The sequence below is a fragment of the Streptomyces sp. NPDC058691 genome (assembly GCF_042714775.1).
Lineage (GTDB): Bacteria > Actinomycetota > Actinomycetes > Streptomycetales > Streptomycetaceae > Actinacidiphila.
In genome coordinates this window covers 39,429-130,290 of the sequence record NZ_JBHXSO010000021.1, presented here as the reverse complement: position 1 = coordinate 130,290, position 90,862 = coordinate 39,429, and the positions used below count along the sequence as shown (strand labels likewise).

Annotated in this window: 75 protein-coding genes, 2 pseudogenes and 2 riboswitches; of the genes and pseudogenes, 32 read left to right on the top strand and 45 right to left on the bottom strand. The window is 71.2% G+C overall.

Going from position 1 to position 90,862, the window contains the following annotated elements:
* Positions 1-108: 108 nt before the first annotated feature.
* The 3 genes from ACFWVC_RS17385 to ACFWVC_RS17375 form a co-directional block, all read right to left on the bottom strand.
* Entirely contained in the window at positions 109-855 is a 747-nt protein-coding gene (locus ACFWVC_RS17385) for an SDR family oxidoreductase (protein WP_384285814.1), read from the bottom strand.
* Positions 856-973: 118 nt separating this feature from the next.
* Complete coding sequence (locus tag ACFWVC_RS17380; RefSeq protein ID WP_384285823.1) at positions 974-2,674, bottom strand: L-aspartate oxidase; 1,701 nt, start codon at positions 2,672-2,674, stop codon at positions 974-976.
* Between the two features lie 145 nt (positions 2,675-2,819).
* On the bottom strand, positions 2,820-3,308 hold the full coding sequence (locus ACFWVC_RS17375; protein WP_384285820.1) for a cupin domain-containing protein: 489 nt from the start codon (positions 3,306-3,308) through the stop codon (positions 2,820-2,822).
* 281 nt (positions 3,309-3,589) lie between these two features.
* Between ACFWVC_RS17375 and ACFWVC_RS17370 the strand changes: the two genes are divergently transcribed.
* The 3 genes from ACFWVC_RS17370 (at position 3,590) to ACFWVC_RS17360 (ending at position 5,935) form a co-directional block, all read left to right on the top strand.
* Complete coding sequence (locus tag ACFWVC_RS17370; protein ID WP_384285811.1) at positions 3,590-4,036, top strand: cupin domain-containing protein; 447 nt, start codon at positions 3,590-3,592, stop codon at positions 4,034-4,036.
* A 177-nt stretch (positions 4,037-4,213) separates the two neighbouring features.
* Entirely contained in the window at positions 4,214-4,948 is a 735-nt protein-coding gene (locus ACFWVC_RS17365) for an SDR family oxidoreductase (RefSeq protein ID WP_384285809.1), read from the top strand.
* A 90-nt stretch (positions 4,949-5,038) separates the two neighbouring features.
* Complete coding sequence (locus ACFWVC_RS17360; RefSeq protein WP_384285806.1) at positions 5,039-5,935, top strand: RNA polymerase sigma-70 factor; 897 nt, start codon at positions 5,039-5,041, stop codon at positions 5,933-5,935.
* Between the two features lie 86 nt (positions 5,936-6,021).
* On the opposite strand, the gene ACFWVC_RS17355 is transcribed toward ACFWVC_RS17360, so the two are convergent.
* From ACFWVC_RS17355 to ACFWVC_RS17335, 5 genes are all read right to left on the bottom strand, one after another.
* Complete coding sequence (locus ACFWVC_RS17355) at positions 6,022-10,176, bottom strand: carboxypeptidase regulatory-like domain-containing protein (RefSeq protein WP_384285804.1); 4,155 nt, start codon at positions 10,174-10,176, stop codon at positions 6,022-6,024.
* A gap of 898 nt (positions 10,177-11,074) precedes the next feature.
* Positions 11,075-12,238, bottom strand: a complete 1,164-nt coding sequence (locus tag ACFWVC_RS17350; protein ID WP_384285802.1) for an NUDIX domain-containing protein — start codon at positions 12,236-12,238, stop codon at positions 11,075-11,077.
* An 88-nt stretch (positions 12,239-12,326) separates the two neighbouring features.
* The gene (locus ACFWVC_RS17345; protein ID WP_384285800.1) at positions 12,327-13,409 is read right to left on the bottom strand and encodes a PP2C family protein-serine/threonine phosphatase; all 1,083 of its coding nucleotides are present in this window, start codon (positions 13,407-13,409) and stop codon (positions 12,327-12,329) included.
* Between the two features lie 86 nt (positions 13,410-13,495).
* Positions 13,496-14,128: a TetR/AcrR family transcriptional regulator gene (locus tag ACFWVC_RS17340; RefSeq protein WP_384285798.1), complete on the bottom strand. Its 633-nt coding sequence runs from the start codon at positions 14,126-14,128 to the stop codon at positions 13,496-13,498.
* Complete coding sequence (locus ACFWVC_RS17335; RefSeq protein ID WP_384285796.1) at positions 14,128-15,015, bottom strand: class I SAM-dependent methyltransferase; 888 nt, start codon at positions 15,013-15,015, stop codon at positions 14,128-14,130. The genes ACFWVC_RS17340 and ACFWVC_RS17335 overlap by 1 nt, the downstream gene beginning before the upstream one ends.
* Before the next feature lie 181 nt (positions 15,016-15,196).
* On the opposite strand from ACFWVC_RS17335, the gene ACFWVC_RS17330 reads away from it, so the two are divergent.
* On the top strand, positions 15,197-17,314 hold the full coding sequence (locus ACFWVC_RS17330) for a SpoIIE family protein phosphatase (protein WP_384285794.1): 2,118 nt from the start codon (positions 15,197-15,199) through the stop codon (positions 17,312-17,314).
* A gap of 22 nt (positions 17,315-17,336) precedes the next feature.
* Here the strand turns inward: ACFWVC_RS17330 and ACFWVC_RS17325 are convergent, their stop codons facing one another.
* From ACFWVC_RS17325 to ACFWVC_RS17310, 4 genes are all read right to left on the bottom strand, one after another.
* Positions 17,337-17,486: a hypothetical protein gene (locus tag ACFWVC_RS17325; RefSeq protein ID WP_384285791.1), complete on the bottom strand. Its 150-nt coding sequence runs from the start codon at positions 17,484-17,486 to the stop codon at positions 17,337-17,339.
* A 363-nt stretch (positions 17,487-17,849) separates the two neighbouring features.
* A complete protein-coding gene (locus ACFWVC_RS17320; RefSeq protein ID WP_384285789.1) occupies positions 17,850-18,296 on the bottom strand; it encodes a hypothetical protein in 447 nt (148 codons plus the stop codon).
* Positions 18,297-18,385: 89 nt separating this feature from the next.
* Complete coding sequence (locus ACFWVC_RS17315) at positions 18,386-18,943, bottom strand: hypothetical protein (protein WP_384285786.1); 558 nt, start codon at positions 18,941-18,943, stop codon at positions 18,386-18,388.
* A gap of 91 nt (positions 18,944-19,034) precedes the next feature.
* Entirely contained in the window at positions 19,035-19,853 is an 819-nt protein-coding gene (locus ACFWVC_RS17310; RefSeq protein ID WP_384285783.1) for a siderophore-interacting protein, read from the bottom strand.
* A gap of 78 nt (positions 19,854-19,931) precedes the next feature.
* Here ACFWVC_RS17310 and ACFWVC_RS17305 point away from each other — a divergent pair, with 78 nt between their 5' ends.
* From ACFWVC_RS17305 to ACFWVC_RS17295, 3 genes are read left to right on the top strand one after another with little or no spacing between them, the layout of a single operon-like run.
* Positions 19,932-20,804 (top strand): ABC transporter ATP-binding protein, encoded by an 873-nt coding sequence (locus tag ACFWVC_RS17305; protein WP_384285779.1) that lies wholly within the window; start codon positions 19,932-19,934, stop codon positions 20,802-20,804.
* Positions 20,801-21,775, top strand: a complete 975-nt coding sequence (locus tag ACFWVC_RS17300) for an ABC transporter substrate-binding protein (protein WP_384285776.1) — start codon at positions 20,801-20,803, stop codon at positions 21,773-21,775. Before ACFWVC_RS17305 ends, ACFWVC_RS17300 begins: the two co-directional genes overlap by 4 nt.
* A gap of 4 nt (positions 21,776-21,779) precedes the next feature.
* Positions 21,780-23,846 carry an iron ABC transporter permease gene (locus tag ACFWVC_RS17295; RefSeq protein WP_384285773.1) on the top strand — a complete coding sequence of 689 codons (2,067 nt, stop codon included), beginning with the start codon at positions 21,780-21,782 and terminating at the stop codon, positions 23,844-23,846.
* Between the two features lie 55 nt (positions 23,847-23,901).
* On the opposite strand, the gene ssuE is transcribed toward ACFWVC_RS17295, so the two are convergent.
* The 11 genes from ssuE to ACFWVC_RS17240 form a co-directional block, all read right to left on the bottom strand.
* Positions 23,902-24,459: an NADPH-dependent FMN reductase gene (gene ssuE, locus ACFWVC_RS17290; protein ID WP_384285768.1), complete on the bottom strand. Its 558-nt coding sequence runs from the start codon at positions 24,457-24,459 to the stop codon at positions 23,902-23,904.
* 101 nt (positions 24,460-24,560) lie between these two features.
* Positions 24,561-25,328, bottom strand: a complete 768-nt coding sequence (locus tag ACFWVC_RS17285; protein ID WP_384285766.1) for an alpha/beta hydrolase — start codon at positions 25,326-25,328, stop codon at positions 24,561-24,563.
* 1 nt (position 25,329) lies between these two features.
* Positions 25,330-26,364 (bottom strand): LLM class flavin-dependent oxidoreductase, encoded by a 1,035-nt coding sequence (locus ACFWVC_RS17280; RefSeq protein WP_384285759.1) that lies wholly within the window; start codon positions 26,362-26,364, stop codon positions 25,330-25,332.
* Positions 26,365-26,375: 11 nt separating this feature from the next.
* Positions 26,376-27,740 carry an NtaA/DmoA family FMN-dependent monooxygenase gene (locus tag ACFWVC_RS17275; RefSeq protein ID WP_384285755.1) on the bottom strand — a complete coding sequence of 455 codons (1,365 nt, stop codon included), beginning with the start codon at positions 27,738-27,740 and terminating at the stop codon, positions 26,376-26,378.
* A 36-nt stretch (positions 27,741-27,776) separates the two neighbouring features.
* Positions 27,777-28,607 (bottom strand): ABC transporter ATP-binding protein, encoded by an 831-nt coding sequence (locus ACFWVC_RS17270; RefSeq protein ID WP_384285751.1) that lies wholly within the window; start codon positions 28,605-28,607, stop codon positions 27,777-27,779.
* Positions 28,604-29,515, bottom strand: a complete 912-nt coding sequence (locus ACFWVC_RS17265) for an ABC transporter ATP-binding protein (protein ID WP_384285748.1) — start codon at positions 29,513-29,515, stop codon at positions 28,604-28,606. Before ACFWVC_RS17265 ends, ACFWVC_RS17270 begins: the two co-directional genes overlap by 4 nt.
* Entirely contained in the window at positions 29,512-30,396 is an 885-nt protein-coding gene (locus ACFWVC_RS17260) for an ABC transporter permease (protein ID WP_384285818.1), read from the bottom strand. Before ACFWVC_RS17260 ends, ACFWVC_RS17265 begins: the two co-directional genes overlap by 4 nt.
* A 2-nt stretch (positions 30,397-30,398) precedes the next feature.
* Entirely contained in the window at positions 30,399-31,427 is a 1,029-nt protein-coding gene (locus tag ACFWVC_RS17255) for an ABC transporter permease (protein ID WP_384285742.1), read from the bottom strand.
* Positions 31,428-31,462: 35 nt separating this feature from the next.
* Entirely contained in the window at positions 31,463-33,037 is a 1,575-nt protein-coding gene (locus ACFWVC_RS17250; protein WP_384285738.1) for an ABC transporter substrate-binding protein, read from the bottom strand.
* 493 nt (positions 33,038-33,530) lie between these two features.
* Positions 33,531-34,448 carry a DsbA family protein gene (locus ACFWVC_RS17245; protein ID WP_384285732.1) on the bottom strand — a complete coding sequence of 306 codons (918 nt, stop codon included), beginning with the start codon at positions 34,446-34,448 and terminating at the stop codon, positions 33,531-33,533.
* The gene (locus tag ACFWVC_RS17240) at positions 34,445-34,879 is read right to left on the bottom strand and encodes an RrF2 family transcriptional regulator (RefSeq protein ID WP_384285727.1); all 435 of its coding nucleotides are present in this window, start codon (positions 34,877-34,879) and stop codon (positions 34,445-34,447) included. The genes ACFWVC_RS17245 and ACFWVC_RS17240 overlap by 4 nt, the downstream gene beginning before the upstream one ends.
* Before the next feature lie 136 nt (positions 34,880-35,015).
* On the opposite strand from ACFWVC_RS17240, the gene ACFWVC_RS17235 reads away from it, so the two are divergent.
* Positions 35,016-35,522, top strand: coding sequence for a cupin domain-containing protein (locus ACFWVC_RS17235; protein WP_384285723.1), 507 nt, complete (start codon positions 35,016-35,018; stop codon positions 35,520-35,522).
* A gap of 97 nt (positions 35,523-35,619) precedes the next feature.
* Here the strand turns inward: ACFWVC_RS17235 and ACFWVC_RS17230 are convergent, their stop codons facing one another.
* Entirely contained in the window at positions 35,620-36,447 is an 828-nt protein-coding gene (locus ACFWVC_RS17230) for a glutathione S-transferase C-terminal domain-containing protein (protein WP_384285719.1), read from the bottom strand.
* A 241-nt stretch (positions 36,448-36,688) separates the two neighbouring features.
* Positions 36,689-36,797: riboswitch (SAM riboswitch) on the bottom strand.
* Between the two features lie 620 nt (positions 36,798-37,417).
* Here ACFWVC_RS17230 and ACFWVC_RS17225 point away from each other — a divergent pair.
* The 9 genes from ACFWVC_RS17225 (at position 37,418) to ACFWVC_RS17185 (ending at position 46,251) form a co-directional block, all read left to right on the top strand.
* Positions 37,418-38,443, top strand: a complete 1,026-nt coding sequence (locus ACFWVC_RS17225; RefSeq protein ID WP_384285715.1) for an amino acid ABC transporter permease — start codon at positions 37,418-37,420, stop codon at positions 38,441-38,443.
* Positions 38,440-39,216, top strand: a complete 777-nt coding sequence (locus ACFWVC_RS17220; protein WP_384285711.1) for an amino acid ABC transporter ATP-binding protein — start codon at positions 38,440-38,442, stop codon at positions 39,214-39,216. The genes ACFWVC_RS17225 and ACFWVC_RS17220 overlap by 4 nt, the downstream gene beginning before the upstream one ends.
* Positions 39,217-39,267: 51 nt before the next feature.
* The gene (locus tag ACFWVC_RS17215) at positions 39,268-40,299 is read left to right on the top strand and encodes an ABC transporter substrate-binding protein (protein WP_384285706.1); all 1,032 of its coding nucleotides are present in this window, start codon (positions 39,268-39,270) and stop codon (positions 40,297-40,299) included.
* 48 nt (positions 40,300-40,347) lie between these two features.
* Positions 40,348-41,091, top strand: a complete 744-nt coding sequence (locus ACFWVC_RS17210; protein ID WP_384285703.1) for a GNAT family N-acetyltransferase — start codon at positions 40,348-40,350, stop codon at positions 41,089-41,091.
* A gap of 68 nt (positions 41,092-41,159) precedes the next feature.
* Positions 41,160-41,294: a putative leader peptide gene (locus tag ACFWVC_RS17205; protein ID WP_384285697.1), complete on the top strand. Its 135-nt coding sequence runs from the start codon at positions 41,160-41,162 to the stop codon at positions 41,292-41,294.
* Positions 41,295-41,338: 44 nt separating this feature from the next.
* Complete coding sequence (locus tag ACFWVC_RS17200) at positions 41,339-42,625, top strand: LLM class flavin-dependent oxidoreductase (protein WP_384285693.1); 1,287 nt, start codon at positions 41,339-41,341, stop codon at positions 42,623-42,625.
* Positions 42,626-42,644: 19 nt separating this feature from the next.
* Positions 42,645-44,018 (top strand): NtaA/DmoA family FMN-dependent monooxygenase, encoded by a 1,374-nt coding sequence (locus tag ACFWVC_RS17195; protein WP_384285689.1) that lies wholly within the window; start codon positions 42,645-42,647, stop codon positions 44,016-44,018.
* Positions 44,015-45,109, top strand: coding sequence for an LLM class flavin-dependent oxidoreductase (locus tag ACFWVC_RS17190; protein WP_384285685.1), 1,095 nt, complete (start codon positions 44,015-44,017; stop codon positions 45,107-45,109). Before ACFWVC_RS17195 ends, ACFWVC_RS17190 begins: the two co-directional genes overlap by 4 nt.
* 14 nt (positions 45,110-45,123) lie before the next feature.
* Positions 45,124-46,251, top strand: a complete 1,128-nt coding sequence (locus ACFWVC_RS17185) for an LLM class flavin-dependent oxidoreductase (RefSeq protein ID WP_384285683.1) — start codon at positions 45,124-45,126, stop codon at positions 46,249-46,251.
* A 51-nt stretch (positions 46,252-46,302) separates the two neighbouring features.
* Here the strand turns inward: ACFWVC_RS17185 and ACFWVC_RS17180 are convergent, their stop codons facing one another.
* On the bottom strand, positions 46,303-47,235 hold the full coding sequence (locus ACFWVC_RS17180) for a Ppx/GppA phosphatase family protein (protein WP_384285679.1): 933 nt from the start codon (positions 47,233-47,235) through the stop codon (positions 46,303-46,305).
* A gap of 383 nt (positions 47,236-47,618) precedes the next feature.
* Between ACFWVC_RS17180 and ACFWVC_RS17175 the strand changes: the two genes are divergently transcribed.
* The 5 genes and pseudogenes from ACFWVC_RS17175 to ACFWVC_RS17155 form a co-directional block, all read left to right on the top strand.
* Positions 47,619-48,248: a hypothetical protein gene (locus ACFWVC_RS17175; protein WP_384285677.1), complete on the top strand. Its 630-nt coding sequence runs from the start codon at positions 47,619-47,621 to the stop codon at positions 48,246-48,248.
* 154 nt (positions 48,249-48,402) lie between these two features.
* On the top strand, positions 48,403-49,878 hold the full coding sequence (locus tag ACFWVC_RS17170; protein WP_384285675.1) for a PepSY-associated TM helix domain-containing protein: 1,476 nt from the start codon (positions 48,403-48,405) through the stop codon (positions 49,876-49,878).
* A 290-nt stretch (positions 49,879-50,168) separates the two neighbouring features.
* Positions 50,169-51,209, top strand: a complete 1,041-nt coding sequence (locus ACFWVC_RS17165) for a HoxN/HupN/NixA family nickel/cobalt transporter (RefSeq protein WP_384285816.1) — start codon at positions 50,169-50,171, stop codon at positions 51,207-51,209.
* A gap of 77 nt (positions 51,210-51,286) precedes the next feature.
* Complete coding sequence (locus ACFWVC_RS17160) at positions 51,287-51,631, top strand: hypothetical protein (protein WP_384285672.1); 345 nt, start codon at positions 51,287-51,289, stop codon at positions 51,629-51,631.
* A gap of 23 nt (positions 51,632-51,654) precedes the next feature.
* Positions 51,655-52,389: pseudogene (locus ACFWVC_RS17155) on the top strand (hypothetical protein); the annotation flags it as partial.
* Between the two features lie 86 nt (positions 52,390-52,475).
* Here the strand turns inward: ACFWVC_RS17155 and ACFWVC_RS17150 are convergent.
* The 4 genes from ACFWVC_RS17150 to ACFWVC_RS17135 form a co-directional block, all read right to left on the bottom strand.
* Positions 52,476-53,234: a CbtA family protein gene (locus ACFWVC_RS17150; protein ID WP_384285669.1), complete on the bottom strand. Its 759-nt coding sequence runs from the start codon at positions 53,232-53,234 to the stop codon at positions 52,476-52,478.
* Between the two features lie 18 nt (positions 53,235-53,252).
* Complete coding sequence (locus ACFWVC_RS17145) at positions 53,253-53,474, bottom strand: CbtB-domain containing protein (protein ID WP_384285665.1); 222 nt, start codon at positions 53,472-53,474, stop codon at positions 53,253-53,255.
* A 60-nt stretch (positions 53,475-53,534) separates the two neighbouring features.
* Positions 53,535-53,617, bottom strand: a riboswitch (cobalamin riboswitch).
* 271 nt (positions 53,618-53,888) lie between these two features.
* Positions 53,889-55,358, bottom strand: a complete 1,470-nt coding sequence (locus ACFWVC_RS17140) for a DEAD/DEAH box helicase (RefSeq protein ID WP_384285663.1) — start codon at positions 55,356-55,358, stop codon at positions 53,889-53,891.
* Between the two features lie 379 nt (positions 55,359-55,737).
* A complete protein-coding gene (locus ACFWVC_RS17135) occupies positions 55,738-56,847 on the bottom strand; it encodes a ricin-type beta-trefoil lectin domain protein (RefSeq protein WP_384285661.1) in 1,110 nt (369 codons plus the stop codon).
* A gap of 550 nt (positions 56,848-57,397) precedes the next feature.
* On the opposite strand from ACFWVC_RS17135, the gene ACFWVC_RS17130 reads away from it, so the two are divergent.
* Together ACFWVC_RS17130 and ACFWVC_RS17125 are read left to right on the top strand one after the other, a co-directional pair.
* Positions 57,398-58,078, top strand: a complete 681-nt coding sequence (locus ACFWVC_RS17130) for a response regulator (protein WP_384285658.1) — start codon at positions 57,398-57,400, stop codon at positions 58,076-58,078.
* Positions 58,079-58,159: 81 nt separating this feature from the next.
* A pseudogene (locus ACFWVC_RS17125) lies at positions 58,160-58,906 on the top strand (SOS response-associated peptidase).
* Between the two features lie 13 nt (positions 58,907-58,919).
* On the opposite strand, the gene ACFWVC_RS17120 reads toward ACFWVC_RS17125, so the two are convergent.
* Positions 58,920-59,801: a LysR family transcriptional regulator gene (locus ACFWVC_RS17120; RefSeq protein WP_384285653.1), complete on the bottom strand. Its 882-nt coding sequence runs from the start codon at positions 59,799-59,801 to the stop codon at positions 58,920-58,922.
* Between the two features lie 115 nt (positions 59,802-59,916).
* Here ACFWVC_RS17120 and ACFWVC_RS17115 point away from each other — a divergent pair, with 115 nt between their 5' ends.
* Entirely contained in the window at positions 59,917-60,852 is a 936-nt protein-coding gene (locus ACFWVC_RS17115; RefSeq protein ID WP_384285650.1) for a DMT family transporter, read from the top strand.
* 56 nt (positions 60,853-60,908) lie between these two features.
* Entirely contained in the window at positions 60,909-62,234 is a 1,326-nt protein-coding gene (locus ACFWVC_RS17110; RefSeq protein WP_384285645.1) for an MFS transporter, read from the top strand.
* On the opposite strand, the gene ACFWVC_RS17105 is transcribed toward ACFWVC_RS17110, so the two are convergent.
* On the bottom strand, positions 62,204-63,058 hold the full coding sequence (locus tag ACFWVC_RS17105; RefSeq protein ID WP_384285643.1) for an NmrA family NAD(P)-binding protein: 855 nt from the start codon (positions 63,056-63,058) through the stop codon (positions 62,204-62,206). The two genes, ACFWVC_RS17110 and ACFWVC_RS17105, sit on opposite strands and share 31 nt — an antisense overlap.
* Positions 63,059-63,522: 464 nt before the next feature.
* On the opposite strand from ACFWVC_RS17105, the gene ACFWVC_RS17100 reads away from it, so the two are divergent.
* Positions 63,523-64,497: a GNAT family N-acetyltransferase gene (locus ACFWVC_RS17100; RefSeq protein WP_384285637.1), complete on the top strand. Its 975-nt coding sequence runs from the start codon at positions 63,523-63,525 to the stop codon at positions 64,495-64,497.
* 24 nt (positions 64,498-64,521) lie between these two features.
* Here the strand turns inward: ACFWVC_RS17100 and ACFWVC_RS17095 are convergent, their stop codons facing one another.
* The 6 genes from ACFWVC_RS17095 to ligA all read right to left on the bottom strand — a co-directional run bounded on the left by ACFWVC_RS17095 (position 64,522) and on the right by ligA (position 71,590).
* Complete coding sequence (locus ACFWVC_RS17095; RefSeq protein WP_384285635.1) at positions 64,522-64,971, bottom strand: hypothetical protein; 450 nt, start codon at positions 64,969-64,971, stop codon at positions 64,522-64,524.
* Positions 64,972-65,143: 172 nt separating this feature from the next.
* Complete coding sequence (locus ACFWVC_RS17090; RefSeq protein WP_384285632.1) at positions 65,144-67,393, bottom strand: PQQ-binding-like beta-propeller repeat protein; 2,250 nt, start codon at positions 67,391-67,393, stop codon at positions 65,144-65,146.
* Positions 67,394-67,604: 211 nt separating this feature from the next.
* The gene (locus ACFWVC_RS17085; RefSeq protein ID WP_384285626.1) at positions 67,605-68,141 is read right to left on the bottom strand and encodes an NUDIX hydrolase family protein; all 537 of its coding nucleotides are present in this window, start codon (positions 68,139-68,141) and stop codon (positions 67,605-67,607) included.
* Positions 68,142-68,277: 136 nt separating this feature from the next.
* Positions 68,278-68,892 (bottom strand): hypothetical protein, encoded by a 615-nt coding sequence (locus tag ACFWVC_RS17080; protein ID WP_384285622.1) that lies wholly within the window; start codon positions 68,890-68,892, stop codon positions 68,278-68,280.
* Positions 68,893-68,993: 101 nt separating this feature from the next.
* Entirely contained in the window at positions 68,994-69,467 is a 474-nt protein-coding gene (locus tag ACFWVC_RS17075) for a carboxymuconolactone decarboxylase family protein (RefSeq protein WP_384285618.1), read from the bottom strand.
* Positions 69,468-69,568: 101 nt separating this feature from the next.
* Complete coding sequence (gene ligA, locus ACFWVC_RS17070) at positions 69,569-71,590, bottom strand: NAD-dependent DNA ligase LigA (protein ID WP_384285616.1); 2,022 nt, start codon at positions 71,588-71,590, stop codon at positions 69,569-69,571.
* A gap of 284 nt (positions 71,591-71,874) precedes the next feature.
* On the opposite strand from ligA, the gene ACFWVC_RS17065 reads away from it, so the two are divergent.
* Positions 71,875-72,876 (top strand): acyl-CoA desaturase, encoded by a 1,002-nt coding sequence (locus ACFWVC_RS17065; protein ID WP_384285613.1) that lies wholly within the window; start codon positions 71,875-71,877, stop codon positions 72,874-72,876.
* An 83-nt stretch (positions 72,877-72,959) separates the two neighbouring features.
* Here ACFWVC_RS17065 and ACFWVC_RS17060 read toward each other — a convergent pair whose 3' ends face one another.
* The 3 genes from ACFWVC_RS17060 to ACFWVC_RS17050 all read right to left on the bottom strand — a co-directional run bounded on the left by ACFWVC_RS17060 (position 72,960) and on the right by ACFWVC_RS17050 (position 76,486).
* Entirely contained in the window at positions 72,960-74,153 is a 1,194-nt protein-coding gene (locus ACFWVC_RS17060) for an esterase-like activity of phytase family protein (RefSeq protein ID WP_384285609.1), read from the bottom strand.
* 130 nt (positions 74,154-74,283) lie between these two features.
* Positions 74,284-74,826 carry an EF-hand domain-containing protein gene (locus tag ACFWVC_RS17055; RefSeq protein ID WP_384285605.1) on the bottom strand — a complete coding sequence of 181 codons (543 nt, stop codon included), beginning with the start codon at positions 74,824-74,826 and terminating at the stop codon, positions 74,284-74,286.
* A 169-nt stretch (positions 74,827-74,995) separates the two neighbouring features.
* Entirely contained in the window at positions 74,996-76,486 is a 1,491-nt protein-coding gene (locus tag ACFWVC_RS17050) for an MFS transporter (protein ID WP_384285601.1), read from the bottom strand.
* Between the two features lie 129 nt (positions 76,487-76,615).
* Between ACFWVC_RS17050 and ACFWVC_RS17045 the strand changes: the two genes are divergently transcribed.
* Entirely contained in the window at positions 76,616-77,266 is a 651-nt protein-coding gene (locus tag ACFWVC_RS17045; RefSeq protein WP_384285599.1) for a TetR/AcrR family transcriptional regulator, read from the top strand.
* Positions 77,267-77,298: 32 nt separating this feature from the next.
* Here ACFWVC_RS17045 and ACFWVC_RS17040 read toward each other — a convergent pair whose 3' ends face one another.
* Entirely contained in the window at positions 77,299-77,787 is a 489-nt protein-coding gene (locus tag ACFWVC_RS17040; protein ID WP_384285597.1) for a DUF3293 domain-containing protein, read from the bottom strand.
* Between the two features lie 588 nt (positions 77,788-78,375).
* Between ACFWVC_RS17040 and ACFWVC_RS17035 the strand changes: the two genes are divergently transcribed.
* Both ACFWVC_RS17035 and ACFWVC_RS17030 read left to right on the top strand, forming a co-directional pair.
* Positions 78,376-81,813 carry a CARDB domain-containing protein gene (locus tag ACFWVC_RS17035; RefSeq protein WP_384285595.1) on the top strand — a complete coding sequence of 1,146 codons (3,438 nt, stop codon included), beginning with the start codon at positions 78,376-78,378 and terminating at the stop codon, positions 81,811-81,813.
* 119 nt (positions 81,814-81,932) lie between these two features.
* Positions 81,933-82,283, top strand: a complete 351-nt coding sequence (locus ACFWVC_RS17030) for a hypothetical protein (RefSeq protein ID WP_384285593.1) — start codon at positions 81,933-81,935, stop codon at positions 82,281-82,283.
* A 50-nt stretch (positions 82,284-82,333) separates the two neighbouring features.
* On the opposite strand, the gene ACFWVC_RS17025 is transcribed toward ACFWVC_RS17030, so the two are convergent.
* The 4 genes from ACFWVC_RS17025 to ACFWVC_RS17010 all read right to left on the bottom strand — a co-directional run bounded on the left by ACFWVC_RS17025 (position 82,334) and on the right by ACFWVC_RS17010 (position 88,822).
* Positions 82,334-83,758: a cellulose binding domain-containing protein gene (locus tag ACFWVC_RS17025; protein ID WP_384285590.1), complete on the bottom strand. Its 1,425-nt coding sequence runs from the start codon at positions 83,756-83,758 to the stop codon at positions 82,334-82,336.
* A gap of 205 nt (positions 83,759-83,963) precedes the next feature.
* Positions 83,964-85,379: a glycosyltransferase gene (locus ACFWVC_RS17020; RefSeq protein ID WP_384285588.1), complete on the bottom strand. Its 1,416-nt coding sequence runs from the start codon at positions 85,377-85,379 to the stop codon at positions 83,964-83,966.
* A gap of 216 nt (positions 85,380-85,595) precedes the next feature.
* On the bottom strand, positions 85,596-86,327 hold the full coding sequence (locus ACFWVC_RS17015; protein ID WP_384285585.1) for an SDR family oxidoreductase: 732 nt from the start codon (positions 86,325-86,327) through the stop codon (positions 85,596-85,598).
* Positions 86,328-86,347: 20 nt separating this feature from the next.
* Entirely contained in the window at positions 86,348-88,822 is a 2,475-nt protein-coding gene (locus tag ACFWVC_RS17010; RefSeq protein ID WP_384285582.1) for a SpoIIE family protein phosphatase, read from the bottom strand.
* Positions 88,823-89,099: 277 nt separating this feature from the next.
* Between ACFWVC_RS17010 and ACFWVC_RS17005 the strand changes: the two genes are divergently transcribed.
* A complete protein-coding gene (locus tag ACFWVC_RS17005) occupies positions 89,100-90,692 on the top strand; it encodes a fibronectin type III domain-containing protein (RefSeq protein ID WP_384285577.1) in 1,593 nt (530 codons plus the stop codon).
* The last annotated feature ends 170 nt before the right edge of the window (positions 90,693-90,862 follow it).

Genomic DNA, 90,862 nt, shown 5'->3' with positions numbered 1-90,862 from the left:
CGTGTCCGTTATGACCGACAGTGTACCGGCCGGCCACGGAGGGCGTACCGGCACGTGCGGAAACGCCGGTGGCCCCTGCCCGGCGCGGGCAGGGGCCACCGGCGGATGTCACTGCTGCCGGGCGAGCCAGTCGGCCAGCCGGGTCCCGGCGATGTGGGCGTTAGGCCCCGGCACGAGGGTGGTCTCCTTCAGCTCGGCGCCGAAGTACCGGGCACCGGGGTCCGTGACGACCGTGCGGGGGTCGTTCTTGGCGGCGAGCCCCTTGCGGATGAGCTCGTCGAGCGGGAACTCGTCGGGGCCGGCGACCTCCAGCGTCCCGTTGACAGGTGTGCCGACCGCGGTGCGGCCGACGGCCGCGGCCACGTCGTCGGAGTGGATGGGCCGGATCTTCACCGGCGCGAGACGCACGGTGTCGCCCACGGTCGCCGCATCCGCGATGCCCTTCAGGAACTCGAAGAACTGCGTTGCGTGGACGATGGAGTACGGGATCCCGGACGCCTTGATCAGATCCTCCTGCGCCTGCTTGGCGCGGAAGTACCCGCTCTCCTGGAGCCGCTCGGTGCCGACCACGGAAAGCGCCACATGGTGCAGGACGCCGGCCTTCGCCTCCTCGTGGAGGAGGTTGGAGGTGGAGGTGCGGAAGAAGCTCATGACGGGCTCGTCCTCGAACGAGGGCGAGTTGGACACGTCGACCACCACCTCGGCACCCCGCAGGACCTCGGGCAGGCCCGCGCCCGTGAGCGTGTCGACGCCGGTGCTGGGCGCGGCCACGACCGCCTCGTGCCCGTGTTCGCCGAGCTTTCCGACCAGCTTCGAGCCGATGAGCCCGGTTCCGCCGATGACTACGACCTTCATGGGGGTATCCCTTCGCAGGATTCTCTACGTACCGGCACAGACCGGTTGGTGACTGTGTTTGTGACAGGGGCTTGGCCGGCTCAGCCGGCTCGCCGCGCTCGCCGGGCGAGCCGGGGCGTCACTCGGCGAGCTTTCCCTCGGTCGAGACGTCCTCCATCAGGGAGGAGATCGATTCGGGGATGGCCGGAATGCTCTCGTGGGTGATTCCCGTCGTCGGGGACCAGACGAGATTGACCTGCAGAGCGGGGTCCATGTCCGGGTGGTCGCTGCGGTTGTGGCAGCCACGGGTCTCGCGGCGTTCGAGTGCCGATTCGAGCGTGGCGCGCGCCGCCAGGGCGGCGGCCTTGAGGTCGAAGGCGTGCGCGAGGTCCTGGAAGCCGGCGATGTCGGGATGGACGCCGACGTCCTCCATCCTCTTCTCGATCGCGGCGAGTTCATCCAGCCCGGTGCGCAGTCCCCGTTCGTCGCGGACGACTCCGGCGTGCTCGGTCATGGTGTTGCGGATGGCGCGCTGGAGTGCGCGGACGTTCTCCGGGCCGTCCGCCGCGAGCAGGTGGTCCATCTCGGCGCGGGCCTGCGTCACGGCGTACGCCGACCGGGGCTGCGAGGTCAGCGACTGGGAGTAGGCGGCGGCGGCCTGACCCGTGATGCGGCCGAAGACCAGCAGCTCGATGAGGCTGTTGCCACCGAGGCGGTTGGCACCGTGCAGTCCGCTGGAGGCCTCACCGATGGCGTACAGGCCGCGGACGTCCGTGCTGTGGTCCTCGGGCCGTACCCAGACCCCGCCCATCGAGTAGTGCGCGGTGGGCGCGATCTCGATCGGCTCGCGGGTGATGTCCAGCATCTGCAGGTCCAGGAGGGTCTGGTAGACCCGGGGGAGTCGCGTCATGATGGTCCGCCGCGGCAGATGCGAGACGTCGAGCCACACGCCTCCGTTGGGGGTTCCGCGGCCTTCCTTGATCTCCGTGTAGGAGGCCAGCGCCACGCGGTCGCGCGTGGAGAGCTCCATCCGCTCGGGGTCGTAGCGGGTCATGAAGCGCTCGCCGAGCGCGTTGCGGAGGATGCCGCCCTCACCGCGCGCGGCCTCGCTGACGAGAGTGCCGGCCGCGTTCTCCGGTTCGATGATGCCGGAGGGGTGGAACTGCACCAGCTCGGCGTCGCGCAGGCGGGCACCGGCTTCCACCGCCAGTCGGAACGAGTCACCGGTGTTCTCGTCGCGCCGGGAGGACGTGCGCCGCCAGATACGCGTGTGGCCGCCCGCCGCGAGGATGACGGCGTCGGCGTGGATGAGGTAGCGCGTGCCGTTGGCGACGTCGAAGCCATAGGCGCCGAAGACCGCGCCGTCCTGCACCAGGAGCCGCGTGATGTAGACACCGTCGAGCACCGGGATGTCGAGTTGGCCGGCGCGCCTGATGAGGGTGCGCTGGATCTCCAGGCCGGTGTAGTCGCCGGCGAAGGCGGTGCGCCGGAACTTGTGCGCGCCGAAGAAGCGCTGCGAGATCCGGCCGTCCTCCTCCCTGGCGAACGCCATGCCGTACCGCTCCAGGTCGTCGATGCCCAGAGCGGCACCCTGGGTGACGGTCCGCACGGTGCGGGGATCGGCGAGCAGATAGCTCTCCTTGAGGGTGTCGGCGGCGTGCTGCTGCCAGCTGTCCTCGGGGTCCATCGTCGCCAGCGCCGCGTTGATGCCTCCGGCGGCGAGCGCCGTGTGGGCGTCCTCCTTGGGGCGCTTGCCGACGGCGAGGACGTCGACACCGGCCTCGGCCAGTTCGATGGCCGCGCGCAGCCCGGCTCCTCCGGTACCGATCACCAGCACCATGGTGGAAAGACGTCGTTCGGTGATAGCCACGGTCTGCTCCGATCGCCTTGATTGTCGTCGACTAGGACCAGGCGACCGGACCGGCTGTGACACCCCCGCACTCCCCGCGCGCGCCGGCACGGGGAGCGGTGGCGGGACGGACCGGCTACTCCACGAAGTACGAGTCGTGCTCGTCGAGGAACCGGGCGCGCTCCTCATCCGTGGCGTGGGCCAGATGCGACAGCCCCTCGAAGTACTTCTCGCGCGGTGCGCCCGGTGCGAAGAGCAGCAGCATTTGAGCCGGTGCGTCGGAGTCGTTGCGGTAGGAGTGCAGTCCGCCCTGGGGTACGTGCAGGAAGTCGCCCTTCCGCGCGTCGATCCACTCCGCACCGTTGAACAGGCGTACGGTTCCGTCGAGGATGAAGAACGACTCCGAGATGGACCGGTGGAAATGCGTCTTGGGGCCGCCCGCCCTGGGGCTCATCTCGACTCGGTAGAGTCCGAACTCGCCTCGTGTGGTGGCCGTGGTCGCCAGATAATGGAAGGCGTCCTTGCCGGCCTCCCCGAGGTTCGGCCCGGTGCTCTCGGGCCGGAAACGTGCGCTGACCTCGCCGCCATTTCCCTTGTAGACCTGCTCTGGGTACGACATGAACACCATCCCTCTGCGTGGGCCGGATGCAACGACATTGCGGGGGAGATGCGCCGGCCTGGTTCCCGGCCCGCCGGCGATCACACTCCTCGCCCCACCGACCGAGTACTCCTACCGTGTGTGACACATCGCGCGGTCGCCCCTTCAGCGTCACGTTTGCGGGAGCGGCGGTCGGATGCACCTGTCACAAAAGCGGTGTGTCCCCGGTCTTCACTGTCGAGGAGTCGTGCAAGCCTGGGTCGGGCTTCATACGGCCGATCCGGGCCGACCTACGGAGGTGCAGCGCAATGTCGGACAAGGACGCAGCGGGCAAGGCCGGCGAGCAGGCCCCGTCCGGGACGTGGCAGACGGCGATCACGATGCTCCAGGACGTCACACCGCCCCACATCCCGGAGGGTGCCTCGGGGATGACCATCCTCGTCGAGTGGCCGCCCGGGGACCCGGGAACCCCTCCGCACCGCCACACCGGTCCGGCCTTCGGGTACGTGGTCGAGGGCGCGGTGCGTTTCGAGCTGGAAGGCGAGCCGGAACGCGTGGTGAGGGCCGGTGAGACCTTCTGGGAGCCGGGCGGGGACGTGATTCATTACCAGGACGGCAACGCGCTCACGGACGCGCGGACCCGTTTCGTCGTGACGATGCTCTGCGCGCCGGGCCGGCCGATGCTCACCCTGGTGGATCCGGAGGAGCTGGCGCAGCGGACCCATCTGCGTGCTCCGCGTCCCACCCAGAGCTGACCTGCGGGTTTCCCCGGAGAAGCGCAAGGGCGGGACGTATTCTTGACATTGAACATCCAGGATATGTAGCGTCCTGAACGAGTCGGCGCATGCTGCCCAGGCGCGCCGACTTCTCCGGGGGTAACTTCGGTCCCATAAGGGCAAACCGGACATAGGTGTCGAGAGATAGGTCGTGCCATGAAGCTCGCGGTCGTCGGTGGTACCGGGCTGATCGGGTCACAGGTCGTCGAGAAGCTCAACGGGGCCGGTCACGAGGCCGTCCCGCACTCCCTGTCCACGGGTGTGGACCTCCTCAGCGGCAAGGGCGTCGCGGAGGCCGTGGCCGGAGCGGACGTCGTGGTCAACCTGACGAATTCCCCGACCTTCGACGAGGCTTCGGCGACGTTCTTCCGTACGTCGATGGACAACCTCGTCGCCGCGAGCGAGCAGGCCGGCGTCGGGCACTTCGTCATCCTCTCGATCGTCGGCGTGGACCAGGTGCCCGACCTGGACTACTACCGGGCCAAGGTGCTGCAGGAGGACATCCTCAAGGCCGGCTCCGTCCCGTACTCCATCGTCCGCGCCACGCAGTTCATGGAGTTCATGGAGGCGACCATGTCCTGGACGACCGAGGGCGACACCGTCCGGCTGCCGAGTACGCCGCTCCAGCCGATCGCCGCCGCGGACGTCGTCGCCGCGATCGCCGACGTCGCCGTCGGCAGTCCACTGGGTGGCGTCCTCAACGTCGCGGGCCCGGACGTCTACCCGCTCGACGAGATCGGCCGGCTGACCGTCAGGGCCAAGGGTGACGGGCGCTCCGTCGTGACCGACGACAGCGCCGGCATGTTCGCCGCCGTCCACGGCGACGTCCTGACCGCCCCGGAGGGCGCTCGTATCGCCCCCACCCACTACGCCGACTGGCTGTCTTCCTGAACCTGTCGCGGCAAGAGCGGTCGGTAAGAATCGGCGAGGCGCCACCGGTCTTCGGTGGCGGACTCGCCGAGCAGCAAGGATGGGCGAGGAATGCCGTCGAAGAACGATCCAGCGGATGATTCTCGGAGTCTTCAGGAGGCCGCAGAGGCGTTCCGTGATGCCCGCGGCTGCATGTTCGGCATCGCGTATCGCATTCTCGGCAGTGCCAGCGACGCGGAGGACATCATCCAGGAGGCCTGGATCCGCTGGCAGACCTACGACCGGTCGAAGGTGGAGAATCCGCAGGCCTTTCTCGCCACGACCGTGACCAGGCTCGCCATCAATGTGCTGCAGTCGGCCAGGGTGCGCCGTGAGACGTATGTCGGCCCCTGGCTGCCGGAGCCGGTCGACACCACGAGCGACCCCGCGCTGGGGGCCGTCAACGGGGAGGCGCTGGAAGTCGCCGTGCTCATGCTGCTGGAGAAGCTCACCCCCACGGAACGTGCTGCGTACGTGCTTCGGGAGGCCTTCGACTACCCGTACGAGCAGATCGCGGAGATCATCGACCAGACGCAGGCCAACACACGGCAGTTGGTGAGCCGGGCGCGGAAGCACCTTGCCGCGGAAAAGCGGTCGAGTGTCGAGTCTGCCGAGCATCAGCGCTTCCTCACGGCGTTCGTCGCCGCCGCGCAGGACGGGAATGTGGCCGTGCTGGAGCAGCTGTTCGCGGCGGACGTCGTCTCGTACTCCGACGGTGGAGGAGTCGTTCGCGCGTCGAAGTTCCCCGTCGTCGGTCCGCACCGCGTGGCGAGGTACTACCACGCGTTCGCCGACCGCTTCTGGATCGGTGTCACGGTGGATCCGATGGAGGTCAACGGCCGGCCCGGGGTGCGCCTGTCCCGCGACGGGACGGTGTTCGCCGTCCTCACGGTGAGCGTCACCGCGGAGGGAATCGACCGGCTGCTGTGGATGATGAACCCGTCGAAGCTCACGGCCGTCGCCGGCTGAGCGTTCGGCCGCGTCCACCTCGACCGTCTGGGTGGTGACGGGCCGGTCCCGGAGGGCCGGCCCGTCTCGCTGGCGCCGGTCGGCGGTTACTGCTTCTTGAGGGTGAAGTCGCCGGTGACGGTGGCCCCCTTCTTGATCTTCACGGTCGTGGCCACCGGCCGGTAGCCATCCTTGGCGACGATGACGCTGAGCGGGTTGTTGCGGGAGTCAAGCCACAGGGAGTACGTGCCGTCCGCGGCCGTCCTGAGCGAGTAGCTCGCCGCCCAGCTGTCGATCTCGACGGTGGCGCCGGCCAGCGGCTTGGTCGTGCCGTCGCTCTGGACGCCCCGGATGGTTCCGGTGATCTTGCCCCAGGTCTTGGGCGGGTCGACGTGCAGGGACACCGCGACCTTCCGCATCCCGTACGGGCTGTCGTTGTCGAGCGCCAACTGCGCGGTGAAGTCACCCGGCTGCGCGATCTCGGGTACCGAGGCGTCCAGCGTGACGGTGACGGTCGTGCTCGCGCCGGGCTGCAGGGTGAAGTGCTGGGTGCTCGTCCTCAGCCAGGTGACGTCGGTCGAGCCGCCCTGGTCGTATCCCGGCAGGAACTCCACCGCGGTGCTGGGAGTGTAGGGCTCGCTGCCGCCGCCGACCTTGTACAGGCCGAGGCCGGCGCCGCCGCGGTAGGTGGCGACGTTCGCGTTGGGCAGCGCCGACCAGGTGCCGGCCTCGGGGCTGTAGGCGAAGCCCTGGTTGGTGAGGGCGTTGCCGGTGATGCCGCTGGAGATCACGAGCTGGTCGTCGGCCGCAGTGTAGGACGAACCCCACAGGGGGATCGGGAGGTCGGGAAGCGCGGTCCACGTGTTGGCGACCGGGTCGTAGACGTAGGCGTGCTTGCTCTCCCCGAGGGAGTCGGCGTCGCCTCCGGCGCAGTAGAGCTTGCCGTTGACGCCGGCGCACGACTCCCACGAGGTCTTCTCCGGGTAGTCCGCGATGCGGGACCAGGCGTCGGCGTCGGGGTCGTAGGCGTACGCCTCGGCGGTACCGCAACGGTCGTTGCAGCCGCCGACGGTGTAGAGCTTGCCGTCGAGAGCGGCGTTGCCCTGGCCCGCGTAGGCCACGGGGGCCGGCGCGCCGGTGGTCCAGGTGTCGGTGACGGGGTCGTAGATCTCCAGCTTGGGGTCCGTGCTGTTGTCGGGGTTCCATCCGCCGACGACGTGGAACTTGCCGTCGACGAACTGGGCCGAGGGGGCCTCACGACGGTCGGCCGCGTCGGCCGCCCGGGTCCAGCTGCCGACGACCGGGTCCAGGACGTACATCGCGTTGGTGACGTCGAGGCCGGTGTAGCCGAAGCCGGAGTAGACCTTGCCCTTGTAGGTGCCGACGGCGTTGCCGAGAGCGGCCTCCGGGAGGCTGGGGGCGGTCTGCCAGGCGGCGCCTGACGGCGAGGCGACGGTCTTCCGCCCGCTCGCGGCGGGCCCGGTCTTGCTCGCGTGCGGGGAGAAGTGCCCCTTGACGGTCTGCAGTGGTGCGCCGCTCCGGAGGTTCTGGATCTGGAAGCCGCCCGCCCGCTCGTCCAGCGTGACGGTGGTGGGCGCGCCGCCGGTGTTCTTGACCGTCAGATTCCGTGTGGCCGACTTGCCCCAGCCCACGGTGGCGGTGACGGGGTCCGGAGTGACCGTCAACTGCCCGGCCTTGAGCTTGTAGGAGGCAGCGACGGCACTGTCGGTCGCGACGTTGACCGTCTTGGTCAGCTCCGTGTAGCGGGGCCGGGCGGCGGTGATGTCGTGCTTGCCCAGGTGGGGCGAGAACATGAGGTAGAGGCCGTCGCCGAGGGCGGGGTCCTCGGGGGTGGCGACGGTGGTCGCGGTCACCTTCGGGTCGTCCTTGCCCGTGACGGTCGCGCCGACCAGGCCCTTGCCGGTGTTCGCGTCGGTCACCGTGCCGGTGACGAGGCCACCGGGGGTGGCGGTGTAGGCGCGGTCGCCGACGAAGACGTCGTCGATGCCCCACCACCATGCGAAGTCCGTGACGAAGTGGAAGCGCACCCTGACGTTCGGCTCGCCTGCGAGGCCGGTGAGCGGGATCTCGACCCTGGCGTGGTCCGCGAAGCCCGCCGCCGCCGTCCACAGGGACTTCCAGGTGGCGCCGTCGTCGGAACTGGCGTCGACCTGGGCAGCCTTGTCGCCGAACGCGAAGTACATCGCGTCAAAGGCGAGTTCGGGGTCGGACGCGTCGGTGAGGTCGAAGGCGGGACTGATCAGCTGGGCGTCGAAGGGCTCCCCGATCGTGGGGTTCTCCGCGATGGCGAAGGCGCCGTCACCGCCGGTCTGGTTGCCGCGCCCGGCCGGGTCGTCGAAGGACCAGCCGCCCTCGGTGCCATCGGCGTTGACGACGCGCCAGCCCTGCGGGGCCGATTCCGTGGAGGCGAAGTGCTCGGTGGGGCCGTCCAGATGCACGGCGTACCCGGGTGTGGTCGCCTTCCAGGGGTCGGCCGGCAACGACAGCGTCAGCGACTGCGGCGCGTCGGCGACGGTGATGGACTTGTTGGCGGGCGTGTAGCCGGGCAGCGCGGCCTCGACGCGCAGGGTGTAGTCGTGACCCTGGGGGAGGTCGACGGTGAAGGCGCCGGTGGCCGGGTCGGTCCACACCGGGCCGCCGGGGACCCCGTCCACGGTGATCCTGGCGTACAGCGGCCAGCCGTGGCCGGAGTCGTCGGTGACCTTGCCGGCGACGGTCTGGCTCGGGACCGGGTTCAGCGCGAAGTCCCGGGTGAGGGCGCCGCCTTCGGTGACGGCCACGTCCTTGGCGGTGCCGGTGGCGTAGCCGTAGGCGTCGACGGTGACGTCGTAGGTGGCCACCGGGAGACCGAGGGTGTAGCGGCCGTCGGCCCCGCTGTGTGTGACGTTGTCGGGCCCGGCACTGACGCTGGCACCGGCGAGGGGCTTGCCGGTGGCCTGGTCGGTGACGGTGCCGGACAGCGTCCCGTGCGGGCCGGTGCGGAAGGCCCGCAGGCCGTTGGGGGTGCCGAGACCGGTCGGGCCGTCGTAGCCGGCAGCGCCGGTGCACAGGTAGGCCGGGGCGCAGGTGCCGTTGCTGCCGTCGGTCACGTCGTAGAGGCCCGCACCCGCGGCGTAGGGGTAGGAGTTGGGGTAGGTGCCCGCGACGGGGGTGCCGGCGTTGGCGTAGACCGCGGCGATGATGGGCGAGCCGGCGCTGGTGCCGCCGAACTGTGCCCAGCCGCCACCGCCGTAGGTCTGGTACACGGCGACCGGGGTGGCGGGGTCGGCCACGGCGGAGACATCGGCGACGGCCCGGTTCTCGCAGCCGGTGTCCGTCTGGAAGGCGGGCTTGGGCTCGTAGAGCGAGCATCCCGAACCGGCACCGTCCCAGGCGGACTCGGACCAGCCGCGACCGGTGCCGCCGTCGGCGGTCAGGGAGGTGCCGCCCACCGCGGTCACGTACGGCGACGCGGCGGGGTAGGACACGCCGTATCCGTAGTCACCGGAGGAGGCGACCATCGCGACGCCGGGGTGGTTGTAGTGGACGTCCAGCCCCACCGTTCCGGAGGGGTCCTCGCCGCTGCCGAAGCGGTAGTCGGTGCCATAGGAGTTGGACACGAACTTGGCGCCCAGCGCGACCGCCTGGTCCACGGCGGCGCCGAGGTCGTCGAAGCTCGGGGTGTCGGCCTCGACGAGCAGGATGTGGGCGTTGGGGGCGATCGCGGAGACCATGTCGAGGTCGAGGGAGATCTCCCCGGCCCAGCCCGGGTCGGGCTGCGGGTAGTTGGTCCCCCCGCGCTGGTCGACCTTCGTGAAGCAGCCGTTGTCGGTGGTGCAGGCCGGCAGCCCGTACTGCTCGCGGTAGACCGCCAGGTCCTCTTCGGCGGTCGGGTCGTCGAAGGCATCGACGATGGCGATGGTCTGCCCCGCGCCGCCGCCCGCCGGGAGGTTGTAGGCCGAACGCAGGTCGGCCGGCCCGAACCCGCCCGGAGCCGATGCGGTCCGCAGGCCCTTGGCCGAGGCGACATCGGTGCGGCGCAGGGCGTAGCAGGTGGCCTCGCCCTTCTTGGCGGCACCGCAGGCGGTCTCGTAGGGCACGTGGTCGCCGGCGGTGGGCGCCTTCGCGGACACGGCGGTGGGCGCCGCAGCCTGCGACGGCGTCTGGACGCCCAGGACGGCCATCGCGGCCGCGCTGAGCACCGCCAGCACGGTGGACACCCGCCGCCGGAGCGGTGGACCGGATATGTGTGGTGCGAGCAACGTGCGACTCCCCAGTCATCACATGAAACATCGACGCATGAAGGTGTAACGGGCGAACTTCAGCGGTCGCCGGGTGTCCATTAGCGGAGAGATCTTGTGTCCATGTCAACGCTGTAAAGGCACAAAGAGGCTACCGATTTGCGTTCTGCGGTGAGCGCGGCACGAATGTGTCCGGAATCCGGAGAGTCGCCGTGGATTTAATGGCGCCAGGTGTGACAGGTCGCACCATGAAGGGTCTTGACGCGCGCATCACCCGATTTCCGGCCGGGCGCCGCGCCGCCGACGGTGGCCAGGTCACGGGGGATCCGCCGCCGCGTGTAGTGGCCACTCCTCCCCGAGTGCCCCGCTTCCGACCGGCTATTCCCTATGGTGCGACGTGCGGGAGTATTGACCGGCATTACTGCCTTGGTCATTTGCGATGCGGCTGGGGAATTGAAACGTCGCCGCACCGGGGAGTGGTGTGGCTAGTGTCGCCGTTCGCCTTTTGGGGTTTGGGATCCGTGCTCCGTACAACCGGACCGGAATTCTATATTCCTGTTGTGGTGCGACGTGCGGGAGCCCCTTCGCCGCTGGTGGTGACGATGGCGACGACGTCGAGTTCGGCCTTGTCGCGCGGACCGTGGACCAGCACCATGCCCGGGGTGAGCCGGATCCCGCGAGCGGATGAGTCACCGCCCAGCCGTGGGCGGAACCGGGAGCATGAGTCCGCGGGCGCCCGGTACGGAGATGGCCGACTGGCCGCTGCGGACTCCTGGCAGCGCGCTCAGCAGTGCGAACAACTCCTCCTACGGGGCCGCCGGGGCATTGTCGGTGAGCTGCTGCTGGGGATGGCCGTGCATGGTCAAGATCTGCGTGGTCAGGGATTCGCCTCCGGGCGCAGCGTGGGGTCGGGCGGCTGTCAGCACTGTCCCGGCGCCGCGAAGGGTGTGTAGTGGGCGGGCGGGTGCTCGATCGGCAGGTCGGGACGCCACGCGGTCAGTACTTGGGCGCTGGGGATGAACAGGCCGTCGGGGAGCCGGTCGAGAGGGAACCACTGCCAGTCGCCGACCCGCTCGTCCGCCTGGTCCGCGGGTTCGCCGTCCCACGCGGTGACGACTGCGGCGACAGTCACCCGGGGCATGTCGCCGACGCGGTCGAGGAGCGTCCCCAGGAGGACCACGTCCTTCTCGCGGGCCGTACAGCCGGTCTCTTCGGCGAGCTCCCGCACGACGGCGTGCTGCAGCGACTCACCTGGATCCACTTTGCCGCCGGGCAGTTCGCGTGTGTCCCCGTCGTGGAGGCCGAGGAGCAGCCCTCGTGGGCCGTGGAGGATGGCGCCCACCCCGATCGCCGCGTTCGGCCCGGCAGGCCGACCGGTGCGCGGCCGGCTGGTGACCTGGGCGCGCCGGCGGATCTGGAGGAGGGAGCAGGTGAGCGGGTTGCCCTCCTCCGGGGCTGTAAGGGTGTCCACCTGGTCGACGACGAGTCCGTGCGCGGCGAGCAGGCTCGTCCAGAGGGCGGGGGCGAGCACCCACATCCGGACGGTGAGCCGGCCGCCGTCGGCCAGGGGCAGGATCTCGGGCCGCGCGACGACGGTCCTCGAGGGCCCGTGGCCCTCCGAGTTGGTGTGCAGGACGGAGAGGACCAGGCGTCCGCCGGGCGCGAGTGCCGCGGCGAGGGCGGGTACGAGACGGAGGGGGTCGATGTAGGCGGCCCCGTGGATCGAGTAGATGACCTCGTACGGCTCGGCTCGCCGAAGGTGCTCGACGGCGTCGGAGAAAATCAGATTCAGGCCCGGCTGGTGGCCGTACCGCTCGGTGGCACGCTGGTGTTGCGAGGGGGAGGCGTCAACGGCGTCGACCAGGGCACCTCGTTCACGGGCGAGGTACGCCGCGTGCCTGCCCGTGCCCGAGCCGAGGTCCAGGACGCGGCGGCCGGCGACGTCGCCCAGAATCTCGTCGCCTGGGCCGCTCGGCCAGAACCCCCATGCCAGGCGGTCGGCGTCGGGGACATCGGTTCGCCTGCGGATGTGGTGGTCGCCGTACGCCGTCCAGGCGGCGAGGTCGGTCTGCTCGGAATCCAAGGGGGCGCCTCCGATCCGTCGAAGGTGGACAGGCCCATGGTCCGGGGGACTCCGGCAGCCCGTCCATGGTGCCGCTTGGCGGGACCGTTCAAGCGGGCCCCTGTTGGGGGACGTTGCGGATCGCGACGCAGGCGATGTCGTCGTTGAGGTTGCGGTCGCTGTGGCGGAGGAGGGCTTGGTGGAGCCGTTCGAGGAGGGCGGAGGGGGAGGTGGTGTCCGTCTCGCGGGTCCAGGCGGTGAGGGGGAAGAAGTCGCCTTTGTCGTCGCGGGTTTCCGTGACGCCGTCGGTGTAGAGAAGGAGCAGGTCGCCGGGGGTGAAGGGGACCTGGTCGACGTGGTAGCCGGAGCCGATGAGCGCGGCGAGATTGATCGGCGGTGAGGGGTCGGCCGGGTCGACGGTCCTGGTGGCGCCCTGGTGGACCAGCAGGGCCGGGGGGTGCCCGCAGCTGAGTACGGAGGCCCGGTCGCCGGTGGGCGGGATCTCGACGATGACGGCGGTGGCGAAACGCTCCGGGCCGTCGGCGGCGGGGACGTCGGCGTTGTAGCGCGTGATGGAGGTGTCGAGCCGCTGCGCGAGCCGGCCCAGGTCGGGCGTCTCGTAGGCGGCCTCGTGGAAGGAGCCGAGGACGGCGGCCGAGACGCCGACCGCGGGCAGGCCCTTGCCGCGGACGTCACCGAGGATGATGCGCAGTCCGTGTGCGGTGTCCGCGACCGCGTAGAAGTCGCCGCCGATGCGGGCGTGCGGTGCCGCCGCGAGGTAGAGGGTCGCGATCTCCAGGTTCCGGATCCGGCCGGGCACGGGTCGAAGGAGGACTTCCTGGGTGGCGTCGGCGACGGCCCGGACCTGGGCGAGGGTGTGTTCGCGCTGGAGGCGCAGGTGGCTGGCGTAGGCGGCCGCGAGGGTGACGGCGGCGATCGCGCCCGCGGTGTAGAAGGCGGACATGTCGGAGAAGGCGAGGGCGAAGCCGATGACCGGGAGCAGGCAGACGACGCCCAGGGTCAGGGTCGCCCTGACCGACCAGAGCGACGCGGCGAGTGCGGGCGCTGCCGGCAGCAGCCGGGAGAAGGGAACGTCCTGCGGGGTGAGCACTGCCAGGAGGCCGATCACCACGGTCAAGGCCACCGGGGACAGGAGCACGGGGTCCCGCCGCCCGTAGAGACCCCAATGCATCCGAAATCGCCTCAAAGCGTGCATGGGCGGATCGTAAGGGATGCGCGATCCGATTCCCGGGCGCGCCGGGGCCGCGGTCCGCGCACTCAGGTCCCGGACTCCGTGAAACCGGGTGTCAGCGTTTCCAGGAGACCCCGGACCGCGTCCACAAAGGCCGCGTTGTCGAGTTCGGGATCCCACGCGGTCTGCAGCGCCAGGCCCTGGTAGACGGCGATGAAGACGCGCGCGAGTCCGTCGGCCGGCAGAGCCGGCGGCAGGTCGCCGCGTTCCTGGGCGGCGTGGACGAGGCCGGTGATGACGCCACGGGGGAGGTCCACGCCTTGGCGCGCCACCGTGTGGACCTCGGGGGCGCGCAGCGCCTCCGCCCAGATCTGGACGCCGAGTTGCACACGCTCCCGTTCGGCCGGGTCGGCGAGCGAGCGCAGGAGGTCCAGATATCCGGCGGCGACGCGGCCGAGGGCGTTGGGCGTGCGGTCGTCGCCGGGGTCGTCCAGGTGCAGTTGGCGGGTCTGGCGGTCGTGCCACTGGTCCGCGATGGCGACGACCATGGCGTCCTTGTCGGCGAAGTAACGGTAGATCAGGCCCGCGCTGAGTCCTGACTCCTTCGCGATGTCCTGGATGGTGGTGCGGTGGAAGCCCGCGCGGGCGAAACAGCGGGCGGCGGCGGCGAGGATCTCGGCGCGCCGGGTCCGCAGGTGTTCCTCGCTGACCTTGGGCATCACTTCACCTCCGCCTGGGCGATCCGGTAGAAGGGGGCGGCCGGCTCGCGGCGCCCCAGCGGCTCCAGGTAGCGGGCGGCGGCGTCCCGTGCCGACAGGTCGAGGGTGAGAGCGAGCCCACGCGCGGCGAGGTAGCCGGGGAGCTCGTCGGGGAGGAATCCGAAGGTGAACGGTTCGCCCGCCGACCGGACGGCGTCCGCCCAGGCCTCCACGCCGGCGAAGTCGCCCGTGCCGTCCAGTGCGCGCCGGTCCATGTATGTGAAGACGATCCTGCTGCCCGGCGCCGTCGTGGAGGCGAGCGCGGTGAGGGTGGTGTGCACCGAAGGCGCGTCGAGGTAGTTCGTGACGCCCTCCCACACGACCACCGCGGGATCGTCCCGGAGGCCGGCACCACGCAGGACTTCGCCCAGGTCCTGGTGCATCAGGTCGGCGGGCACGAAGTGGATGTCCTCGCGGGGGCGGCCGGTCGTGGTCCGGTTCCACGCGGTGACCAGTTCGCGCTTCACCGTCTGGGTCGCCGGGTGGTCGACCTCGAACACGGTGGCGTTCCGTGCCGCCTCCAGGCGGAAGGCGCGGCTGTCGTATCCGGCGCCCAGCAGCACCAGCTGCCGGGCGCCGTGGGCGAAGGCGTCCCGCACCAGGTCGTCGATCAGCCGGGTGCGGACCACGGCCGACGCGCGGGGGCCGGCGGGCCAGCTTGTGTCGATGCGGCGCTCGAGGACGTTCGTCAGCCCCGTGCGCCGGGCGAGCGCGACGGCCAGGCGATAGCCCGTGCCGAGGGAGGACGCCGCGTAGGGATCGGTGAACAGGCGCGGTCCCCGGCGCACCGACTCCAGTGCGCGAAAGAGCGCGACGTGCTGCGCGGTCCGGCTGGGTGAGTTCTGCATGCCGTCATCGTAATGAATGGACGTCCATTTTTTATCACTCGGCCGTCCATCCCCGGCCTCGGAGCGCGCCTCCCGGTGTGGGTGCCGCGACCGCTGGTCGGACGTATGGTCCGTTTATGGGTGACAGGCGGCATGGCGCGCCCCGGCGGGCCGCTTCGACGCGGGGCCGGGGGTGAGGCCGGTGCACCGCGACGACGTGCGGACCGCCACGGGCCTGGGACCCCTCGTCGGGCTCTTCGGCCGTCTGGGGCGGGACACCGACGCCTCCGTGGGCATGCTCTACGTCCTGCCGCCGGGGGAGCGGGTCCTGCATTTGCTGGCCCTATCCGGAACGTCCCGGCGCATCGCCGCCCCCTGGGTACGGGTCGGGGTGGGCGACCGGGCGCCGGTGGCGGAAGCGGTGCGCGAGCGGCGCCTGGTGTGGGTGAACAGCCCGACCGAGCTGGCCCGCCGCTACCCCCGGATCGGGCTCATGGCCCCGTACGACATCCTCCTGGGCGCCGCGCCCCTCACCACCGGGGACTCGGTGTGGGGTGCCATCTGCATGGTGTGGCCGGTCTGGCATCCACCGCAGCTGAGTCCCGGCGAGCGCGAGACGATCGCCACGTTCTGCCGCCGGGCGGGCCGCCTGCTGGACCAGGCGGCCTGCCGTGGTCAGCCGCTGCTGCCCGGTGCCGAGCCGTTGACGCTGCCGGCCGTCCGCACCCGCACCCCGGACCCGGCCGAAGCGGTGGCCGCGTTCGACTTCGCCGAGCGTCTTCCGACCGGATGCGCGTCGCTGGACCTGGACGGCAGGATCACGTTCCTCAACAGCGCGGCCGCCGACCTCCTGGGCGACGGGATCGCGGACCTGCTCGGCTCCCGTCCCTGGGAGCGGCTGCCGTGGCTCGACGACCCCACTTTCGAGGAACGCCACCGGGCCGCTGTGATCAGCCGTCAGCCCACCGGTTTCATCGCCACGCGGCCCCCGGACCGGCGGCTGGCCTTTCAGCTGCAGCCCGCGGCCTCCGGCATCAGTGTCCGGATCGCACCGGCCGCCGAGGCCATGGCCAGGGGGCCCCGGGCGGAACCGGCACGCACGCAGGGCCCCATGGGCGCGTCGACGCTCTACCAACTGATGCATCTGGCCGCCACCTTGAGCGAGGCCGTCGAGGTCAAGGATGTGGTCGACCAGGTCGCGGTCCAACTCGTCCCCGCCTTCGAGGCCCAGGGGCTGGCCCTGCTGACGGCCGAGGAGGGCCGCCTGCACGTCGCCGCCCACCGCGGGTACACGGACGAGTTCATGGCCCGGTTCGAGGGCATCCCATTGAGCGCCCCCACCCCGCCCACCCAGGCCATGGCCACGGCGACCCCCAGGTTCTTCACCAGCTTCGGCGATTTCCAGCGCGCCTATCCCGAGGCCCCCCGCTACCGCGACCGGGACGCCTGGGCGTTCCTCCCCCTGATCGCCTCCGGCCGGCCCATCGGACTGCTCGCCCTGTCCTACGACCGCCCGCGGCCCTTCCCCCTGGCGGAACGGGCCATCCTCACCTCGCTGGCCGGGCTGATCGGGCAGGCACTGGACCGTGCCCACCTCTACGACGCCACGCGCCACCTCGCCCGCACGCTGCAGACAGGCCTGCTTCCCCAGGAACTCCCGCAGGTCCCCGGCCTGGAGGTCGTCGCACGTTATCGTCCCGCCGGCCACGGCCAGGACACCGGCGGGGACTTCTACGACCTCATCCACTGCGGCTCCACCTGTGCCGCCGTCACCATCGGCGACGTCCAGGGCCACAACGTCCAGGCCGCCACCCTCATGGGGCAGGTCCGCACCGCCGTCCACGCCCACGCCACCGCGCACACCTCTCCGAGCAGGGTCCTCACCCGCACCAACAGGCTTCTGGCCGACCTCAACCGGGGGCTGTTCACCAGCTGCCTGTACGCCCACCTCGACCTCGGGCGACACCGCGCGCGCCTGGCCACCGCGGGACACCCCCCGCCCTTGATCCGCCACCCCGACGGCCGCACCGAGATCCTGCACATGCCGCCCGGACTCCTGCTCGGTGTCGCCCCGGACGGCGACTACCCCATGACGCAGATCCCGCTCTCGGTGGGAACCGTGCTGGTCCTCTACACCGACGGCCTGGTCGAAGCGCCGGGACTCGACATCGAGCACAGCACCGCCGACCTCGCGCACTGCCTCGTCGCGGCCGGCGACGAAAGCCTGGACGACCTCGCCGACGCCCTCGTGGACCACGCCCTGCGGACCACCCCCGGCACCGATGACATCGCGCTCCTCGTCGCCCGCGTCACCGGATAGCGATCGGGTTCCAGTGGGCGATTCAGCCGCCGGCCAGGACGAGGACCCAGAAGAGCGCGATGCCGGCGACCGCGCCGACGAGAGCCGCGATCGTCCCGATGAGCCAAACCGATGTGCTCTCGAGCCTCGTCACCGAGTACCACAGCACCCACGTCGAGGTGAGAAGTGCCACGGCAAAGACCGGACTGAGAACGATCATGGACATGAGCCCCGTTTCGCGCGGGCTGAGGGCGCAGGTCCAATCGATCCCCGTGCATGTCCGGTCGCCGACGGAGGCGGCCGCTGACAGGGACATTCCGGCGAGGAGCAGACCGTAGCCGGCCGCGATGACGGCCAGGCACTTCCAGGCGCTTCTGCGTCTGGGACGGGATGAAGTCGCAGTCACGACAGTGAGGTTAGGGAGCCGGCAGCCGGTCCCGTACCCGTCGACGTACTCAGCCGGCCCTGAGTACCGGGCGGAGGGTCGTCGGCCGGGTGGCCGGCCGCACCGCAAAAGGCCCCGCGCACGGCGTGCGCGGGGCCCGGAAGGCAGGGCTCAGGTGGTGAGCAGGCGGTTGAAGAACGAGCGGTACTGCCGCAGGGCCGTACGCAAGTCCTCGGTGTTCACCTGTTCGCCCCGGTCCCACTGCCCCTCCAACTCCTGCTTGTGGTGGGCGAACGTCGCCGCGAGCTTCTGCATGACATCGGCGACCAGGGCGTCGGCGGTGTGAACGGCATCCCGGGGGTCGTCGACGAACTGGCTCTGGATCTCCTGCCAGCGGGCGCGGAAGCTCTCCTCGTCCTGCGAACTCAGCAGTTGCGGAGCCTGGTCCACGGAGGTGTTCTCCATGGGGGCGCCGGCTGTCTCCGCCGGGGGTTCGGACGGCTTGCGGCCCGCGGGGGTGCCCTCGCCGGGGTACGCGGGGGCCCGGGTCGCCGTGTCCGACCGGTCGGGGGGCATTTCGAACTGTTCGCGCGGTTTGGCGAGTTCCTCAGTGGTCAAGGCGCTCTCGCGGGAGTGTCGTGCGCGGTCGCGTTCCATCGTTCCTCCGCCTCTTGTAGTGGTGGCGGCGTAGTGGACCGGAACCCTGGTCAGGCCCGGACGTGGCGGGATTCGCCGCCGTCGGTGAGGAGTTCGTCGAACAGGGCGCGGTAGTGCACCATGGCACCGCGCAGTTGCTCGGTGGTGGCCTGATGCCGGGTGCTGAGGGCGTTGACCTGGTGGGCTTCACGGTAGTGCTCCAGCGTGTGGCCGTGCTCCACCGAGAGGTCCTTGAGCTGCTGGTCGAAGTCCTCGGTCGGGTAGCCGCGCTCGTGCATGAGGGAGGTCACCAGACTGTCCGCATCGTGGACGGCATCCTCGGGACGGTCCACGAACTCCTCCTGGACGCCGGTCCAGTCCCGCGCATAGCGGTCGCGGACGCCGCTCTGCAGCGGCTTGATGTCCAGGGAGTCGTGCCGCTTCGCGCGGGCGTTGAGGTCCCGCTCGGCCTCCCTGCGGCTGCCGGTACCCTCCACGGTCCGTTCGTACTCGGGGCCGAACTGCCGGCGCAACCGCCGGCGGCGCACGATCAGCGCTGCTGCCACCGCGATGATGGCAAGCACCACCACGATCGGAATGATGATCGCCAGAAGTGTCTCTGTCGACATGGGGCCGGACTCCCTTGCAACTCCGGGAACCCCCCTCGTCCGACCCCTGCCCTCAGCTTTCCGCTTGAAACACCACCTCAGCGGGTGCCCGTCAGGCGGGCCGGCGCGCCTCGTGCTTCCAGAAGCCCGAGAAGGTGATGCGGTCCTTGGGGAGGCCGGCGCGGTGCAGGTGTCTGCGGCCCTTGGTGGAGAGGCCGGATTCGCCGACGATGAAGGCGTAGGCGGCGGTGTCGACGGTGGTGTGCCTGCGGAGTTCGCCGAGCGCGGCCTGACCGGGTACGGCGTGCGCGCCGTCGCGGACGACCCAGGTGACGGTCATCGCGGCGGGGGCGTCCAACTCGCGCCGGTCGCCCTCGCTGGGGACCTCCTGGATGAGCCGGCCGACGGTGTCGCGGGGGAGGGAGCGCGCAATGCCCGTGGTGGCGGGCAGCCCGCTCTCGTCGGCGACGACGAGGACCTCGGACGCGTCCTGCGGACGGTCGAACATGAGGCCCTGGTCGAGCACCGCCAGTCCGTCGCCGGGGCGGGCGGCGCAGGCCCAGATCGCGGCGCGGCCTTCGAGTTCGCCGGTGGGGCCGCGGTGGACGACGAAGTCGATGTCCATCTCGGCGGTCCCGGGGCGGTGGCCGGCCACGGTGTAGTTCGCGCAGTGCGGTCGCTCGTCCTCGGGCATGGCCAGGTAGGGCTGCCACCACCGGTCGCCGGTGAACTCCGGCAGCCGCAGCGTGGCCTGGTGGGGGAGTTGCATGAAGAGGCGGAACCAGTGGTCGTAGCCCATCCACGAGAACTCGGCGAGGTCCGCGCCCGTCACGGTCACGCGCTGCATGGAGGGGGAGATCCGCTCGGTGCGGACCACCTCGGCGCGGAACAGTCGGGGGTTCTGCGGCATCAGCCGTGGGATCTTCGCCATGAGGGAAGGTTAGCCTAAGTTTAGTGGGCTGCTCGGGGGGTGGTCGGGGTGCCACTTAGGTTAGGCTAACCTTCGTTTGTGAGTTCTGGTGAAGAGACGGCCGCGGCGCCCGACGTGCGCGGTCACCGACTGGCGGCGCGGGACGTGACCGTGTCGTACGACGGAGTCGACGTCGTGCACGACGCGGCGATCACGCTCCGGCCCGGTGAGGTGACCGCCCTGGTGGGTCCCAACGGCAGCGGAAAGTCGACGCTTCTGCGCACTGTGGCACGCCTCCAGCGGGCCCGCAGTGCCACGCTGACGATCGGCACGGCGGACGGGAACACCCTGGACGGGCTCGCCCTGACGGCCCGTGAGTTCTCCCGCACGGTGGCGCTGCTGACGCAAGGGCGTCCCACCCCCGGCGGTCTGACCGTACGGGACCTCGTGGAGTTCGGCCGCTACCCCCACCGGGGGCGCTGGGGCCGTCCCGACCCGGACGGCGCGGCGGCGGTGCGGCGAGCGCTGGCCATGACCGGTGTCGAGGACCTGGCCGGCCGCGGGGCCGAGCAGCTTTCCGGCGGCCAGCTCCAGCGGGTCTGGCTGGCGAGCTGCCTCGCCCAGCAGACCGGCGTGCTCCTGCTGGACGAACCCACCACCTACCTCGATCTGCGCTACCAGGTCGAACTCCTGGACCTGATCCGGGACCTGGCCGACAGCCACGGCATCGCCGTCGGGGTCGTCCTGCACGACCTGGACCAGGCGGCCGCCGTCGCCGACCGGATCGCGCTGCTGTGCGCGGGCCGGATCGTCGCGGAGGGCCGTCCCGAGGACGTGCTGACACCGGAACGCCTCACCGCCACCTACGGCATCCGGGTCGATGTCGACATCGACCCCCTGACCGGCCTGCTGCGCACCCGCGCCGTCGGCCGCCACCACGCACGACCCGAAAGGCTCAGTACCACCTCATGAGACGCCCACTGATCGTCATCGCCGCCGCCGCCGCTGCTGCCGTCGCCCTCGCCGGCTGCGGAACCACCGAGCCCGCGGCCGCCGGAACCGGCAAGGCCGCGGAGGGCATCACCCTCACGGACGCGACCGGTGCGAAGGTCACGCTCGCCGGGCCCGCCAAGAAGGTCGTCGGCACCGAATGGAACGTCGTGGAGAGCCTTGTGACGCTCGGGGTGGACCCGGTCGGCGTCGCCGACGTCAAGGGCTACACGACGTGGGACACCGCGGCCCCGCTCAAGAACACGCCCAAGGACATCGGCACCCGTGGTGAGCCCAGCATGGACACCATCGCCTCGCTCTCCCCGGACCTGATCGTCGCCACCACCGACCTGCAGGCGTCCGCCGTCAAGCAGCTGCGGAAGATCGCCCCGGTCCTGGAGGTCCGCTCCGCGAACTCGGCGGACCCGGTCGGGCAGATGAAGGAGAACCTCTACCTCATCGCCGAGGCGACCGGTACCACGACACGCGCGGACCAGGCGAAGAAGGCCTTCGACACCAAGGTCGCCGAGGGCGCCAAGGCCCTCGCGGACGCCGGCCTGAACGGGACGAGGATCGCGTTCGCCGACGGCTGGGTCGCCTCCAACCAGGTCTCCGTGCGCCCCTACACCAGCGGCTCGCTCATCGGCGGTGTCAACGAGGCACTCGGCCTGAAGAACGCCTGGACCATGAAGGGGGACAAGGACTACGGCCTGGCCGCCACCGACGTCGAGGGACTCACCGGCCTCGGCGACGTCGAGTTCGCGTACATCGGCAGCGACAGCGAGCCCAGCGACGTGTTCGCCGGCGACCTCGCGAAGAACGCCGTGTGGAAGTCCCTGCCCTTCGTGAAGAAGGGCAACGTGCACCGGCTGCCCGACGGCGTCTGGATGTTCGGCGGCCCGCGGGCGATGGAGGCGTACGTCGACGCCCTCGTCGGCGCCCTGACCAGGTAACGCCATGGCCGTCACCGCAACGACCCCCGCCACCCGTCCGCAGGCGGTCACCTCCAGGACGGGCGCGGCCGCGGTGACGGCCGTGCTCGTGCTCCTGGTCGCGGCCCTCGCGGTCGTCGACATCACCCAGGGCACGGCATCCGTCGGACCGGCCGAGGTGTGGAAGGCGCTCATCGGCCGGGCCGACCCCGCCGACGCGTCCGTCGTGATCGCCTCACGCCTGCCCCGTATGGCCGCCGGCCTGCTGGTCGGCGCCGCACTGGGCACGGCCGGAGCGGCCCTTCAGGCCGTCAGCCGCAATGTGCTCGCCGCGCCCGACACACTCGCCGTCAACGCCGGCTCCTACCTCGCGCTCGGCCTCCTCACGGTCACCGGCGCGTCGCTCCCCCTGCTCGCCTCCTCCGGCGTGGCCTTCGCCGGGGGGCTCGCCGCCGCGGCCGTGGTCCTGTCGCTGTCCGGGCTGGGCGCGGGCACGGTGCGCCTGGTCCTGGCCGGCAGTGCCCTGACCCTCGGCCTGTCCTCCGTCACCGAGGGGCTGATCCTGCTCTTCCCCCAGCAGACCGACGGCCTGTACCAGTGGAGTCAGGGCAGCATCAGCCAGAACGGCTTCGACGGCGTCATGCAGATGGCGCCCGTAGCCGTGGCAGGACTCGCCGGGCTGCTGCTGACGGCCCGCCGTGTCGATGCCCTCGCGCTCGGCGACGACGCGGCCCGCGGCCTGGGCGTGCCCGTGCGGGGCACCCGGATCACGGTGGTCGTACTCGCGGCGCTGCTGTCGGCCGCGGCCGTGACGCTCGCCGGGCCCATCGGATTCGTCGGCCTGTGCGCGCCCGCCCTCGTACGGCCCCTCACCCGGCGCTTCAAGGCGCTGGTCCGCAACCGGGCGGGCCTGCCGGTCGCGGGCCTGGTCGGCGCGGGCCTGGTGCTCGGCGCGGACGTCCTGCTGCGCGCGGTGGTGAGCGCCCAGGCCGCCGTCGCCGTGCCCACCGGCGTCGTCACCAGCCTTGTCGGCGCGGTGTTCCTGATCGTGATGGCGCTGCGCGTCCGGGAGGGCGCCGGGACGAGCGCGCCGGAGCGGCTGCGCATCCCGGGCCGCGCGGCGTTCCTCGTGACCGTGGCCGTCCTCGTCGCCGCCCTCGTGGGCGTGACCGTCGCCGGCGTACTGCTGGGCGACTCCAAGCTGCTGCTGGGCGACGTGGCGAACTGGGCGCAGGGCAGGGCCGGTCAGGCCGTCTCCTTCGTCCTCGACACGCGCGTGCCGCGGGTCCTGGCGGCGCTCCTGGCGGGGGCGGCGCTGGCCCTGTCCGGGACGCTGGTGCAGGCCGTGACCCGCAACCCGCTCGCGGAACCCGGCATCCTCGGGGTCTCGGGCGGAGCCGCGCTCGGCGCCGTCCTGTTCGTGACGACGGTGTCCGCCCCGGGGGTGTGGAGCGTGGCGGGCGCCGCGTTCGCGGGCGCCGCGGTGACCGCCGTCGTCGTCTTCGGGCTCGCCGCGCGAGGCGGCTTCCGGCAGACCCGCCTGGTCCTCGTCGGTGTCGGTGTGTCAGCGGCGACGACGGCCCTGATCAGCCTGCTCATCGTCCTCACCGACCCCTTCAACGCGACGAAGGCCCTGATCTGGCTGTCCGGTTCCACCTACGGGCGGACCCTGCCGGACACGCTGCCGGTCGCGGCCGCCCTCGCCGTGGGCGTCGTGGTGGCCGTGGTGCGGCGCGGCGAACTGGGCCTCCTGTCCACCGACGAGGACACCCCCCGCCTGCTCGGTCTACGGCCGGGACGGGCCCGGCTCGGACTCCTCGTGACGAGCGTGCTGCTGACCGCCACCGCCGTGGCCGCCGCGGGCACGATCGGCTTCGTCGGGCTGGTCGCCCCGCACGCGGCGCGGGCCCTCGTGGGCCGCCGGCACGTACGGGTCGTACCGGTCGCGATCCTCCTCGGCGCCGTGCTCGTCTGCACCGCCGACATCGTCGGCCGCACGGTCATCGCACCGGCGCAGCTCGGCGCCGGCCTGATGACGGCCGTCATCGGCACGCCGTACTTCCTGCGGCTGCTGCTGCGGACCCGGCGGTAGGCCCGGGCGGCGGGCGGGCACCCCGCTCGCCGCCTCGGCCGTTCCGGCGCGGTGGTCATCCCGTGGGCGCCAGCACCGTCGTACGTCCTCCCAGCGCGGCCGAGAAGCGGTCGGTGACCTGAACCAGGGCCTCGGCGGCGGCCGGTGCGACGGTCAGCGTGCCGTCGTCGGCCACGGTGATGTCCTTGTCGAGCGTGAACCAGCCCGGCACGATGTGCGCGGCGCCCATGGAACTCAGCACCGGGCGCAGCGCGTAGTCGATGGCCAGGACGTGGGCCGTGCTGCCGCCCGTGGCCAGCGGCAGCACCGTCTTGTCGGTGAGCGCGTACTGCGGGAGCAGGTCGAGCAGCGACTTCAGCAGTCCCGAGTAGGCGGCCTTGTAGATGGGGGTGCCGATGACCACGCCCTCGGCACCCTGGAACAGGGCCGCGGCCTCGGTGATGGCGGGGTGGCGGAAGTCGGCGCCGAGCAGCGCGCCGGCAGGCAGGGTGCGCACCTCCAGGGAGACCACGTCGTGGCCCTGGAGCCGCAGCCGGTCGTCGAGGTGGCGGAGCAGTCGTGCGGTGCGGGAGGTGGCGGAGGGGCTTCCGGAGACGGACAGGATGACGGCCATGCGGACCTTCCGGGTTCGGGGTACGGGCGTACCGGGTGGGGCACTTCGCCGGTGGGACGGGCCGGCCGGGCGCTACAACGCCCGTGTGCGGGCGGCGGTGTTCACCAGGCGCTCGACTCGACCGTGACCACGGGCACCAGGTCGTCGCGGAGCGTCTCCAGGAACGTGACGACCTCGGCCGCGACCGAGCGGTGCTGCAGGTCGTTGAGGACGTCGTGGTGGGCACCGCGCACCACCGTCAGGCGGGCCCGGGGCAGGGACTTGGCGGCACGCGCGAGTGCGTCGCGGTCCGCGAGCGGGTCGGCGTCACCGACGAGGAACAGCGCGGGCACGGCGGCTTCGTTGTCGTAGGCCGCGGTCAGCAGGGCGTCCGGCAGGGCGTCGCCGAGTGAGCCCCGGCGCACCCGCGGGTCCTGCGTGAGCGTGCCCCGGTGCGTGGGGCAGGAGGTGCGGACGTCCAGCTCGTCCTCCCAGGTGCCGGGGGCGCTGCCGGCCCGGCCCGGCAGTCCCGCCAGGACGACGGCGTCCGGCGGCCGGACGCCCGCGGGTTCGGCGTGGCTCAGGTGCGCGGCGATCGCGAGGGCGCCCGAGTCGGCTCCCACCAGGACGAGGGGCCGGACGACGCCGTCCTCGGCCGCGGTGCCCTCGACGGCTTCGGTGAGGCGCCGGCCGAACGCGGCTCCTGAGCCCGCCAGTTCGTCGGCGCCGGCATCCGGCGTGTCGATCACACGGACGCGATAGGCGTCGGCGGCCAGCCGCCTGCCGAACCGGGTGTAGGTCGCCCGCGTCTCTCCGCGGCCGGGCACCACGATGATCGTGCCGCGCGTGCGCAGGCCTTCGGGGGCGTGATGGTCGGTGTACTCGGTCATCTCAGACTCCCAGGGGCTCGGGCCGGGTGGCGGTGGCGCGCTGCCAGCCCAGGGCGGGAGCGACCTCCGTCGCGATGAGCTCCAGCGCGCGGAGCGCCGCGTCGTGGTCGAGGACGGCCGGGTTGAACTGGGTGATCAGATCGGTCGCGACCGGCAGGACGCGCTCCTGCCGGAGCGCGGCGACGATCTCCTCGGGCGCGCCGTGGAACGAGTGGAAGCGGCGCAGGGCCTCGTCCACGTCCAGGCCCTTGGGGAAGGCGCCGCTTTCCGCCATGCGCAACGCGGCCCGGTGGACGTCGTCGCCGATCTGCCGGAGCGCGGTGCGCTTGTCCTTCGCCGGGAACACGAACCGGGACAGCCCGATCCGCGGGCGGCGCGGCTGGTCCCAGGCGGAGAGGAAGGCGTCCGCCCACGGGCGCTGCACGGTGTCGGTCGGCGCGTCGAATCCGTACGCGGCCCGGTTGAGCAGCAGGTTCGAGCCGGCCGCCGCGGCGTACGCGGCTCCCTGCGCGCTGAAGACGCCCTGCCAGACGCGGTCGGTGAAGTCGCCGGCCGCCGGCTGGATCCGGAAGCCGGGCGCCCGGACCTCCTCGCCGGCCAGGGCTCGGCGCAGGATGTCGAGGTGCTCGCTGGTCAGTTCGCGCTTGCGGGCGACGTCCTTGCCGAACGCGGCGTACTCCAGGCCGTTGTACCCGCTGCCCACGCCGATCTCGACGCGGCCGCCACTGAGCGTGTCGACGGTGGCGACGTCCTCGGCGAGTCGCACCGGGTCCTCCAGGGGGAGGACGGTGATGGCGGTGCCGAGCCGGATGCGGGTGGTCCTCGCCGCGGCGTGGGCGAGGAAGGTCCACGGCGAGGACAGCCCGCCACCGCCGGCGGGGACGTGGTGCTGGGCGACCCAGCCCACGTCGAAGCCGAGTTCGTCGGCGGCGACGAAGAGTTCCTGGGCGTTGCGGTAGGTCCGGGCCGGGTTGTCGTCGCGGCTCTGGACATGGGTGAGGAAGCCGAGCCTGAAGCGCGGTGTCGCGGAGGTCATGGGCCGGCCCTTCAGGAGTTGACGAGGTCGTCGACAGGGCCGACCGCGAGCCGGCGTTCTTCGGTGTGGCGGTTGGCCGGGACCGGCAGGCCGAGGTTGCCGCGCAGCGTGCCGGCCTCGTACTCGGTGCGGAACAGGCCGCGCTTCTGCAGGATCGGGACGACGCCGTCGACGAAGAGGCCGAGTTCGTCGTTCGTGCGGAAGGCCAGGTTGATGCCGTCGAAGGTGCCGGCCTGGAACCACCGCTCGATGGTGTCGGCGACGGTCTCCGGCGCCCCGACGAAGGGCGAGGTGCGGAACTCATTCGCCGAGTCGGCCACTTGACGCAGGGTGAGGTTCTCGGCCCTGGCCCGCTCGATGATCCGGGCGGCGCCGGTCCTGCCGCCCTTCTCGGCGAGGTGGGCGACGTCGGGGAACGGCGCGTCCAGGTCGTGCCCGCTGAAGTCGTACGCTCCGAAAGCGCGGCCGAGGAGCGCGAGGTTGCGGTCGAAGTCGTTGTCCTCCTCGAAGATCTCCCGCTCGCGGCGCCGGGCGGCTTCGTCGGTGGCGGCGACGACCGGACTGCCGTGGATGAAGATCTTGATGTGGTCGGGGTCGCGGCCGTAGGACGCGGTGCGCCTCTTGATGTCGGTGTAGTAGTCGTGGGCCTGCTCCAGTGAACCGCCGGGCGCGTAGATGCCCTCGGCCACCTGCGCGGCCAGGTCGCGGCCCTCCTCGGAGACCCCGGCCTGGAAGATGACGGGCTGGCCCTGCGGCGACCGCGAGAGGTTGAGCGGGCCGGCGACCTTGAAGTGCTCGCCCACGTGGTCCAGCGCGTGCAGCTTGGCGGGGTCGAGGAAGATGTTGCGGTCCACGTCGGCCGGGAACGCGTCGTCCTCGTAGGAGTCCCACAGTCCGCGGGCCACCTGGACGAACTCCAGCGCGCGGCCGTACCGGGTGGTGTAGTCGAGGTGTTCTTCGAACCCGAAGTTCCGGGAGGTGCCGGTGTCGAAGCTGGTCACGACGTTCCAGCCGGCGCGGCCGCCGCTGATGTGGTCGAGGGAGGCGAACCGGCGGGCGAGGTTGAACGGGGAGTTGTACGTCGAACTCGCCGTGCCGACCAGGCCGATGTGCCGGGTGTGCGTGGCGACCGCGGACAGCAGGGTGAGCGGTTCCAGCCGGTTGAGGTAGTGGGCCGGGTAGGTGGCGTTGATGAACTGGCTGTCGACGATGAAGAGGGCGTCGAAGAGGGCGTGTTCAGCCGCCTTGGCCTGGGCGATGTAGTAGTTGATGTCGATGCTGGCGTTGTTGGCGACGCGTGCGTCCCTCCACAGGCCGTGCTGGCCGGGGCCGCCGACGCCGTAGGGGTGGAGCGCGAGGTGGATCCTGCGGGACATGGTGGCTTCTTCCTGTCTGCGGTGGGGGTGGGGGGCTCAGGCGTTGAGCAGGGCGCGGAGGGCTTCGCGTTCGGCACGGTCCGCGGGGGAGGAGTGCAGCGTGGGCGCGGAGCCGACGAGCAGGCGCGTGTAGAGGTGCCGGGGGTGGTTGATGACGTCGCGGGCGGCGCCGACCTCGACCAGTTCGCCCTGGTAGAGCACGGCGATGCGGTCCGAGATGCCGGCCACCGAGCCGAGGTCGTGGGAGATGAAGACCAGGGCCACGCCGGAGGCACGCAGCTCCTTGAGGATCTCCAGGATCTGCACCCGGTTGGCCGAGTCGAGGGCGCTGACCGGCTCGTCCAGGATGACCAGCCGCGGGTCGGTGATCAGCGCCCGGGCGACCGCGACCCGCTGGCGCTGGCCGCCGGAGAGCTCCCCGGGCAACCGGTCCAGGAACTCCTCGTCCAGGCGCACGCGGGGCAGGAACGCGCGCACCCGCTCGGCCGCGGCATCGCGGGGAACCCCTTGCAGGAGCAGCGGTTCGGCCAGGGACTCCTCGACGGTGACGTCCGGGTCGAGGCTGCGCAGGGGGTCCTGGAAGACGTACTGGACGACGCCGCGCCGGCGCAGGCTCCGCCATTGCCGCCGGTTGTAGGTCCTGACGTCCTCGCCGCCGATGACGATCGAACCCGCGGAGGCGTGCACCAGGCCGAGCACGGCCCGGGCGAAGGTGGTCTTGCCCGATCCGGTCTCGCCGATGACGCCGACGGTCTCGCCGGGCGCGATGGTCAGCGAGACCCCGTCCAGGGCCCGGCGGCGCCGGCCGTAGTGCACCTGGAGTCCGGTGACCTCCAGAACGGGCGCTGCGGGATCTTCGGTGGTCACACGTCCTCCTCGGGTGTGAGGAACTTGTCCAGGCCGTAACTCTGGTGCTCGGCGATGAGCAGTCGGGTGTACTCGTGCTGCGGGTCGTGGAGCACCGCGTCCGTCGGGCCGTGTTCGACCACCTCGCCCTGGCGCAGCACGAGGACCTCGTCGCACAGCTGGGCGACGACGGCCAGGTCGTGGGAGACCAGGACGAGGGCCAGTCCGGCGCGTTCGCGCAGTTCGGCGAGGACGTCGAGGATCTCGGCCTGGACGGTGACGTCGAGGGCCGTCGTGGCCTCGTCGGCGATGAGGATCCGCGGGTCGGCGGCGATCGCCGCCGCGATCAGGACCCGCTGGAGCATTCCCCCGGAGAGCTCATGGGCGTAGAGGCTGTAGACCCGTTCCGGATCGCGCAGTTGCACCGCTTGCAGCAACTCGATGGCGCGGTGGCGTGCCTCGCGGCGCTTCAGCTTCTTCTTGGCCCGGATCACCTCGGCGATCTGGGGGCCCACCCGGATCGAGGGGTTGAGGTAGGAGGCGGGGTCCTGGAAGACCGCGCTGATCGTGGCACCCCGCAGGTCGGTCCACTGATGGGGTGTCAGGGTCGTGATGTCGGTGCCGAGGATCTCGATCGACCCGCCGGTGACCTCGAAGTGCGGGGGCAGGATGCCCAGCGCTGCGCGGCAGGTGAGGGTCTTTCCGCTGCCGGACTCGCCGACGATGCCGACCGCCTTGCCGGGGGTGAGCTCGAAGCTGACCCCCCGGACGATCTCGCGGTCGCCGGCCTGGTCCCTGATGCGCACATCGCGGACGGACAGCACTGGCGACGCCGGGCCGGCCGCGTCACCGGCCGCGTCACCGGTCGTGACACCGGGCGTGGCCTTGCGGGCCTGTCCGGGGACGAGGTTCTCGGACACGGTCGTCATCGCGCACCTCCGGCGGCGTCGCTCTGGTTGAGGCGGTTGGCGCGGGCCTTGCGGCTGTTGACCAAAGCGCGGCCCGCCTCGCCCGAGACGTCGCGGATCGCGTCGGCGAGCTGGTTGCTGGCCCAGACGGTGACCATGATCAGCAGGGCGGGTGCCAGCGGCGCCCACGGCTGGTGGCTGAGGTAGCCCAGGTCGTAGGCGAGCAGTCCGCCCCACGTGGGCGCGGGTGGCTGGACGCCGATGCCGAGGAACGTCAGGCTCGACACGATGACGAAGCCGAGTCCGATGGTCTGGGCGAGAGCGACCGCGATCGGCGGGAGAACCTTGACCCAGACGTGGCGGCGCACGACCCAGCCGATGGAGGCGCCGGAGATGAGCGCCGCCTCCACGTATGGCGAGCGGGCCACGGCGAGGGTGGCGGCGCGGGACACCCGGTAGAACAGCGGCGACACCAGAGCGCCCGTGACGAGCATGGCCTGCGTGATGCCGTTGCCGAGGAGGGCGATCACCGCCACGGCGAACAGCAGGAACGGCAGGGCGACGAGCGTGTCGGCCAGGCGGAGGGTGGTCCACTCGAAGACCCGGCCGAGGTAGACCGACAGGATGCCGGGGATCGCACCGACCACCAGGGCGGTCAGCGCGACCTCCAGCGAGCCGAGCACGCTGATCCGGGAGCCGTCGAGAAGGCGGCTCAGCACGTCACGGCCGAGGTAGTCCGTGCCCAGCCAGTGGGCGAACGAGGCGCCGGCGAGCGTGTTGTCGCCGGTGGCCAGGGGATCGTCGGGGGCGAGGACCGGACCGAGGATCGCCAGAGCTGCGATCACGGCGAGGACGGCCACGGCGATCCGGCCGGAGGTGAGAGCGAGGACGCGGCGCACCATGGTCATACCCCCCGCTGGGACGCCGGCGTCACGCGCGCCAGCATCAGATTGACGATCAGGTTGAAGGCGACGACCAGGACGATCGACACCACGAGGACTCCTTGCACGGCGGGCACGTCGCCTGCCTGGGCGGAGTCGTTGGCGAACCTGCCGAAGCCCTGGAGACCGAAGATCCACTCCGTGACGACGGAGGCGCCGACCAGGGCCGGGAACTTCAGGCCGAGGGTGGCGAGCGCCGGCCCGATGCCGTTGCGCAGGACGTGGCCGAAGAAGATGCGCCGTGGGCTCAGTCCCCGTACCACCGCGCCCGTCACGTAGTTCTCGCGGTAGGCGGCGATGAGGCTGGTGCGCAGTTGCCGGGCGACGTCTGCGACGACGTCGAAGCTCAAGGCGATCGCGGGGAGGGTGATGTGCGCGAGCCATGGGCCGATGCCCTGCTCCGCCGGGATGTAGCCGGCGGAGGGGAACAGGTGCAGCCCTACGGCGAAGACGGCGACCAGCACGATGCCCACCACGAAGGCGGGCATCACCGATATCACCGTGACGAAGCCCGTGATCGCGCGGTCGATCCATGTGGTGCTGCGGAGCGCCGCCACCGTGCCGAGGGTGAACCCCACGGTCACACCGATGATCAGCGCGAATGTGGCGACCGAGAGACTGACGCCGAGGCCCAGGCCGATGAGCGTGGAGATGTCGGCGCCGTTGGTCCAGCTGGTGCCGAGCCGGCCGTGCAGGATGCCGGTGAACCAGTCCCAGTACTGCACGAGGAAGGGCCGGTTGAGCCCCCAGTGGGCCTCGACCCTGGCGATCGCCTCGGGAGTCGCCTCCTCGCCGAGCTGGATCCGCGCCGGGCTGAGGCCGCTGAGCGACCGCAGCGCGAACGTCACGAACGTCGCGACCAGGAACACGGGCACGAAGATCGCTATCGAGCGGGCGAGGGTGATCAGGATGCGGCTCACGGCCTGCCGCACCCTGATCGCGGCGACCCCGCGACGGCGGGCAGAGGTGACCGGTACCGCGGTCGTCGTCATGAGGTGCCCCCTTCGGTGTGTGTGGTGGACGGATGTCAGCCGCGGCCGGAGATGGTCACGCCGGTCCAGTCCAGGTGGGCCGGGTTCTTCGGCAGATCCGATATCGACGTGCTCTTGGCGAAGAGGTTCGGCGAGGAGTAGGTGAAGACCAGCGCCTTGGTCCGCAGGCCCGCCCGGGTCGCCGCCTGCAGGGTCCGCGTGTAGTCCGGCGCGTCCAGCGGGGTCCGGCGGACCTTGGCGATGGCCGCCTCGAAGCCGGCCGGCTCATAGGGCGAGCTGAGGTTGAGCGGGCCGTTGGGGCCGAAGTGGGCGGTGAGGGTCTGCGCCGCGGAGTCACGCCCGGTGGTGCCGTAGAGCGAGAACGTCAGGTCCTTCGCGAAGAACGGCGTGGCCCAGTTCTTGTCGATCTTGATGTCGACGCTGATGCCGACGGCGTTCAACTGCGACTGGACGATCTCGGCCTGCGGGTCCTCCGCGGGGATGACCAGGTCGAGCTTGATGTCGCCCGGCTTGTGGCCCGCCTCGGCGAGGAGCTTCTTCGACTTCGCCGGGTCGTACGGATAGGCGTTCTCCGACTGCGGGTCGTAGGCCACGTATCCCTTCGGGAAGGGCTGGTCGGTCGCCTCGCCGTAGCCGAAGGTCAGCTTGTCCACGAACTCCTTGCGGTTGACGGCGTAGCGGACGGCGTCGACGACCCTGTCGTCGTCGAACGGCGCCTTGTTGATGTTGAGGCTGATGTTCGACGCGTTGAAGCCCGGCTGGACGAAGACGTCGAGGCCGGCCTTCTTGGCGGCGTCCGCCTGACTCGGCTTGATGTCGGCGAAGTTGTAGACGCCGGTCTGCAGACCGGAGACGACCGTCGACGCGTCGGGGGCGGAGATCAGCTCGACGTCGTCGATGTGGATGTTCTTCGCGTCCCAGTAGTCCGGGTTCTTCTTCAGCAGGACCTTGGTGCCGGGGATCAGCTGCTTGACGACGAAGGGCCCGGCGCCGACGGGATCCTGGTCCAGCTTCTCCGGTTGCGCGGCCGCCTTGGGGCTGGCGATCTGCAGGACGCGCTGCCCGAGCAGTTGCGGGATCTGGTAGTCGACCTGGGTCAGATGGACGACCGCGTCCAGTCCCTCGGCGTCCACCGACTTGATCGAGGTCAGGTCGCCGAACAGCGCCGAGTTCTGCTGCTTCTTGGCCCGCTCGACGGCCGCCTTGACCGCGGCCGCGTCGACCGGCTCGCCGTCACTGAACTTCAGGCCGGGGCGCAGATGGAAGGTGATCTCGTCGCCCTTGTCGTTGTACTCCCAGCTCTTGGCGAGGTCCGGGACGGCCTTGCCCTTGGCGTCGGTGCGCGTCAACGAGGCGTAGACCAGGGCGAGTTCGCGGAACTGGGCGCCACTGCCCGAGACCACCGGGTCCCAGTGGGCGGGGAAGTAGGAGGAGGCCCACTTCAGCGTGGCGCCGCCGGTCGCGGTACCGGCGCCGTCGCCGCACGCGCTGAGGCCGGGGACGAGTACGCAGAGCAGGGCGGTGCCGAGGGCTGCGCTGCGCAGCCGGCCCGGTCCTCGGGGGGAGCGCAGGGCGGGTCCAGGGTGGCGGATCGTGAGTCGTCCGGGCATCTCATGGCTTTCTTCGAGGGGCCCCCGGCCCGTCTCGGGGCGGGCGGGAGCGCGGCGGCGGGCGCGGTTCGCACCCGCGCCGGACGCCGGTCGATGCCCGTACGGACATGCCGGACGCGGGCTCGGAGGCACACGTCGGGCACGCCGCGCTCAGGGCAGGGCGTCGGCAGGTACGCGGGGGCTCACCTGGAGGTCGATGAGGGGAGGCGGCGAAGCGCGAAGGCGGCGGCGCGGGCGAAGGCCGCCCGCGTCGACCGAGCGGCGGGACGGCCGGCGCTGACGGGAACGGTCAGGCGCCTGTGGGCCGGGGGCTGCGGTCGGTCAGCGACAGAGAGCGCTGGAAGTGCGCCGCAGGTCCACGTAGCGGCACACCACACCGGGGTGCGTCGTGAGCATGGTGCACATCCTGGCGACCGCCGCGAAGGGCTGTCAATAGACACCAATTGGTGTCTCATTGGGCGGGACGGATTCCTGACCGCACGTCAGGAGGTGATCAGGGCGCGCTGCGTGCGCCGCCGCAGGTCGCAGGGTGCACCGCGGCCTCCTGGGGGTGCAGCCACAAAGGACCGTTCCCGGTCTCCACCCGGACCGCCTCCCCAGGGGGCCACGGGCCTTCCGTCAGCAGTTCTCGCTCCGGATCGGTCAGGCTCCGGTACCGGCGCAGCGCCCGCTCCGGCGACAGCGGCGGCGGGGTGTCCGCAAGCCCCGGGCACAGCTCCCGTACGGCCGCCGCGTACTCCGCGTAGGCCCGCCAGCCCGGCACCACGCGATGTCCGGCCGGGGCACGGAACAGCAGCGTCGGCAGCGCGTACCGGTGGCCGCCGTCTCCGGTGTCCTTGGCACCGCCGGGGTGCGGAGACCCGCCCGGCACCGACAGCACCTCGCGCACCGGGCGGCGCGCCTCGGCCCGATCGGCGCGTACCCGCTCCAGCACCTCGGCGGACGCCGCGTCGGCCGAGAGCCGCCCGAGGTCCAGACCCGGTACACCGCGCACCGCGGACAGCGTGAGCGCGGGAGTGTCGGCCGGTTCCCCCAGGACGAAGACGGACTCCCGCAGCCGGCGCAGCACTCCCTCGGCCACCTCGCGGCCCTGGAGCTCCGCGGCCTTGGCCGCCAGCGAGGCCGGCCAGGAACTCGCCGCCACACGGCTCAGCCGGAGCGCCCGCGGCGCCCGGGTGTGCGCGCTGATCCCCTCGACGTAGCCCGCGTACCAGGCGGTCTCCGCGGCCGGGTCGGGCGCCGGGTCGTCGTCGAGGTCGAACAGGAGGCAGTACACCCGGCGCCAGCGGACCCGGCCCGCCAGCGCTGTCCGCAGCCTGCGGAAGACCGGCTCCGAACCCCAGGCCCACGGACACAGCGGGTCGGTGTACTCGACCACCTCCACGGCGGGCGGGGGAAGTTCGGCCGTCACGCGGCTCCCTTCCGGGCCGGCCGTTCCCCGGCGCCCGCCGGCAGCAGCGACAGCAGGGTCACCCCGCCGAGGATCGCCGCCGCACTCGCCTCGACCTGGCGCCACACACCGGGCAGCCCCGAGGCGGCGCCGGGGTAGTCGAGCCCGGCCGGCGGCTCGCCCCGCAAAGTGATCAACTCGCCGTCGACGGCGAGCGCGACGTCCAGGAGGGTGATCTCGCCGGCGGGGCGGCCGAGCCAGTAACCGCCTTCGCAGCCGCGCTGACTGCGCACCAGCCCGGCCTTCCGCAGCTCGCCGACGACGGACTTCAGGAACCGGAAGGGGATCTGCTGCGAGGAGGCGATGGCTTCGCACGTCAGGGGCCGGGCCGGCTCACAGGCGAGCTCCAGGAGTGCGCGCGTGGCGTAGTCCGCCTTCGCGGAGATATGCATGGTCACATCATGCACGAACTGGCTTTCCCGGCCAGGGCTCCTGCCGCTCCCTCGCCTCATTGCGGCAGTGTTGCCGCAGGTGAAGGGCAATGGACACTTCTTGACATCCTTTTCGGGACAGCTCTACCGTCCCGGCATGAGCGAGCCGTTGACGAACCCCGGTGAGGGCTTTCACCCCCATCTCCCCGACACCCCCGGGCACGGGGCGGCGCCCCTGCGCTCCCGGCTCCACCACATCCGCGCGGACTCCCTGGACGACGGGACCGCGCAGACCGGCGGCATGCGCAGGTTCGCCGCCGTCAGCGGGAAGACGGTGGGTTCCGAGAGGCTGTGGATGGGCCAGACCCATGTGGCCCCCGCGACGTCGTCGTCCGACCACCATCACGGCGAGTCCGAGACCGCCATCTACGTGGTGAGCGGACACCCCGAGTTCGTCTTCCTCGACGACTCCGGTCGGGAGCCCGAGGAGGTGCGACTGCGCACCTCGCCGGGCGACTACATCTTCGTCCCGCCGTTCGTGCCGCACCGGGAGGAGAACCCGGACCCCGCGGAGGAGGCCGTGGTCGTCATCGCCCGCAGCACCCAGGAGGCGATCGTGGTCAACCTGCCCGGGCTGTACGCCCTTCCGGCCGAGGAGGCCTGAGGCGCCGGGGACTCCAGGACTCGGGACAGCGCGGACGTCCGCCCCTCCTCGTACGGGAGGGGCGGACGTCCGCGCTGCCTTGCCGGGACGCGCGACCTCAGCGGCCGGGGTGACCGTGCGGGACGCGGAAGGCCGGATGCTGCGCGAGCCGGCGCACATAGGCCGTGAGGCCGTCGTACGGGGAGAGCACACCCTCCGCCAGGTCGGTCAGGGCCACCCACAGATCGACGTCCGCCGCGGTCAGCCGCTCGCCCAGAACGTGCGGCCCGCACGCCAGTCGGCGCTCCAGCAGGCCGAGCGCCGTGCGCAGCCTCTCCAGGGACTTCGCGCGGTCCGCCGCCGCCGGGGCCGCGGCGGCCTGTTCCGCGGCGCACATGACGTCCTCCTCCACCAAGTCCTGGACGGCCTCGATCTCGCCGGCCAGGGCCGGGGGGCACAGGACGGGCACGGGTCCGCGCGCCGCGTCGCCGAGGCGGCCCGCGAGATCGCGGAGGATGTCAGGGGTGTGGTTGCTGACGACGCGTCCGGTCCACCGGTCGCACAGGGCGGGCACGGTGAGCGGTCCGTCGTAGCCGTGCCAGGTGGCCTCGTAGGCCCTGAGCAACGGCGTCAGTGCGGCGGTGGCGGTGGTGTCGGTGGCGTCCGCGGCGTCGGGGGACGCCGGCGGAACGAGCGTCGTGACGATGGAGTCCCGCAGTCCGAGCAGGTCGAGGGTGACGGAGACCCGCCGTGACTGCGGGCATCGCGCCGAGAGGAACAGCTCGTAGCGGCGCGGGGCCGGGTAGAAGCCGCCGGCGGCGTCGGCACCGATCCGGCTGCGGAAGCGGTCCGGACGGGACGTGCGCGGCAGCGCGGTACAGGACGTGCGGAAGCTGAGATCGCGGAGCGGCGCGGAGCCGGAATCGCGCGAGATCGTCTCGGGCATGCACTCTCCAGGGCATGGTGGGCCCCCGGTTGCCCTCGGGCACCGGCGGCGGAACGGCTGAAGGCCCTGTGCCTGGTCGCACCTGGCCCCTGAGTCGGTACGGGCGGGGACTCGTCGGGGTCAGCCGGCCGTGCCGAAGGCGCTGCAGACGCGCAGGAAGTCGATGTGCAGCCGACGGGTGAGGAGAGCGGATCGTGCCCTGGACATGTCCGCCTCCCCGGCTCGGGGCCCGCGAGACGCGGGACCGCGCTTGACCCGCCGCGCCGGCGGGACCCGGTCGTCACCCGGGGCACCCCACCGCGATGTGAGGGTTGCCGGTCAGCGGGCCGGGGCCGATGACCCACGGAGCCGGAACACGGCACCGCGGGCGCTGACAATCGTGACCGTTCCCATCAGTGTTGGGCCGGCAAACCCGGCGCGTCAAGAAGGCGTTGCGCGTCTCACGGCGGCATCCGGCATGTGAGACGGCGTCGTTGACATTCCCCGCGGCCCGTGTCTAACTTACGCCGCAGAACGGTCCCGGATGTCAGCGGCGGACCGGCCTCGGCCGGTCGGTGGCAACCCCCGCACAGCGATGGGGTGTCCCGGATGACGGCCGGACCGGACGACGGTCGGCAGGCGCGAGGCCCCCGCGGGGCGGAACGGTGACGGTGACGGCGATGTACGCGATCCCGGGGACGGCAGCGTGGCGGCGCCACGGCCTCGTCCCGGCGTACACGCAGCGGCCCGTCGGTCTGGCCGGCGTCAGCAGCGCGCTGTGTAGCGCGTGTTCCGCGTCCTGTCGCGCGCTCTGTCAAGGCTGACGGTCCCTTCCTGAACGCCGGCACCCCCCGCTGACGCGGCGGGCGTGCCCGCCTGTTCGGCCCCGTTCCGCTCGTCCCCGCACCCCGTACCGCCGGGCCGCTCCCGCGCCCGGCCGGTCCACCGTCGCCTGCGCGACCGGGGTGCGCCCATCCGCTGGAGCCTCCTGATGAGTGAACCCCCCGGCACCGCCGTGTCCGCCCGCTCGGCGCCCCAGGACCGGGCGCCGGCCAAGGTGCCCGACGAGGTGCCCGACGAGGTGCGTGAGCCCGGACCCCGGCCCCTGGCCGCACAGCGGGTGCTGCCCCTGCGCCGCCCAGGCCGGTGGATCGCCACGGCGATCGTGCTGGTGCTGGTCGCCCAGATCGGGCACGGCCTGCTCACCAACCCCTTCTTCCAGTGGGACCGCTTCGGGTACTGGTTCGTACGGCCGGTGATCGTCGACGGTCTGCTGATCACCCTGGAGGTGGCGGCGTACAGTGCGGTGCTCGGTCTGCTCGGAGGCATCGTCCTCGCGCTGGCCAGGCTCTCCAGCAGCCCCGTGCTGCGCGCCGTCAGCTGGACGTACACCTGGCTGTTCCGGTCGATCCCGCTCATCGTCGTGCTGCTGTTCCTCTACAACTTCAGCGCGCTGTACCGCACGTTGAGCCTCGGCGTACCCTTCGGCCCGGCGTTCCTCACCTTCGACGAGTCCCGGCTCGCCACCGACATGGTCGTCGCCGTGATCGGCCTCAGCCTCAACGAAGCCGCCTACGCCTCGGAAGTGGTGCGCGCCGGCATCCTCTCGGTGGACCAGGGCCAGCACGAGGCGGCCTCGGCGCTCGGACTGCCCAAGCGCTACCAGTTCGCCAGGATCATCCTTCCCCAGGCCCTTCGGTCCGTCGTCCCCAACTACGTCAACCAGTTGATCGGCCTGATCAAGGGCACTTCGCTGGTCTTCTACGTCTCGCTGCTCGACCTGTTCGGCTCGGTGCAGAGCATGGGCAGCACCTACCCCGGCGACATCGTGCCGCTGCTGCTGGTCGCCACCATCTGGTACGTGATCCTCACCAGCGTCGTCTCCGTCGTCCAGTTCTACGTGGAGCGGTACTACTCGCGGGGCGCGCTGCGGACCGTCCCGCCGACTCCCGCACAGAGACTGCGGGCCGCCCTGGGCGACCTGCGGACCCGGATCCGGACGGAGACCACCCCATGACCACCGGCATACAGCCCGCCGCGGTGGAGGTCCACGACGTGCACAAGTGGTACGGCACCCACCGGGTGCTGGACGGCGTGAGTCTGACGGTCCGGCCCGGGGAGGTCACCGTCATCCTCGGGCCCTCAGGTTCCGGCAAGTCCACGCTGCTGCGCGTGATCAACCACTTGGAGAAGCCCGAGATCGGCCATGTCAGCCTGAACGGTGAGCCGATCGGAGTCCGCAGGCACGGCGAGCGGTTCAAGGAGCTGAGCGAGCGCGTCATCCTCACCCAGCGCAGCCGGATCGGCTTCGTCTTCCAGAACTTCAACCTCTTCCCGCACCTGACCGTGCTGGACAACGTGGCCGCCGCGCCGGTGGCGACAGGCCGGCTGCGCAAGCCGGAGGCCAGGGAACTGGCCCGTACCCTGCTCGGCCGGGTGGGGCTCGCCGACAAGGCGGACGCCTACCCACGGCAGTTGTCGGGCGGTCAGCAGCAGCGGGTGGCCATCGCCCGGGCCCTCGCGCTGCGCCCCGGCGTCATCCTCTTCGACGAGCCCACCTCCGCGCTGGACCCCGAACTGGTCGGCGAGGTGCTGTCCGTCATCAAGGATCTGGCCACCAGCGGCACCACCCTCGTCATCGTGACCCACGAGATCGGCTTCGCCCGGGAGGTCGCCGACCGGATCGTCTTCATCGACGACGGCCGGATCGTCGAACAGGGCCCGCCCGACGAGGTGTTGAACCAGCCCCGGCACGAGCGGACCAGGGAGTTCCTGAGCAAGGTGCTCTGACCCGCTCCTCCGTTTCGCCCGGACAACCGACCCACGAACCAGGAGACGGCCATGCGTACCCTTCATTTTCGCCGCAGACTCATCCGCACCCTCACGGCCACCACCGCCCTCGCCTTCCTCGCCGGCGGCCTCGCCGCCTGCGGGGGCGACAGCAGCGCCTCCGCCACCACCGGCGCGGGCTCCTCGTCCGCCGGCACGGTCACCGTGGGCAGCCTGTCCAACGGCGCGGCCCAGGAGACCACGCTGAAGGTGGCCGAGGTGAAGGCCATCAGCGCGGGCCTGCCCAAGTCCATCGCCGCCAAGGGGGAGTTGGTCATCGGCCTCGGCGCGCTGCCCGCCGGCTTCCCGCCGCTGGCCTACGTCGGCAGCGACCAGAAGACCCTCACCGGTGCGGAACCCGACCTCGGCCGGCTGGTGGCCGCGGTGCTCGGGCTCAAGCCCGTGGTGAAGAACTCGACGTGGGAGAACCTCTTCGTCGGCATCGACAGCGGCAAGGTCGACGTGGCCTTCTCCAACGTCACGGACACCGAGGAGCGCAAGCGCAAGTACGAGTTCGCCTCCTACCGTGAGGACAACCTGGCCTTCGAGGTGCTGAAGGACAGCACCTGGAACTTCGCGGACGACTACCGGACCCTCGCCGGGAAGACCGTCGCCGTCGGCGCCGGCACCAACCAGGAGAAGATCCTCCTGGAGTGGCGGAAGAAACTCCAAGGGGAGGGCAAGAAACTCACCGTCAAGTACTTCCCCGACAACAACAGCACCTATCTGGCGCTCACCGGCAAGAAGATCGACGCCTACTTCGGCCCCAACCCCGGCATCGCGTACCACATCACCCAGGACGCGACCACGCCCAACCCCACCCGCAACGCGGGCAAGTTCTCCGGCGCGGGCGCGAGTCTGCAGGGCCTGATCGCCGCGACCGCGAAGAAGGACAGCGGCCTGGCGAAGCCGGTCGCGGCCGCGATCAACCATCTGATCGAGAACGGCCAGTACGCCAAGTGGCTGAGCGCCTGGAACCTGTCCAACGAGGCCGTCGCCACCTCGGAGGTCAACCCGCCCGGACTGCCGCTCGACAACTCCTGACGTTTCGTCAGTCCTCACGCCACGTACGACCGTACGGAGATCCGACGCATGTCCCTCAGCATCCCCATCCCCGCGGACCGCACCCAGAGCCCGGCCGCACCGCACGTCCTCGACAACCCCGCCTGGGCGGCGCTGACCGGTCCGCACGCCCGGTTCGCCGAGCGCGTCGGCCTGGCCGCCCGCTACCCCGTCGACGTCTCGCCGTTCACCGCGCTGTCCGATCCGGCCGATCCACGGGCCTGGGAGGATCTGGCCGCACTGGCCGGGCCGGGCGCCGCCGTCGCGGTCACCGGGGCGCGGACGCCCCCGGACGGATGGAAGCTCGTCGAGGGCGGCGAGGGGGTCCAGCTCGTGGACACCTCGCTGCGCGCCGAGCACGCACCGGAGGCGGTACCCCTCGGCCTCGCCGACGTGCCCGAGATCCTGGACCTGATCGACCTGACCAAGCCGGGCCCCTTCCTTCCCAGGACCGTCGAACTCGGGGCCTATCTCGGCATCCGGGAGGGCGGAGTGCTGGTCGCCATGGCCGGGGAACGGCTGCGGACGCCGGGATGGACGGAGATCAGCGCGGTGTGCACCCACCCGGCCCACCGCGGCCGGGGCCTGGCGACCCGGCTGGTCCGGGCCGTCGCCGCCGGGATCAGGGACCGCGGGGACACGCCGTTCCTGCACGCCGCGGCCGTCAACTCCGGCGCGATCCGGCTCTACGAGTCCATCGGCTTCACCCTGCGACGCCGCACGACGTTCCTGCTGGTGCGGACGCCGGGCGTCCCGGGGGAACAGACGGGGTAGGAACGCTGTTGCGCTGTAGGGAGAGTTTTGGGCGGAGCGCGGCCCGCCGGATCGGGCAGAGAGCGGAGGTGACGGTCGTGCAGACGGTTTCTTTCGCGTCCTTCGCGTCCGTCGTGGTCCTCGCCTCACCCCGCCAGGTCCATCTGTACTCCCGGCCGCACATCGACCTCCAGCGCGTCGCCGGCTCTCTCTGTAGTTCCTGACCCCCGTTCCCGCCGCCGGCCCTCCGGACGAGGGCCGGTGAGACATGTGGTCGATCAGGAAGGCCTCCTCCGTGTCGTCGGACATCTCTTCGCCGTACCCCGCTTCCTCCCCTTCGCCGGACAACCCACTGCACCTGGCCGTGGCCCTCGACGGCGCCGGCTGGCACCCGGCCGCCTGGCGTGCGCCCGAGGCCCGCCCCCGGGAACTGTTCACCGCCCGCTACTGGCAGGACGTCGTCACCGAGGCCGAGCGGGGGCTGCTCGACTTCGTGACGATCGAGGACTCCCTCGGCCCGCAGTCCTCCCACTTCACCGAGCCCGACGCGCGCACCGACCAGGTGCGCGGCCGTCTGGACGCCGTCCTCATCGCCGCCCGCGTCGCCCCCGTGACCCGGCACATCGGCCTCGTGCCGACCGTGGTCGCCACCCACACCGAGCCCTTCCACATCTCCAAGGCCATCGCCACGCTCGACTACGTGAGCGCCGGCCGGGCCGGTCTGCGCGTCCAGATCTCGGCGCGGCGGAGCGAGGCCGCGCACTTCGGCCGGCGGACGATCCCGGCGTTCGGCATCGACGACCTGGACACCCCGGCCGTCGGCGAGCTGGTCACCGACCTCTTCGACGAGGCCGCCGACTACGTCGAGGCGGTGCGCCGGCTCTGGGACAGCTGGGAGGACGACGCGGAGATCCGCGACGTCGCCACCGGCCGCTTCATCGACGGCGGCAAACTGCACTACATCGACTTCGAGGGCCGGCACTTCAGCGTCAAGGGCCCCTCCATCACCCCCCGGCCGCCCCAGGGCCAGCCCGTCGTCAGCGCCCTCGCCCACCGCACCGTGCCGTTCCGGCTCGTGGCGCGCTCCGCGGACATCGGATACGTGACCCCGCACGACGGCGACCAGGCCCGGGCGATCGTCGCCGAGATCCGTGCCGAACAGGACGCGGCCGGCCGTGCGCGGGAGCCCCTGCACATCTTCGGCGAGCTCGTGGTCTTCCTCGACGACGATCCCGCCGCGGCGCGGGCCCGCCGGGAACGCCTGGACGGCCTCGCAGGGTCCCCGTACAGCAGCGACGCGAAGATCTTCACGGGCACTCCCGCCGAGCTGGCTGACCTCCTGCTGGAGTGGCGGCGGGCCGGGCTCACCGGCTTCCGGCTGCGCCCCGCCGTGATCGGCCACGACCTTCCGGCGATCACCCGCGGCCTCGTGCCCGAGCTGCGGCGCCGCGGCGCCTTCCGCGGCGCGTACGAGGCCGACACCCTGCGCGGCCTGCTCGGCCTGGCCCGCCCCGCCAACCGCTATGCCGCCGCGACCACCACCGCGACCGCCTGAGCCGGAGGATCCGTACGCCATGAGCAAGCCGCTGAAGCAGATCCATCTGGCCGCGCACTTCCCGGGCGTCAACAACACCACGGTGTGGAGCGACCCGAAGGCCGGCAGCCACATCGAGTTCAGCTCCTTCACGCACTTCGCGCAGACCGCCGAACGGGCCAAGTTCGACTTCCTGTTCCTCGCCGAGGGGCTGCGCCTGCGCGAACAGGGCGGGAGGATCTACGACCTCGACGTGGTCGGCCGCCCCGACACCTTCACCGTCCTGACCGCGCTCGCGGCCGTCACCGAACGCCTCGGTCTGACCGGCACGATCAACTCCACCTTCAACGAGCCCTACGAGGTGGCACGGCAGTTCGCCAGCCTCGACCACCTGTCGGACGGGCGCGCCGCCTGGAACGTCGTCACCTCCTGGGACGCCTTCACCGGCGAGAACTTCCGCCGCGGCGGCTTCCTCCCGCAGGAGGAGCGCTACTCGCGCGCCAGGGAGTTCCTCGCCACCGCCAACGAGCTCTTCGACTCCTGGCACGGCGGCGAGGTCCTCGCCGACCAGGCGACCGGCGCGTTCCTCAGCGACGCCAGGGCCGGCGCCTTCGTGCACAAGGGGCAGCACTTCGACATCCAGGGGCAGTTCAACGTCCCGCGCAGCCCCCAGGGGCGTCCCGTGATCTTCCAGGCCGGCGACTCCGAGGAGGGCCGCGAGTTCGCCGCCGCCGGCGCGGACGCGATCTTCAGCCGGTACAGCACGCTGAACGAGGGCCGGGCCTTCTACCAGGACGTCAAGGGCCGTCTGCCCAAGTACGGCCGCAGCCCTGAGCAGTTGCTGATCCTGCCCGCCGCGACCTTCGTGCTCGGCGACACCGACGCCGAGGCCGAGGAGATCGCCCACGAGGTGCGACGCCAGCAGGTCAGCGGGGCCACCGCGATCAAGCACCTGGAATTCGTCTGGAACCGCGACCTGTCCGCCTACGACCCCGACGGCCCGCTGCCGGACGTCGACCCGGACCTCGGCGAGCACACCCTCGCCCGCGGGCGCGCTCAGGTCCGCATGTACCGCGATCCGCTGGCCACCGCGCGTGAATGGCGGGAGCTGGCCGCCACCAACAAGTGGTCCATCCGCGACCTGGTCATCGAGACCGGCAACCGCCAGTCCTTCGTGGGCTCCCCGGCCACAGTCGCCGCGACCATCAACGACTTCGTGCAGGCGGACGCCTCCGACGGCTTCATCCTCGTCCCGCACATCACCCCGGGCGGCCTGGACGCTTTCGCCGACACCGTCGTCCCCCTGTTGCAGGAGCAGGGCGTGTTCCGTACCGACTACGAGGGCACCACGCTCCGCGACCACCTCGGTCTCGCGCACCCCGACGCCGCGCCGGCCGAGCGGGCGGCGTCATGAAGTTCCTCGCCATCACCCTGATCGTGCACGCCCCGGACCCGGTGACGGGGGTACTCAAGCCGACGAGCGACCGTTTCCGCGAGGTCCTGGACAACGCGCTGCTGGCCGAGGAGCTGGGCTTCGACGGGTTCGGCGTGGGGGAGCGGCACGAGCGGCCGTTCATCTCCTCCGCACCGCCGGTCGTCCTCAGCCACATCGCCGCGCTCACCTCGCGGATCCGGCTCTTCACCGCCGTGACCACGCTCAGCCTGCTGGACCCGGTGCGGGCGTACGAGGACTACGCGACGCTGGACCACCTGTCCGGGGGGCGTCTGGAGCTGATCATCGGCAAGGGCAACGGCACGGCGCAGCGCGAGCTGTTCCACGTCACCCCCGAGGACCAGTGGGACCGCAACGCCGAGGGCTACGAGGTGTTCCGCCGGATCTGGCGGCAGGAGAAGGTGACCGCCGACACGCGCTTCCGCCCGGCGCTGAAGGACGCGGAGGTCTGGCCGAGGCCGCTGCAGCAGCCGATCCGGGTCTGGCACGGCAGTGCCACCAGCAAGGAGTCGGTGGACCTCGCCGCCCGCTACGGGGACCCCCTGTTCTCCGCGAACGTCTCCAACCCCATCGAGCCGTACGCGGAGCTGATCCGCTACTACCGCGAACGCTGGGAGCACCACGGCCACGACCCCGCGGACATCGCGGTCGGTGCCGGGACGGCCGGCCTGTACGTCGCGCCTACCTCCCAGGAGGCGCTCGCCGCCTACCGGCCCGTGTTCGCGGGGCACTTGGCGTTCCAGAAGCGGCTCGGCCTTCAGCCGGTCTTCCCGACGCTGGAGGACTTCGTGGCGCGCAGTTCGGCGCTGGTCGGCAGCCCGCAGCAGGTCATCGACAAGGCGCACCGCTACCACGAGGAGTTCGGCCACACGGTCCTGCACATCCACGCCGACGCGAGCGGACTGAGCGGCGACCGGCACCGCGACTCCCTGGAGCTCTTCCAGTCCGACGTCGCCCCGGTGCTGCGGCGGGACATTCCCGACCCGCCGTTCCCCTGGAGCCCCGCCCCGTTCTCGCCCGAGCCCGCCAGTCCGTCGCCCGCCCACCGTTGAGGGGAAATCCCACCGTGTCCCGCACACCGCTCGGAGTCCTCGACCTCGTGCACATATCCTCCGGCTCCACGGCCGCCGAGGCGCTGCGCAACAGCATCGACCTCGCCCGCAGAGCCGAGGAATTCGGCTACGCCCGCTACTGGTTCGCCGAGCACCACCTCAACCCCGGAGTCGCGGGCACCTCACCCGCCGTGGTCCTGGCCCTCACGGCGGCCGCGACCTCCACGATCCGGCTCGGCTCGGGCGCCGTCCAACTCGGCCACCGCACGGCCCTGTCCACCGTGGAGGAGTTCGGGCTCATCGACGCCCTGCACCCCGGGCGGCTCGACCTGGGACTGGGCCGCTCCGGAGGCCGCCCGCCGGGGAGCACGCAGAGCCCGGTGCCGACCGCGACCCCGGTCGTCGACGGACGCACACCGAACGGCCTGAGGATCCCGCCGAAGTTCTCGTTCGAGTATCTGCTCGGCTCGCCCCGCATCGCACTCCAGCGGACGCTGCTTCAACAGCCCGACGCCCGGTCCCAGGACTACGGGGAGCAGATCGACGACATCCTGGCACTGCTGCGCGGCACCTACCGCTCCCCGGACGGCATCGAGGCGCACGCCGTCCCCGGTGAGGGCGCCGACCTCCAGGTGTGGATCCTCGGCAGCAGCGGCGGCCAGAGCGCCGAGGTCGCCGGCCGCAACGGGCTGCGCTTCGCCGCGAACTACCACGTCAGCCCCGGCACCGTACTGGAGGCCGCCGACGGCTACCGCGCCGCCTTCCAGCCGTCCGAGGTGCTGGACAAGCCGTATGTCAGCGTCTCCGCCGACGTGGTCGTCGCCGAGGACGACGCGACCGCCCGCGAGCTCGCCACCGGCTACGGCCCCTGGGTCCGCAGCATCCGTACCGCCGAGGGCGCCATCGAGTTCCCCACCCCCGAACAGGCCCGCGCCCTGCCCTGGACGGAGGAGGACCAGGCCCTGGTGGCCGACCGCCTCGAGACCCAGTTCGCCGGCTCCCCGCAGCGCGTCGCCGACCAGCTCGAACAACTCCAGGAGGCCACCGGGGCCGACGAGTTGATCGTCACCACCATCACCCACGACCACGACGACCGGGTGCGTTCCTTCCGGCTCCTGGCCGAGGAGTGGCACCGCCGCTGAGCGGGGCCGGCACGGCCTCCCGGGAGCGACCCGCCCCCCGCGCTGTCCCGGTCAGCCGCCCGATGCGTTGCCGAGGCGTTCGAGGAGAAGCCCTTCGCGGGTCGACCAGGGGCAGATCGTCACGCTGCGGACTTCGCAGGCTTCCATCAGGGCCTCGGCCACGAGGGCCCCGGCCAGGGACTGTTCGGCCCGGTGCGGGGAGATGCCGGGCAGTTTCTCGCGGTCTCGCGGAGTCGCGGCGGCGAGCAGGGGGATCGCGTCGCGGAGAGCGCGCAGGGTCAGCCGTTCCGGCGTGCGCGTGGGCTTGTCCCGGGCGGCGGCGGCGAGCCGGGCGAGCTGGGTGAAGGTCTTGGAGCAGGCCAGGACCCGGCCGCCCGGCTCGGCGCGGGGCAGCCCGGACGCGGTGCCCAATGACCGGCGCAGTGCCTGCCGCACCTCGGCCAGATGCTCTTCTGAAGAGACGATGCCGCCGGGCAGGTGCTTGCGGGTGACCGTACGGGCACCGAGCGGCAGCGAGTGCAGTGTGCGGGGCCGGGCGGCGGTGCCGGAGGCGATCTCCAGGGTGCCGCCGCCGATGTCCAGCACCAGCAGCGGGCCGGCGGCGGGGCCCGCCCAACGACGGGCCGCCGAGTAGGCGAGCCGCGCCTCCTCCTCGCCGGACAGCACCCGCAGCCGGACGCCGGTGCTGTCCGCCACCCGCTCGATGACGTCGTCACAGTTGGGCGCGTCCCGGATGACGGAGGTGGCGAACGCGAAGACCTCCGGCAGCCGGAGGCGCGGGTGTGCGGTGACCACCTCGGCCACCGCCTCCTGCACGGTCCTGACCCCCGACTGGCGCAGCCGGCCCTCCGGGCCCAGGCTCTGGTGCAGTCCCAGGCGCACCTTGCGGGAGAGCACCGGCTCCAGCACGCCGTCCTCCGACCGCTGCGCCACCGTCAGCAGGGCGCTGTGGCAGCCGACGTCGAGGACCGCCGCCTGCCGCATCCCACGACCTTCGCGCACCACAAGCCTTTCCGTTCCCGGGACCGAACCGTTCTCCCCGGCCCCTGCCCGGGGCGGTCGCCAGGGGCGGTGACCAGCACATCGGGGCACCGCGTAGCCATCATGTCACCGCAGGTGCCCCCCTGACCCCGCCCGGTCCCTCAGGTACGCGGCCCTGTCGCCCGGCGCACGGATTCTGACGTCGCCCTGCCGCGCCGTCCGGACGGTGGCGACCGGGCGGGGCCGCAGACGGGAGCGTACTGAACGGCACAGGACCGCGGGCTACGACCACTGCACCGCCGGAACGGACGCGAGCCGGCCCGTCCGCCCGCTGGACTTCGCGTAACAGCCACACGATCGGGTGACGGATGGCACCATGGCTGCCCATGACGTCCGGGCCCGCCTTCCGTCTCGCACGTGCGGCGGTGTTCGCCGCCGTGTGCGTGACGGTGACGGTCCTCGGCCACGCCCTGATGTCGCGGGCCGTGCCGGGCTGGGCGGCGGGATACGCGTTCGCCGCGACGACCGCCGGAGCCTGGTGGCCGGCCGGGCGCCGTGAGCGCGGTGCCCTCGCCGTGACGGGGGCCACCTTGGTGGCCCAGGCCGCCCTGCACGGCTGGTTCGTACTCGCCCAGGACTTCGCCGCCGCCCCCGCCGGAGCCGGCGCCGTCCCGGTGACGGGTCATCACACATCGGCCGTCATGGGCGGGATGGCCGCGTCAGCCCCCGCGATGGGCGGCTGGTCCACGGGTATGGCCCTGGCCCACCTCGTTGCCGCGCTGCTGTGCGGATGGTGGCTCTGGCGTGGAGAGGCCGCCGCGTTCCGCCTCGGCCGCGCTCTGGCGGCCTTCGTCTTCGCTCCCTTGCGGCGGGCCGAACACGTCCTGTCCGCCTGCCGGATGCCGGTCACGGTACGGCCCGCTTCCTTCTTCGCGCCGGTGCGCGCGCCGCACCAGGCATCCCTGTGGCACACGTTCTCGCGCAGAGGTCCCCCGGAGCCGGCGTTCCGTCTCTGACCGCCCGCCCCTCTCATCCGGGGTGACGGGCGCGGTCCGGCGTGCCCGCGCGCGCCGTCGTCTCCCGGCGCCTTCGTCTCGCGCCGGCGGAAACCACCTGCCGACTTCACTCGCACCCGCGCCCCGACGCCGGGTGCCCATTGGGGATGCACGCATGTCTTCCACTCGAGAACACACACCGACAGACGGCCACGACGAGACCGTGACCGCCGCGCCGCCACGCAACCCGGAGCCGGGCCCGGCGCAACAGGGTCGTTCCTGGCAGGGAGTACGGGCACTGCTGGCCCGCCTGCACTTCTACGCCGGGGTGTTCGTCGCCCCGTTCCTGCTGGTGGCCGCGGTGACCGGACTGGCCTACGCCTTCACGCCGCAGTTCGACCAGCTCGCCTACGGCGACCGGCTGCGGGTCGAGGCGGTCGGCGACCAGCCGCGACCCCTGGCGGAACAGATCGCCGCGGCCCGGACCGCCCACCCGGAAGGCACCCTGGCCTCGGTGATCACCCCGCCCGGTCCCGAGGACACGACGCGGGTGGTGCTGTCCGTTCCGGAGCTCGGCGACAGGCAGCGCACGGTCTTCGTCGATCCTTACACCGCCGAGGTCAGGGGTGAACTGACCACGTGGTGGGGTTCGACACCGCTCACCACGTGGCTGGACGACCTGCACCGCAATCTCCATCTCGGTGAAACGGGCCGCCTCTATTCGGAGGTCGCCGCGAGCTGGCTCTGGGTGATCGTCGCGGGCGGACTCGTGCTCTGGCTCGGCCGTGCCCGCGGGCAGCGTGCCAAGTCGGTGCGCGGCGTGCTGCTGCCCGACGGATCCGCGCGAGGTGTGCGGCGCACGCGCGGACGGCACGCCGCCACGGGCGTATGGCTGGCCATCGGTCTGCTCTTCCTCAGCGCGACCGGACTGACCTGGTCCCACTACGCCGGCGCGCGGTTCGGACAGGTACTGGACGCGGCCAAGGGCCACGCGCCGGGGTTGGTCACCACGCTTCCCGGCGCGAGTGGGGCAACGGGTGACGAGCACGAGGGCCACGCGGGCCACGGCGACGCCACGGACGGGGCGTCCGCGGACCCGGCCGGCTTCGACGCCGTCCTCGCCGTGGCCCGGGACGCCGGACTGGGCGGCAGGGTGGAACTGACACCGCCCGCCGACGCCGCGAGCGCCTGGACCGTGGCGCAGAACGATCCCCGGTGGCCGGTGCACTTCGACCAGGTCGCCGTCGACGCCGCGAAGAGCGAGGTCACCGCGGAGAGCCGGTGGGCCGACTACCCGGTCCTGGCCAAGCTCAGCAAGCTCGGCGTGCAGGGCCACATGGGCCTGCTGTTCGGACTCGTCAACCAGATCCTGCTGGCGCTGATCGCGCTCGGCCTGATACTCGTCATCCTGTGGGGCTACCGGATGTGGTGGCAACGCCGGCCCGTCCGTGACGACCGCGCGGCACCGCTCGGCAAGGCCCCCGCCCGGGGTACGTGGCGACAACTGCCCCTGCCGGTGCTGGTCCTGGGGATCCCTGCCGTCGCCGCCTTCGGCTGGGCGCTGCCGGTCCTGGGGGTCACGCTGCTCGGCTTCCTGCTCGTGGACCTCGTGGTCGGGCTCGTCCGCCGGTCCCGCACCCGCACCGCCTAGGAACGCGTCCACCCGGGGGCCGCCCGGGCCCCGGGTGGACGTCGTCGCCGCGTCCGGTGGCGTTCCTTGCCCGGCCTTGACCAGCTCCTTGCCTTAAGCGCACCGGCAATTAACTGCGTATGAGTTGCAGGTGCGTTTGCATGGCTCATAACGTGGCATGTCCCTCCGGCATGTCCACCAAGAAGAGGCGCTCAATGTCCACCGCTCCGCTTTCCGAACCGGGAGCCCGGGCCCTGATCCACCGCATCCGCCACGCACTCAGCCCCCGTGAGTGGGCTCGTGCCGGCGGTATGGCGGCCTTCGTCGTCGGCCTCCATGTGATCGGCTGGTTCGTCCTCGTGGCGATCGTCGCACCGGAGCACTACAGCCTGGGCACGAAGACCTTCGGGGTGGGCATCGGGGTGACCGCGTACACCCTGGGCATGCGGCACGCCTTCGACGCCGATCACATCGCCGCGATCGACAACACCACCCGCAAGCTGATGGGCGAGGGACAGCGGCCGCTGTCCGTCGGCTTCTGGTTCTCCCTCGGGCACTCCTCGATCGTGTTCGTGCTGGCCCTGCTGCTGTCGCTGGGCGTCAAAGCGCTGGCGGGCCCGGTCGAGAACGACAATTCCGAACTGCACGACGTCACCGGCTGGATCGGCACGACCGTCTCGGGCACGTTCCTCTACGTCATCGCCGTCATCAACCTGCTGATCCTCGCCGGGATCTGGAAGGTCTTCCGGCAGATGCGGTCCGGCAACTTCGACGAGGCCGCCCTGGAAGAGCATCTGAACAACCGGGGCTTCATGAACCGGCTGCTCGGGCGGCTGATGAAGTCCATCACCAAGCCCTGGCAGATGTACCCGCTCGGTCTGCTCTTCGGGCTCGGCTTCGACACCGCCACCGAGATCGCCCTGCTCGTCCTCGCCGGCTCCGGAGCCGCATCCGGGCTCCCCTGGTACGCGATCCTGTGCCTGCCCGTGCTCTTCGCGGCGGGCATGTCGCTGCTGGACACCATCGACGGCTCGTTCATGAACTTCGCCTACGGCTGGGCCTTCTCCAAGCCCGTCCGGAAGGTCTACTACAACCTCACCGTCACCGGTCTGTCGGTCGCCGTCGCGCTCGTCATCGGCACCGTGGAACTCCTCGGCCTGATCGCCGAGAAGGCCGGCCTGCACGGCGCGTTCTGGGACTGGGTGTCCGCACTCGACCTCAACGCCATCGGCTTCGTCATCGTCGGGCTGTTCGTCGCCACCTGGGTGGTGGCGCTGCTGGTGTGGAAGTTCGCCCGCATCGAGGAGAAGTGGACGGCGAACCTGCGCCCGGCCGAGCAGCACGCCGAATAGGGGCTCCCCTTGGGGGTGCCGTGGGCCGTGCCCGCCCTACGATGGCCCGGGGCCGAGGCGCGCACGGGGGGCGGAAGATGAGGCGCAGGTTCGGGAGACTCGCGGCAGCGGCGTACGTGGTGCTGATCGGCGCCCTGGCCGTGGCGGGGGCCGTCCACGAGCGAGCGGCCTACTACCTGGTGGCGGTCGCGCTGACGCTGCCCGCGGGTGCCTTCGCCCTGCCGGCGATGTACGGAGGCTACGCGGTGATCTCGGCGATCGGCGGGATCTGGCTCCCCGTCGCCCGGCCGGACGGCGAGGAGGCCGCTTGGCTGAGCACGGGCAGCGCGGCGTTGAACGTGGCGGCGCTGACGTGCGCCGCGATCGTCAATGTCGCGCTGGCGGAACGGGTGCTGCGAAGGCGGCACCCGTCCCACCACTGACCCGGAACGGCCCCGCGCCGCCCCGCTCGCAGCCGTACGCCGAACGGGCGGCAGCCCAGCGCGCGCACCTCGGCCTGCCCCTGCTGCCGACCACCGCCATCGGCTCGTTCCCGCAGACCGCGGAACTCCGCACGGCGCGGGCCGATCTGAGGGCCGGCCGGATCGGCGACTCGGCGTACGAGGAGCGCGTCAGGGCCGAGATCGGCGAGGTGATCGCCTTCCAGGAGAAGGCAGGGCCGGAGGTCCTCGTACACGGCGAGGCCGAACGCAACGACATGGTCCGGTACTTCGCCGAGCAGCTCACCGGCTACCTCGCCACCCAGCACGGCTGGGTGCGGTCCTACGGCACCCGCTACGTCCGCCCGCCGATCCTCGCCGGGGACATCTCCCGACCGGAGCCCATGACGGTGCGGTGGACGGCGTACGCCCGGTCGCTCACCGACCGCCCGGTCCTTGACGCCGACGTCATCAGCCTGGAGGCCGCCCGTTCCCACATGCAGGTCGCCCGCGAGCCGGCCGCGCACGGGTACCCGCGTGAGGCCGGGCCCGGCGTCTGCGACATCCACTCGCCACGCGTGCCGGGCGTGCACGAGGCGGCCGCCCTGCTGAGGAAGGGACTCGAGGCCATCCCCGCCGAGCGGCTCTGGGTCAACCCCGACAGCGGGCTGAAGACCCGCGGCTGGCCGGAGACCCGCGCCTCCCTGGAGAACCTGGCCGCGGCGGCCCGTACGGTCCGCTCCGAGCTCTCCAGGTCCTGAAGCACCGCCGCCGGGTCACGGCCCGGCCCACAAAAACGCGAGAGGGCCCGCGGACGGATTCCGCGGGCCCTCTCGACCGGTGTGCGTCAGTTCGCGGCCGGCACCGCCCGGCCGGCTGCGGACGGAGCGGAACGGGGTGCCAGGTACCGCTGTGCCAGCTCGCCGAAGACGAGCCCGAAGCCACCCCACAGCGTCAGCTGGATGGCGAGAGCGGACACGCGGAACCGCCACAGCAGCGCGGCCGGGAAGTCCCCGGGCACCTCGTTGATGACCGGCAGGAACGCGTAGGCCAGCCCGATGGCGACCACGAACGCCGCGATCGCGACGACCGTGGCGTACCAGTTCCCCAGGGCGGGTGCGAGCCGCTTGCCGACGAGCACGGCGGCGATCGCCAGAAGCACGCTGAGCAGCATCATCAGGAAGTACAAGGTGGTGCGCTTGCCGATGGTGTCGGGGTCGCCGACCGACGGCGGATTGGCCGGGTACTTCAGGAACGGCACGACGTACACCGTCAGCAGCGCGCACCCCGACAGCAGCAGGGCGGTCGCACGGGCCGAGAAGCGGCCCACGCGGCCGAGCGCGAAGCAGTAGGCGAGCGCGGCGATTCCGCCGAAGGCGACGCCGTAGAGAAGGACGCCGGTCGCCAGACCGGCCGTGGACTGCAGGTGGCGGCTGACGAGTTCGACCTCGTGCTCATGCCCGGAGGCGTGTGCCTCTTCGAAGCCGATGGCGTTGTCGACGCTGGGCTCACCGAGGAAGTAGGCGACAAGGAGAGCCAGTACACCCGCCGTCAGACCGGCGAGCATGCCGCGGACGAGGAGATTTCTCACGGTTGCGGAGTTCATGGGGGCGCCGAGTCCTCGTCAGTGGCAGGGGAAGCCGAGCAGGTGGCGGGCGTCGTGGACCCACTCGTGGACGCCCGCGCCGTCGAAGACGGAGGTGGCGCCCTGCTCGGCGCCGACGAAGTACAGGAGGATCAGCATGAGAACGCCGATGAAGACCGCCCAAGGGGCTATGTCCTTCAACGGCAGCTTGGCCGGGATGACGGGGGTGGTGACTGGCGGCTGAACGGCAGGCTGCGCCATGGCAGGTCCTCCTCGGGAGTTCGCGTCCCATCTCGGTGGTGCACAGGACGGCGGCTGCGGGTCTGACTCACCAGGCGTTTCGCCCTGAGGGCGGCTTGCCTGATCCACAGTGGCGCGACCGTGCCGGGTTCTCACCGGCTTCCGTCATGCCGTCGTCGATATCCGCCAAACCGTACCGCGTCGTGCGCCCCCGGCCAAGACCGCACCGGTTGGCGGAAGTCCACCGTCAGCCGCCCGGCCTGCGGAGTTCATCGAGTGTGGAGCCGAAGGACGCGTACGGCGGCCCGGAGGCCGGATGCGGCACCGCCTCGGACCCCCAGATGCCTTGGGGATCGGTCAGATCCCTGACGCGCCGCGTCAACCCCGTTGTCCCCCAGACCCGTTGACGGTGCGCAGGACATCGCAGGCGTGCGGTCAGTTGCCCCGGCGGATACGGGCGGCCTCGCGAGCCGCGGCCATCTGGCGGGCTTCGGCCGCCTTGCGCGACTCCCGGCCGGGGCGCGTGCCCAGGCCGCGGAACGGGGCGCCGCCGCGGGCCGGCGCGCTCACGGCCGGTGCGCCGGCGAGCGGCACACCGGACGGGGCCTTGGCCCCGGTGATCCGGCTCAGTGCCGCCTCGCCGGAACGCACCTGTGTGATCGTGGGCCGGATGCCCGCGTCCGACATGAGCCTGGTCATGTCGCCGCGCTGGTGGGAGGTGACGAGGGTCACCACCCTGCCGGACCGGCCCGCCCGGGCGGTCCGCCCGCCGCGGTGGAGGTAGTCCTTGGCGTCGGCGGGGGGATCGACGTTGACCACGAGGTCCAGATCGTCGACGTGGATGCCGCGGGCGGCGACGTCGGTCGCCACCAGGGTCGTCACCTCGCCCGTCTTGAACAGGGTGAGGGCCCGTGTGCGCTGCGGCTGGGACTTTCCGCTGTGCAGGCCCGCGGCCCGCACCCCCGAGCCCTCCAGGTGCCTGGTGAACTGGTCGACCGCGTGCTTGGTGTCGAGGAACATGATCACCCGGCCGTCCCGGGCGGCGATCTCCGTGGCGGCGGCGAACTTGTCGGCGGCGTGGACGTAGAGCACGTGATGTTCCATGGCGACGACGGTCGCGGCCGCGGGGTCGACCGAGTGGACCACCGGATCGGTCAGGTAGTCGCGGACCAGCAGGTCGATGTTGCGGTCGAGGGTGGCGGAGAACAGCATCCGCTGGCCACCGGGGCGCACCTGGTCCAGAAGCTCGGTCACCTGCGGCATGAAGCCCAGGTCGGCCATCTGGTCGGCCTCGTCCAGGACCGTGATCCGAACCTGGTCCAGATGGCAGTCACGGCGTGTGACGAGATCGCTGAGGCGTCCGGGCGTGGCGACGACGACCTCCGCGCCGGCCCGGATCGCACCCACCTGCCGGCCGATCGACAGGCCCCCGACCACGGTGGCCAGCCTGAGGTCCAGCGCCCGGGCGTAGGGGGTGAGTGCCTCCGTGACCTGCTGGGCCAGCTCCCGCGTGGGCACCAGCACCAGGGCCCGGGGCCGCTTGGGCTCGGCACGCTGTCCGGCGGTGCGGGCCAGCAGCGCCAGACCGAAGGCCAGGGTCTTGCCCGATCCGGTGCGCCCCCGGCCCAGGACGTCCCGCCCGGCCAGGGCATTCGGCAGCGTGGCCGCCTGGATGGGGAAGGGTTCGTCCACACCGAGGTCGGCGAGGGTCTTGAGCAGGGACGGCGGAAGTTCCAGCTCCGCGAACGTCGTGACCGGCGGCAATGCCGGGGTGACCGTCACGGGTGCCGCGAATTCGCCCTGCGGGGTCGTGGGGCGGCCCTTGCCGGCGGAGCGGCCGGGACCCTGCGGACGGGTACGACCGGCTTGGCCGGAGCGGTGGTCGTTGCGGGGTGAACGGTCCATGGGGAACCTTCCTCGACGGGGCGCGCGTCGAGGAATTCCCGGTGGGTACGTGCGCCCGGGAGTCGCCAGAACGAGCCGAAGACAAGACGGTGATCGGCAGCGCGTGGTCCCGTCCCTTCGGCGTGGGCCCCGGCTGCGTCGTGCGCGCCGGCGCCGGGTGCCGGCGCCTGCGGGATCGCACTTCCCCGCAAGTTTACCCGCCGTACGCGATTTCCCCGGCGAGCGGTCCGCAGGGGGCGGCGCCCGTTCGTGGCCGCCGGCCCCGCGGTCGGCGGCTCCCCGGGCAGTCGATCAGGGCCTCCCGGGCGCTCGCCGGTCCCGGCGACCGGCCCGAGCTGTGCGGGAGGCCCTGCTGTCGGGCAGAGCGCTTGACTGGACGTCAGGAAGGCAGCGTCCACTGCTGGTTGGTGGAGCCGGCGCAGGTCCAGATCTGCAGGCGGGTGCCGTTCGCCGAGCTGGGCCCGGTGGCGTCGAGGCACTTGCCGGACTGTGGGTTGACCAGTGTGCTGCCCGACTTCTGCCAGACCTGCGACCCGGTGCCGTTGCAGTCGTACAGATCCACCTTGGTGCCGTTGGCGGTACCGGCGGCGGTGACGTCCATGCACTTGCCGAGTGCCCGCAGGGTGCCGTCGCTGCCGACGGTCCACTTCTGGGCGTCGGTGCCGTTGCAGTCGTAGAGCTGGATCGCGGTGCCGTTGGCGGTGGCCGCGCCGGCGATGTCCACGCACTTGCCCGCGTACCCGGAACGGATCGGCCCCGTGCCGGTGGGAGGAGGCGTGGTGCCGCCGCCGACCCAGGTGGTGGCCGCGGACGAACCCACGTTGTCGATGGCCGTGTTGCTCTCGATCGGACTGGCCACCTTGCCGGGGAACACGATGAAGGTCACCGGGCCCTCGGTGCCGCCGGTGGCGGGGTTGGGGTCGATGCCGAGCGCGGTGGCCAGCGCGTACGAGCCCTCGCCGATGATGTTGTCCGGGCCCTCGTCGGCGAACGTGGCGTAGACGACCCTGCCGTTGTACACCACGGCCGCCACGCTGCCCGGGGAGATGCCCGCGGACTGGTAGTTGAAGCGGCCGCTCGGCAGGGGGACGACGTAGTAGTGCGTCGTCTCCGAGGTGAAGGGCTGTCCCGCCGAGGTCTCGAAGGAGGTCTGGGGCTGGTACCAGGGGTCGGTCGCGGCATTGCAGTGCGCGGTGCCCACACCGTCGCAGTCGATGTCCATGTCCGACGTCCAGGTGTACGCGGAACCGTTCTTGCAGATCTGCACGGTGGCCGCGCCGCCGTCGTCGGTGGCGTACTTGCCATTCGACGCGGGTGTACAACTCTGCGCCTTGGCCAGCAGCTGGGCCGCGGTCGGGCCCGCGGCCGCCACGGCGGGCGCGGCTCCGGCGGCGCTCGATGCGGTCGCGCCGACACCGACGGTAGCGGTCAGCGTGGTCACCGCGACGCCGAGGGCCGCGAGGCCCAGGCGGAAGCGAGTACGCGTCATGGGTCACCTCTTCCGATCGTTGAGACGTCCGAACGGGTGGGGGAGGGGTGGCCACCGGATTGAAAGGAAACCTTACTGACGCATACCTGTCAATGCTTGGGATCCGCTCCGCGCGGCGGGGTTTCCCGGCCCGCCCTGGCGCCCCGTCCGGGCCGCCGACTGAGACGTTTCACGGCCTGGCAGGATCGACGCGTAGTCTTCGATAGCCTCTTTAGGGTGAATCCATACTTACTGATGGATGAATGGTGACCGTACGTACATAGAACGGGAGCGTTGTAGTGGGGGAAGGGCAGGACCCGGCCGAGTGCGGCCGGGTCCGACGACGCGGGGGTGTCGGTGGTGCGGACATGGTGAGCTGGTCGGACAAAAGCAAAGGTCAGGGGGAGGTTCGCATCGGTGGGCTGACGGTGACGGAAGGCAGGCGGCCGGATCTGCCGACGCGCCGGGACGATGAGTGCCCAGGGGCCGTACGGGCGGCCCGGGGCAGTGCCGGAGCGCAGCGCCGTCGTCCGGCCGGTGGACCCATCGCCGGCGGCTCCCGGAGGTGCTCATGATGCGGGTTCTCGTCGTCGAGGACGACGCGGCGATCAGCCAGGCTCTGTCCCTGGTGCTCCGCGCCGAGGGATTCGAGGTGGCCACCGCGGACACGGGCTCGGACGCGCTGAGCCAGTTCGACAGCGACGGCGCCGACGTGATCCTCCTGGACTGGATTCTCCCCGGGTTCCCGGGAATCGAGGTCTGCCGCAGACTTCGTCAGACCTCGAACGTCCCCGTCATCATGGTCACCGCCAAGGACAGCGAGATCGACAAGATCGTGGCACTTGAAATGGGTGCCGACGACTACGTCACCAAGCCGTTCTCCAGCCGCGAGCTCATCGCCCGGATCCGCGCGGTGCTGCGCGGCCGGGGGAATCCGGCCGAGGTCCCCTCACACGTTCTCGAGGTGGGTCCGGTTCGGATGGACATCGAACAGCACATCGCCACCGTCGACGGACGGGAGGTCTACCTTCCGCTCAAGGAGTTCGACCTCTTGCGTTTTCTGCTGCGGAACGTGGGCCGGGTCCTCACCAAGCAGCAGATCCTGGACCACGTGTGGGGCATGAACCACTTCGGCGACGGCAAGACCATCGACGTCCACATCCGGCGACTGCGCATCAAGATCGAGCCGGAACCGGGAAAGCCCCGCCATCTCCTCACCGTCCGCGGGGTCGGCTACAAGTTCCAGAAATGAATCCGGCCGCCGCGGCGCCACCCCGCCCCGCCCCCGGGCCGGTCCTGGTTCGCTGTCGGTGCGTCGTGGCAGGGTGGGGGCATGTGCGGCCGCTATGTCTCCACCCGACGCCCCGAGGACCTGGTCCAGCAGTTCCGGGTCACCGAATGGAATCCCGAGGCCCTGGTGGCGCCGAACTGGAATGTCGCGCCGACCGATGACGTGTGGGCCGTATTGGAGGGCGTCGACCGGGGGACCGGCGCCCTGGAGCGGCAGTTGCGCCCTTTGCGGTGGGGGCTGGTGCCGTCCTGGGCGAAGAGCCTGGGCGTCGGCTCGAAGATGATCAACGCATGAGTGGAGACGGTGCACGAGAAGCCCGCCTACCGCCGGGCCTTCGCCAAGCGCCGCTGCCTGCTGCCCGCCGACGGCTTCTACGAGTGGCAGTCCGTCCCGGCCACCGAGACGAGCAAGGCACACAAGCAGCCGTACTTCATCAGTCCCGAAGGCGGCCACGGCCAGGGCATGGCCTTCGCGGGACTCTACGAGTTCTGGCGCGACCGCGAGGTCGCCGGCGACGACGAGCCGGGCGCGTGGTGGACGACGTGCACCATCATCACCACCGAGGCCACCGATGCCGCCGGCCGTGTCCACCCGCGGATGCCGCTGACGATCGCCGCCGCCGGATACGATGCCTGGCTCGACCCCGAGCATCAGGACCTCGACGAGCTCCGCGCCCTGCTGACCGCCCCCGCCGACGGCCACCTGACCACGCGTCCGGTCTCCACCGCCGTCAACAACGTCCGCAACAACGGCCCCCACCTGCTGGACCCCATGGACCCCGCTTCCTGACCCGCCGCCGTTCTCAGTGCGCGGGGTGCTGGGGGACGTCCCGGAGCGCCGCGATCAGTCCGCGCAGCGCGGGGCGGCTCGACGACGTCTCCCGCACCGCCGCGTGAATGCAGCGGATCGGCTCCGGATTGCGTACCTTGCGGATGGCGACCCCCGGGTGACGGCGCGTCAATCCCATGACCGGGATGAGGCTGACGCCGAGGCCGGTGGCGACGAACCCCTGAGCCGTGGCGTAGTCCTCGCTTTCCACGGCGAAGTCGGGGGTGAAGCCCGCCGCGGCGCAGCCCTCGACCACGGTGTCCAGGCACGGGCCGGGCCCGTCGCTGCGGACCCACGGCTCGTCCGCGAGGTCCACGAGGTCCAGCACCTTCTTCGCGGCGAGCCGGTGCCCCCTGGGCAGGACGGCACGGTACGCGTCGTCGAGCAGATGCACGAAGTGAATGCCTTGGCGGGACCGGTCGCGGGGGTGGACCACCACGGCGAGGTCGGCCCTGCCCTCCGTCACCTCGGGCAGTGGGTCCTGGGGATCCGTCATCTTGAGGTCGACCCGTATGCCGGGGTACTCCTGGCGGAGCCGGGCGAGCGCGGGCGCCACGAGGGTGGCGCCCGCTGTGGCGAAGTAGCGGATCGACAGCAGCCCCGTGTGGCGGGCACGCAGGTCGGCGAGAGCCGTCTCCGCCCGGGCCACCTGCCCGCTGATGATGCCGGCGTGCTCGCTGAGCAACCGGCCTGCTTCCGTGGGCCGGACGCCGCGGCCGACCCTTTCGAGCAGCGGAAGCCCGGCCTGCTTCTCCAGCGCTGCCACCTGCTGACTCACAGCCGACGGGGTGTACCCCAGATTCGTGGCCGCCGCGGTGATCGACCCGCTGGTCACGACCGCACGGAGGACTTGCATACGTCGCACATCAAGCATGTAGCTCAGCTTAAAGGTTCATCACTATTCATCGCTTGTCCTGTTGTGAATCCTTGGGCAGCATTCGTAGCCGACCGACTGCTCAGGGAGGCGGGAAATGATGGACGGCCGCCAGGGCCCGCTGATACGCGTGGCCGGACTCGCGCTGCTGTGGGGCTCGGCATTTCTGTGGATCAAGCTGGCGCTCAACAGCGGGCTGACCCCGTTTCAGATCGCCTTCGTACGCTCCGCCCTCGGCGCGGCGGTCCTTCTCGTCCTCGCCCGCGGTGCGCGCCGGCGCCTTCCACGGGACCGCGGAACGTGGCGGCACCTCGTCGTGGCGGCCTTCTTCTGCAACGCACTGCCGTTCCTCCTGTTCGGCATCGGCGAGCGGACCGTCGGCTCCGGGACGGCCGGGATACTGCACGCGACGACACCGTTGTGGTCCGTGCTGCTCGGGGCCGTCATCGGCACCGAGCGCGGATTCCATCCGGTCCGGTGGGGCGGACTGCTGGCCGGATTCGCCGGGACGGTGGTGATCTTCGCCCCCTGGCAGACGGCCGGGGCCCTGAGCGGGGGCGCGCTCGCCCTGCTCGGGGCGTCCGCGAGCTATGCCGTCGGCTTCGCCTACATGGGAAGCCGGCTGACCGGCCGGGGAACCGGCGTCCTGGCTCTCTCGGCGGCCCAACTCGTCGCGGCCACGGCACTTGCCGCGCCGGCGATGCTGGTCACCGGCCCGGTCCCGGCGCACCTCGATCCGAGAGCCGTACTGGCCGTCGCCGTTCTCGGCATCTGCAGCACCGGATTCACGATCTATCTCAGCTTCCGGCTCGTCGCGGACGAGGGAGCCACCAGCGCGGCGACCGTCGGCTACCTCCTCCCGGTCGTCTCACTGGCGCTGGGGGCGGTCGTCCTCGACGAGGAACTCGGCCCGCGGGTCATCGTGGGGGCGGCCGTAGTGCTGGCCGGTGTCGCGGCGACGCGGTGGCACCGGCGCCGGCCGTCGCCCGCGACGGCGGCGGACACGGCGGCACTCGCCGGTCCGGGGAAGTGAGGGCGATGCGGCACCGCCGGCTCCGGCACCTCCGGCAGTCTTCGGCGAAGGACTCCGTGCGATCCGGCTCCCCGTGGCACACACGCGACTTCCGCACGCTGTTCACCGCGACCGTCCTCAGCCAGTTCGGCACCAACACCGGCTATGTCGCCGTCCCGCTCATCGCCGTGTCCGCGCTCGACGCCGGTCCCGGCCAGGTCGGCGCACTCGCCGCGTCGAGCACCGCCGCCTTTCTGCTCATCGGCCTCCCCGCCGGGGCATGGGTGGACAGGATGCGCCATCGTGGTGTGCTGATCGCCGCGGATCTGACCCGGGCCGCGCTGTTCGCCTCGATCCCCCTGGCCTGGTGGCTGGACACCCTCACGCTCGGCTACCTCTACGTGGTCGTCCTGCTGACCGGCTGCGCCACCGTGTTCTTCGACGTCGGATCGCAGAGCGTGCTGCCACAACTCGTCGGCCGGGACGGCCTCGTACGGGCGAACGCCGCAGTGGTGAGCCTCATCGCCGCCGGCAATGTGGCCGGCCGGGGCGCGGGCGGAGGGCTCGTCCAACTGCTCACGGCTCCCGTGGCCGTGGCATGCGCGGCGGCAGCCTACCTGGCCTCGGCTCTGCGGCTCACCGCCATGCGTCGCGACGTGGCACCGCCCGCGCCCCTGCCCGGCCGGCCCACCCGGCTGAGAGCGCAGATCACCGAGGGACTGCGGCACGTCTTCGGTAACAGGGAACTCAAAGCCCTCGCCGTCACTGCGGCCCTCGGCAACCTGGGCTCTCAGATCATCAACACCATGCTCCCGGTGTTGTTCGTCCGCCAACTCCACTACCCGGCGGGCGCACTGGGCCTCTTCTGGGCAGCGGGCGGAGTCGGCCTCCTCCTGGGCGCCCGCTGTGCCCGCCCCGTCGCCGCGCGCCTCGGCTACGGACGTGCTCTCGGTCTCGCGGGCCTGTGCCTGGCACCTGCGGGACTGCTCGTACCGCTCATCGACCGCGGCCCCTGGCTGTGGGCCGCGGGGACGGGTTGGCTGCTGGCCATGTTCAAGATCGGCATGGACAACGTACTCGGCGTCAGCATGCGCCAGCACATGACGCCGGAACACCTCCTCGGCCGGATGAACGCCACCTTCCGCTTCCTGCTCACCGGCGCCCTCGCCGTGGGTGCCGCCGCAGCGGGCCTGCTCGGCGAACTGACGACCGTGCGCACCACTGTCTGGGTCGGCGGTGCCTTCCTGGCGACGGCATTCCTGCCCGTCTTCCTCTCCCCGGTCCGTACGCGGCGCCTCCCGCCACGGCAACTGGAACCGCGAGCCGCGAGCGCGCCGGTGGACCGCCGGAAGCACCGACGTCCCGAGGACGCTCAGCGGCCCGGCACCGGCCAGGCCTGCTGATGCGCCCAGTCGGCGAACGACAACCAGGGGATATCGGGAAAGTCGGCACGCAGGGCCGCGAGGTCGACGTGGTATCCGCTCTCCGTCAGATACGTGTACATCGCGGCCATGTCCGGACTGGTCTGCCGCAGCTGTTCCATCGGGATGCGCCGGAACGTCACCGGGCCACCCGCGGCGTCGGCCACGACACGCGCCATCCGCGCGGGGGTCGGGTCGTCCCCGGCGATCTCGACACGGCGGCCGATCCAACGGCCCGGGTCCGCGACGACCGCGGCGACCACGCGGCCGAGGTCGAGTCGGGAGACCTGCTGGAGCGGGGTGTCCGGCGGCAGGGCCATGGCGATCTCACCGGCGGCGACCTCCCGCAGGGCGCCCAGGGCGTTGTCGTAGAAATAGGTCGGCGCGACGACCGTGGCCGGCAGCTCCGCCCTGGCGAGCACCTCTTCGACGCGGGCCTTGGTCTCGAAGTGCGGAATGCCCGTATGGCGGTCGGCGCTCGCGACGGACCCCATGACCAGGTGCGGCAGGGACACACGCGCGGCCGCCTCGATGATCGCCTCGCCCTGGGCCACCTCCGCGTCCAGTCCGGCCTGGAAGGGCGTGGTGAGCGCGTAGGCGGCGGTCGCGCCCCGGAACGCCGCGGCGAGTGAGCCGGCGTCGGTCATGTCGCCCGGCACCACCTCGACGCCGGCGGCGACCAGCGCGCGGGCCTTGGCCGCCGCGGGGTCACGTACCACCGCCCGCACCGGGTGCCCCGCTTCGACAAGCGCCTGCACCACGGCGCTGCCCTGCCCGCCTGTCGCACCCAGCACCGCGATCGCCATGAGCCCTCCTCGCCATGGGCCCCGGCCGGGCCCCTGCCCATGGTCACGTCCCCCTCCCCGCGCGGCCATCCTCGCCGTCCGAACGGGCGAGTGTCCTGGCCGGAGCCGTATGGCCGGAAGCGGCGCACTGGGCCGTCGCCGAGACGTCTGGCGGAGGGGGTATCCCATACGGTTCAACTGTCACCTGGATTGCGGGTCATGGCTGCTGGTGGCAGATCGACAGGACGCGGTCGAGCGGTCGCGGGGTGGAACCCCGGCGCGTTCCCCAACGCCGGGGAGCGAACTGGCGCCGGAATGCGAAACCCTCTGCTGACCCTTGTGGGTGGGGGGTTTTCTCCTGCTGGGGGCGTGTTTTCTGGCCGTGACGGTGCAGAACAAAAGGGATCGTTTCAGCATGAGATGCGCCGGCGGCGGTGACGGAAACCGGAATGACATCGTGATCCGGTGACGCCTAGGGTCGGCCCATGACCGCTGACCTCGCAAGTCTCACCCGCCGTCCGATCGCCCCGCCGGACGCCGCCGCCCTGGCCGAGCTGCTCAACGCAATCGAGGCAGTCGACACTTTCGGTGAGTACTACTCCGAGGAGGATGCAGCCGACCAGATCAACGCCCCTCTGCTCGACCTCGACCGCGGCACGATCGGCGTCTTCGACGGCGGCACCATGGTCGGCTACTCCTCCGCCGCGCACAGGCCGTTCGCCGAAGGGGTGGACCGGGTGATGGTCAGCGGAGGCGTGCACCCGGACTACCGGCGCCGGGGACTCGGTGCAGAGCTGCTGTCCGCGGGAATCGCGAGTGCGAAGACGCTGCACGCGATCCATCACCCCGGCCTGCCACTTGCCGTCGACGTTCAGAACAACTCGCGCAACGACAGCGCGCTCGCCTGCTACCAGGCCGCGGGCATGACGCCCGTGCGCTGGTACTCGCACATGCGCCATCCGCTCGGAGCCGCCGTCATCGACGTGCCGACGCCCGACGGCCTCGTCTTCGAGGGCTATTCCGCCGACAACGACGCCGAGTTCCTCGCCGTCAGGAACGAGGCCTTCCTCGACCGCTGGGCCGGGGCCCCGACGCCGGAGGAGCAGTGGCGCGCGTCGCTCGGCTGGCCGGCTTTCCGCCCGGGCCTCAGCTTCCTGCTGCGCGATGCGGACAGCGGCACCGCCGTCGGCATGCTGCTGACCTTTTCCTGGGACGCGGACACCGAGGCGACCGGCGTCCGTGATGCGCACGTCATGACCCTCGCGACCCGCCGCGCACACCGCAAGCGAGGCGTCGCCGGCGCACTCATCCACCACGCGCTGCGCTCCGCACAGGACGACGGCTTCGAGCGAGCGAGCATCGAAGTAGACGCCGACAGCCCGACCGGCGGAAACGGTCTGTACGAGCGGGCCGGATTCACCGTCGCCCGCACCGAAGTCCGCTACACCCTCAACGCGTGAACGGCGGTGGCCCGGCTCGCGGGCTCAGCGCAGGAGCCGGGCCACCGTCCCCGAGCCGGCGGCGCGGCCGCGGTACCGGAAAGCGAACCGCTGGCCGCACTCAAGAGCGACAGGCCGTTCCAGCGTCACCGTCACCGCGCCTTGGTGGCACGGGTGCAAGCTGTGATCATGAGTGAGCGCCACAGTGCCGCTCAGGGCGGCACCGCGTAGGTAAAAGGCAAGGCTGGTGCCGGTGGAGACCTCCGACCCGCCGTGCTCCTCCGGCAACAGGGCGATGGTCGCGGTGAATTCGGCGTACGCCCCGATCGAGCCGGGCGTCGCGAGCACCTGCCCCCGCTCGACCGTTCCCGCCGCGGAAGGGGACAGCGTCAGCCCTGCGTTCATGCCCTCACCCGCCTCGGCGAGGCGCGCTCCGCACGCGTCGATGCCGCTGACGTGAGTGATCGCGCCGCCGCCGAAGCCGACGAGCTCCACCTCGTCGCCCTCGCGTACCCGGCCGCGTTCGATTCGGCTCCACAGCTCTCACCACCGGACTCGCCGGCCAGGGTCCGTAGTCCGGGGGCACAACGCTACTGGGTCCGGCCGGCGAGAGCGCCGGAGCGTCGGGCCCGCCCCCCATGGGGGACGGGCCCGTGCGTCCGCCGGGTTACGGCAGTTCGATGCCGGTCACCAAGCCGTTCTGGTTGCCGACGACCAGGACGTCGCCGACGATCGCCGGAGTGCTGAAGCAGTACACCAGGCTGTGCTGCAGCCGTCCCTGCCGGGTGCCGTCGGCCAGCTTCACCCCGAGCAGCTTGCCGTCCGCCGACTGGGCCCAGGCCACGCCGTCGGCGATGACCACGCCGGCGTTGAAGACACGGACCGCCAGATTGGTCTGCCAGCGCACCTTGCCCGTCGCCAGCTCGACGAGGGACATGAGCCCGGTCTCCGTCGTGAACAGCGCGGTGCCGTCGCCGAGAAGGAGCGTCGGCGCGTACATGGCGCTGCCGGCCAACTTCCAGCGCAGTGCGCCGGTGGCGGCGTCCAGTCCCCAGGAGCTGGAGACGGAGCCGACGATCACGACGCCGTCGCCGACCGCGACAACGTTGTCCCAACCGCTGTAGAGCGCGATGTGGTTCTCGGTGCCGGTGGCCATGGAGAACGACCACAGCGCCGCGCCGGTCACCGCGTCGTGGGCGCGGGCGTAGCCGTCGTCGGCCGCGGTGTACACGCGGCGGCCGTCGCCGGCGGCGCGGCCGGAGGAGAAGCCGCGGCCGGGCACGGACCACAGGGCGTCCCCGCTCGCGGCGTCCAGGGCGAACAGCGTGCGGCCGGCCGAGACGAACAGCCGCTCCTGGCCGTCGACATCGGTCACCAGCGGAGCGCTGAGCACCGGCGCCCCGGCGTCGAATGCCCACTTCTGGCGGCCGTCGGCGGCGTCGAGGGCGTAGAGCCGGTGGTCGGCCGACGGGACGAAGACCGTCCGGGACGCGGCGTCGACCGCGGGCCGGCGGTAGACCGGCCCGACCTGCGTGTGCCACAGGCGGGTCGCGGAGGAGCGGTGACGGGGGCGCAGGGCGACCACGTCGCCGCTGCTGGACGCGATGACGGCGGTCTGCTCGTCGTCGGAACCGACCGTGGCGATGCCGCCTTGGACCGAGCCGGGCAGCTGGTACTCCCAGCGGGGCTTCGGGTCGGCGGCGCCGCGCGCCACCTCGAACAGGGCGGTGTCCTCCCACCAGGTGCCGTCGGCCGCGGTGACCTGCAGGCGCAGGCGCTGGGTGCCGGGGACGACCGAGGAGACGTCGACGGTGCCCTCCCACCGGCGGTCGGAGCCCGCTTCGAGGGCGAGCGGCTTCCAGACGGGGTTGGCGGCGCCGCCGAAGACCGACTGCGGATAGAGGTCGACCGCGACCTGGGTGGGCGCGGCGTCCCCGTCCAGCCGGACGGAGACCGGCAGCAGGCCGCCGGTGACCGTGCCGAGGCGGACACCGCGCGGGCGCTGCGGGCGGCCGAGGCCGTCGCCGGCCAGCGGCATGTCGGCGACGGGCACCTCGGTCTCGGTCCCGTCGGCGGCCACGTTGACCCGGCTCACCCGCAGCACGGGTGTGCCGTCGGCGGCAACGGTGCGCTCGACCCAGTAGTAGAGGGCGCCGTTGCGTACCGCGTTGAGGCCGATCTGGGTGAGGCCGTTGAAGCGGCTCACGACCTCCTTGTGGATGTGGCCGGCGAAGATGCCGCGGACGTCGTAGTCGGCCAGGAGGTCGAGGACGGCCGGCTGGTCGTCGACGTAGTAGAAGGTGTTGCCCATCGGGAAGTGCTGGAAGAGCACCGCGGGCGTTCCCGGGCGCAGGCGCTTGAGGTCGGCCTCCAGCCACTCCAGGCCGCCGGGGCCGAAGTGCCCGGGCTCCTGCAGGACCTCGGTGGGGTCGAAGCCGATGAAGTGCACGCCGCCGGCGTCGAAGGAGTAGGGCCCCGGGCCGAAGTGCGAGTGGTACTGCTCCTTGGCGGACGGGTCCCACCGCACGTCGTGGTTGCCGGGGGAGTAGTGCATCTTGCCGTGCAGGGCCGCGGGCAGCACCTCGGCGTAGCGGTCGAACTCGTCGGGACGGCCGGTGTCGGTGATGTCGCCGCAGTGCAGGACGAGGTCCGGGGTGCGGGCGGCTATCGAGGCCCACACCTGGGTGAGCCACACGGTCGTCTGCGGCGAGTCGACGTTCACGTGAGTGTCGGTCACCAACGCGAACCGCAGGGGCGCGTCCGGCCCGTCCGCCGGAGCGGCGTTCGCCGGCGCCGCACCCAGCAGGGAGGCGAGCCCGGCCGACGCGAGGGTGCCGCCGGCGAGGCCGAGGAACCCGCGGCGGCCGATGCCGGCGTGGTGGCAGGCGTCGTGCGTGGTGCCGGACGGCTCAGGCATATCAGACATGTGAGTCCCGATGGTGCGAGGCGCGGGTGCGCCAAGGTGCAAGATCGGGCACACGGTGGTCCGTCCCGGCGACACCGCCCTTTATGTAAGTGGTCATTACAAGGAACATCGGGTGTCCGGAGTGGATCACCGGTGGGATCGGGGGCGACGAAACCGCCGCCCCCGGCATGCCCGGACGACTCCGTGCGGGTCGCCGCCGACGTCAGGAGAGGCAGCCGACGTACGCGAGGGCCTGCTTGAGCAGCACTCCCTGCCCGCCCGGCATCTCCTGCTGCAGGTGGGGTGACGACGCCTCCTGGGGGGTGAACCAGACCAGGTCGAGAGCGTCCTGCCGCGGGTGGCAGTCGCCCACCACGGGGACGACATAGGCCAGCGAGACCGCGTGCTGCCGGGGGTCGTGAAAGGAGGTCACCCCGTGCGTCGGGAAGTACTCGGCGATGGTGAAAGGCTGCGGGGAGGCCGGGATGCGGGGCAGCGCCATCGGCCCGAGATCCTTCTCCAAGTGGCGGATGAGCGCCTCACGGACGCGCTCGTGGTGGAGAACCCTGCCGGAGACGAGGGCGCGGCTGACGGTCCCGTCCGGTCCGATGCGGAGCAGCAGACCGACATGCGTGACTTCTCCGCTGTCGTCGACCCGGACGGGCACGGCGTCGACGTACAGGATCGGCATACGTGCGCGGGTCAGCTCCAGGTCTTCTGGAGACAGCCAGCCGGGCGTGGTTTCGGTCTTGTCGGCCATCGGGTGATCGTACGTGGAGAACCCGCCGATCGGGGAGACTGTCGGCGTGCCGCGGTGCCCCGTGTATCGGCTGCTCAAGTGAGGTGACCTCCGTGCACCGAATGGCCGGTCCCACGGACGTGTCGCCGCTCGCCGGCTACACGGGAGGGGCGAAGGGGTTCTCGCCGGTTGACGGCGCGCCGGCGCGCCGTGCCGCCCGTGGCGGGGCCGGAGCCCAGTCCGGTCCGCGGTGATCCAGCCACCAGTTGCCGATGGTGTGGAACTTCTCCTCGAAGGCGCGGTCCCAGCTGAGGAATCCGGTGGCCGGCGCCTGCAGGCGCGTACGCCGGCCGCCCGCTTCATGGATCACGACGAAACGGCTGCCGAAGACCCACTCGGTCTCGATGGCCCGCACGTCGGCCCAGAGGATGGTCCGGCGGGACAGGTTGTGCACGACGGCCGCGGACCGCGTGAGGGTGATCCCGGACGAACGCGAGAAGATCAGCATCGCGAACGGCAACACGACCGGTCCGACGGCCGGCCAGATCGGTCCCCCGTGCGACCAGAAGCAGAGCTGCAAGAGCCCGGCAAACAGAGTCACGGGCAGCACGGGCAGCATGCGCTGCAGAAACGTCAATCGGTAGCGGATGTGCTCCGGGGACATGGACTTGTTCTGCGACTGCCCCATCGAGTCATCCCCCCACTGCTCCGCGCGGCCGCGGCCACGCATGATCACCCCCGTAGTGTGGCCATACCGTTCCGTGGTGTCCATATCGGCGAACCGGCGGACACCCCGGGCACCGTTGCGCGCAGTGGTACCCGGGGTGTGCGAAGGCTCGGTGCCGGACGCCACCGGCGGCCGTGGCCGGGCCGTCAGTGGTACTGGCCGACCTGGTAGTCGCCGGCGGGCTGCTGGGTGATGACGTTTCCGCGGTTGAAGGCGTTGATGACGGCGATCTGGGTCACCAGGGCGGCGAGCTGGTCCTCGTCGTAGTGCTTGGCGGCGTTGGCCCATACCTCGTCCGGGACGCCGCCGGCCGCGTCCGCGATGCGGGTGCCCTGTTCCGTCAGCTCCAGCGCGGCGCGCTCGGCGTCGGTGAAGACCGTGGCCTCGCGCCAGGCCGCGACCAGGTTGAGGCGTACCGAGGTCTCCCCGGCCGCGGCCGCCTCCTTGGTGTGCATGTCGATGCACCCGGCGCAGCCGTTGATCTGACTGGCGCGGAGGTTGACCAGTTCACGTGTCGCGGCGGGCAGCGTCGACTCCGCGAGCGCCTGACCCGCGGCGATGATGTGCTTGACCGCCTTGGCCGCGACCGGGCTGGCCATGATGTTCAACCGGGCTTCCATGGTGTACTCCTGTGTCGTCGCAGGGGGTTGCACCTCTTGGACGGAAGAGCCCGGCAGGCTGTGACATGCGCCGCCGGGGCCGGCCTGGCAGCCGGCGGCGGTCAGGGCAGCCAGTCGGCGAGAAGCTCGGCGAACTCCTGCTCGGCGAGCACCCTGACCTCCAGTTCCTTGGCCTTGGCGAGCTTCGAGCCGGCCTTCTCGCCGGCGACGAGGATCGTGGTCTTCCGCGAGACGGTGCCGGATGTCGTCCCTCCGGCCGCGATGATCAGATCGCTCACCTCGGTGCGGTTCTTTCCGGCGAGCGCGCCCGTCATGCCGCCGGTGACCACCACGGTCTCGCCGGCCAGTGGCCCTGCGTCACCCATGGTGGGGACGGGCGGCTCGGTCATGTTCACTCCGGCCGCAACCAGCTTCTCGACGACCGGGCCGAGCGCCGCGATGTGCGCCGCTATCTTCGGCGCGTTGGCGGCGGGGAGCTTCGGCACCTTCGCCAGCGTGTCGGCGTCCGCGGCGCGGATTGCGTCCATCGTGCCGAAGTACCGTGCGATCTCACGGGACAGCGTGCGGCCGGTGCGGACCACGCCGAGGGCGCAGAAGACACGGTTGAGGGGCTTGGCCCTGGCCGCCTCGATCTGTGCCAGCACGGTGTCGGCACGCTTCTCGCTCCTGGTGGCGTCGACCAGTTGCTCACGGCTGAGAGTGAACAGGTCGCCGACGTCGGCGACGGCGCCACTGTCGGCCAGGGCCTCGATGTACGTGGTGCCGAGGCCGTCGATGTCGAGCTGGTCGCGGCCCACCGCGTAGCGCAGCGCGGCCAGCAGCCCGCAGCCGCCGCCCGCGCCGCCGGCGCACTCCCATCGCTCACCGGAGGTGTCGATGTCCCCGCCGCACTTCGGGCAGGCCCCGGGCAGCTCGATCGGCGTCTCCTCGCCCGTGCGGAGGTCCACCACCGGGGCCTCGACGCGGGGAATGATGTCTCCCGCCTTGAAGACGCTGACGGTGTCGCCGATCATCAGTCCGCTGTCGCGGATGAATCTGGGGTTGTGCAGCGTGGCGTAGCGGACGATGCTGCCGTCGACCTCCACGGGTTCGAGTTCGGCGCGCGGGGCGATGACGCCGGTGCGGCCCACGTTCCACTCGACGGCCAGGAGCTTCGTCCGCCGCTCCATGGCGGGAAGCTTGTAGGCCGTGGCCCAGTGCGGGTGACGGGTGGCGAGACCGGCCTTCTCCTGCTCGGTCACGGCATTGGCCTTGATGACGACGCCGTCGATGCCGAAGGGCAATCCGGCACGCAGGGCGGCGATCTGTCCGACGCGGAGCTGGACCTCCTCCAGCGTGGCGCACACGTGGAGCCCCACCGGCGTGGCGGACGTGGTCTGCACCCCCGCGGCGGCCACCGCGGCCATCATCTCCTCGTGAGTGTCACCCGCCAGGCCGACGACGCCGTACGCGTAGAAGGTCGTCTCGATCACATACGGGCGGTCCTTGGCGCGGAGCGTCCCGGCGGTGCCGTTGCGCGGGTTGGAGAAGACCTTCGCGCCGTGCGCCTGCCGGATGGCGTTGGCCTGGTCGAACTGGGCTCGCGTGAGCAGGACTTCGCCGCGGACCTCGAACGTCGCAGGCGAGGCCAGCCGTGCGGGCAGACCCACGACGGAGCCGATGGCGTGGGATATGTCCTCGCCGTGCGTGCCGTCGCCCCGGGTGACGAGTCGTGTCAGGCGCCCGTCCACATAGCGTGCGGCGATGGCGGCGCCGTCCAGCTTGGGTTCGGCGACGTAGCCGCCCCGCACCGGCGCACCGAGGCGCCGTTCCAGCGATACGCCCCACTTGGTGAGTTCCTCGGCGCTGAAGACGTTGTCCAGGGAGAGCATCGGCACCACGTGCGTGACCTCTCCGGTCGGGGCCGCTCCACCGCCTACCTTGCCGGTGGGGGAGTCCTCCCGCACATGGCCGGGGTGCTCGCGCTCGTAATCGCGGATCCACCCGGCCAGCAGGTCGTAGGCGGCGTCATCAAGGGGACTCGTCCCGTCACCGTAATAGGCGGCGCACGCCTGCAGAGCCGTGTCCACGGCGGAGTGGTATTCGTCGCGGGAGGCCGGCGGCACGGCGATCACTGTCGTCATGCACAGCATCCTGTCCTCGGGGTCTGACACTCGGCTCCCGCGCGGGAGCCGAGCGCGTACATTGCTGGGCAAGATGAGGCGGTTGGAATGTCGAGAGGCGTGTCAAGCGAAATTCGGTCCCGCGACGTTCACACCCTGGACATCGGCGACGACCTGCGTCGATGCCGTCCGCTGGGATCCTTTGCCGTGGGCCGGCGAGGGTCCTCCGAAGCGCGCACCGGTGCGCATGATCCCGGCCGGTCCGGCACCACCTCCGAAATGGCTCGAGCAACGGCGAGGAATCCATGAACCCGAGCGACGCTGACCGCGCTGAACAGGCCGTCGCCGAACGCGACGCCGAGACCGCGGCCGAGGCCAAACCGCTGCTCGACGCCCCGCAGACGGCCGCGGCGGGGGTGGCGATGTGGATCTTCGTTGTCGGTCCGCCGCTCGCCCTGATCGCCGCGGTGCCTCTCGTGTGGGGATGGGGCCTGTCCGCCCTGGACATCGGCATGGCGGTGGTCGCCTACCTCGTGTCCGGCTTCGGCCTCACGGTCGGCTACCACCGGCTCTTCACGCACCGCTCGTTCAAGGCACGGCGGGGCCTGCGGATCGCCCTGGCCGTCGCGGGCTCGCTGGGCGTCGAGGGCTCGCCGGTCCAGTGGGTGGCGAACCACCGCCGCCACCACGCCTTCGCCGACCGCGAGGGCGACCCGCACTCGCCCTGGCGCTACGGGGCCGACACCCGCGCGCTGCTGAAGGGGCTTCTGCACGCCCACATCGGCTGGATGCTCAAGCGTGAGCTGAGCAACCGTGCCAGGTTCGCGCCCGACATCGCCGCCGATCCCGACATGCGCGTCGTCGGCCGGCTCTTCGGGCTGCTGACCGCCGTCTCGCTCCTCGTCCCGGCGCTGATCGGCGGGCTCGTCACCGGCACTTGGACCGGCGCGCTGACCGGGTTCTTCTGGGCCGGAGTGATCCGGATGGCGCTGCTGCACCACGTCACGTGGTCGGTGAACTCGGTGTGCCACGTGGCGGGCAACCGCCCGTTCATCAGCCGGGACAAGGCCACCAACTTCTGGCCGCTGGCCCTGCTGTCCTTCGGCGAGAGCTGGCACAACTCGCACCACGCCGACCCGACCGGCGCGCGCCACGGGGTCCTTCCGGGCCAGCTCGACCCGTCGGCACGTCTCATCTGGATCTTCGAGAAGCTGGGCTGGGTCCACGACGTGCGCTGGCCGAGGCCGGACCGGGTCAACGCCCGGCTGCTGTCCGGACCGGTCGGCTCGCACGAGCCGGCCGCCTGACACGGCGCGGACGGTCTCCCACGAACCGTTCAGCCCTCCGGCGGCCGCAAGTCCGGCCGCCGGAGGGCTGATGGGCGCGGGGATCAGATGAACGCGCGCTTGTCGGCGTCCAGGCGGTGCGAGAGCCGGATGGTGATGAACTCGTTGTCGTCCGCCTTGCCCGGGGTACGGCCGGACGAGAACGGGAAGTTGTTGTCGTTCATGACCGCCAGCGTGCGGTCGTCCAGCAGGACGACGTCCTCGATGGTGGTGAACGGGAAGCGGAAGGTCGTCCCGAAGCCGCCGAGGCCCTTGGGGTTCGCGATGTTCAGCAGGTCGGCCACCAGGGTCTTGTCCATGACGCCGTCGCGGTCGCGGTCGCGGGTGTCCGCGAGGTAGATGCGCTTGAACTGCGCGTCGTCGCCCTGCCCGCCGTCACGCTCGATGATGAGGAAACGGTGGCTGTCGACGGCGATGGCGTCGCCGATGGCGTTCGCCGGCGACTCGAGGCGGTAGATCCAGCGCTTGCCGGTGTACTTGCCCGCACGCAGGTCGAAGTCGCTGATGCGCAGGTCGCCCGGGGTGTCGCCGTTCACCGTGCCCTCGAGGAGCGGGTACAGGTGGTGCCCGTCGACCGAGCGGACCATGCCCTCGAAGCCCTTGCTGCTGATGGTGGTGGGCTGCTCGCCGTTCAGGTACGGGTTCTCCGGCGCCTTCACACCGGCCAGCGAGATCGGGGCCTGCAGCAGGCGCCCGCTCGGCGAGAAGTGCAGCAGGAACGGGCCGAACTCGTCGCCCATCCAGTAGGTGCCGTCGTAGGCCCGCACGATGGACTCGACGTCGAAGTCGGCGCCGGTCAGCTTGCGGTCGGCCCGCGTGAGCGGGAACGGCACGCGGCGGTCGGGGTCGCTCAGGTTGAAGCCACCGAGGACCTTCACCTTTCCGGTCCGCACGTCCGGCTTGAGGCGCTGGACGCGGAGCAGGAAGTCGGCGCTGTTCGCCTTGTTGCCGTACCCGTTGTCGGACAGGACGTCGAAGCTGCCGTCATGCCGGTTGACGATGCCGCTGAAGCCCTGGATCGGCTGTGCCGCGAACGGTGCCGCGATGCCGTTGAACGGGCCCGCCCCGATGGCCGAGCCGGACGGCTCGCTGCCCGGCACGAACGTCTCCGCGGGAAGGGACGCGAAGCCCGTCAGCCGGGCCTGGCCGAAGTCCGCGTGGTCGCGGTCGGCCGCGGCCGGCGAGGCGAGTCCGACGGTCAGTGCGGCGGCACTGAGCATGATCAGGAGTTTTCTCATGATTCGCACGCTAGGGACGCCGCATGGCTGGATGGTCAACAGAAGGCAAAGTCCGAACTCGGGCGCGATGACGCGTTGAACGCCGCCATGGGCCGCCGGCGCCGGCAGGATTTGAACTGACGTGTCGTTACTACGCGGCCGGGATCCGGCCGCACAGCCAGTTGCCCGGCTCCACCGGGTCGTCGCTGATCCAGAACTGACGCCACAGCAGCGCGAACTCCTCGCGACTGAGGTGCCCGTCGCCGTTCAGGTCGAGCAGTTCGAAGATGCCCGTCATCTCCACGGGCCGGCCGTTCCAGGTCTCGACGAGCCTGCGGTGCTCCTCCGGGGAGATACGGCCGTCGCCGTTGGCGTCCACGGCGTCGAAGACCGTGTCGGCGGTGGCGGTGACGTCCGCGGTCATGGCGGGCAACTTGTCCACGAGCGACAGCAGTTCGCCCAGGTCGACCGTGCCGTCGCCGTTGGCATCCCCGACGGCCAGGAGTGCTGCCCACCACCCCATCAGCAGCGTCTCCACGCGCGCCCGCAACTCCGTTCCGGGGCCCACTCCCGGCAGCCGGCTCCAGCGGGCGACGAGCGCCCTGAAGTCCTCCTCGCGTAGATAGCCGTCGCTGTCCGCGTCGAACGCGGCGAACATCCCCTTGAGCTTTCGCTCCTGAAACGCACTGGCCACGAGCGGCCTCCTTCGACGCCGAACCGAACCATGTCCCGCCGTTGACCGCCCTCCGAGAGGGCGGCCACGACAAAACTCTAGATCGCGGCGCGCCCCGGCCTCCACGAGCACATACGCACGAACGATCACCCGCGCCGGCTTGCCGACGGAAACCGGTGCGGGCCCGGGCCTACGGCTCGGGCGGCAGGTCGCCGACACCCGCGGCGACGGCCTGCTGGTGGCGGCGGCGCGCCGAAGGCAGGGCGAGGGCGGCGACCACGGCGAGGACGCCGACGCCCGCGCAGGTCCAGAAACCGGCGGTGAACGCGGTGTCCGTGGGCAGGCCCTGAGCTGTGGTGTGCGAGGTGATGACGGCCGCGACGACAGCCGTGCCGATGCTGCTGCCGATGGTCCGCGCGATCGTGTTGACCCCGCTGGCCTCACCGGTCTGCGCGGCGGGCACGCTCTCGATGATGGCGTTGGACATGGCCGCGAACGCGAAGCCGATGCCGGCGCCGGTGAGCACCCCGGAGACCAGTACCTGCCAGATCTGGCCGTGCCCGAGAGCCGGGAAGGCGAAGGCGACCACGACGCAGACGGCACCGATCACCATCGGCACCTTGGGACCGTGGCGGCGGTCCAGCGCGCCGGCCAGCGGGCCGAACACGACCATCGTCAGGACGGTGGGCAGCAGGAACAGGCCTGCTTGCGACACCGACTTGCCGAACCCGTAGCCGGTCGCCGCGGGAAGCTGCAGCAGCGTCGGGACGAGCAGGAAAGTGCCGAACATCGCGAAGCCGAGGATCAGCGCGACGAGGTCGGTGGCCCAGACGCCGCGGACCTTCATCAGTCGCATGTCGACCAGCGGTTCACGGACCCTCAGTTCGACCGTGACGAAGACGATCAGGGCTATCACGCCGAGCCCGAGCAGACCGGCGGTCTTCGTGTCGCCCCAGCCCCAGGTCTGCCCCTTGCTGATGGCCAGCAGGAGTGACACCAGGGCCACCGACAGGATGCCGGCGCCGAGTACGTCGAGGCGTCCCGGTGTGCGAACCGGCGACTCCTTCATCCCGAAGACGGCCCCGAGCAGCGCGATGACGACCAGTCCGAGGGGGAACCAGAACAGCCAGTGCCACGACAGGTGCTCCACGATCGGGCCCGCGGCCACGATGCCGACACCGGCACCGACACCGAAGATCGCCGACAGCAGGCCGACGGTGACGCCGACCCTCTCTCGCGGCAGCTCGTCGCGCACGATGCCTATCGACAGCGGCAGGATCGCGCCGGCGGCGCCTTGCAGGGCGCGGGCGGCGATCAGCACGACCAGGTTCGGAGCCAGCGCGGCGAGCAGCGTCCCCGCGGAGAGGATCACCAGGACGACGATCAGAACCCGGCGCTTGCCCACCATGTCACCGAGGCGGCCGAGGATCGGCGTCAGGACCGAGGCGGACAGCAGATAGGCCGTGATCACCCAACTGACGTTCCCGGTCGAGGCGTTCAGTTCCCGTCCGATGGTCGACAGCGCGGGCGCCACCAGCGACTGGAGCACGGCGAAGGCCAGGCCGCCCAGGGAGAGGAACAGCACCAGCAGCGTGGAGTTGGCGTGCCGGCCGACGGGCTGTTCCGGTGCGCCCTTTGAGTCGGCGAGGTCGCCGCCCGACTCCTCTACAGATTGCGTCACGAGGATCCTCGAAGTCGTAAGTAAACATCCGCTGACTTGAACCCTAGTCAGCGGCAGAGTGGGAAGTCAACGGACGTTTACAGCGCTCGTCACTGGCGGGCTAGGCTGGTGGCAGACCGGAAGGAACCCATGACAGCGAGCAGCACCTCACGCCCCTCCACGCGTGAGACCCCGGCGTCGTCCGGCAAGCCGGCACCGCAGCGGCGGCGCGACGCGGCCAACACCCGGCGGCTCCTGCTCGACGCCGCCCGCCGCCGGTTCGCCACCCAGGGGTACGCGGCCACCACGGTGCGGGAGATCGCCGACGAGGCCGGCGTCAACGTGGCTCTGATCAGCCGCTATTTCGACTCCAAGGAGGGGCTGTTCGAGGCGTGTCTGCCCACCAGCGTCGAAGAGGTCGGCCGCGCGGCGGGCACTGTGGAGGACCTGACCCAGATCGCCGACACGATCGCGAGAGGCGCCGCCGAGTCCAGCGCGGAAGGCCCCCACCAGATCATGCTGATGCTCCTGCTGCGCCCTTCCGGTGACGAGCGCGCCGAACGGTTGCGGCTCGGCGTACTGCGCGGGTACAGCGAACGCCTGGCGTCAGCCGCCGGGCGGCCCGCTGCGGACCCCGGAGGTGACGCGCTCATGCTCCGGGCGCAGCTCGTCCTCGCGCTCTCGCTCGGGATGGCGCTCCTGCGTTCATCCACGAATCTCGAACCGCTCGCCTCGGCCACCGCCGAAGACCTCGCCGAGCCGCTCCGCGACCTGGTGAACACGGCGCTCGCGGGCCGGTGAGCCGGTCGGCTCGGCCGTTGCGCGGCACGGGTTCAGAACGCCCGGAGGGGGGTCGCGTGCCAGTCGGCGGTGGTCGTATCGCGTGCTGTGGGGGCGCAGGCGAGCAGCCGCCACGAGGCCGGTGACCAGGCGAAGACGGCGTCCTGGCCGAAGCGCCGGCCCAGTGCGCGGGCTTGGGTGTCGTCCAAGCCGGCGATGGCCGCGCTGATCTCGCGGTGGGTGCCGGCTCGATCGCCACCGACGGCGGGCCACCACTGCCGGCCGGTGACGCGGACGTGGTGCTGCAGCTCGTGTTGTGCACGAAGGTTGGCCTCTGCGGTGGCCTCACGTCCGGCGGGGTTGAAGGCGGTCACGATGTGGATCGTCCGCCCGCCGGGGAGCGGGTAGGGCAGACCCGACACTCCGTGCGGGACGGGCGTCGGTGCGACACGGAGGCTGTGGGTGGGGAAGTCGATGTCCACGACCGCGCGCAGGTAGAACGGCCACTGCGCGGGCTGGGTGGCATGCGAGACGGCAGGCACAAGGGTCTCCTTGGAGAGGGGACCCCCTTACCTGCCGGCAGGGAGATCTACGGACCCGCTGACGCGGGGCGGATCGAGGCTGTCGAGTGCCGAACCGAGCACCTGACGGGCGCTGATGGTCGCACAGGGACGGATGCGCGGTCCAGGTCCGGTGCCGCTTCGCCGGAGGGCGATCGAGCAGGCGAAGTCATCGATCTTACGTAAAGCACTCAATAAATTGCGTTCATTGTGAGGGCCCGCGAGGGGGCAGTCCCCCGTCCCGGTGGCATTCCAAGGAATCATCCCTGTTCCTGAGCGGTGGTCGGGCGCCGAGTGCGAACGCAAGCAGCAGGCAGGCCGCGCAAGCCGTTGTTGCGGCAACTGCTGCCACATTACGAACCGTTGACAAATCGGAGACACGCTAGAAACCTGATGACGCGGTTTCCGCAAGAAGTCGACTGTCTGACTCAATTGATGTGCAGGGACGGCTCTCACCCCAGGAGTTGATGCGTTCCAGCCTCAACTGCCCCCGCTGTTCCTGCCTTTGGCGCTTCCGGTTCCGCCCTCGCCCTCCTCCCGCGCTCCCCCCTCCACGGAATTGAGGACCCAATGAGATGGAGACCCCTTGGCCGGCGGTCGCTGTCCGGCGCCGTCCTGGCCGGGCTCATGACGGTCGGGCTGTTACCGCTGCCCTTCGCCTCCACCGCACAGGCCGCCGCCCCGACCGCGAAGGTGGCGGCCGCCGACGTCAACCTCGCGCTCGGCCGCCCCGCCACCGCGGGCGGCTCCCTCGGTGCGTACCCCGCAGGGAACACCACCGACGGCGCCCAGGCCTCGTACTGGGAGGGCCCGGCCGGTTCCTTCCCCCAGTGGGTGCAGGTGGACCTCGGCGCCACCCGTGCCGTCGACCGGGTCGTGCTCAAGCTGCCCTCCGGATGGGAGACCCGGACCCAGACGCTCTCCCTCCAAGGCAGCACCGACGGCTCCTCCTTCGGCACGCTCTCCGCCTCGGCCGGACGGGTGTTCAACCCGGCACAGGCCAACACCGTCTCCGTCGACCTGACGTCCCCCACCGACGCCCGGTACGTCCGCGTCAACGTCTCAGGCAACACCGGCTGGAACGCCGCGCAGCTCTCCGAGCTGGAGGTGTACGGCGAGGAGGGCGGCAATACCGACCCGCCGCCCACCGGCACCAACCTGGCCCGCAACAAGCCGGTCGAGGCCACCTCGACGACGCAGACCTACGTAGCCGCCAACGCCACCGACGACTCCACCTCCACCTACTGGGAGGCTGCGGGCAACCCCGCGGACCTCACCGTCAAGCTGGGCGCGGCCGCGGACGTCACCGGCGTCGTCGTCAAGCTCAACCCGGACCCGGTGTGGGGGGCCAGGACCCAGGGCATCCAGGTGCTGGGCCGAGGAGCGTCCGACACCGGCTTCACCTCGCTGCGCGACCGCGCCGACTACGCCTTCAGCCCGGGCACCGGCAACTCGGTGACCATCCCGGTCAGCGGCCGCTGGGCCGACGTGCGGCTGCGGATCTTCTCCAACACCGGCGCGCCCGGCGGGCAGGTCGCCGAGTTCCAGGTCGTCGGCACTGCCGCGCCCGCCCCCGACCTCACCGTCACGGGCCTGGACTGGACACCGGCCGCGCCGTCCGAGCGGGACGCGGTCACCGTGAACGCCGGTGTCCGCAACGCCGGCACCGCACGTTCGGCCGCGACGACCGTGGACGTCAGCGTGGAGGGGACGGTCGCCGGCAGTGCCACCGTGCCCGCTCTCGACCCGGGTGCCTCCGCCACCGTCGCCGTCTCCACCGGGACCCGCCCGGCCGGGAGTTACACGGTCGCCGCGGTCGTCGACCCCCGCAACACCGTCGCCGAGCTGGACGACACCAACAACAGCCGCAACGCCGCGAACCGGCTCGTCGTGAGCCAGGCCCCCGGCCCCGACCTCGAGATCAGCGCGATCACCACGAGTCCCGCGAATCCGGCCGTGGGCTCGCCCGTCTCCTTCACCGTCGCCGTGCACAACCGCGGCATCACCGCCGCCGCGGCCGGCTCGGTGACCCGGCTCCAGGCCGGCACCACCACGCTGAACGGCACGACCGGCCAGGTCGCGGCGGGTGCCACGGTCAACGTGGCGATCAGCGGCACCTGGACGGCGACCGCAGGCGGCGCCACCCTCACCGCCACCGCGGACGCCACCGGCGTGGTCACCGAGACCAACGAGGACAACAACGTGCTCGCCAAGTCCCTCGTCGTCGGACGCGGCGCGGCCGTGCCGTACACCGAGTACGAGGCGGAGGACGGCCGCTACACGGGCACCCTGCTCACGGCGGACGCCAAGCGGACCTTCGGGCACACCAACTTCGCCACCGAGTCCTCCGGCCGCAAGTCCGTCCGGCTCGACTCCGGAGGCCAGTACGTCGAGTTCACCTCCACCACGTCCACCAACTCCGTCGTGGTGCGCAACTCCATCCCCGACGCCTCCGCCGGCGGGGGTACCGACGCGACCATCAGCCTGTACGCCGACGGCACGTTCGTGCAGAAGCTGAACCTCTCCTCCAAGCACAGCTGGCTGTACGGCAGCACCGACGACCCGGAGGGGCTCACCAACCGCCCCGGCGGCGACGCGCGGCGGCTCTTCGACGAGGCCCACGCGCTGCTGTCGCGGACCTACCCGCAGGGCACCACGTTCCGTCTGCAGCGTGACGCGGGCGATTCGGCGGCCTACTACATCATCGACCTGATCGACCTGGAGCAGGTCGCTCCTCCGGCGGCCAAGCCGGCGAACTGCACCTCGATCACGGACTACGGGGCCGTGCCGGGCGACGGGCTCGACGACACCGACGCCATCCAGCGCGCGGTCACCGCCGACCAGAACGGCCAGATCTCCTGCGTGTGGATCCCGGCCGGGCAGTGGCGCCAGGAGCAGAAGATCCTCACCGACGACCCGCTGAACCGCGGCCAGTTCAATCAGGTCGGCATCCGGGACGTCACCATCCGCGGCGCGGGCATGTGGCACTCGCAGCTCTACACCCTGACCCCGCCGCAGAACGCCGGCGGCATCAACCACCCGCACGAGGGCAACTTCGGCTTCGACATCGACGACAACACCCAGATCTCCGACATCGCCATCTTCGGTTCGGGCACCATCCGCGGCGGCGACGGCAACGCCGAGGGCGGCGTCGGCCTCAACGGGCGCTTCGGCAAGAACACGAAGATCACCAACGTGTGGATCGAGCACGCCAACGTCGGTGTCTGGGTCGGCCGCGACTACTCCAACATCCCCGAGCTGTGGGGCCCCGCCGACGGGCTGGAGTTCAGCGGCGTCCGAGTCCGCGACACCTACGCCGACGGCATCAACTTCGCCAACGGCTCCCGCAACTCCACCGTCTACAACTCCTCGTTCCGCAACACCGGTGACGACGCGCTGGCGGTGTGGGCGAGCAAGTACGTGAAGGACACCTCCGTCGACATCGGCCATGACAACCACTTCCGCAACAACACCATCCAGCTGCCCTGGCGGGCCAACGGCATCGCGGTGTACGGCGGCTACGGCAACACCATCGAGAACAACATCGTCTCCGACACCATGAACTACCCGGGCATCATGCTCGCCACCGACCACGACCCGATCCCCTTCTCGGGCCAGACCACCATCTCGGGCAACGCGCTGTACCGGACGGGCGGCGCGTTCTGGGGCGAGGCGCAGGAGTTCGGCGCCATCACGCTCTTCGCCCAGGGCACGGACATCCCGGGCGTGACCATCCGGGACACCGAGATCCACGACTCCACCTACGACGGCATCCAGTTCAAGACGGGTGGCGGCACGATGCCCGGCGTCAAGATCACCGACGTCCGCATCGACAACTCCGTCAACGGCTCCGGCATCCTCGCGATGAGCGGCGCCCGCGGCAGCGCCACCCTGACCAACGTCACGATCACGAACTCGGCCCAGGGCAACGTCCTGATCGAGCCCGGCTCCCAGTTCACGATCAGCGGCGCACCGGTCGGCCTCACCGCCGCACGCAAGGGCTACTGATCCCCGGTGGGGTCCCCGGCTCCCCCGCACAGGGGAGCCGGGGACCTCACGTGCTCACCCGGAGATCTGTCGCCGGACAGGCCGTGTCCCTACAGTTGTCGGCCGGGGAGTGGGGGCGGATGAAACTGTGGGGAAGCCGTACGAAGCGACGGCAGGCACCGGACGAGGACGCCGCCACGGCGGCCCGGCTCGTCGAGGTCTGGCTGGCCGGGCTGGAGCCCGGCGCGGCTGCGGAACCCGCGCGGCGCTGGCGGGAGTCGGGGCGACTCGCTCCCGGCGACGCACGCCGCTTCGCGGCCTGGTACCGGGAGCGAACCCGCGGCCACATGCTCGGCCCGTCGGCCGACGACGGGCTGTCGGTGCGGCCCGGATCCTCCGAGGAGTCCGAGAGGATCCGCGCCGAAACGCTGTCGATGACCCGGGACGCCCTCGCGCTGGACCGATGGCTGAGCGCGGAGGGCTACGAGTAGGCGAGTGGACGAGCGGAGGAGCGGTCGGCAGGCTGCCGGCACGATCGCCCTCAGGACGTCCCGAGGGTGTTGACGTAGCTCGTGCCGTTGCCGGCGAGGCCGCGCACGGCCTTCTGCACCTGGGACAGCGACTGGGCCTGCTTGGCGTTGTGGTAGAACCACGCGACCTGCATGTCCCAGGTGCGCTTCCCCGTGAACGGCAGATCCACGAACCACGTGTTGAAGTTCACGGACATGTCCTCGGTCGGGTAGTACGCGCCGCTGGTGCGGAACAGCACCTTCCCGTCGAGGCTGTAGGTGACGACCCCGTGTGCGGCCGTGGTCACCATCGTGTGCCACCCGTTGAGGCTGGACGTCGTGGCACGGGTGACCCGGTCCCCGTCCGCGACGCTGCGCCAGGTGGTCGTGTCGAGCCTCGGGCCCGGGGCGCCCCAGCCGCCGTTCGGCTGGTACTCGTTGTCGAGCTCGCTGTACCGGGCGAGGTGGTGCGGCGAGATCATGTAGAAGCTCTCGTTGATGTGATCGCCGTTGCCACCGCTCGTGGGGCTGTCCGTGAAGTGGATCCGGGCGGCGAAGGTCCCCGTCAGGAACTTGATGCCGGTGGTGTGCACCTCGGCCTGCGAGGTGCCCTGCTTCGTCCCGTCGGTCGCGGCCCGCAGTTGCAGGACCTGGCCGCCCAGCGCGTCCTTGTCCGCGGGGAAGCTGACGCCGTCGGCCGACCAGGTGTTCCGGATGCCGGGGCCGCCCTCGCTGGTGCGGACCAGCCAGCCGTGCGCGCGGAGCGCCGGATCGTGGGGGCCGCTGTAGTGGAAGTCGTCGAACATGATCCCGGAGGGGGCCGCGGGCCGGGCGGCGGAGGCCGCCGAACCCCGGGCGGACGCGGACGCGGACGCGGACGCGGAGGCAGGGGCGGGAGTGGGGGCGGCGGCACCGCCGCTGGGCTCGTCGCCCCAGACGTGCCTGCCGTCCAGGTAACCGGTCACCAGTTTCGACGCCTGGAAGGTGTCGTGGGCCGGGCTGAAGGACCGGTCGTTGCCCTGGTTCAGCTTCCCGCCGTCCGGGCGGTACAGCTGCAGCCCGATGGCCCCGCTCTTGGCCCCCGGGGCCAGCGTGCCCGCGGCCGCCGTGAAGGTGATCTGCAGATAGTGGTCCGCGGTGGGGGTGGGAGCGTCCATCGCGACGGTCTTCCCGATGAGGTTCGAGCAGCCCATCGATGCCTGGACGCAGTTGAACGTGTACGGAGAGGAGCCGTCCTCCGTGTAGTAGTACCGCATGGCCACGTCACCCAGCCGGACCCGCTTGCCGGAGGTGTTGACGACCTCCAGCCACGGCCGCGACGCGGCGGCCGTCGCCGGCGCACCCGCCTTGTAGCGGATGGTCAGCGCGGGCGGCGGCTGGTGTGCGTCACGCCACGTGGGATACAGCGCCGTACCTCCCGCGGCCACGGCGATCACCAGCAGGAGGAGCTTCGCCACCCCCCAAGCACGGCGGCGCGGCTTCTGCCGGCCGGACGGCACGGGTCGGCTGGGACGGGTCGGTCGGCTGGGACGGGCTGAGGGGCGGGCAGAACCCACGGAGGCTCCTAGCGCGGTGGAGGGGCGATGCCGGGGGCACGCATGGCGTTCTCAGGTCTCTGCGGCCGGCCGCCGGGCCGGTCGCCGGGCGGCGGGCCCGCGCCGGCTAGGAGGCATTGCCCGGCGCGAACCGGTCGCCATGGGGCTTGCCCGCCCAGGAGTCCTCGGCGTTGTTCCACCGCTGTTCCGGGACGGTCGCCTGCGGCACAAGGCCGGGGCCGGGGCCGGGGCCGGGGCCGGTCATGTCGGGGGCGTCGGCTCCGACGCCGCCGACCTCGATCTTGGCGCGGGTGCCCCAGTTGGTGCTCCGCAGGGTCGCCAGGGACCACAGCCGAAGCGGCAGCAGCAGTCCGAGGTTGAGCAGCGCGTACAGCGGGGCGGCGAGGAACGTCAGCACACGGTCGACGATGCCCACCTGTGCGGCGCCGCGCAGGTAGTGGACGGAGCGGACCCACGACATGACGCACATGTAGCCGACATAGCCGGCCAGCAGTGTCCAGCCGTGCGGATGCATGACGATCGCGACGAGCGAGGCGAACAACGCGGTGGTGAAGGCGACCCAGGTCGCGAGCTCGACGAGGTTGAGCCACCAGTACATGCGCCGCAGCCGGAACTTGCCGAGGAGCAGGAACCCCTCGCGGATGAACGACTTGCCCCAGCGGATCTGCTGCCGGATGTAGTGGCCGAGGCGCTCCGGGACGTCGGTGTAGCCGACGGCGGAGGGCTGGATGAGGGACAGGCCCTCGGTGAGGCAGTAGTACGTCAGGCGCCGGTCGTCGCCGAAGGTCGCGGGGCGCCGGAGGAACCGCTGGTCGAGGAAGTCGTCGAGGTGCTTGCGGACGACCCACCCGCGGTACATCGCCAGCGATCCGCAGGCGCACAGCACCGAGCCGAGGCGCGAGTAGGCGACCCGCTCACCGAGGAAGGCGTTGACGTAGCGCATGTCGATGAGGCGGGTGAGCAGGTTGGTACCGCGGTTGTGCGCGAGCACGAGCCCGGTGACGCACTGCACACGGCGCTTGGAGAAGGGCTCCGCGAGCTCGGCGACGGCGTGCTGGTCGAGCACGGTGTCGGAGTCCACGCACAGGTACACGTCCGCGTGCGGTTCCTGCTGGAAGCCCGCGGCGAGGCCGTGGCGCTTGCCGCGGTTGGCGGGGAAGCGGATGAAGTCGAGTCGCACCCCGGCGCGCTGGAACTGAGGGCGCATCTCCTCGACGAGGGCACCGGCGGAATGGTCCGCGGAGCAGTCGTCGACAACGGTCAGGGAGTGCGGCGGCAGGGTCTGGGCGAGGATCGACTCCAGGCAGCGGCGGAGCATCGCGGGGGACTCGTTGTAGACCGTGACCACGCCATGGATGCGATGACGGCCGTTCGGCTCGGGGAACGTCAGTTCCGGGCGGCGGCGCCGGCGGATGGACAGCAGCAGCTTGATGGCGAGGAGCGACCCGACGGCCAGTCCGTACCAGTGCAAATGACTCAGGGACCACGAGGTGTGGTCCCAGGAACCCGCGAGATTGTGCATGGACAGCGAAGACCTCCCTGCGAACACCCCCACCCGCCGGATCGAGCCGATGGCGCACACACGTACTTCGCACGAAGGTAACTCGACTCAAGGAGTCATGAAAGGTGCATCCTCGATTAATTCCCATCGCAGGATGTCAATTGCGCCTCTATGGAAGCCTTGTGAGCCAAGCGGACATGGGGTGTGAAAGCCCTCACATGTACGGCGCCGGGAGGCTCAGGAGCTGTTGCGGCCGATGCTCGCACCGCCGTCGACGCGCAGGATCTGGCCGGTGATGAATCCCGCCTTCTCGGAGAGCAGGAAGGCGATGGCGGCCGCGAGCTCGTCCGGGCGCCCGAACCTGCCCATGGGAACAGTCGCCAGGTAGCGGGCGGCTCCGGCCGATCCGGGCGGGTTGTTCTGCCGGAACAACTCGGTCTCGGTGGGGCCCGGGGCGACGGCGTTGACGGTGATCCCGTGCGCGGCCAGTTCTCCGGCCCAGCCTCGCGTGAAGAACTCCATGGCGGCCTTGGCCGCACCGTAGGACGTCCGGTCGGGCAGCCCCAGGGTGACCAGGCTGGTGACGTTCACCACACGGCCCCAGGACCGTTCGAGCATGCCGGGCAGGACGGCCTGGACGATCTGGAGCGCGGTGCGCACGTTCATGTCGAGGACCGCGTCGAGGTCGGACAGGGCGACCTTCCCGACGGGCGCGGGTCGCACCGTCCCCACGTTGTTGACCACGGCGTCGACCGGTCCCGTGCGCATCACTTCGCCCAGGACCCGATCGGTGGCCGCACGGTCGGCAAGGTCGGCTTCGTGGAACTCGCCGGGGAAGGATTCCGGTGCGCTGCGGGCGATGCCCACGGGCGTGTGACCTTCTGCTGCCAGCTGCTCGGCGAGGGCGCGGCCGATGCCTTTGGACGCACCTGTGACGAGCACGCGCCTGGGGGTCATGGGGTGGGTCATGGGTTCACTCCTTCACTGCTTTACTGCGCCGATCGGGCGCCGGATGCGTGGGGGAGGGCTTGTTCGGCCCAGACCACCTTCCCGCCCGGGACCGAGCGGGAGCCCCACCTGCGGGACAGATTGGTGACGAGGAAGAGGCCGCGACCGTTCTCGTCCGTCGCGCGTGCGCGGCGCGGACGCGGGGTGCAGGGGCCGGCGTCGGACACTTCGCAGGTCAGGACTTGGTGCCGGATGAGCCGCAGCCCGATCTGCCCGGTGCCGTGGCGGACGGCGTTGGTGACGAGTTCGCTGACGATCAGCGTCGTGGCGTCGACGAGACCTTCCAGGCCCCATTCCCTCAGTTGACGTGCCGCGAGGTTGCGGGCACCGCTGACGGCGGACTGGTCACCCGGCAGTGACCAGGAGGCGACCCGGCTGGAACTGAGGGAGCGGGCGCGGACGAGGAGGAGTGTGATGTCGTCGCACGGCGCCTGGTCGGGAAGGGTCCGTGTCGCGGTGTCGCAGAGTTCCTCCAGGGACCGGCCCGGTTGTGCGAGGGCGATGCCCAGGCGGTGCATTCCCTCGTCGATGTCGTGGTCGCGGGTCTCGATCAGGCCGTCGGTGTAGAGGGCCAGGACGCTTCCCTCGGCCAGTTCCAGCTCCACGGACTCGAAGGGGTCTCCCAGGCCGACCCCCAGGGGGGCTCCTGTGGGGAGGTCGGGGTACGAGACCCGCCCCTGCGGGTCGATGACGGCGGGCGGGGGGTGCCCGGCCCGTGCCATGGTGCAGCGGCGGGTGGCGGGGTCGTAGACGGCGTACAGGCAGGTGGCGCCCGCCACCGCGGGGGTCTGGTCCGGGAGATCGCCCCCTTCCTCGCCCAGTCGCTGGACCGTGTCGTCGAGGTGGGCCAGCAGTTCGTCCGGGGGCAGTTCCATGTCCGCGAGCGTCTGCACGGCGGTGCGGAGCCTGCCCATGGTCGCGGCGGCGTGGAGGCCGTGCCCGATCACGTCGCCGACGACGAGCGCCACCCGCGCGCCGGACAGCGGGATCACGTCGAACCAGTCGCCGCCGACACCGTGGTCCATGTCGGCGGGCAGGTAGCGCGACGCCGTCTCGACCGCCGTGCCGCCTGTCAGCCGGCGCGGCAGCAGATGGCGTTGGAGCGTGAGGGCGACGGTGTGCTTGCGGGCGTACTGGCGGGCGTTGTTCAGCGACTGCGCGGCGCGGCCGACGAGTTCTTCGGCCAGCAGGAGATCGACCTCGTGGAACGGCGCGGGATCCGTCGTGCGGACGAACAGCGCCACGCCCAGCAGGGCGCGCCGTGCGCGGATGGGTACGATCATGATCGAGTGCACGCCCTGTTCGCGGACCCTGTGCGCCAGTTCCGGCACCTTGTCGACCCAGGTGCCCGAAGCGGTGTCCAAGACGGGCTCCAGGAGGGACTTGCCGGCATGCAGGACGTCGGTGAAGGGTGAGACCGCCGGCACGGACACCGGCTCGCCGCGCAACCAGGGTGATTCCGGCACCCCTTGGCGGATCGAGGCCAGACCGGCACGTCGGAGCCCGGGGAGGTGCTTGCCCGTCGCGCCGATGCGGACCGGGGACCCCTCCCCGTAGGAGATCGACTGCTCCAGGTCCACGGCGACGTGGTCGGCGAGCAGCGGCACGGCGAGGTCGGCCAGTTCCTGGCCGGCCTGCATCACGTCCAGGGTGCTGCCCAGCCGCGTGCCGGCATGGCTGAGGACGGCGAGGCGCTCACGCGCCTGCCAACTCGCGGTGACGTCGGCGCCGATGACGCACACCCCCAGCGCCTCGCCGTCGGCGCCCTGGAGGCACTGGAACGAAGCCGCGAACTGGTGCTCCGGGCCCCGGCTCGTCGGCAGCCAGGTCCGGTACTGGTGGATCTCGGTCGTACCGTTCCGGAGGACCTGCCGCATGACCGTCTCGATGGTCTCGGCATTGGCACCGGGCAGTACCTCGGTGAACCGGCGGCCGAGACGTCGGCCACGGGGAAGGCCGTCGTGGAACTCGGCATCGTCGTTCACATAGGTGGACCGCAGTTGCAGGTCACGAATGCCGACACCGATGGGTGTGCGGGCGAGAAGCGGCCCCCGCACCGAAGCGTCCGTCGCGTCCCCGGGCAGCGGGACGGTGTCGGTCACGGACGCGAGCCATCGTGCTGTCCCGTCCTGACCGTGCAGCATCGTGATCCGCAGGCTGACGTCCAGCACACGGCCGTCCCGGTGGCGCACCGCCGTCGCCCCTGACCAGCCGTTTTCGGCACGACACCGCTCGACGAACGCCGATGTCGTCATCGCTGCCTTGAAGGACGGCAGCACGAGTGCGGCGGACCGGCCCACGACGTGCCCGGCGGAGAATCCGGCGAGTCGCTCGGCGGTGTGTGTCCATGCGGCGACGTTCCCCTGCTCGTCGAGCAGTGCGATCGCCGTATCGGATATATCTGAGGTACTCAGCTGCTTACCGAGTGTCACTGCTTCGAGGCTGGTCGTGGTCATTCGATGCCGCCCTCGGGAGTCTGGGGAAGCCGGTGGCAGGGGGCTTGTGCTATGCGCCCCTTTTGTCATCGAATGACCGGATGGCGATGGGCTTTGTGACAGCGCCGCGGGCCGTCCGAACTGCGGCTGCCGCGGGCACGCGAGGCCCGTGGGGCCCGTGTGGTTTCGGGACAATGGACAGCCATTGACAATTCTTGCCACAAGCCAGAACCGGCCGCCATGGACTGTTCATTGGAAGGTCGGGAGATCGACCGCGGACGCTGCGAAATTTCGCGGCATGGACACTCCTAACATGGGTATCGATGCCCGGCTCGCCGCGAAGATGAGCATGGCCGAGCAGCACGAGTATTTGCGGTCCAAGGTGACGCGCCGCCGCGTGATGCTCGGCGGGATCGCCACCGCCGGCACCGTCGCCGCGTCCGGGCTGCTCGGCGGGGTCGCGCGGGCGCAGGCCCCGACCCCCTCCCTGCTGACCAAGCCGGCCACCGGTCATGTGGACGGCGCGCTGGTCGCCCCCTTCGGACGGCACCTCCAGTTCGGCGCCGACCCGAAGACGCAGTTCACCATCTCCTGGCAGGTCCCGCTGGCGGTCCGCAAGCCGTTCGTCCGGATCGGCCTCCAGCCGTGGTCGCTCAGCCACAAGATCGAGGCCGAGGTCCGCGATCTGCACACCCCGCAGCTGCTCAACAGCAAGCTGCCGCCGGTCGACCAGTTCTACCTGCACGCGCAGGTCCACGGTCTGCGTCCGGGCACCACCTACTACTACGGTGTGGGCCACGACGGCTTCGACCCGGCCGACGCCGCGGCCTTCGCCACCATCGGCTCCTTCACCACCGCGCCCGCGCACAACGAGCGCTTCACCTTCACCGCCTTCGGTGACCAGGGCGTCAGCTACCACGCCCTGGCCAACGACTCGCTGATCCTGGCCCAGAACCCGGTCTTCCACCTGCACGCCGGCGACATCTGCTACGCCGACCCGGACGGCTCGGGCCAGCAGAGCGACTCGGCCGACTACGACGCGCGCACCTGGGACCAGTTCCTCGCCCAGACCGAGTCCGTCGCCGCGCGTGTGCCGTGGATGGTGACGACCGGCAACCACGACATGGAGGCCTGGTACTCGCCGAACGGCTACGGCGGCCAGGAGGCCCGCTGGACGCTCCCGGCGACCGGCCACGCCCCGGAGACCCAGCCGGGCGCCTACTCCTTCGTCTACGGCAACACCGCGGTGATCGCGCTGGACGCCAACGACGTGTCCTACGAGATCCCGGCCAACTACGGGATCACCGGCGGCAAGCAGACCGCGTGGCTGGACCGCACCCTGGCCGGCTACCGCAAGCAGCGCGGCATCGACTTCCTCGTGGTGTTCTTCCACCACTGCGCCTACTCCACCACCAACCAGCACGCCTCCGACGGCGGTGTGCAGGCGGAGTGGGTGCCGATCTTCGAGAAGCACCAGGTCGACCTGGTGATCAACGGCCACAACCACGTCTACGAGCGGACCGACGCGATCCGCAAGGGCGCGGTGTCGCACCAGGTGCAGATCGGCGACACCACGCGTCCCGCCACCGACGGCACGGTCTACATCACCGCGGGCGGTGCCGGCCGCAGCCTCTACAGCTTCCCGGTCGCGGACAGCTACGAGGGCCACGAGAACGAGGTCGACCCGGTCCCCACCTGGCACTCGGCCAAGGGCGGCGGCCAGGTCGTGGACTCCGTGCACTGGTCGCGGGTCCGCTACACCGGCTACTCGTTCATCTCCGTGGACGTCGAGCCGGCCCGTTCCGGGCACGAGGCGAAGCTGAATGTCTCCGCGATCGCGGAGACGGGGCAGCGCATCGACCACTTCACGGTGGCCCGCCGCACCAAGTGACCCATGCGGTCGGGCGCTTCGTGCGAAGGGGCGGGTGACCTCGTCCGGCGAGGCGTCCGAGGCCGCTGATCCGCAGCCGGGGGCGGGCGCGGGGGGGGGGTGCGACCCCGCGCCCCCCCCCCCAAGGCGCGCCCGCGAGCTAAAAAAAAAAACCAACCCACCCAACCCCC

What these genes read in the sequence shown, in the direction of transcription:
- ACFWVC_RS17385 (WP_384285814.1), bottom strand. Translation starts at nt 855, where the DNA reads ATGAAGGTCGTAGTCATCGGCGGAACCGGGCTCATCGGCTCGAAGCTG.
- ACFWVC_RS17380 (WP_384285823.1), bottom strand. Translation starts at nt 2,674, where the DNA reads ATGGTGCTGGTGATCGGTACCGGAGGAGCCGGGCTGCGCGCGGCCATC.
- ACFWVC_RS17370 (WP_384285811.1), top strand. Translation starts at nt 3,590, where the DNA reads ATGTCGGACAAGGACGCAGCGGGCAAGGCCGGCGAGCAGGCCCCGTCC.
- ACFWVC_RS17365 (WP_384285809.1), top strand. Translation starts at nt 4,214, where the DNA reads ATGAAGCTCGCGGTCGTCGGTGGTACCGGGCTGATCGGGTCACAGGTC.
- ACFWVC_RS17360 (WP_384285806.1), top strand. Translation starts at nt 5,039, where the DNA reads ATGCCGTCGAAGAACGATCCAGCGGATGATTCTCGGAGTCTTCAGGAG.
- ACFWVC_RS17345 (WP_384285800.1), bottom strand. Translation starts at nt 13,409, where the DNA reads ATGCATTGGGGTCTCTACGGGCGGCGGGACCCCGTGCTCCTGTCCCCG.
- ACFWVC_RS17340 (WP_384285798.1), bottom strand. Translation starts at nt 14,128, where the DNA reads ATGCCCAAGGTCAGCGAGGAACACCTGCGGACCCGGCGCGCCGAGATC.
- ACFWVC_RS17335 (WP_384285796.1), bottom strand. Translation starts at nt 15,015, where the DNA reads ATGCAGAACTCACCCAGCCGGACCGCGCAGCACGTCGCGCTCTTTCGC.
- ACFWVC_RS17315 (WP_384285786.1), bottom strand. Translation starts at nt 18,943, where the DNA reads ATGTCGACAGAGACACTTCTGGCGATCATCATTCCGATCGTGGTGGTG.
- ACFWVC_RS17310 (WP_384285783.1), bottom strand. Translation starts at nt 19,853, where the DNA reads ATGGCGAAGATCCCACGGCTGATGCCGCAGAACCCCCGACTGTTCCGC.
- ACFWVC_RS17300 (WP_384285776.1), top strand. Translation starts at nt 20,801, where the DNA reads ATGAGACGCCCACTGATCGTCATCGCCGCCGCCGCCGCTGCTGCCGTC.
- ACFWVC_RS17295 (WP_384285773.1), top strand. Translation starts at nt 21,780, where the DNA reads ATGGCCGTCACCGCAACGACCCCCGCCACCCGTCCGCAGGCGGTCACC.
- ssuE (WP_384285768.1), bottom strand. Translation starts at nt 24,459, where the DNA reads ATGGCCGTCATCCTGTCCGTCTCCGGAAGCCCCTCCGCCACCTCCCGC.
- ACFWVC_RS17285 (WP_384285766.1), bottom strand. Translation starts at nt 25,328, where the DNA reads ATGACCGAGTACACCGACCATCACGCCCCCGAAGGCCTGCGCACGCGC.
- ACFWVC_RS17280 (WP_384285759.1), bottom strand. Translation starts at nt 26,364, where the DNA reads ATGACCTCCGCGACACCGCGCTTCAGGCTCGGCTTCCTCACCCATGTC.
- ACFWVC_RS17275 (WP_384285755.1), bottom strand. Translation starts at nt 27,740, where the DNA reads ATGTCCCGCAGGATCCACCTCGCGCTCCACCCCTACGGCGTCGGCGGC.
- ACFWVC_RS17265 (WP_384285748.1), bottom strand. Translation starts at nt 29,515, where the DNA reads ATGACGACCGTGTCCGAGAACCTCGTCCCCGGACAGGCCCGCAAGGCC.
- ACFWVC_RS17260 (WP_384285818.1), bottom strand. Translation starts at nt 30,396, where the DNA reads ATGGTGCGCCGCGTCCTCGCTCTCACCTCCGGCCGGATCGCCGTGGCC.
- ACFWVC_RS17255 (WP_384285742.1), bottom strand. Translation starts at nt 31,427, where the DNA reads ATGACGACGACCGCGGTACCGGTCACCTCTGCCCGCCGTCGCGGGGTC.
- ACFWVC_RS17250 (WP_384285738.1), bottom strand. Translation starts at nt 33,037, where the DNA reads ATGCCCGGACGACTCACGATCCGCCACCCTGGACCCGCCCTGCGCTCC.
- ACFWVC_RS17240 (WP_384285727.1), bottom strand. Translation starts at nt 34,879, where the DNA reads ATGCATATCTCCGCGAAGGCGGACTACGCCACGCGCGCACTCCTGGAG.
- ACFWVC_RS17235 (WP_384285723.1), top strand. Translation starts at nt 35,016, where the DNA reads ATGAGCGAGCCGTTGACGAACCCCGGTGAGGGCTTTCACCCCCATCTC.
- ACFWVC_RS17230 (WP_384285719.1), bottom strand. Translation starts at nt 36,447, where the DNA reads ATGCCCGAGACGATCTCGCGCGATTCCGGCTCCGCGCCGCTCCGCGAT.
- ACFWVC_RS17225 (WP_384285715.1), top strand. Translation starts at nt 37,418, where the DNA reads ATGAGTGAACCCCCCGGCACCGCCGTGTCCGCCCGCTCGGCGCCCCAG.
- ACFWVC_RS17220 (WP_384285711.1), top strand. Translation starts at nt 38,440, where the DNA reads ATGACCACCGGCATACAGCCCGCCGCGGTGGAGGTCCACGACGTGCAC.
- ACFWVC_RS17215 (WP_384285706.1), top strand. Translation starts at nt 39,268, where the DNA reads ATGCGTACCCTTCATTTTCGCCGCAGACTCATCCGCACCCTCACGGCC.
- ACFWVC_RS17210 (WP_384285703.1), top strand. Translation starts at nt 40,348, where the DNA reads ATGTCCCTCAGCATCCCCATCCCCGCGGACCGCACCCAGAGCCCGGCC.
- ACFWVC_RS17200 (WP_384285693.1), top strand. Translation starts at nt 41,339, where the DNA reads ATGTGGTCGATCAGGAAGGCCTCCTCCGTGTCGTCGGACATCTCTTCG.
- ACFWVC_RS17195 (WP_384285689.1), top strand. Translation starts at nt 42,645, where the DNA reads ATGAGCAAGCCGCTGAAGCAGATCCATCTGGCCGCGCACTTCCCGGGC.
- ACFWVC_RS17190 (WP_384285685.1), top strand. Translation starts at nt 44,015, where the DNA reads ATGAAGTTCCTCGCCATCACCCTGATCGTGCACGCCCCGGACCCGGTG.
- ACFWVC_RS17180 (WP_384285679.1), bottom strand. Translation starts at nt 47,235, where the DNA reads ATGCGGCAGGCGGCGGTCCTCGACGTCGGCTGCCACAGCGCCCTGCTG.
- ACFWVC_RS17175 (WP_384285677.1), top strand. Translation starts at nt 47,619, where the DNA reads ATGACGTCCGGGCCCGCCTTCCGTCTCGCACGTGCGGCGGTGTTCGCC.
- ACFWVC_RS17170 (WP_384285675.1), top strand. Translation starts at nt 48,403, where the DNA reads ATGTCTTCCACTCGAGAACACACACCGACAGACGGCCACGACGAGACC.
- ACFWVC_RS17165 (WP_384285816.1), top strand. Translation starts at nt 50,169, where the DNA reads ATGGCGGCCTTCGTCGTCGGCCTCCATGTGATCGGCTGGTTCGTCCTC.
- ACFWVC_RS17160 (WP_384285672.1), top strand. Translation starts at nt 51,287, where the DNA reads ATGAGGCGCAGGTTCGGGAGACTCGCGGCAGCGGCGTACGTGGTGCTG.
- ACFWVC_RS17150 (WP_384285669.1), bottom strand. Translation starts at nt 53,234, where the DNA reads ATGAACTCCGCAACCGTGAGAAATCTCCTCGTCCGCGGCATGCTCGCC.
- ACFWVC_RS17145 (WP_384285665.1), bottom strand. Translation starts at nt 53,474, where the DNA reads ATGGCGCAGCCTGCCGTTCAGCCGCCAGTCACCACCCCCGTCATCCCG.
- ACFWVC_RS17140 (WP_384285663.1), bottom strand. Translation starts at nt 55,358, where the DNA reads ATGGACCGTTCACCCCGCAACGACCACCGCTCCGGCCAAGCCGGTCGT.
- ACFWVC_RS17135 (WP_384285661.1), bottom strand. Translation starts at nt 56,847, where the DNA reads ATGACGCGTACTCGCTTCCGCCTGGGCCTCGCGGCCCTCGGCGTCGCG.
- ACFWVC_RS17130 (WP_384285658.1), top strand. Translation starts at nt 57,398, where the DNA reads ATGATGCGGGTTCTCGTCGTCGAGGACGACGCGGCGATCAGCCAGGCT.
- ACFWVC_RS17120 (WP_384285653.1), bottom strand. Translation starts at nt 59,801, where the DNA reads ATGCAAGTCCTCCGTGCGGTCGTGACCAGCGGGTCGATCACCGCGGCG.
- ACFWVC_RS17115 (WP_384285650.1), top strand. Translation starts at nt 59,917, where the DNA reads ATGATGGACGGCCGCCAGGGCCCGCTGATACGCGTGGCCGGACTCGCG.
- ACFWVC_RS17105 (WP_384285643.1), bottom strand. Translation starts at nt 63,058, where the DNA reads ATGGCGATCGCGGTGCTGGGTGCGACAGGCGGGCAGGGCAGCGCCGTG.
- ACFWVC_RS17100 (WP_384285637.1), top strand. Translation starts at nt 63,523, where the DNA reads ATGACCGCTGACCTCGCAAGTCTCACCCGCCGTCCGATCGCCCCGCCG.
- ACFWVC_RS17090 (WP_384285632.1), bottom strand. Translation starts at nt 67,393, where the DNA reads ATGCCTGAGCCGTCCGGCACCACGCACGACGCCTGCCACCACGCCGGC.
- ACFWVC_RS17085 (WP_384285626.1), bottom strand. Translation starts at nt 68,141, where the DNA reads ATGGCCGACAAGACCGAAACCACGCCCGGCTGGCTGTCTCCAGAAGAC.
- ACFWVC_RS17080 (WP_384285622.1), bottom strand. Translation starts at nt 68,892, where the DNA reads ATGGACACCACGGAACGGTATGGCCACACTACGGGGGTGATCATGCGT.
- ACFWVC_RS17075 (WP_384285618.1), bottom strand. Translation starts at nt 69,467, where the DNA reads ATGGAAGCCCGGTTGAACATCATGGCCAGCCCGGTCGCGGCCAAGGCG.
- ligA (WP_384285616.1), bottom strand. Translation starts at nt 71,590, where the DNA reads ATGACGACAGTGATCGCCGTGCCGCCGGCCTCCCGCGACGAATACCAC.
- ACFWVC_RS17065 (WP_384285613.1), top strand. Translation starts at nt 71,875, where the DNA reads ATGAACCCGAGCGACGCTGACCGCGCTGAACAGGCCGTCGCCGAACGC.
- ACFWVC_RS17060 (WP_384285609.1), bottom strand. Translation starts at nt 74,153, where the DNA reads ATGAGAAAACTCCTGATCATGCTCAGTGCCGCCGCACTGACCGTCGGA.
- ACFWVC_RS17045 (WP_384285599.1), top strand. Translation starts at nt 76,616, where the DNA reads ATGACAGCGAGCAGCACCTCACGCCCCTCCACGCGTGAGACCCCGGCG.
- ACFWVC_RS17035 (WP_384285595.1), top strand. Translation starts at nt 78,376, where the DNA reads ATGAGATGGAGACCCCTTGGCCGGCGGTCGCTGTCCGGCGCCGTCCTG.
- ACFWVC_RS17030 (WP_384285593.1), top strand. Translation starts at nt 81,933, where the DNA reads ATGAAACTGTGGGGAAGCCGTACGAAGCGACGGCAGGCACCGGACGAG.
- ACFWVC_RS17020 (WP_384285588.1), bottom strand. Translation starts at nt 85,379, where the DNA reads ATGCACAATCTCGCGGGTTCCTGGGACCACACCTCGTGGTCCCTGAGT.
- ACFWVC_RS17015 (WP_384285585.1), bottom strand. Translation starts at nt 86,327, where the DNA reads ATGACCCACCCCATGACCCCCAGGCGCGTGCTCGTCACAGGTGCGTCC.
- ACFWVC_RS17010 (WP_384285582.1), bottom strand. Translation starts at nt 88,822, where the DNA reads ATGACCACGACCAGCCTCGAAGCAGTGACACTCGGTAAGCAGCTGAGT.
- ACFWVC_RS17005 (WP_384285577.1), top strand. Translation starts at nt 89,100, where the DNA reads ATGGACACTCCTAACATGGGTATCGATGCCCGGCTCGCCGCGAAGATG.